This window comes from Rhodococcus sp. 14-2483-1-1 (assembly GCF_002259335.1).
GTDB lineage: Bacteria > Actinomycetota > Actinomycetes > Mycobacteriales > Mycobacteriaceae > Rhodococcoides.
This window is the reverse complement of the sequence record NZ_NPFX01000023.1, coordinates 173,015-288,357: the sequence shown is the minus strand read 5'-3', so window position 1 is coordinate 288,357 and position 115,343 is coordinate 173,015. Positions and strand designations below refer to the sequence as shown.

108 protein-coding genes and 2 tRNA genes (2 of these 110 running past the window's edge) are annotated in these 115,343 nt (G+C 65.1%); 81 read left to right on the top strand and 29 right to left on the bottom strand.

All coding sequences use genetic code 11. From position 1 onward, the window contains the following. Window positions 1-127, bottom strand: the 5' end (the start) of a protein-coding gene (gene glgX / locus CH294_RS24650; protein WP_094739332.1) for a glycogen debranching protein GlgX. The gene continues 2,021 nt to the left of window position 1, outside the view; 127 of the gene's 2,148 nt are visible here — the first part of the coding sequence; the start codon lies at window positions 125-127; its stop codon lies off the left edge, out of view. A gap of 49 nt (window positions 128-176) precedes the next feature. Here glgX and CH294_RS24645 point away from each other — a divergent pair, with 49 nt between their 5' ends. From CH294_RS24645 to CH294_RS24625, 5 genes are read left to right on the top strand one after another with little or no spacing between them, the layout of a single operon-like run. Further along, the gene (locus CH294_RS24645) at window positions 177-1,019 is read left to right on the top strand and encodes an ABC transporter ATP-binding protein (RefSeq protein ID WP_032403580.1); all 843 of its coding nucleotides are present in this window, start codon (window positions 177-179) and stop codon (window positions 1,017-1,019) included. A gap of 50 nt (window positions 1,020-1,069) precedes the next feature. Next, complete coding sequence (locus tag CH294_RS24640) at window positions 1,070-1,885, top strand: NUDIX hydrolase (RefSeq protein ID WP_094739275.1); 816 nt, start codon at window positions 1,070-1,072, stop codon at window positions 1,883-1,885. Window positions 1,886-1,911: 26 nt separating this feature from the next. After that, window positions 1,912-2,691, top strand: a complete 780-nt coding sequence (locus CH294_RS24635; RefSeq protein ID WP_032403128.1) for an enoyl-CoA hydratase-related protein — start codon at window positions 1,912-1,914, stop codon at window positions 2,689-2,691. A gap of 58 nt (window positions 2,692-2,749) precedes the next feature. After that, window positions 2,750-3,802 carry a class I SAM-dependent methyltransferase gene (locus CH294_RS24630; RefSeq protein ID WP_032403129.1) on the top strand — a complete coding sequence of 351 codons (1,053 nt, stop codon included), beginning with the start codon at window positions 2,750-2,752 and terminating at the stop codon, window positions 3,800-3,802. A 40-nt stretch (window positions 3,803-3,842) separates the two neighbouring features. Continuing rightward, on the top strand, window positions 3,843-5,015 hold the full coding sequence (locus tag CH294_RS24625) for an SAM-dependent methyltransferase (protein WP_094739274.1): 1,173 nt from the start codon (window positions 3,843-3,845) through the stop codon (window positions 5,013-5,015). Here CH294_RS24625 and CH294_RS24620 read toward each other — a convergent pair. Next, window positions 5,003-6,325 carry a PQQ-binding-like beta-propeller repeat protein gene (locus tag CH294_RS24620; protein WP_094739273.1) on the bottom strand — a complete coding sequence of 441 codons (1,323 nt, stop codon included), beginning with the start codon at window positions 6,323-6,325 and terminating at the stop codon, window positions 5,003-5,005. The genes CH294_RS24625 and CH294_RS24620 overlap by 13 nt on opposite strands. Window positions 6,326-6,473: 148 nt before the next feature. Between CH294_RS24620 and CH294_RS24615 the strand changes: the two genes are divergently transcribed. Then, complete coding sequence (locus CH294_RS24615; protein ID WP_032403132.1) at window positions 6,474-7,235, top strand: acyltransferase; 762 nt, start codon at window positions 6,474-6,476, stop codon at window positions 7,233-7,235. A gap of 54 nt (window positions 7,236-7,289) precedes the next feature. Here the strand turns inward: CH294_RS24615 and CH294_RS24610 are convergent, their stop codons facing one another. From CH294_RS24610 to CH294_RS24600, 3 genes are read right to left on the bottom strand one after another with little or no spacing between them, the layout of a single operon-like run. Further along, window positions 7,290-8,537: a glycosyltransferase family 4 protein gene (locus CH294_RS24610; protein ID WP_094705098.1), complete on the bottom strand. Its 1,248-nt coding sequence runs from the start codon at window positions 8,535-8,537 to the stop codon at window positions 7,290-7,292. Next, on the bottom strand, window positions 8,534-10,066 hold the full coding sequence (locus CH294_RS24605; protein WP_094739331.1) for a glycoside hydrolase family 57 protein: 1,533 nt from the start codon (window positions 10,064-10,066) through the stop codon (window positions 8,534-8,536). Before CH294_RS24605 ends, CH294_RS24610 begins: the two co-directional genes overlap by 4 nt. Window positions 10,067-10,089: 23 nt before the next feature. Then, complete coding sequence (locus CH294_RS24600; RefSeq protein ID WP_080734605.1) at window positions 10,090-10,878, bottom strand: class I SAM-dependent methyltransferase; 789 nt, start codon at window positions 10,876-10,878, stop codon at window positions 10,090-10,092. A gap of 220 nt (window positions 10,879-11,098) precedes the next feature. Between CH294_RS24600 and CH294_RS24595 the strand changes: the two genes are divergently transcribed. The 10 genes from CH294_RS24595 to ligA all read left to right on the top strand — a co-directional run bounded on the left by CH294_RS24595 (window position 11,099) and on the right by ligA (window position 21,981). Continuing rightward, the gene (locus CH294_RS24595; protein ID WP_032376980.1) at window positions 11,099-11,899 is read left to right on the top strand and encodes an electron transfer flavoprotein subunit beta/FixA family protein; all 801 of its coding nucleotides are present in this window, start codon (window positions 11,099-11,101) and stop codon (window positions 11,897-11,899) included. Window positions 11,900-11,941: 42 nt separating this feature from the next. Continuing rightward, window positions 11,942-12,898: an electron transfer flavoprotein subunit alpha/FixB family protein gene (locus CH294_RS24590; RefSeq protein ID WP_037174086.1), complete on the top strand. Its 957-nt coding sequence runs from the start codon at window positions 11,942-11,944 to the stop codon at window positions 12,896-12,898. A 148-nt stretch (window positions 12,899-13,046) separates the two neighbouring features. Beyond that, window positions 13,047-13,865 carry a GNAT family N-acyltransferase gene (locus CH294_RS24585; protein WP_094739272.1) on the top strand — a complete coding sequence of 273 codons (819 nt, stop codon included), beginning with the start codon at window positions 13,047-13,049 and terminating at the stop codon, window positions 13,863-13,865. Then, complete coding sequence (locus CH294_RS24580; RefSeq protein ID WP_249305486.1) at window positions 13,862-14,773, top strand: lysophospholipid acyltransferase family protein; 912 nt, start codon at window positions 13,862-13,864, stop codon at window positions 14,771-14,773. The genes CH294_RS24585 and CH294_RS24580 overlap by 4 nt, the downstream gene beginning before the upstream one ends. Window positions 14,774-14,856: 83 nt before the next feature. Then, entirely contained in the window at window positions 14,857-16,095 is a 1,239-nt protein-coding gene (locus CH294_RS24575) for a cysteine desulfurase family protein (protein WP_052058834.1), read from the top strand. Beyond that, window positions 16,095-17,183, top strand: a complete 1,089-nt coding sequence (gene mnmA / locus CH294_RS24570) for a tRNA 2-thiouridine(34) synthase MnmA (RefSeq protein ID WP_032403141.1) — start codon at window positions 16,095-16,097, stop codon at window positions 17,181-17,183. The genes CH294_RS24575 and mnmA overlap by 1 nt, the downstream gene beginning before the upstream one ends. Next, window positions 17,180-18,199 carry a methionine synthase gene (locus CH294_RS24565; RefSeq protein WP_032376986.1) on the top strand — a complete coding sequence of 340 codons (1,020 nt, stop codon included), beginning with the start codon at window positions 17,180-17,182 and terminating at the stop codon, window positions 18,197-18,199. The genes mnmA and CH294_RS24565 overlap by 4 nt, the downstream gene beginning before the upstream one ends. Window positions 18,200-18,332: 133 nt before the next feature. Next, a complete protein-coding gene (locus CH294_RS24560; protein WP_094739271.1) occupies window positions 18,333-19,520 on the top strand; it encodes a GGDEF domain-containing protein in 1,188 nt (395 codons plus the stop codon). Window positions 19,521-19,586: 66 nt separating this feature from the next. Beyond that, a complete protein-coding gene (locus CH294_RS24555; RefSeq protein ID WP_032378171.1) occupies window positions 19,587-19,769 on the top strand; it encodes a hypothetical protein in 183 nt (60 codons plus the stop codon). A 55-nt stretch (window positions 19,770-19,824) separates the two neighbouring features. Then, entirely contained in the window at window positions 19,825-21,981 is a 2,157-nt protein-coding gene (ligA, locus tag CH294_RS24550; RefSeq protein ID WP_170944843.1) for an NAD-dependent DNA ligase LigA, read from the top strand. 15 nt (window positions 21,982-21,996) lie between these two features. On the opposite strand, the gene CH294_RS24545 is transcribed toward ligA, so the two are convergent. Further along, a complete protein-coding gene (locus tag CH294_RS24545; protein ID WP_032376988.1) occupies window positions 21,997-22,647 on the bottom strand; it encodes an amino acid-binding protein in 651 nt (216 codons plus the stop codon). A 306-nt stretch (window positions 22,648-22,953) separates the two neighbouring features. Here CH294_RS24545 and gatC point away from each other — a divergent pair, with 306 nt between their 5' ends. The 3 genes from gatC to CH294_RS24530 are packed head-to-tail and all read left to right on the top strand — an operon-like array spanning window position 22,954 to window position 25,811. Next, entirely contained in the window at window positions 22,954-23,253 is a 300-nt protein-coding gene (gene gatC, locus CH294_RS24540) for an Asp-tRNA(Asn)/Glu-tRNA(Gln) amidotransferase subunit GatC (RefSeq protein ID WP_032378172.1), read from the top strand. Continuing rightward, a complete protein-coding gene (gene gatA / locus CH294_RS24535; protein ID WP_094739269.1) occupies window positions 23,250-24,722 on the top strand; it encodes an Asp-tRNA(Asn)/Glu-tRNA(Gln) amidotransferase subunit GatA in 1,473 nt (490 codons plus the stop codon). The genes gatC and gatA overlap by 4 nt, the downstream gene beginning before the upstream one ends. Before the next feature lie 6 nt (window positions 24,723-24,728). After that, on the top strand, window positions 24,729-25,811 hold the full coding sequence (locus CH294_RS24530) for an alpha/beta hydrolase-fold protein (protein ID WP_094739268.1): 1,083 nt from the start codon (window positions 24,729-24,731) through the stop codon (window positions 25,809-25,811). Window positions 25,812-25,818: 7 nt separating this feature from the next. On the opposite strand, the gene CH294_RS24525 is transcribed toward CH294_RS24530, so the two are convergent. Both CH294_RS24525 and CH294_RS24520 read right to left on the bottom strand, forming a co-directional pair. Next, window positions 25,819-27,219, bottom strand: coding sequence for an alpha/beta-hydrolase family protein (locus CH294_RS24525; protein ID WP_094739267.1), 1,401 nt, complete (start codon window positions 27,217-27,219; stop codon window positions 25,819-25,821). Beyond that, on the bottom strand, window positions 27,216-27,863 hold the full coding sequence (locus CH294_RS24520) for a hypothetical protein (RefSeq protein WP_141216539.1): 648 nt from the start codon (window positions 27,861-27,863) through the stop codon (window positions 27,216-27,218). The genes CH294_RS24525 and CH294_RS24520 overlap by 4 nt, the downstream gene beginning before the upstream one ends. Window positions 27,864-28,079: 216 nt before the next feature. Here CH294_RS24520 and CH294_RS24515 point away from each other — a divergent pair, with 216 nt between their 5' ends. The 3 genes from CH294_RS24515 to CH294_RS24505 all read left to right on the top strand — a co-directional run bounded on the left by CH294_RS24515 (window position 28,080) and on the right by CH294_RS24505 (window position 31,070). After that, a complete protein-coding gene (locus tag CH294_RS24515; RefSeq protein WP_094739329.1) occupies window positions 28,080-29,264 on the top strand; it encodes a histidine kinase in 1,185 nt (394 codons plus the stop codon). 10 nt (window positions 29,265-29,274) lie between these two features. Beyond that, window positions 29,275-29,937 (top strand): response regulator transcription factor, encoded by a 663-nt coding sequence (locus CH294_RS24510; RefSeq protein ID WP_037155645.1) that lies wholly within the window; start codon window positions 29,275-29,277, stop codon window positions 29,935-29,937. A gap of 101 nt (window positions 29,938-30,038) precedes the next feature. Further along, window positions 30,039-31,070: an ATP-dependent 6-phosphofructokinase gene (locus tag CH294_RS24505; protein WP_032376991.1), complete on the top strand. Its 1,032-nt coding sequence runs from the start codon at window positions 30,039-30,041 to the stop codon at window positions 31,068-31,070. Between the two features lie 18 nt (window positions 31,071-31,088). Here the strand turns inward: CH294_RS24505 and CH294_RS24500 are convergent, their stop codons facing one another. Further along, entirely contained in the window at window positions 31,089-31,553 is a 465-nt protein-coding gene (locus CH294_RS24500) for an acyl-CoA thioesterase (RefSeq protein WP_249305498.1), read from the bottom strand. A 94-nt stretch (window positions 31,554-31,647) separates the two neighbouring features. On the opposite strand from CH294_RS24500, the gene gatB reads away from it, so the two are divergent. After that, window positions 31,648-33,159, top strand: a complete 1,512-nt coding sequence (gatB, locus tag CH294_RS24495) for an Asp-tRNA(Asn)/Glu-tRNA(Gln) amidotransferase subunit GatB (protein ID WP_032376993.1) — start codon at window positions 31,648-31,650, stop codon at window positions 33,157-33,159. A gap of 56 nt (window positions 33,160-33,215) precedes the next feature. Here the strand turns inward: gatB and CH294_RS24490 are convergent, their stop codons facing one another. Next, entirely contained in the window at window positions 33,216-34,364 is a 1,149-nt protein-coding gene (locus CH294_RS24490) for a PQQ-dependent sugar dehydrogenase (RefSeq protein WP_094739264.1), read from the bottom strand. Window positions 34,365-34,447: 83 nt separating this feature from the next. Here CH294_RS24490 and CH294_RS24485 point away from each other — a divergent pair, with 83 nt between their 5' ends. After that, window positions 34,448-35,458 carry a DoxX family protein gene (locus CH294_RS24485; RefSeq protein ID WP_249305484.1) on the top strand — a complete coding sequence of 337 codons (1,011 nt, stop codon included), beginning with the start codon at window positions 34,448-34,450 and terminating at the stop codon, window positions 35,456-35,458. 67 nt (window positions 35,459-35,525) lie between these two features. Here CH294_RS24485 and ilvD read toward each other — a convergent pair whose 3' ends face one another. Beyond that, entirely contained in the window at window positions 35,526-37,367 is a 1,842-nt protein-coding gene (gene ilvD / locus CH294_RS24480) for a dihydroxy-acid dehydratase (RefSeq protein WP_094739263.1), read from the bottom strand. Between the two features lie 59 nt (window positions 37,368-37,426). Beyond that, complete coding sequence (locus CH294_RS24475) at window positions 37,427-37,852, bottom strand: PH domain-containing protein (protein WP_249305483.1); 426 nt, start codon at window positions 37,850-37,852, stop codon at window positions 37,427-37,429. A gap of 365 nt (window positions 37,853-38,217) precedes the next feature. On the opposite strand from CH294_RS24475, the gene CH294_RS24470 reads away from it, so the two are divergent. The 5 genes from CH294_RS24470 (at window position 38,218) to CH294_RS24450 (ending at window position 44,577) form a co-directional block, all read left to right on the top strand. Then, complete coding sequence (locus tag CH294_RS24470; protein WP_032376997.1) at window positions 38,218-40,176, top strand: acetolactate synthase large subunit; 1,959 nt, start codon at window positions 38,218-38,220, stop codon at window positions 40,174-40,176. Further along, complete coding sequence (gene ilvN, locus CH294_RS24465; RefSeq protein ID WP_008717436.1) at window positions 40,173-40,676, top strand: acetolactate synthase small subunit; 504 nt, start codon at window positions 40,173-40,175, stop codon at window positions 40,674-40,676. The genes CH294_RS24470 and ilvN overlap by 4 nt, the downstream gene beginning before the upstream one ends. 62 nt (window positions 40,677-40,738) lie before the next feature. Then, entirely contained in the window at window positions 40,739-41,740 is a 1,002-nt protein-coding gene (gene ilvC / locus CH294_RS24460) for a ketol-acid reductoisomerase (protein ID WP_170944858.1), read from the top strand. A gap of 187 nt (window positions 41,741-41,927) precedes the next feature. Continuing rightward, window positions 41,928-43,523, top strand: coding sequence for a phosphoglycerate dehydrogenase (serA, locus tag CH294_RS24455; protein WP_032403151.1), 1,596 nt, complete (start codon window positions 41,928-41,930; stop codon window positions 43,521-43,523). A 43-nt stretch (window positions 43,524-43,566) separates the two neighbouring features. Further along, the gene (locus CH294_RS24450) at window positions 43,567-44,577 is read left to right on the top strand and encodes a 3-isopropylmalate dehydrogenase (protein ID WP_094610567.1); all 1,011 of its coding nucleotides are present in this window, start codon (window positions 43,567-43,569) and stop codon (window positions 44,575-44,577) included. A gap of 80 nt (window positions 44,578-44,657) precedes the next feature. Here CH294_RS24450 and CH294_RS24445 read toward each other — a convergent pair whose 3' ends face one another. Beyond that, window positions 44,658-45,881, bottom strand: coding sequence for an MFS transporter (locus tag CH294_RS24445; RefSeq protein ID WP_170944841.1), 1,224 nt, complete (start codon window positions 45,879-45,881; stop codon window positions 44,658-44,660). Between the two features lie 144 nt (window positions 45,882-46,025). On the opposite strand from CH294_RS24445, the gene CH294_RS24440 reads away from it, so the two are divergent. The 3 genes from CH294_RS24440 to CH294_RS24430 are packed head-to-tail and all read left to right on the top strand — an operon-like array spanning window position 46,026 to window position 49,333. Beyond that, a complete protein-coding gene (locus CH294_RS24440) occupies window positions 46,026-46,799 on the top strand; it encodes a fumarylacetoacetate hydrolase family protein (protein ID WP_032377001.1) in 774 nt (257 codons plus the stop codon). A gap of 7 nt (window positions 46,800-46,806) precedes the next feature. Further along, window positions 46,807-48,282: a glutamate--tRNA ligase gene (gltX, locus tag CH294_RS24435; RefSeq protein WP_094739262.1), complete on the top strand. Its 1,476-nt coding sequence runs from the start codon at window positions 46,807-46,809 to the stop codon at window positions 48,280-48,282. 46 nt (window positions 48,283-48,328) lie between these two features. Next, a complete protein-coding gene (locus CH294_RS24430; RefSeq protein ID WP_094739261.1) occupies window positions 48,329-49,333 on the top strand; it encodes a YihY/virulence factor BrkB family protein in 1,005 nt (334 codons plus the stop codon). Here CH294_RS24430 and CH294_RS24425 read toward each other — a convergent pair. Further along, entirely contained in the window at window positions 49,291-50,856 is a 1,566-nt protein-coding gene (locus CH294_RS24425) for a bifunctional 3'-5' exonuclease/DNA polymerase (protein WP_094705084.1), read from the bottom strand. The genes CH294_RS24430 and CH294_RS24425 overlap by 43 nt on opposite strands. Window positions 50,857-51,101: 245 nt before the next feature. Between CH294_RS24425 and CH294_RS24420 the strand changes: the two genes are divergently transcribed. Together CH294_RS24420 and CH294_RS24415 are read left to right on the top strand one after the other, a co-directional pair. Beyond that, a tRNA-Gln gene (locus CH294_RS24420) sits at window positions 51,102-51,173 on the top strand. A 90-nt stretch (window positions 51,174-51,263) separates the two neighbouring features. Continuing rightward, window positions 51,264-51,336 (top strand) — tRNA-Glu (locus tag CH294_RS24415). A 62-nt stretch (window positions 51,337-51,398) separates the two neighbouring features. Here CH294_RS24415 and CH294_RS27595 read toward each other — a convergent pair. Together CH294_RS27595 and CH294_RS24405 are read right to left on the bottom strand one after the other, a co-directional pair. Further along, window positions 51,399-51,566, bottom strand: coding sequence for a DUF5302 domain-containing protein (locus CH294_RS27595; protein ID WP_165430210.1), 168 nt, complete (start codon window positions 51,564-51,566; stop codon window positions 51,399-51,401). Window positions 51,567-51,683: 117 nt separating this feature from the next. Next, window positions 51,684-52,412, bottom strand: coding sequence for an IclR family transcriptional regulator (locus CH294_RS24405; protein WP_032403157.1), 729 nt, complete (start codon window positions 52,410-52,412; stop codon window positions 51,684-51,686). A gap of 144 nt (window positions 52,413-52,556) precedes the next feature. Here CH294_RS24405 and leuC point away from each other — a divergent pair, with 144 nt between their 5' ends. From leuC to CH294_RS24390, 3 genes are all read left to right on the top strand, one after another. Beyond that, complete coding sequence (gene leuC / locus CH294_RS24400; protein WP_094739260.1) at window positions 52,557-53,981, top strand: 3-isopropylmalate dehydratase large subunit; 1,425 nt, start codon at window positions 52,557-52,559, stop codon at window positions 53,979-53,981. A gap of 45 nt (window positions 53,982-54,026) precedes the next feature. Then, entirely contained in the window at window positions 54,027-54,644 is a 618-nt protein-coding gene (leuD, locus tag CH294_RS24395; RefSeq protein WP_032377008.1) for a 3-isopropylmalate dehydratase small subunit, read from the top strand. Between the two features lie 150 nt (window positions 54,645-54,794). Further along, on the top strand, window positions 54,795-55,481 hold the full coding sequence (locus CH294_RS24390) for an HU family DNA-binding protein (RefSeq protein WP_032377009.1): 687 nt from the start codon (window positions 54,795-54,797) through the stop codon (window positions 55,479-55,481). Between the two features lie 92 nt (window positions 55,482-55,573). Here the strand turns inward: CH294_RS24390 and CH294_RS24385 are convergent, their stop codons facing one another. The 3 genes from CH294_RS24385 to cofC form a co-directional block, all read right to left on the bottom strand. Further along, window positions 55,574-56,509: an NUDIX hydrolase gene (locus CH294_RS24385; RefSeq protein ID WP_094739259.1), complete on the bottom strand. Its 936-nt coding sequence runs from the start codon at window positions 56,507-56,509 to the stop codon at window positions 55,574-55,576. After that, entirely contained in the window at window positions 56,509-58,629 is a 2,121-nt protein-coding gene (locus CH294_RS24380; RefSeq protein ID WP_230592509.1) for an RNA degradosome polyphosphate kinase, read from the bottom strand. The genes CH294_RS24385 and CH294_RS24380 overlap by 1 nt, the downstream gene beginning before the upstream one ends. A 157-nt stretch (window positions 58,630-58,786) precedes the next feature. Beyond that, window positions 58,787-59,557 (bottom strand): 2-phospho-L-lactate guanylyltransferase, encoded by a 771-nt coding sequence (cofC, locus tag CH294_RS24375; RefSeq protein ID WP_094739258.1) that lies wholly within the window; start codon window positions 59,555-59,557, stop codon window positions 58,787-58,789. A gap of 122 nt (window positions 59,558-59,679) precedes the next feature. On the opposite strand from cofC, the gene CH294_RS24370 reads away from it, so the two are divergent. Together CH294_RS24370 and CH294_RS24365 are read left to right on the top strand one after the other, a co-directional pair. After that, window positions 59,680-60,678: an NAD(P)H-dependent glycerol-3-phosphate dehydrogenase gene (locus tag CH294_RS24370; protein WP_094739257.1), complete on the top strand. Its 999-nt coding sequence runs from the start codon at window positions 59,680-59,682 to the stop codon at window positions 60,676-60,678. A 73-nt stretch (window positions 60,679-60,751) separates the two neighbouring features. After that, window positions 60,752-61,858: a D-alanine--D-alanine ligase family protein gene (locus CH294_RS24365; RefSeq protein WP_249305481.1), complete on the top strand. Its 1,107-nt coding sequence runs from the start codon at window positions 60,752-60,754 to the stop codon at window positions 61,856-61,858. A 9-nt stretch (window positions 61,859-61,867) separates the two neighbouring features. On the opposite strand, the gene CH294_RS24360 is transcribed toward CH294_RS24365, so the two are convergent. Further along, window positions 61,868-62,479: a DUF3515 domain-containing protein gene (locus CH294_RS24360; protein WP_032377014.1), complete on the bottom strand. Its 612-nt coding sequence runs from the start codon at window positions 62,477-62,479 to the stop codon at window positions 61,868-61,870. Between the two features lie 3 nt (window positions 62,480-62,482). Next, on the bottom strand, window positions 62,483-62,731 hold the full coding sequence (locus CH294_RS24355) for an Lrp/AsnC ligand binding domain-containing protein (RefSeq protein WP_032377015.1): 249 nt from the start codon (window positions 62,729-62,731) through the stop codon (window positions 62,483-62,485). Window positions 62,732-62,903: 172 nt separating this feature from the next. Between CH294_RS24355 and CH294_RS24350 the strand changes: the two genes are divergently transcribed. Genes CH294_RS24350 through CH294_RS24340 form a run of 3 tightly spaced genes read left to right on the top strand, consistent with a single transcriptional unit; the run spans window position 62,904 to window position 65,164 of the window. Beyond that, window positions 62,904-63,911, top strand: coding sequence for a thiamine-phosphate kinase (locus CH294_RS24350; RefSeq protein WP_094610648.1), 1,008 nt, complete (start codon window positions 62,904-62,906; stop codon window positions 63,909-63,911). A 39-nt stretch (window positions 63,912-63,950) separates the two neighbouring features. Then, complete coding sequence (locus tag CH294_RS24345) at window positions 63,951-64,475, top strand: gamma carbonic anhydrase family protein (protein ID WP_032377016.1); 525 nt, start codon at window positions 63,951-63,953, stop codon at window positions 64,473-64,475. Beyond that, window positions 64,472-65,164, top strand: coding sequence for a uracil-DNA glycosylase (locus CH294_RS24340; RefSeq protein WP_037155614.1), 693 nt, complete (start codon window positions 64,472-64,474; stop codon window positions 65,162-65,164). The genes CH294_RS24345 and CH294_RS24340 overlap by 4 nt, the downstream gene beginning before the upstream one ends. A 5-nt stretch (window positions 65,165-65,169) precedes the next feature. On the opposite strand, the gene CH294_RS24335 is transcribed toward CH294_RS24340, so the two are convergent. From CH294_RS24335 to rpmB, 6 genes are all read right to left on the bottom strand, one after another. Continuing rightward, window positions 65,170-65,964 carry an enoyl-CoA hydratase-related protein gene (locus CH294_RS24335; protein ID WP_094705078.1) on the bottom strand — a complete coding sequence of 265 codons (795 nt, stop codon included), beginning with the start codon at window positions 65,962-65,964 and terminating at the stop codon, window positions 65,170-65,172. An 83-nt stretch (window positions 65,965-66,047) separates the two neighbouring features. Beyond that, entirely contained in the window at window positions 66,048-67,394 is a 1,347-nt protein-coding gene (locus CH294_RS24330; RefSeq protein ID WP_249305479.1) for a HAMP domain-containing sensor histidine kinase, read from the bottom strand. Window positions 67,395-67,441: 47 nt separating this feature from the next. After that, a complete protein-coding gene (locus CH294_RS24325; protein WP_094610562.1) occupies window positions 67,442-68,143 on the bottom strand; it encodes a response regulator transcription factor in 702 nt (233 codons plus the stop codon). 52 nt (window positions 68,144-68,195) lie between these two features. Next, a complete protein-coding gene (locus CH294_RS24320; RefSeq protein ID WP_032403169.1) occupies window positions 68,196-68,840 on the bottom strand; it encodes a phosphatase PAP2 family protein in 645 nt (214 codons plus the stop codon). Next, complete coding sequence (locus tag CH294_RS24315; RefSeq protein ID WP_094739255.1) at window positions 68,837-69,409, bottom strand: M15 family metallopeptidase; 573 nt, start codon at window positions 69,407-69,409, stop codon at window positions 68,837-68,839. The genes CH294_RS24320 and CH294_RS24315 overlap by 4 nt, the downstream gene beginning before the upstream one ends. A gap of 194 nt (window positions 69,410-69,603) precedes the next feature. Next, a complete protein-coding gene (rpmB, locus tag CH294_RS24310) occupies window positions 69,604-69,795 on the bottom strand; it encodes a 50S ribosomal protein L28 (protein ID WP_008717389.1) in 192 nt (63 codons plus the stop codon). 275 nt (window positions 69,796-70,070) lie between these two features. On the opposite strand from rpmB, the gene CH294_RS24305 reads away from it, so the two are divergent. The 14 genes from CH294_RS24305 (at window position 70,071) to smc (ending at window position 87,631) form a co-directional block, all read left to right on the top strand. Next, window positions 70,071-71,750: a DAK2 domain-containing protein gene (locus tag CH294_RS24305; RefSeq protein ID WP_094739254.1), complete on the top strand. Its 1,680-nt coding sequence runs from the start codon at window positions 70,071-70,073 to the stop codon at window positions 71,748-71,750. A 12-nt stretch (window positions 71,751-71,762) separates the two neighbouring features. Continuing rightward, entirely contained in the window at window positions 71,763-74,027 is a 2,265-nt protein-coding gene (recG, locus tag CH294_RS24300; protein ID WP_037155601.1) for an ATP-dependent DNA helicase RecG, read from the top strand. 145 nt (window positions 74,028-74,172) lie between these two features. Beyond that, window positions 74,173-77,589 (top strand): pyruvate carboxylase, encoded by a 3,417-nt coding sequence (locus CH294_RS24295; RefSeq protein ID WP_032403172.1) that lies wholly within the window; start codon window positions 74,173-74,175, stop codon window positions 77,587-77,589. Then, window positions 77,586-78,140 carry a 16S rRNA (guanine(966)-N(2))-methyltransferase RsmD gene (gene rsmD / locus CH294_RS24290; RefSeq protein WP_032377024.1) on the top strand — a complete coding sequence of 185 codons (555 nt, stop codon included), beginning with the start codon at window positions 77,586-77,588 and terminating at the stop codon, window positions 78,138-78,140. Before CH294_RS24295 ends, rsmD begins: the two co-directional genes overlap by 4 nt. Before the next feature lie 36 nt (window positions 78,141-78,176). Then, window positions 78,177-78,665, top strand: a complete 489-nt coding sequence (gene coaD, locus CH294_RS24285; protein ID WP_032377025.1) for a pantetheine-phosphate adenylyltransferase — start codon at window positions 78,177-78,179, stop codon at window positions 78,663-78,665. Between the two features lie 136 nt (window positions 78,666-78,801). Beyond that, complete coding sequence (locus CH294_RS24280) at window positions 78,802-79,590, top strand: DivIVA domain-containing protein (RefSeq protein WP_032377026.1); 789 nt, start codon at window positions 78,802-78,804, stop codon at window positions 79,588-79,590. Between the two features lie 90 nt (window positions 79,591-79,680). After that, window positions 79,681-80,289 (top strand): DUF177 domain-containing protein, encoded by a 609-nt coding sequence (locus tag CH294_RS24275; protein WP_170944840.1) that lies wholly within the window; start codon window positions 79,681-79,683, stop codon window positions 80,287-80,289. After that, on the top strand, window positions 80,290-80,472 hold the full coding sequence (gene rpmF, locus CH294_RS24270) for a 50S ribosomal protein L32 (RefSeq protein ID WP_032397784.1): 183 nt from the start codon (window positions 80,290-80,292) through the stop codon (window positions 80,470-80,472). Between the two features lie 26 nt (window positions 80,473-80,498). Beyond that, window positions 80,499-81,281, top strand: a complete 783-nt coding sequence (rnc, locus tag CH294_RS24265) for a ribonuclease III (RefSeq protein WP_094705060.1) — start codon at window positions 80,499-80,501, stop codon at window positions 81,279-81,281. Continuing rightward, entirely contained in the window at window positions 81,281-82,147 is an 867-nt protein-coding gene (gene mutM / locus CH294_RS24260) for a bifunctional DNA-formamidopyrimidine glycosylase/DNA-(apurinic or apyrimidinic site) lyase (RefSeq protein ID WP_032403175.1), read from the top strand. The genes rnc and mutM overlap by 1 nt, the downstream gene beginning before the upstream one ends. 151 nt (window positions 82,148-82,298) lie before the next feature. Beyond that, a complete protein-coding gene (locus CH294_RS24255; RefSeq protein ID WP_032377030.1) occupies window positions 82,299-82,727 on the top strand; it encodes an OsmC family protein in 429 nt (142 codons plus the stop codon). Continuing rightward, a complete protein-coding gene (locus tag CH294_RS24250) occupies window positions 82,727-83,641 on the top strand; it encodes an SMP-30/gluconolactonase/LRE family protein (RefSeq protein ID WP_249305477.1) in 915 nt (304 codons plus the stop codon). The genes CH294_RS24255 and CH294_RS24250 overlap by 1 nt, the downstream gene beginning before the upstream one ends. After that, window positions 83,638-83,913 carry an acylphosphatase gene (locus CH294_RS24245; protein WP_032377032.1) on the top strand — a complete coding sequence of 92 codons (276 nt, stop codon included), beginning with the start codon at window positions 83,638-83,640 and terminating at the stop codon, window positions 83,911-83,913. The genes CH294_RS24250 and CH294_RS24245 overlap by 4 nt, the downstream gene beginning before the upstream one ends. Before the next feature lie 64 nt (window positions 83,914-83,977). Next, complete coding sequence (gene smc, locus CH294_RS24240) at window positions 83,978-87,631, top strand: chromosome segregation protein SMC (RefSeq protein ID WP_094739253.1); 3,654 nt, start codon at window positions 83,978-83,980, stop codon at window positions 87,629-87,631. 12 nt (window positions 87,632-87,643) lie between these two features. Here smc and CH294_RS24235 read toward each other — a convergent pair whose 3' ends face one another. Continuing rightward, window positions 87,644-88,276, bottom strand: coding sequence for an MSMEG_1061 family FMN-dependent PPOX-type flavoprotein (locus CH294_RS24235; RefSeq protein WP_032403179.1), 633 nt, complete (start codon window positions 88,274-88,276; stop codon window positions 87,644-87,646). Window positions 88,277-88,370: 94 nt separating this feature from the next. Between CH294_RS24235 and ftsY the strand changes: the two genes are divergently transcribed. The 12 genes from ftsY (at window position 88,371) to trmD (ending at window position 101,198) form a co-directional block, all read left to right on the top strand. After that, a complete protein-coding gene (gene ftsY / locus CH294_RS24230) occupies window positions 88,371-89,759 on the top strand; it encodes a signal recognition particle-docking protein FtsY (protein WP_170944839.1) in 1,389 nt (462 codons plus the stop codon). A 202-nt stretch (window positions 89,760-89,961) separates the two neighbouring features. Continuing rightward, window positions 89,962-91,251 (top strand): ammonium transporter, encoded by a 1,290-nt coding sequence (locus CH294_RS24225; RefSeq protein ID WP_170944857.1) that lies wholly within the window; start codon window positions 89,962-89,964, stop codon window positions 91,249-91,251. A gap of 72 nt (window positions 91,252-91,323) precedes the next feature. Then, window positions 91,324-91,662, top strand: a complete 339-nt coding sequence (locus tag CH294_RS24220) for a P-II family nitrogen regulator (protein WP_019664269.1) — start codon at window positions 91,324-91,326, stop codon at window positions 91,660-91,662. Then, window positions 91,652-94,183, top strand: coding sequence for a [protein-PII] uridylyltransferase (locus CH294_RS24215; protein ID WP_094618813.1), 2,532 nt, complete (start codon window positions 91,652-91,654; stop codon window positions 94,181-94,183). The genes CH294_RS24220 and CH294_RS24215 overlap by 11 nt, the downstream gene beginning before the upstream one ends. Before the next feature lie 207 nt (window positions 94,184-94,390). Next, window positions 94,391-95,359, top strand: a complete 969-nt coding sequence (locus tag CH294_RS24210; RefSeq protein ID WP_094739324.1) for a M23 family metallopeptidase — start codon at window positions 94,391-94,393, stop codon at window positions 95,357-95,359. A 148-nt stretch (window positions 95,360-95,507) separates the two neighbouring features. Beyond that, window positions 95,508-97,067, top strand: coding sequence for a signal recognition particle protein (gene ffh, locus CH294_RS24205; protein WP_032403595.1), 1,560 nt, complete (start codon window positions 95,508-95,510; stop codon window positions 97,065-97,067). Between the two features lie 18 nt (window positions 97,068-97,085). Further along, complete coding sequence (locus tag CH294_RS24200; protein WP_094739323.1) at window positions 97,086-98,195, top strand: amidohydrolase family protein; 1,110 nt, start codon at window positions 97,086-97,088, stop codon at window positions 98,193-98,195. After that, a complete protein-coding gene (locus CH294_RS24195) occupies window positions 98,188-99,018 on the top strand; it encodes a CPBP family intramembrane glutamic endopeptidase (RefSeq protein ID WP_094739251.1) in 831 nt (276 codons plus the stop codon). The genes CH294_RS24200 and CH294_RS24195 overlap by 8 nt, the downstream gene beginning before the upstream one ends. 186 nt (window positions 99,019-99,204) lie before the next feature. After that, window positions 99,205-99,681, top strand: a complete 477-nt coding sequence (gene rpsP, locus CH294_RS24190; RefSeq protein ID WP_032377037.1) for a 30S ribosomal protein S16 — start codon at window positions 99,205-99,207, stop codon at window positions 99,679-99,681. Then, entirely contained in the window at window positions 99,678-99,920 is a 243-nt protein-coding gene (locus tag CH294_RS24185) for an RNA-binding protein (RefSeq protein WP_008717313.1), read from the top strand. Before rpsP ends, CH294_RS24185 begins: the two co-directional genes overlap by 4 nt. A gap of 15 nt (window positions 99,921-99,935) precedes the next feature. Then, the gene (rimM, locus tag CH294_RS24180; RefSeq protein WP_094739250.1) at window positions 99,936-100,514 is read left to right on the top strand and encodes a ribosome maturation factor RimM; all 579 of its coding nucleotides are present in this window, start codon (window positions 99,936-99,938) and stop codon (window positions 100,512-100,514) included. A gap of 3 nt (window positions 100,515-100,517) precedes the next feature. Next, a complete protein-coding gene (gene trmD, locus CH294_RS24175; protein ID WP_094739249.1) occupies window positions 100,518-101,198 on the top strand; it encodes a tRNA (guanosine(37)-N1)-methyltransferase TrmD in 681 nt (226 codons plus the stop codon). 5 nt (window positions 101,199-101,203) lie between these two features. Here the strand turns inward: trmD and CH294_RS24170 are convergent, their stop codons facing one another. Continuing rightward, window positions 101,204-102,160 carry a serine hydrolase gene (locus CH294_RS24170; protein ID WP_094739248.1) on the bottom strand — a complete coding sequence of 319 codons (957 nt, stop codon included), beginning with the start codon at window positions 102,158-102,160 and terminating at the stop codon, window positions 101,204-101,206. 68 nt (window positions 102,161-102,228) lie between these two features. Between CH294_RS24170 and CH294_RS24165 the strand changes: the two genes are divergently transcribed. The 13 genes from CH294_RS24165 to CH294_RS24105 form a co-directional block, all read left to right on the top strand. After that, window positions 102,229-104,577 carry a Tex family protein gene (locus CH294_RS24165; protein ID WP_037151394.1) on the top strand — a complete coding sequence of 783 codons (2,349 nt, stop codon included), beginning with the start codon at window positions 102,229-102,231 and terminating at the stop codon, window positions 104,575-104,577. 107 nt (window positions 104,578-104,684) lie between these two features. After that, entirely contained in the window at window positions 104,685-105,533 is an 849-nt protein-coding gene (locus CH294_RS24160; RefSeq protein WP_094739322.1) for a hypothetical protein, read from the top strand. Between the two features lie 138 nt (window positions 105,534-105,671). Beyond that, window positions 105,672-106,013 (top strand): 50S ribosomal protein L19, encoded by a 342-nt coding sequence (gene rplS, locus CH294_RS24155; protein ID WP_032378188.1) that lies wholly within the window; start codon window positions 105,672-105,674, stop codon window positions 106,011-106,013. 143 nt (window positions 106,014-106,156) lie between these two features. Continuing rightward, the gene (gene lepB, locus CH294_RS24150) at window positions 106,157-106,933 is read left to right on the top strand and encodes a signal peptidase I (protein ID WP_094739247.1); all 777 of its coding nucleotides are present in this window, start codon (window positions 106,157-106,159) and stop codon (window positions 106,931-106,933) included. Next, window positions 106,930-107,724 carry a ribonuclease HII gene (locus tag CH294_RS24145; protein WP_212709828.1) on the top strand — a complete coding sequence of 265 codons (795 nt, stop codon included), beginning with the start codon at window positions 106,930-106,932 and terminating at the stop codon, window positions 107,722-107,724. The genes lepB and CH294_RS24145 overlap by 4 nt, the downstream gene beginning before the upstream one ends. 37 nt (window positions 107,725-107,761) lie before the next feature. Continuing rightward, window positions 107,762-108,067, top strand: coding sequence for a DUF2469 domain-containing protein (locus tag CH294_RS24140; protein ID WP_008717288.1), 306 nt, complete (start codon window positions 107,762-107,764; stop codon window positions 108,065-108,067). Between the two features lie 408 nt (window positions 108,068-108,475). Further along, complete coding sequence (locus CH294_RS24135; RefSeq protein WP_032377043.1) at window positions 108,476-108,820, top strand: Lsr2 family protein; 345 nt, start codon at window positions 108,476-108,478, stop codon at window positions 108,818-108,820. A gap of 363 nt (window positions 108,821-109,183) precedes the next feature. Then, window positions 109,184-109,540 carry a YraN family protein gene (locus CH294_RS24130; protein WP_032377044.1) on the top strand — a complete coding sequence of 119 codons (357 nt, stop codon included), beginning with the start codon at window positions 109,184-109,186 and terminating at the stop codon, window positions 109,538-109,540. Next, window positions 109,540-111,045, top strand: a complete 1,506-nt coding sequence (locus tag CH294_RS24125; RefSeq protein ID WP_032377045.1) for a YifB family Mg chelatase-like AAA ATPase — start codon at window positions 109,540-109,542, stop codon at window positions 111,043-111,045. Before CH294_RS24130 ends, CH294_RS24125 begins: the two co-directional genes overlap by 1 nt. After that, the gene (dprA, locus tag CH294_RS24120; protein WP_037151401.1) at window positions 111,042-112,163 is read left to right on the top strand and encodes a DNA-processing protein DprA; all 1,122 of its coding nucleotides are present in this window, start codon (window positions 111,042-111,044) and stop codon (window positions 112,161-112,163) included. Before CH294_RS24125 ends, dprA begins: the two co-directional genes overlap by 4 nt. 94 nt (window positions 112,164-112,257) lie before the next feature. Continuing rightward, window positions 112,258-113,040, top strand: coding sequence for a siderophore-interacting protein (locus CH294_RS24115; RefSeq protein WP_094739246.1), 783 nt, complete (start codon window positions 112,258-112,260; stop codon window positions 113,038-113,040). 69 nt (window positions 113,041-113,109) lie between these two features. Then, on the top strand, window positions 113,110-114,036 hold the full coding sequence (locus CH294_RS24110) for a tyrosine recombinase XerC (protein WP_094739245.1): 927 nt from the start codon (window positions 113,110-113,112) through the stop codon (window positions 114,034-114,036). Between the two features lie 109 nt (window positions 114,037-114,145). Beyond that, window positions 114,146-115,343: the 5' portion of an AAA family ATPase gene (locus tag CH294_RS24105; protein WP_249305475.1), read on the top strand. The gene runs 80 nt beyond the window's last position; only the first 1,198 of its 1,278 coding nucleotides appear in the window; the start codon lies at window positions 114,146-114,148; its stop codon lies beyond the right edge, outside the window.

Below are 115,343 nucleotides of genomic sequence, written 5' to 3'. Positions count from 1 at the left end.
CGGCCTCGGGCGCGTGGACTGCAAATTGAGTGCCAGTCGACATCACCGTGGCACCGAGGGGGAACGGTGATCCAGGTGGATTGGAGCCAGTTTCCTGGTCCTCTGTTCGATGGGCGCTGGCGGGCAGATCGTGATTGGGCGACACGCGTGCACATCCTGCCGTGAATGCAGGGTCGATGTGCGGGAAGATAGGCGTCGTGTCTGAACCGGATCCCGACCTGCTCGTAGATTTCACCGATGTCGTCGTTCGCCGAGGTGGTGTGACCTTGGTGGGGCCCGTCACCTGGAAGGTGGAACTGGACGAACGGTGGGTCGTCCTCGGACCGAACGGTGCCGGAAAGACGTCGTTGCTGCGTATCGCGGCAGCCGAGATCCATCCGACATCGGGTGTCGCCCACGTTCTCGGCGAGGTCATGGGCAAAGCCGACGTCTCCGAACTCCGGCCACGGATCGGGTTGTCGTCGTCCTCGCTGGCCCACCGCATTCCGGCCGACGAGCTCGTGTCCGATCTGGTGGTCTCCGCCGGATACTCCGTGCTGGGACGCTGGCGCGAGAAATACGACGCAATCGACACCGAGCGCGCTGTGGAGATGCTGGAAAGTCTCGGTGCCGAGCATCTCGCCACTCGCACCTACGGCACCCTTTCGGAAGGCGAACGCAAGCGGGTTCTGATCGCGCGTGCGTTGATGACCGACCCCGAACTGCTGCTGCTCGACGAGCCTGCGGCGGGTCTCGACCTGGGCGGTCGCGAAGAACTGGTGTCACGTCTTGCCGATATCGCCGCCGACCCGGATTCCCCCGCCACCGTGCTGATCACCCATCACGTCGAGGAAATCCCCCCGGGTTTCAGTCACGCGTTGCTGCTCAAGGAAGGCGGTGTGGTGGCCCAGGGGCTGGTGGACGATGTCATCACCGCGGAGAACCTCACCGAGGCGTTCAGCCAGTCGATCGCGCTCGACCGTGTCGATGGCCGCTTCTTCGCCCGTCGCACTCGGGCTGCCGGGGCGCACCGACGCTAGCGCTGGACCACCCCGATCTCGCTGAGCTGCTCAGCGGTACGTTGCCTTTCATGAGCTCGAACAGTGCTGCCGATCACGTACCTGCGCGTGACGCCTCGACAGTCATCCTGATCCGTGACGGACGCCTCCGTTCCGAGATAGAAGTATTTCTTCTCGAACGGGTGGGCGGAATGGCGTTCGCGGGCGGAATGACGGTATTTCCCGGAGGCGGAGTCGATCCATCGGACGCTGCGGCCGACGTGGGATGGGCAGGTCCACCGCCGACGTGGTGGGCCGAACGCCTCGGAACCGACGAGGGCAAGGCGCAAGCGCTGGTGTGCGCCGCGGCGCGCGAAACGTTCGAGGAGTGCGGTGTACTCCTGGCCGGGTCGGCACCGAATTCCATCGTTGCCGACACTGCTCCGTTCGCCGCCGAGCGAGGTCGACTCGAGCGCCGCGAACTCTCGTTCGCCGAATTTCTCACCGCACACGACCTGGTGCTGCGCTCGGACCTGCTTCGGCCGTGGTCGCACTGGATCACGCCGGTGGGCGAAGCGCGACGGTACGACACCCGGTTCTTCGTCGCAGTGCTTCCGGAAGGCCAGAGGGCGGACGGGGAAACCAGCGAAGCAGCATCGGTGAGTTGGCGTTCGACCGATGATGCATTGGCGGATTGGCGAAAGGGAAACACCATCCTGCTCCCACCGACCTGGAGCCAGTTGGACGCACTGTCTCGGTTCGACACCGTCGCCGACGTTGTCGATCACGAACGTGACATCACCCCGATCCTGCCGATTCTCACCCGTGAGGACGGCGCGGTCCGGGTGATCTTCGACGGGGACGACGCGTACTACGCCGGAACGCGACATACCTGGGCCGATCGCTGAACTGTCGCCGGGTAGCCTTTCGGCCCATGGCTGAGTTCGTGAATCTCGAAGTATCCGACGGTATCGGCACCATCCGCCTGGACCGACCGCCGATGAATGCACTCGATCGTCAGATGCAGGAAGAGATTCGTTCGGCGGCTCGGGAAGCGACCGTGAACACCGACGTCAAGGCTGTCGTCGTCTACGGCGGCGAGAAGGTGTTCGCGGCCGGTGCGGACATCAAGGAGATGGTGGCGCTGTCGGCGGCGGAAATGGCGGAGATCGCCGGAGACCTGCAGTCCGCTCTGGGCTCGCTGAGCACCATCCCCAAGCCGGTCGTCGCTGCGGTGACCGGATACGCGCTCGGCGGTGGACTCGAGGTCGCCCTCGGTGCCGATCGTCGAATTGCCGGAGACAACGCCAAGTTCGGTGTCCCCGAAGTGCTCCTCGGTGTCATTCCCGGCGGCGGTGGCACTCAACGACTCGCGCGGTTGATCGGCCCGAGTCGAGCAAAGGACATGGTCTTCACCGGCCGCTTCGTCGGCGCGGAGGAGGCCCTGCGGATCGGTCTGGTGGACGAGGTGGTGGCCCCCGACGAGGTGTACAACGCGGCGCGGGCGTGGGCCATGCAATTCACCACGGGCGCATCGCGTGCGCTCGCCGCCGCGAAAGCGTCGATCGACCAGGGACTCGACGTCGATCTCACCAACGGCCTTCGGATCGAGGCCCAGCAATTCGCGGCGCTGTTCGCCACCGACGATCGCACGATCGGGATGGAGTCCTTCGTGGCCGACGGCCCGGGCAAAGCGACCTTCACCGGCCGGTGACGCAATCCCCGTCGACCGACGGAGTTGTTTCACGGCTACCGGATAGTAGGCTCGCCTGATGACTGCAAGCCCCCACGACGGTGTGAATCGATCGATCTCCAGTGTGACGGCCCCGGCCGAGGCCGACGACCGGACGGTCGATCCCGCCCCGAACCCGCACGCCACTGCCGAACAGGTCGAGGCCGCGCGATCGGACACCAAACTGGCGCAGGTGCTTTACCACGACTGGGAAGCCGAGACCTACGACGACAAATGGTCGATTTCCTACGACGAGCGCTGCATCGACTACGCCCGCGGAAGGTTCGATCAGGCTGTCTCCGGGGATGCCGACGCGCAGGCCGCTCTGCCGTACGGCCGCGCCTTGGAATTGGGCTGTGGAACCGGTTTCTTCCTGCTCAATCTGATGCAGGCGGGTATTGCCGACAAGGGGTCGGTCACCGACCTGTCACCGGGAATGGTGAAGGTTGCACTGCGTAACGCCGGGCACCTCGGTCTCGACGTGGACGGCCGAGTTGCCGATGCCGAGACCATTCCCTACGACGACAACACCTTCGATCTGGTGGTCGGACACGCTGTGCTGCATCACATCCCGGACGTCGAGCAGTCCTTGCGCGAGGTGTTGCGCGTGCTCAAGCCCGGCGGGCGATTCGTCTTCGCAGGCGAACCCACCACCGTCGGCAACTTCTACGCTCGCTGGCTCGGACGCATCACCTGGGAAACGACCACTCGCGTGACGAAGCTGCCGTTCCTGGCGAGTTGGCGCAAGCCGCAGGAAGAGCTCGACGAGTCTTCGCGAGCCGCTGCGCTCGAGGCCGTCGTCGACCTCCACACATTCGATCCCACCGACCTGGAGAACATCGCGCTGTCGGCCGGTGCCGAGCGCGTGCAGGCGAACACCGAAGAGTTCGCCGCCGCCCTGCTCGGGTGGCCGGTGCGGACCTTCGAGGCTGCCGTTCCGGCGGGCAAGCTGGGCTGGAACTGGGCGAAGTTCGCCTTCGGCGGTTGGAAGACACTGAGCTGGGTCGACGAGAACGTGCTGCAGCACGTGGTGCCGCGCGGGCTGTTCTACAACGTGATGATCACCGGCACCAAACCTGCTCCTCGAGCTTGATCGGCTCGGACCGCCGCAGACTCCGCGCTCGAGTCCGCTAGTGGGCTACGAGTTCACCGGCACCGACCTCGACTTCCTACGAAGCGAGGCCGGTGCCGGAGCTCTTGCTGCGGTCGACGCTCTCGAGCTGAACGCTCGAACCTCGGTGCGCGACACAGCGTCGGTGCGCACTCGCTTCCCCGACCACGCGAGTGCCCTGATCGAAACCGTCACTGTCCGCCGCAAGGCCCGGGTGAAGTTGTTCGAGTCCGATCACTGGCTGGTGACCGACGACGCCGTCCAGCAAGCGACTCCGACACTCGTGGCGCGCAGGCGTGCCGAGCGACTGGCCGGTCGTCGAGTGCACGATGTCACGTGCTCCATCGGCAGTGAACTGGCCGTGCTGGTCGGATCGGCCGAGCTGGCGGTCGGGAGCGATCTCGACCCGATCCGGCTTCGGATGGCCGCACACAACGTGCCTGCTGCCACCCTGCTGCGGGCCGACGCACTGACACCGACGACGCGGGGGACCGTCGTCGTGGCCGATCCCGGCCGCCGAGCGGGCGGGCGGCGACGCCATGATCCGGCAGCGCTGCAACCTCCGCTACCGGAACTGTTCGACGCTTATCGCGGCCGAGATCTGGTCGTCAAATGCGCGCCCGGTCTCGACTTCGTCGCTGTCGATTGGCCCGGCGAGATAGAGGTGGTCTCGCTCGACGGGGGAGTACGCGAAGCCTGCCTGTGGTCGGAAGGGCTCAGCGAGAAGGGTATTCGGCGTCGTGCGGCAGTTCTTCGCTCCGATGGCAGCGCACTGGACATCACCGATGCCGAATCCGACGACATTCCGGTACGGCCGCCAGGGCAGTACATCGTCGACCCCGACGGGGCAGTGGTCAGGGCCGGTCTGGTTCGTCACTACGGTGCCAGATTCGGTCTGTGGCAACTCGATCCGAGAATCGCATACCTGACCGGCGATACGGTACCGGCGGGGGTACGCGGCTTTCGGGTTCTGGAGCAGTCCAAGTTCTCCGAGAAAGTGCTTCGGCAGCAACTGAATCGGATGGACTGCGGCTCGGTCGAGATACTCGTGCGCGGAGTCGACGTGGATCCTGCGATACTGCGGCCCAAGCTCAAGCTTCGCGGAAGCGTCGCACTCTCGGTGGTCATCACCCGCATCGATCGGTCCGCGGTGTCCTTCGTCTGCGCGCCCGGGGCGATCGATCAGCCGGTGTAGGTGAAGATCTCACCCAGGTAGCTCGCGGTGACGACCTGTCCGTCCGGCCCGATGGACGTGCCGACGGTGCCGCCGACGACGTCGGGAACAGGCTGCGAGTCCACCGTGTTGCCGGTAGCCGAATCGAACGTGAGCAGCGCCAGTCCGTCGCCGTCGCGGACGACGGTATGGCCGCGGCCGTCTGCGGATTGTGCTGCTGTTCCCGCTTGTTCGATGTCGTCGCGCACCCACACCCGCTCGACGGAATCGCCTTTGTCGCGCAATCCGACCAAGGTGCCGTCACCGCCGGCGGGGACGATGGTGCCGTCCGCGGCGATCGACGGGGACGCCCCGACTCCGAGTCCGGTGCCCTCGGTCCACTTCTGCCGCCCGTCCGCGGTGTCGAACGCGGTCAACCGGCCGTCGACGTCGGCCACGTAGACCGTCGACCCGTCCTCGGACAGCACCGGAGACGACGCGACCCCTGCGGGCAAGAGGTCCGAGGACCAGCGTTCGGTGAGTCCGGGGGAGCCATCGCGGTTGTATTGCAGTGAAACAAGTTGCGGCGCAATCGAACCCGGACGCCACAGCGTGAGATAGATCGCTCCGGTTGCGGTGTCGACCGCGGGTGCGGCGGGTACGACGCACTCCGACCCTCCCGCACTGCACTCGGCGAGCCCGGTGTCGACCGGCTGAAAATCGGAGTTCGGATCGGTGAGGAAGTTCGGCGTCGGAACGAGGTCGAGGATGGGCACTCGAAGCTGCCCGTTCTGGGTGTCCAGAACGCTGACCTGACCCATCTGGGTCACCGAGAGCACGCTCCCGTCGCCGAGGAACTGAGCCGACTTCGGTACCCCGTACACCGGTGTCCGCCAACGAAGTTGCCCGTGATCGTTGTACGAGTTCATGCCGCCGTCGTCACCGATGTACACGTTGATCGCGGAGTCGACGGTAGGCGTTGCCGTCACGACCGATGGTCCGACGCGATTGCACCAGCGCTTGCGAGCGGAGTCGATCTCGAAGGAGAAGAGGTTGCACCCGGATTCGGTGGCTGCGGTGACGAACATCTGGCCGGTCGAGCCGATGGACACCGGAGAGCTCACGGTCCCGCCGGTGGGCCGGGTCCAGTCCAACGTGAGGGGAGAGTCGACCGACACTGCGGTCGATCCACTGTTGTGCGCGTTCGCGTGGGAGGCGGGCCACGAATCGGGTGAGAGCGGTTCGATGGCAGCGGTGTCGGAACTGCAGCCGCTCAGGGTCACCAGCACAACCGCAGCGGCGAACGCAGTGACCTTTCTGCCGGTCCTGCCGTGGGCACTGACGCCGTGCATCGATCGCTCCCCATGAGGTCTTCCGTGCCCGACGCGGTGCCGGGGCGTCCTGTTCTCCTGCGCCGACTGGCAACAGTCGACAGGCAACCCTAGCCCGCCGACGGGTGCCGGCAGAGAGCGGGCGAACGAGAAACTAGGGTGAACGACCATGACGAGTATGTGGAACGCGCCGCTGCGGACACGCTGGCGCGGGTCGAGACGACGCGATACCGAGCAGGCCCGTTTCCTGACGCGTGCGTCCCTCGATTGGGTGCTCGCGAACAAGGCGTACACGCCCTGGTATCTCGTGCGGTACTACCGACTTGCGAAGTTCAAGATGGCCAATCCGCACGTGATTCTGAGGGGCATGGTGTTTCTCGGCAAGAACGTCGAGATCCACTCCACCCCCGAGCTCTCGCGTCTCGAGATCGGACGCTGGGTACACATCGGCGACGGCAATGCCATTCGATGCCACGAGGGTTCGCTGCGGATCGGTGACAAGGTGGTGTTCGGCAAGGACAACGTCGTCAACACCTACCTCGACATCGAGATCGGCGCGTCGACGCTGGTGGCCGACTGGTGCTACATCTGCGATTTCGATCATCGGATGGACGATGTGAACATGCCCATCAAGGACCAGGGAATCGTGAAGGGGCCCGTGCGAATAGGGCCCGACACCTGGATCGCCGCCAAGGTGACGATTCTGCGTGAGACCAGGATCGGGCGCGGCTGCGTGCTCGGTGCCCATGCCGTGGTCAAGGGCGAGATCCCCGATTACAGCATCGCCGTCGGTGCACCGGCCAAAGTTGTCCGCAACCGTAAGGACGCGTGGGAAGCCGGTGCTGCAGATCGCGCGAAATACATTGCGGCGCTGGAGGATATTGCACGCAAGAAGGCCCTCGGTCAGGCCGAGGCGGCGCGGGAGAGCTGACACCGAGGTGCACGGAACTTCGTCGCCCACTAAGTTCCGTGCACGTCGGGCGGCTCAGGTACGGCCGGGGAGAGCGCGTTCGACTATGTGCGGACGGCCCAGCGGATGGCGAACCTTACGCTTGGCTTCCAGGTAGACCCGCGCCGTCGACTCGGCGACGTGTTTCCAGTCGAAGTCGACATCGAGGCGTTCTCGAGCCGCTACCGCCCGTTCCTGCGCGGCGTCGGCGTTGTCGAGCACCTTCCGCACGGCCGCGGCCAGTCCAGCGACGTCCGCGGGCGCGAAGGACAGACCCGTGACACCGTCGACGATTGCTTCGCCGAGTCCGCCTGCGGTGGACGCGACCAACGGTGTGCCTGCGGCCGCGGCCTCGAGGGCGATGATGCCGAACGGTTCGTATCGGCTCGGCAGGACGATGGCGTCGGCTCCGTGCAGCCAACCGAGCAACTCGGTGTGGTCCAGGTTGCCCAGGAACGACACTGCCCGGCTCACCCGGTGCGTGCGCGCCAGCCCCGCCAACCAAGCGAACTGCGTTCCCTCACCGGCGATGTGCAGAGTGGTGCCCGGGTGGCTGCGCCGAATACGGGGTAGGGCGGCAATTGCGTCCTGGATGCCCTTCTCGTATTCGAGCCGGCCTACGTAGAGCAGCTTCGCGGGCTCGAATCGGGGCTCTCGTCTTCGGAAGCTCCAGGTGGATCCGTCGATTCCGTTGCGAATGATCGAGACTGCCGACTCGGACACACCGAACAACGCGGTCACCTCGTCTCGCATCGACGCCGAGCAGGTGATGACCGCATCCGAGTCGTTGGCCAGCCACCATTCGACGGAATGCACCTGACGGTTGACGGGACCGGAGATCCAGCCACTGTGACGTCCGGCCTCGGTCGCGTGGATGGTCGAGACGAGCGGTACGTCGTAGAACTCGGCCAGAGCGATAGCGGGGTGCGCAACGAGCCAGTCGTGGGCGTGGACGACGTCGGGCTGCCAGCCCTCGCCCAGCCCCGGCTTACCCAGCGCGACACCGGCCCGGACCATCGCATGACCCATCGCGAGGGTCCACGCGAGCATGTCTTCCCCGAAGACGAAGTGAGCCGGGTCCTCCGCGACGGCAACGACGAGCACGCCGTCCTCGATGTGATGCGAGGTCGGGTGCGTGGCGGCGTCGGTTCCGGTGGGTCGACGCGACAGGACGACGACCTCGTGTCCGCAGCGGACCAGCTCGGTCGCCAGGTGATGGACGTGGCGACCGAGTCCGCCTACCACCACGGGTGGGTATTCCCACGACACCATCAGAATCTTCATCGACGTCCCCCTGCAGTTTCAGGCTCGCTGCCACTGTGCGCACCGGGTAGGCGGCGCGCGTCCAACGCGGGGAACAATCCGTCCGCGCGGTTCCACTGCCTCGCCAGTTCGGCCGCCCGGGTTGTCGAACCGCCGACGGCCGCGGCAGCGATCTCGCGCAGAGCGTGCGCGTGGACGTGCGCGCGTTCCCGCGCATAACCGGCGGCGGAGTCCTTGCTGACCATGAATGCCCAGTCGCTGGCCACTGCCATCAGTGTCTCACGCAGTATCTGATCGCTGACCCGATTGCGTAGTTCCGGCCCACCGTTGCTGGGTCGGTGCTCCCGAGCGGAATCGACGGCGTCGAGCGCGGTCCGGGAGACCTCGGAATTGAGCGCAACCAGGTCGGCGACATCGTCTCCTGCCCACACTCGCCAGTCCTTGCCCGATCCCCACGAGGAATCCTGCAGTTCGAGCGGTGCACCGACATACCCCTGCTCGCGTGCGTCGTTCAGCGTGCCGACGGTGATTCCGGCGGCCGGGAGTGCGCGCATGAGCTTCTCCAACCACTGAGGGCCCTCGTGCCACCAGTGTCCGAACAACTCGGTGTCGAATGCGGCCACGACCAGAGCTCCACGGCCGATCCGATCCGATTCCGAGACCAGGCGTCGACGAACCACCTCCACGAAGTCTTCGACGTGGCGATCCACCGTTGCCGCAGCCCGTGCGGGATCGTAGGGAGCCTTGTCGTTCGAGGCGACCGTGCGGCCGGTGACTCGGGCGGGTTTGAGACCGGTGTCGTGATCGTAGGTGTGGAAGTCCCGATAGGCACCGTGTCCCGGATAACCCGATTTGGGTGACCAGACGCGATAGCTGACCGGAAGATCTCGGCCGAACGCGACGACGTCCGAATCCCACACCGGCCTGCCGAGGGAGGTGTCACCGCGCATTGCGGGGCCGTCGACCATGAAGTGCGAGACCCCGGCCGCCGCGTACTCGGTTTCCATGCCAGGTGTGAAGCCGCATTCCGGTGCCCAGATGCCCGACGGGGCGGTGCCCCAGCGTGCGCGAGCGTCCAGCAGGCCCTCTCGGAGGGAGAATTCACGCAGACGCGGATGGAGCAGTGGCTGGAACGGGTGCGCGAGCGGGCCGCCCAACAACTCGACCGTCCCGGCGTCGAGCAGCGGCCGAAGCACCGCGGAGCCGCCATGTCGCCACCGGGTCTCGAATTGTTGGAGGGCAGCGGCCGCACCTCGGTGTTCGCGAACGGACAGCGCGCGATCGGCGGCTTCGTGGGCGCGCAATTGCCAATTTCCGAGCCAGTGATGCATACCCGACAGGCAGTGTGGATCGTCGAGTTGGGCGGCCAGAACCGGGGTGACACCGAGCGACAGCACATCGGTGTGTCCGTCGTCGGCCAGTCGCTCGAGGGCCGCGGTGAGCGGCAGGTAGCAGTCGGCCCACGACTGGTACAGCCATTCCTCGCCGACGGGCCATCTGCCGTGATTGGCGAGCCAGGGGAGGTGGGAGTGCAGCACCAGAGAGAACATGCCCGGCACGGTGGTGCCGGATGTCACCCGATCACCGAACTCGAGCTCTTGTTGGCGATTGCAACCAGGTCGAGGCTCTCGTCGATGCGGTCGGCGGCGATCTCGAAGTCGTCGATCGTGATCGCCGCGACGTCCTCGGCAAGCTCGGTCGGCCACGGCTCGCCCGCCAGAGCCCGTTCGATCTGCGCGTCGATGAAGGAGCCACCGTGTTTGGCATCGAGGGCGGCCAACGTACTGCCGTGTCGGACCCCGGTGAGTTGGGTTACCTCGAGGCGAGCGTCGACGAGAAGTTCGGTCAGCTCGGCGGCGTCGAGTTCGCGGGTGTGGAACGGGTTGAGCGGTGTGTCGCGGCCCGGCGAGAACGTGATTCGGTTGGGTGTGCTGATCAGGAGCGTCCCGCCGGGTTTCAGAATCCGGTGCACTTCGGCGAGGAACGCGCCTTGGTCCCACAGGTGCTCGATCACTTGGAAGTTGACGACGACGTCGACGGTGGAATCCGCGAACGGAAGGCGGTCGAGGTTGCCGCGCAGCATTGTCACCCGGGGGTAACGCGCACGCACGTGCGTGGCCGCAGAGGCGTCGTAGTCGAGACCGATGACATGCGTTGCAACGTCGGCAATCATGTTGGCTCCGTAGCCTTCTCCCGATCCGGCCTCGAGTACGGTGCAGTCTCGGCACCGCTCGACCAGAGCTCGATAGACCACCTCGTGTCGGCGGAACCAGTAGTTCTCCTCGGCGATACCCGGCACTGTTCTCTCGCCGGTGAGGGGGAGTGGTTCCGGTACCGGTGCCTGAGCCGAAGAATCGTTCACCGACGGAAGGTTAGTGGAGGCGTAGGAGAGGTAAGCCAACGTGGTCTCCGTAACAGTCGGGGCGCAGATGTATGGTCGGACGGACGAGGAGGTAAGTTACCCATGAGTAACTACGGTGAGGTAACCTCGTCCCAGGCCGTAGAACTGCACCACCAGAACTGCACGAACCGTTAGAACACTCACGATCAGCAGAACATGACCAGGAGGTCGACGCAGACCCATGACGAACATCGTTGTTTTGATCAAGCAGGTTCCAGACACGTGGTCCGAGCGCAAGCTCACCGACGGTGACTACACCCTCGATCGCGAGGCCGCCGACGCCGTCCTCGACGAGATCAACGAGCGGGCCGTCGAAGAGGCATTGCTCATCAAGGAAGCCCAGGGCGGTGAGGTCAAGGTGCTGTCCGCGGGCCCCGATCGCGCCACCGATGCGATTCGCAAGGCGCTGTCGATGGGTGCAGACAGTGCAGTGCACCTCAACGACCCGAGCCTGCACGGCTCCGACGCCATCCAGACCGGGTACGCCCTGGCTGCGGCGTTGGGCAACGTCGCATTCGAGAACGACGAGCCGGCCGATCTCATCATCGCCGGCAACGAGGCCACCGACGGACGCACCGGTGCAGTCCCCGCGATCATTGCCGAATACCTGCAGATCCCGGCACTGACGCAGCTGCGTAAGCTCACCGTCGCCGACGGCAAGGTCACCGGCGAGCGCGAGACCGACGAGGGCATCTTCGGCCTCGAAGCCACGCTGCCCGCCATCGTGAGCGTCACCGAGAAGATCAACGAGCCCCGGTTCCCGTCCTTCAAGGGCATCATGGCCGCCAAGAAGAAGACGGTGCAGACCATCACGTTGGCCGACATCGGTGTCGAGGACGGCATCGTCGGAGTCGACAATGCGGGCACGACGGTTACCTCGTCGACCCCCAAGCCTCCCAAGACTGCCGGCGAGCGGCTCACCGACGAGGGCGACGGCGGCGACAAGATCGCCACCTACCTCGTAGGCCAGAAGATCATCTGATCCCGCCCCACCGAGCAATCGAAGACAAACGAGGAGCAAGTCATGGCAGAAGTACTCGTGCTCGTGGAGCACGTCGAGGGAACACTGAAGAAGGTCAGCTCCGAGCTGATCACCGCCGCTCGCGCACTGGGTGAGCCGTCCGCGGTCGTCACCGGTCCGGTCGGCACCACCGACAAGGTCGCCGACGCGCTGGCCGAAGCCGGTGCCGAGAAGATCTACGCCGCCGAGTCCGACGACATCGACGGATTCCTGGTCACGCCGAAGGTCGACGTGCTGTCGGCACTCGCGGAGTCGGTCTCGCCTGCGGCGATCATCACCGCGGCCACGATCGAGGGCAAGGAAGTTGCGGGACGGCTCGCAGCGCGCCTGGGCTCGGGCTACCACAACGACGTCGTGTCGTTGAACGACGACGGCAGTGCCGTCTACTCGATCTTCGGCGGCGCGTTCACCGTCGAGGCCAAGGCCAACGGCGACGTTCCGGTCATCTCGCTGCGTCCCGGCGCAGTCGAGGCCGAGCCGAAGGCCGGAGCAGGAACTCGCGAAACCGTCGAGGTCCCGGCGCAGGAAGACGGCACCGTCAAGGTCACCTCGCGTGACCCGATCGTGGGCGGCGACCGTCCGGAGCTCACCGAGGCGACGGTCGTCGTCTCCGGTGGACGTGGCGTCGGCAGTGCCGACAAGTTCTCGGTCGTCGAGGAGCTCGCCGATTCACTCGGTGCCGCAGTCGGTGCCTCGCGCGCCGCCGTCGACTCCGGTTACTACCCGGGCCAGTTCCAGGTGGGCCAGACGGGTAAGACCGTCTCCCCGCAGCTGTACGTTGCACTCGGCATTTCCGGAGCCATCCAGCACCGGGCCGGAATGCAGACCTCGAAGACCATCGTCGCAGTGAACAAGGACGAAGAGGCTCCCATCTTCGAGATCGCCGACTACGGCATCGTCGGTGACCTGTTCAACGTCGCGCCGCAGCTGACCGACGCAGTCAAGAAGCACAAGGGATAGCGACAGTCGCTGTTCTGCGAGAAGGCCCTCACCGCGTCGACGGTGGGGGCCTTCTCCCGTGAGTCGGGGCGACCTTGTTCATGCAAACTCTTCCGACACGTTCCCCTGTCGACGCTCGGTAGTCTTCCTGGCTCGTTAGACACACCTCATGACCACTTCCGTCATGAGCTCGACTGCATCGATCGTCCCGGCCACCGACCGCTATTCACTCGTGTTGTCCACCGACCCGGAGCACCGACTCGCGGCGCAGCGTTTGCGCTACGACGTGTTCGCGTCCGAGCCGGGATTTGCTGTTCCCACCGACCCCGACGGCCTCGACGCCGATCGGTTCGACGAATTCTGTGACCACCTTCTCGTCCGTGACCAGTGGACCGACACGTTCGTCGGCTGCTACCGCATGTTGCCGCCACCGGCTGCGGTGGCCGCAGGCGGCTACTACACGGCAACCGAATTCGATATCTCCGCACTCGATCCCGTCGGCATGAACATCGTCGAAATGGGCAGAGCCGCAGTGCATCCCGACCATCGATCCGGATCGGTTCTCGGCCTGATGTGGGCGGGAATACTGCACTACCTCGATGTGACGGGGTACGAGTGGGTGATGGGCTGTGTGTCGGTTCCCATGCAATCCGCACCGGGTGAACCTCTCGGGGCCAATGTCCGAAGCGTTCGAGATCGCCTGTTGGACAAGCATGCAACGACGCCCGATCGACGGGTCCGGCCCTACGCTCCGGTCGTCGTCGGCGGAGTCGACCTGGTCGACATCGCACCTGCGAAGCGAACATCCATGCCGCCGTTGATGAACGGATACCTCCGACTCGGGGCCTCCATCTGCGGTGAGCCTGCACACGACCCCGATTTCGGTGTCGCGGATTTTGTGGCGCTGCTCGGACTGCACGAGGCCAATACCCGCTACCTCGATCGGTTGCGTTCGGCTGCAACGACATTCGAGTCGGGTGCCCGGTGACGCAGCCGATCGTGCACGCTCATGCGTGGATGCCGTCGTCGCCGTGCGGTGACGGTTGTCTACCGAAGAACCCGCCGACGGTGAGACGGATCGTTCTCGTCCTGCGCGTCGTGCTGGCACTGACTGCATTCGGATTGCTGCCGGTGTTGGTCGTACTCGGCGTGCCCTTTCCTCGGGTTCGTCGTTCGCTGACGCGTCTCGGCTCTCGGATGCTGTTGCTGGCCATCGGCATCGACCTCACAGTCCTCGATGCCCGCTCGGAACGGGAACGATCTCGAACATCCGGGGGAGCTCTGCATGTCTCCGGGCACATCTCCTGGACCGATGTCGTTGTGCTCACCGCTGTCCGGCCCTCGACCTTCGTTGCGCGCGCCGACCTGGTCGACTGGCCGGTGCTCGGACGGCTGGCGCGGGCCATGAAGGTGCTCCCCATCGATCGAGCCCGCCTGCATCAGCTGCCCGGTGTCGTCGAGCAGGTGGCCGAACGAGTCCGAGCAGGTGGATCGGTCGTCGTCTTCCCCGAGGCCACCACCTGGTGTGGCCACGCCTACGGCTCGCTGCGCCCGGCGTTGTTGCAGGCGGCCATCGATTCCGAGACCTGGGTGCAGCCGATCCGGTTGCGGTACCTCGACCGAACCGGAGAGCAGACCACCGCGACCTGCTTCGTCGGAGACGAAACCATCGGCGCGTCCATCGGCCGGATCTTCCGACTTCGAGGACTGCGGGCGGAAGTGGAGTTCACGGCACCGGAGGCACCCGGCAGCGACCGGCGCGACCTCGCTCGCCGCTGTGAGGTGGCAATTCGTCGCGACGACGTATACGACCCCACAGTGCACCAGGTCACAGTGCGCGAGGTGGTGGCCGAAGCCGAGCGCCGCCCGAGTGCGCCGACGGTTGCGGCAGCCTGACCGAAGCGTCGACCGACGTGAGTGCGGACCCGCCTTGCGCAGGTAGGTCCGCGCTCCGGGCAGCGGGTATCGTCTAGCCTGTTATGCCTTCTGTGCGCAGTACGACTGCTACCGTCCCGTCTCGGCCACCGGTGTACCTCGATCACGCAGCAACGACCCCGATGTTGCCGAGTGCGATCGAGGCGATGAACTCTGTGTTCACCACCGTCGGAAACGCGTCCTCGCTGCACACCTCGGGCCGATCGGCCCGGCGTCGGGTGGAGGAATCTCGCGAGTCGATAGCCGCGGACCTCGGCGCGCGCCCGTCCGAGGTGATCTTCACCTCCGGTGGCACCGAAAGCGACAACCTCGCCGTGAAGGGCATTTTTGCCGCGCGCCGTGACTCCGACCCCACGCTGACGAGAATCATCGCCAGCTCGGTCGAACACCATGCCGTACTCGACGCCGTGGAATGGCTGGTCGCCCACGACGGCGCGGTTGTCACGTGGCTCCCGGTCGACACCGACGGACGGGTGACTCCTGAGGTATTGAGAGCGGAACTGGCCCTGCACGCGGACGAGACTGCCCTCGTCACCGTGATGTGGGCGAACAACGAGATCGGTACCGTCATGCCGATCACCGAGCTGGCAGCCGTCGCCGCCGAATACGGCGTCCCGATGCACAGTGACGCGATCCAAGCTGTCCCGCATCTGCCCGTGAGTTTCGCGGACAGCGGTCTGTCTGCGCTGAGCATCGCCGCGCACAAGTTCGGTGGACCCCAGGGCGTCGGCGCACTCCTGCTGGGTCGTCAGGTTTCGTGTGTTCCGTTGTTCCACGGCGGTGGCCACGAGCGAGACGTGCGTTCGGGCACTCCGGATACCGCAGGCGTCGTCGCCATGGCAGCTGCGCTGCGGTCGACCACCCAGAATGCGTCACGGCACCGTGCCGAACTGAGTGCATTGCGTGATCGGTTGATCGCCGGAATTCGAGACAACGTTCCCGACGTCATCCTCAATGGTCCCGAGGGTGACGACCGGTTGGCAGGAAACGTTCATTTCACGTTTCCCGGCTGTGAGGGCGATTCGCTGTTGATGCTGCTCGACGCCGCGGGAATAGAATGCTCGACGGGCTCCGCCTGTACTGCGGGCGTGGCCAGTGCCAGCCACGTACTGATCGCGCTCGGCCTCGATCCTGGCGTGGCCCGTGGATCGTTGCGGTTCTCCCTGGGGACCGGATCGTCCGATGAAGACGTCACCACTGTGCTTGCGGCGCTGCCGCAGGTCGTCGAACGTGCTCGTGCCGCCGGATTGGCCGGCGTCGGAGCTCGAGGAGGAAATCGCTGATGCGTGTTCTGGCTGCTATGAGCGGAGGAGTCGACTCGGCGGTGGCCGCGGCTCGTGCCGTGGACGAAGGCCACGATGTCGTCGGCGTTCACCTGGCCTTGTCGACCGCTCCCGGTGCGCTTCGCACGGGTTCGCGCGGCTGCTGCTCGAAAGAGGACGCCGGTGACGCTCGCCGGGCCGCCGACGTGCTCGGAATACCCTTCTACGTCTGGGATTTCGCCGACCGATTCAAAGAGGACGTCATCGACGACTTCGTGGCGTCGTACGCAGCGGGCGAAACTCCCAACCCCTGCTTGCGGTGCAACGAGAAGATCAAGTTCTCCGCGCTGGCGGACCGGGCTCTTGCACTGGGCTTCGACGCCGTGGCCACCGGACACTATGCCCAGCTGCACGACGGAGTGCTACGCCGGGCCGTGGACGCGGACAAGGACCAGTCCTACGTCTTGGCCGTGCTCAACCAGGGCCAACTCTCGCGTGCGATGTTCCCCATCGGCGACACTCCGAAGTCCGAGATCCGCGAGGAGGCAGCCGAGCGCGGGTTGGCTGTTGCGGACAAGCCGGACAGTCACGACATCTGCTTCATCCCCTCGGGAGACACACGCGCGTTCCTCGGCGCACACATCGGAGTGCGCCCGGGCAAGGTCGTCGACTCCGACACCGGAGTCGAACTGGCCGACCACGACGGTGTGCACGGTTTCACCATCGGACAGCGCAAGGGACTCGGAGTCGAAGGGCCTGCCGCCGACGGCCGCCCGCGCTATGTCACCTCGATCGAGCCCGAGAGCGGCACCGTCATGGTCGGTTCCGCGCAGAAGCTCGATGTCTGGGCCATCAGCGGAGACCGTGCGGTGTGGACCGAAGGCGTTGCCCCGACCGGTCCCATCGAGTGCGTCGTCCAGGTTCGCGCGCACGGCGGGCTGACCGACGCCGTCGCCGAGGCAGTGGGCGACGGGATGGAGATCCAGTTGCGCGCTCCACTCACCGGAGTTGCCAAGGGCCAGGCAGCGGTGTTGTACCGCAAGGACATTCACGGAGACATCGTCATCGGCAGCTCGACCATCTCGGGCACTCGATCCGAGCGCGAGTGACCGCGAGCGATTTCGCAGGACTTGCAACCGGTATCGGTTCCTGGCCGGGTACCGACATCCGTGAGGCTGCCGCAATCGTCCTCGGTGAGTTCGACGAGCTACCGCACATCGTCGAGCTCCCGGCACGCGGACTGGGTGCGGACACGATCGGGCGCACCGGAGCCATCATGGTCGACGTCGAACTCGACGTGCGCACGTCCGGATATCGGGTCGTGCCACGTCCGATGCTCGCCGGTCGTCGAGCCGGCGATTTTCTCGCCGAGGACCTCGATGTGCTCGAGGAACTGTGGGAGGTCTCGGGGCTTCGCGGCAGCGGCCGCACGATCAAGGTTCAGGCCGCTGGACCGTTCACGATGGCAGCCAATGTCGAACTTCGGCACGGGCATCGGGCTTTGACCGACCGGGGAGCCGTCCGGCATTTCACGGAAGCCCTCGGTGAGGGGCTTCGGGTGCACTGTGCGGAGGTGGCGCGTCGGCTCGGCGTCGACGTCGTGGTTCAGCTCGACGAACCCAGTCTCGCAGCCGTTCTGGCCGGCAGCCTGACGGGGATCACCGGGCTCGATACCGTGCGTTCGGTTCCCGAACCGGACGCACTCGAACTGCTCGACTCGCTGATGGAGACCATTGCGCTCCCAGTCGTGGTGCATTGCTGCGACTCCGATGTCCCTTTCGATCTGCTTCGCCGCTCGCGAGCTGCTGCGGTTGCCGTGGACGCGACCGGACTGCGCCGCACCGACTTCGACGGGATCGGCGAGTTGCTGCAGACGGGAAAGACGCTGATGCTCGGCTTGATTCCAGCGGCGGCCCCCGAGCGGCCCACGGGTTGGCGGGAACTCGCGGAGCCGGGCGTGACCTTGATCGACCGCCTCGGGTTCGATCGTTCTGTGCTCGCATCACAGATTTCGGTGACGCCCAGTTGCGGTCTGGCCGGCAGCACGCCGGAGTGGGCCCGTCGCGCAACAGGACTCGCCCGCGACGTGGCCGCCGCATTCGCCGACTCGCCCGATTCGTTGTGAGATCGCACAGTCGCTTCGAGTGACCGGGCACTGACTCCTCCACCTCGCGCCCCACGAGTATTGGGACGTCGAACAGGTGTGACACTATTCACATGGCCGTCGGGGGTCTATCGAATCGGTGGGAGTTCGGAACATGGCATCAGGCGGTCGCGACTTCGATCAGGTTGCCTCCCTCCGGCGTTCCGGCCGACACCGTCGAGGTGTGATGGCCAAACTCGCTGCTGCCACCTCCGACTGGTATCGAGCGCCGCACGATTTCGAGTGGATTCTCAACCACAGATCGACCCGCCCGCTGACCGGAATCATTCGCGTCGTGTTCGGCACGGCAACGATGATGTACGCGCTGACGTCGATCCTGATGCTCTTCAGTGACCTCGGGCCTCGCGGAACGACTGCGATCGGTTGGGTCGCGCTGGTGCTCGTGATCCAGGTTGCCGTCGCCGCTCGGTGTGTGCTCGGGCCGATCCCCGGCAAGAAATGGTTCATCGGCTTTCTCGCCTTCGGCGACATCCTCACGACCTCGGTATTGATTCTGTACGACCCCATCGCCTCACTCATCGGAACGGTGCTGTTCGCCATCACGGGCGCACTGTGCACCTACTTCCTGAGTCCACGACTGCTGGTGGCGCACTTGGTGTGGACCGCCACGTGCATCGTCGGCTTCGGCATTCGCACCTTCGTGACGGTGATGAACGACGATGTGGACTACATCGACGGGCCCGCTGTCGCGACCGCCACCGTGGTGCTGCTCCTGGCGACCGTGGGAGTTCCGGTGTTCGCTCAGGTGGCGTGGACGACGCTGTCCAACGACGCCAAGCGTTCGGTCCTCGATCCGCTGACCGGCGTGTACAACCGGCGAGGCATCGACAGCGAACTGCTGGACCTGTGGCAGCAAGCCCACTATCGGGATATGTCGATGGCGTTCATGGTCGTCGACATCGACAAGTTCAAGTCCGTCAACGACCGATTCGGGCACAGCCGCGGCGACGACGTGATCGTTCGAGTCGCCGACCGACTGCGCCGCCTGGTTCGGCACCAGGGGGGAGTCCTCGCCCGAACCGGCGGCGAAGAATTCCTCGTCGCCCTGGTCGGTGACGCGCGGGGAATGGTCGATCTCGGCTTCGACATCGTTCGGGTGCTCTGCGACCACCGGGACGACATCCCCGTCACCGTCAGCGTCGGCATGGCTCTGCTGCGGGAGGACTCGGCCCTGTGGGACGTGGGAACGTCGGTGGTCGGTAGAGCGGCACGCACGGCGGACGCCGCGATGTACCGGTCCAAGCAGTCCGGCGGCAACAGTCTGGTGATCGACGAGATCTGAGTCCGCACTGTGCCCGTAGCGCGATGCGCCGGTGTGCTCGCCCGAGACCTCTGCGATGATCGTCCGATGTATCGGCTATCGGATGCCCAACGACGGGGCTTGCCCGCCGGAGTGTTGTTGTCTGTGATGGCCTCCGTGCTCGGCGGCATCTACTCCGACTCCTTCGTGACGGGTTTCGCACTGACCGCCGGTATCTGCGCGGTGGCGCTCGTGGCCGCGACGCTGTTGCTGGGACTCATGGGTCGCTAGGGCCACGGTGTCGGCCGATGGGTCACTGTCGGTGGGGTCGGATAATCTTCGAGACGTGCCTGAGCCGACCGAACTACCCGCAGGAACCGACGACAGCGCAGGGACAGTCGGTGTAGAACTCGATGCCGCGTCCTCTGCCGATCGCGAGCGATGGCAGACGCTGGCCGAGGAAGTGCGCGGTCACCAGTTCCGCTATTACGTTCGTGATTCGCCCATCGTGTCCGACGGCGAATTCGATGCTCTGCTGCGTGAGCTCAACGATCTGGAAGATGCACACCCGGATCTACGGACCGCGGACTCGCCGACCCAACTCGTCGGAGGCGGCTTCGCGACGGAATTCACCGCCGTGGACCATCTGGAACGAATGCTGAGCCTGGACAACGTGTTCGACCACGACGAGCTTCGTGCCTGGGCAAAACGAGTCGAGACCGAGGCCGGGCCGGATCTGCACTATCTGTGTGAGGTCAAGATCGACGGCGTCGCGCTGAATCTGGTGTACGAGAACGGCACTCTGGTTCGTGGTGCCACCCGCGGAGACGGACGTACGGGCGAGGATGTGACCCTCAACGCACGCACTATCGACGACATCCCGGACACCCTGACGGGCAGTGCGGAGTACCCGGTGCCGGAGGTGCTGGAAGTGCGTGGGGAGGTCTTCTTCCGCCTCGAGGATTTCCAGGCTCTCAACGCCTCCCTCGTGGAGGAGGGCAAGCCCCCGTTCGCCAATCCGCGAAACTCCGCGGCTGGGTCGCTGCGACAGAAGAACCCTGCCGTCACCTCCAAGCGACGCCTGGGAATGATCTGCCACGGGTTCGGGCGCATGGTGGGCTTCACCCCCGATTCGCAGTGGCACGCCTACGAGGCGCTCCGAGCGTGGGGCCTGCCGATCTCGACGCACACCACACGCGTGCGGGGGATCGACGAGGTCGTCGACAAGGTCGTCTACTGGGACCAGCACCGACACGACGTCGAACACGAAATCGACGGGCTCGTGGTCAAGATCGACGAGATGTCGCTGCATCGGCGGTTGGGAACGACGTCTCGAGCACCGAGGTGGGCCATCGCCTACAAGTACCCACCCGAGGAAGTCACCACGACTCTGCTCGACATCCGTGTCAGCGTGGGCAGGACGGGCCGAGTGACCCCGTTCGCGTACATGACTCCGGTTCTCGTAGCCGGCTCGACGGTGTCGTTGGCAACTCTGCACAACGCCTCCGAGGTCAAGCGCAAGGGCGTGTTGATCGGCGACACGGTGACCATCCGCAAGGCGGGTGAGGTCATTCCGGAGGTTCTCGGACCTGTCGTCGACGCCAGGACCGGTGCCGAGACCGAATTCGTCATGCCCACCGAATGCCCGGAGTGCTCGACGCCACTCGCTCCGGCCAAGGAGGGTGATGCAGACCTGCGTTGCCCCAACTCGCAGTTCTGCCCGGCGCAGCGGCGCGAGCGGGTGTTCTTCGTGGCCGAGCGGCAGCGATTCGACATCGAGGGACTCGGGTACGAGGCCGCATCCGACCTGTTGACCACCGGTGCCATCGAGGACGAGGGCGATCTGTTCTCGCTCACCGAGACGGACTTGATGAAGACGGCGATCTTCCGCACCAAATCGGGGGCGCTCTCGGCGACCGGTCGCAAGCTGCTCGACAACTTGGCCGTCGCGAGGAACCAGCCGCTCTGGCGCGTCCTGGTCAGCCTGTCCATCCGGCACGTGGGGCCATCGGCGGCCCGTGCGTTGGCCGGAGAGTTCGGCAGTCTCGAACGTATCGAGGCGGCGTCTGTCGAGGAACTGTCTGCGGTCGACGGGGTGGGTGGCACCATCGCGGCCGCTGTCTCGGAGTGGTTCGAAGTCGACTGGCATCGAGCCATAGTCGACAAATGGCGGGCCGCGGGCGTCCGGATGGAAGACGAGCGCGATGCCTCCATCGATCGAAATCTCGAAGGGCTGTCGATCGTCGTCACCGGGTCGCTGACCTCGTACTCACGTGACGAGGCCAAAGAGGCGATCCTGCTGCGCGGCGGGAAGGCGGCGGGTTCGGTGTCGAAGAAAACTGCGTTCGTCGTCGTCGGCGAGTCCCCGGGGTCCAAACACGACAAGGCGATCGAGCTCGGCGTACCGGTACTGGACGAGTCGGGGTTCACACGGTTGTTGACCGAGGGACCTCAGGCGGTGGCACCTGCCGATACCGAACCGGAACCTGCATCGGACGACTGACCTGATGCGACAGCGTCAGGTCAGTACGGTGGCCACGATGCCGGCGAGGTAACCGAGCCGGGCAACCTCCGACGGTCGAAACTCCGGCCCACCCGGCCTTCCCAGCATGAGTACGGTGCCGGTGTTTCCGAGCGGAGCGGCGGCGATCTGGGTGTCCATGTCTCGCCACACCTGCGGAACCCATTCCGCATCTGCGTCCAGCGCAGCGGGAGCCGCCAACGGGAACCACGGCAGCTCCGCGGCGTGGGTCTCGGGTGCTCCGGAGCTACCCACCAGGCGGAACGGGCCGTGCGCGTTGGTGGCCACCACCGTGCTCCACCCCACTCGCAGAACCCGAGGGGCACCGTCGACCAAGACCTGCAGTCGGTCGTCGGATGCAGCGGCGACGCGATCGATCAGTTCCAGTTCGCGGTGGGTGTCGAGGACTCCGGTGTACGGCCGGATGGAATCGACCCGGACATCGTCGAGGTTCTCGGCGGCGGTGATCAGCGTGTCGGGAAGCGAACCGGGCGCGACGTCCACCACCAGATCGTCGACCGCGTATCCGTCACCGCGTTCGATGACGTCGAGGGAGAGGATGTCTGCGCCGACCGAACCGAGGGCGACGGCCAACGATCCGAGACTGCCCGGCCGGTCCGGCAGTTGAACGCGGAGCAGGTAGGACATGTCACGCTCCCTTTCGGCTTCTGGCGTACTACGGCCACCCCCGCGCAGCGAATCTATGCTGACGGGCGGAAAGGGAACATGTGCACCCCGGCGCGAGCAATCCTTGCATCTTCGACCTGTTCGGCACGTCCCGCAACGCGGGCAGTGACAATTCTGACACCAGGGGCACCCACGAGGAGTGCGTGCAGCCTGCGCGACGTTCCGCACTAGGCTGGACGGCGTTCGCGGACCCGTCTGGTTCGCTCTGCACAAACATGGGGTCGTTTCGTTCGGCTCCACTCCTACAGTGTGAAAGGGGTCCACGCGGTGCCTGACATCTCCCGCGACGAGGTCGCTCACCTCGCCCGGCTGTCGCGCTTGGCTCTCAGCGACGCCGAACTCGACGAGTTCGCCGGTCAGCTGGATTCGATTCTCCATCACGTCAAAGCCGTGGCGGAGGTGGCTACCGACGATGTTCCGCCGACGGCCAACCCCAGCGAGATCGTCAATGTGACGCGCCCCGACACGACTGTTCCCGGACTGACGCCGGAGCAGTCGCTCGCCGGCGCACCGAACGCGGAAGAGGGCCGTTTCGCGGTACCGCAGATTCTGGGAGAGAGCGAATGACCGACCTGACGAAGCTCGATGCATCCGAGCTCGCCACCCGAATTCACGCGCGCGAGATCAGCGCCGTCGAGGTGACCCAGGCGCATCTCGACCGGATCTCGGAGGTCGATGGAGACCTGCACGCATTCCTGCATGTCGCATCGGTCGAGGCACTCTCCGCGGCGACCGACGTCGACGCGGGACTGTCTGCAGGTCGTGCGCCCGCGTCAGCTCTGGCCGGGGTCCCGTTGGCTCTCAAGGACGTGTTCACCACGACCGACATGCCGACGACGGCCGGCTCGAAGATCCTCGACGGCTGGGTTTCGCCGTACGACGCGACACTGACCTCGAAGCTGCGCGCAGCGGGTATCCCGGTGCTGGGCAAGACCAACATGGACGAGTTCGCGATGGGCTCGTCGACCGAGAACTCTGCGTACGGGCCGACCAAGAACCCGTGGGACACCACCCGGATCCCCGGTGGCTCGGGGGGTGGCAGCGCGGCGGCGCTCGCCTCGTACCAGGCACCGTTGGCGATCGGCACCGACACCGGCGGATCCATTCGCCAGCCGGCCGCACTGACCGGCACCGTGGGAACCAAGCCGACCTACGGCAGTGTCTCGCGCTACGGTTTGATCGCCTGTGCATCCTCTCTCGACCAGGGTGGTCCGTGCGGGCGCACGGTGCTCGATACCGCGCTGCTGCACGAGGTGATCGCCGGATACGATCCGCGGGACTCCACGTCCGTCGACACGGCAGTTCGGCCCGTCGTCGCAGCGGCACGAGAGGGTGCTCGCGGCGACCTGTCGGGCGTTCGCGTCGGGGTCGTGAAGGAATTGCATTCCGACAGTTACCAGCCCGGTGTGATCTCGTCCTTCGATGCCGCGATGACCGCACTCACCGAACTCGGTGCCGAGGTCGTCGAGGTCTCGTGCCCCAATTTCGTGCACGCGTTGGCCGCGTACTACCTGATTCTGCCGTCCGAGGTGTCGTCCAACCTCGCTCGATTCGACGGGATGCGATACGGCTTGCGGGCCGGTGACGACGGCAAGCACAGCGCCGAGCAGGTCATGGCGATCACCCGTGCCGAAGGGTTCGGGCCGGAAGTCAAGCGCCGCATCATGATCGGAACGTACGCACTCTCGGCCGGATACTACGACGCCTACTACGGTTCGGCCCTGAAGGTGCGCACACTCATTGCACGCGACTTCGACGCCGCCTACGAGAAGGTCGACGTGCTGGTGTCGCCGACGACCCCGACAACGGCATTCCCGTTGGGGGAGAAGGTGGACGATCCGATGGCGATGTACCTCAACGACCTGTGCACGCTGCCGACGAACCTCGCGGGCCACTGCGCGATGTCGGTGCCGTCGGGTCTTGCCACCGAGGACGGTCTACCCGTGGGACTTCAGATCATGGCTCCAGCGTTCGCGGACGAACGTCTCTACCGTGTCGGCGCCGCCTACGAGGCCGCTCGCGGCGATCTGAGGTAGTACGAGGTGCTGCATCGGTGGGCTGCAGACCTGGCTCATCTACCTCTGCTCTCCGGTGCCGTGCCGACAGTCGCACTGACGGTGGCGGCGGTACTGTTGCTGGCCACGATCGGTGCCGTCGTCGTGCGGGTTCGGCGCGGCTCGGGGCTCGGGCCGTTGTTCGGTTCGCTGAGCGCCCTCGGTCTGCTGGTGGCGGTACTGGTTGCAGCCGCCGTGATCACCAATCTGACCGTCACCCGGTATCCGACGGCGGCACTCGCTCTGGGGCGTCGACCTGTCGTCCCGGTCGAGGGCCACGGCAGACTGGTCGATCTCGAGGTGCCCGGCACGGTGTCGCACTTCGACGCTCGGCCCGCGACCATCTACCTTCCGGCCTCGTACGACGCCGGTGCCGACGACCTGCCGGTGCTGGTGTTGCTCACCGGCCAACCCGGTCACGTCGTCGACTGGATCGAGGGTGGCCGCTTGATGCAGACGATGGACGCTTTCGCGGCCCGTCACGAGGGTGCTGCCCCGATCGTCGTCGTTGCCGACGGTCTCGGTGACACCGAGGCCAATCCGATGTGCATGGACTCGGACCTCGGAAATGCGGCGACCTACCTCTCTGTCGATGTGCCGCAATGGGTTCGGTCGAATTTCCGGGCGTCCCCGGATCCACGGGCATGGGCGGTCGGCGGGTACTCCTACGGAGGAACCTGCGCCCTGCAGCTTGCGGTGACTGCACCGTCGGTGTACCCGACGTTTCTGGATATCTCCGGTGAGGACGAGCAACGTCGCGGCACGAGAAGCGAATCGGTTGCCGCAGCATTCGGAGCGGACACTCCGGCGAACGAGGCTCGATTCGAAAGCGCGACGCCATTGAACATATTGTCGCGTAACAGCTTTCCCGATTCGGCCGGTGCCTTCGTCGCCGGTTCCGACGACGAAGAATTCAGGCCGCAGACCGAGCGGGCCTTCGAGGCTGCTGCGGCTGCCGGTCTCGACGTTCATTACAGCGAGTTGCCCGGCGGCCACTCGATGCAGGTATGGGCTCCGGCCTTGGAACACGAGATGGACTGGCTCGGAGAACGATTGGGACTGCTCGACTGACCCGAAGTCACCGGCAGAGCGGCATGCTGGTGCCCTGGTCGATTCCGTAACGATGGCCGTGACCGGCCTCCACGTCTAGAGCCGCTGCCAGATCGACGGACGTCTGGACGAAGCTGACGAGCGGTAGCCACATCGGCATCGGCGCATCGTGACGAGTTGCCGTTGGATCGGGAGCCGACCACAGCAGATCTGCAGACCATCGGACGACGGGGTCCGATGAATTGGCGAGCACCGTTGCGCCGTCGGTGTTCACGGCTCCGGCGGGTGGACCTGCCCAGACTGCTCCGCAGACGAGCGGATCGGTCCGACGAAGAGCCAGATAGGTGTCGCTGCCCGCTACCGCCCCCAGACTCTGGCCGTACACGACGATCTGCGGCGGTGTCGATTTCGTTGCTGCCCGCGCAGCGACTGCGTGTGCAACTGCCTCGGCCGAGCTGCGTGCATCGTCCTCGGCGAACATGAACGTCGCCCAGCTCGGCTTGTTCGAGTACTGCACCGCCACGGTCGCGACATCCCCGCCGAATCTGCTTTCGGCACCCGTGACCGCGTTCTCGTCCACCCAGCCCGATCCGGTCGGTATCGCGACGACCACCACACTGCGATCGAAAGCGCCCGCGCGTTCCATGTCCGCGACGGCCAACGCGACGCGTCGATCGAGCGTGGGTGCCGAGTCGAGGCCGACGTACGTGCGCACGGAACCGGGGACGAAGCCGCCGGACACGAACTTTCTGCCCTCTCTGCCCAGCGTGCCCCACGGAACGAGCGAGTCGGGACCACCTGATCTCGTTTTCGCAATCGGAGCGGTCACCGTATCGTCCATCACCGAGTTCGAAGCCGAGAAAGAACTGGACATGGCCGACCAGAGCGCGGGCGCGGCAACAACGTACGACAGCACGCCGACGACCGCGATCAGAACGACCGATCGCACACCACCGAGCGCAGTGCACACTCTCCTGGTGGCGAAACCGATTGCCCACAGGGTGAGAGCGACGCACGCCGCTCCACCGACGACGTCGACGGCGTAGTGCCAGTCCACTGCTCGGGTGGCCATCGCAGCTCGTAATTTGTTCTGCCACAGAACATTCGAGTACACCGCGCCGATCGAGATCAGCGTTCCAGTGCCCGCTGCCCACGCCCGCGCGCCGAATCCAGCGGGTCGCCGCGTGCCGAGAGCGTGCCGGGCCGACCATGCGAGGGCGAGCGCGATCGCCATCGATACGCCGATCAACAGTGCCTGGCTGCCGGCTGGACGGGGGAGCAGCGCAGGAGCCGACGACACCGACACTGCAGCTGTGAGCGCAATCGAGGTCCCGATTCGTGGCAGCCGTATTCCCGTCGAGAGTGGCGGTGCAACAGCAGTCCCAGCGAAGCCGATTCGCCCGGAGGATCCGGTGATCGAGGCGATCATGCGTGTTCGCCGATCACGGGTACCGATACTCGTGTGCGCACGTATCGGCCCGTCAGTAGAGCCGAAAGCGTCATCAGGGCAAAGGCTGCGCCGCCCAGCGCGATCGGCAGTGCGGGTTCGGCCACCGGTATGCCGAACGACTGCCGCCACGAATTCATGTCCACGGCCGCCGCGGCCACCGATGCAGCAGCGTCGCACGCCCGGCGTGATTCGTCATCGGTTCGCTCGGTGCAGGCGGCGTGCAGACGGCTTTCCAGCTGACCATCGATGGCTCGGCGCCAGTGCGGGTCCACGGTCTTGCCTGTCGCAGCGGCATACCGTAAGAGGTCGTAGCCCAGATCGTGTGCCTTGCAAGAGGGTTCGAATTCCGATGGCAGCGGCACGGGCGAAGAACAGTCCCCGTGAGGATTCTCTGCCATGGCGTCGAGCACTATCGGTCTGTAGCCCATCACCGATGCGAAGTCGACGGGGATCGCTCGGGTCGCCGCGTCTGCCGGCTCTGCGACGAGCGCGTGCACTGCTACGGCGACGGGCGATGTCCTGTCGGGTGCGGACGGCGGGGACGACGCGGCACCGGTGGTAGCAATCACCGCTGTCGTGGCCGCGGCGATGCACATCAGGATGCGAGAAGTGTTCCTGTTCATGGCTTTCGACGCTACGAAGCGAGATACTCGACGGGCATCGCGCCGAGGTCTCGTTCTGCGGTGACTGGCGGTCTCGGTCTGCGGCCGGTTCGATACCGTAGGTGTGTGCGGAACTGATACTCAGGTATGACGTCCTCGTCGGCCCACACTCCCTAGGCTCGGTCCGTGCGCAAGAACAGATCAGGAGAATCGAAGCCCGGAGCGGCGAGGCGTCGGATACCGACTCGAATTGCCGGCGTCCGTTCGGTCGACGTGCTGATCGTTGTCGTCGGTGCGGTGCTGTATTCGATCGCATGGCCGACACTGCCGGTCACCCATCAGGTCTCGGGGCCGTTGATGCCTATCGTCGGCGCACTCGCGGCCTTCCCATTCGTGTTGATTCGAGTCAATCCCGCGTTGGGGTGGGCGGTGTCGGCGCTGTCCGCTCTGGTCATTCCGGTAGCGTTCGACCGCACTCCGGGGTACGACTATCCGTGGCAAGTGGTACACATTCTCGTCCTGTTGGCGCTGTTGTTCGCCGTCGCGTTGCGGTCTCCGCCCTCGGTGCTGCTGCTGGCCTGGTTGGCGAGCATGCTGGTGTTCTTCGCGTACATGCCGGGCTCGGACGGAGTCGGTTGGTCGGTCGGCCTCACGGCGGTCGTCGTGTTCGGACTGTTGATCCGCTGGCTCGTCCTCTCCCGCAGGCAACTTGCCCAGCAGGAGGAGGTCAGCGAACTCGAGCGCACCAGGCGCACGGTTCTCGAGGAGAAGGCGAAGATCGCTCGGGATCTGCACGACGTCGTTGCGCATCACATGTCGATGGTGGTCGTGCAGGCGCAGAGTGCGCCGTATCGACTCGACGACGTATCCGAGGCCGCCGCGCTGGAATTCGCGTCGATCGGTGCCACGGCGCGCGAGGCACTCAACGAGATCAGGGGAATGCTCGGTGTGCTCCGCAGTGATGGGCAGCCGTGGCAGGACGCACCGGCACCGAACGCACTCGATCTCGAACGCACCCTACACGCGAGTCGCAAGGCCGGGATGGACGTGCGCTGGAACATCACCGGACCGATCGAATCGATCTCCGACACAACAGGTTTGGCACTCTACAGAATCCTCCAGGAGTCGTTGTCCAATGCTGCGCGCCATGCCCCCGAGGCTGCCGTGACCGTCGACATCACGGTGGGGCCGAGCACCGTCGTGATGACCGTGGTCAATGCGCCGTCACCGAAGATCGGTGGACCTACCGCTGGATCGGATACCGGCGGGCACGGGATAGCGGGCATGCGAGACCGAGCGCGGGCAGCACACGGGTGGCTGCACGCTTCCGCCCTACCGGACGGCGGATTCGAGGTGGCGGTGCACGTTCCGAACGGCATGCCGACCTCGACGGCATGGACGGTCGCGGACGAACTCGCCTAGGCTGACGAGCGTGGCTACCACGGTGTTCATCGCCGACGACCAGGCGATGGTGCGGCAGGGGTTCGGGGCCCTGCTCGGCGCTCAGGCCGACATCTCGGTGATCGGGGACGCCGACAACGGCAGGACGGCGGTCAGCGAGGTAGCTCGCCTGTTGCCCGATGTTGTGCTGATGGACGTTCGGATGCCGGAGATGAACGGTCTCGATGCCGCGCGAGCAATCCTCTCCGCCTCCCTCCCGTCGCCGGTGCGCATCCTGATGCTGACGACATTCGACATCGACGACTATGTCTACGAGGCGCTGGCACTCGGCGCGAGCGGCTTTCTGCTCAAGGATGCGCCGGCCGAGGAATTGATTCGAGGTGTGCGCGTCGTCGCCGCCGGCGATGCTCTGCTGGCACCGTCGGTGACCAGACGGCTCATCGCGGACGTCACCGCCCGTCGCGGAGCGCGCCGCCACACGTCGCCGCGTCTGAGCGATCTGACTCCGCGCGAACGCGAGGTGCTCGAACTCATTGCCACCGGCATGTCCAATTCCGAGATCGCGGGCTCGCTGTTCCTGGCCGAACAGACCGTCAAAACCCATGTGAGCAAGGTCTTGGCCAAGCTCGGCCTACGCGATCGTGCCCAGGCTGTGGTGCTGGCGTACGAGACCGGCGTCGTGACGCCGAAGTGAGCGGCAGGCGGTACCGACGCGCGCACCACACCACGCCCCATTAGGCTGACGACCGTCATCGGGTCCACTTCACGGATCCGTAAGCAGAGAGGCGAAAATCGATGCGCATCGGAGTTCTGACCGGAGGCGGCGATTGCCCAGGGCTCAATGCGGTGATCCGCGCAGTCGTTCGTACCGCTGACGCGCGGTACGGCTCCACGGTCGTCGGCTTCCAGGACGGATGGCGCGGCCTTCTCGAAGATCGCCGCGTGCAACTGCGCAACGACGACCGCAACGACCGGTTGCTCACCAAGGGTGGCACGATGCTCGGCACCGCGCGCACCAACCCGGATGTGTTGCGTGCCGGACTCGACCGGGTCAAGCAGACCCTCGAAGACAACGGCATCGACGTGTTGATTCCGATCGGTGGCGAAGGAACCCTCACTGCTGCCGCGTGGTTGTCCGAAGAGGGAGTGCCTGTGGTCGGGGTGCCCAAGACCATCGACAACGACATCGATTGCACCGACGTCACGTTCGGCTTCGACACGGCACTGACGATCGCCACCGACGCGATCGACCGTTTGCACAGCACCGCCGAATCCCATCAGCGGGTGATGCTCGTCGAGGTGATGGGTCGGCACGCGGGGTGGATTGCGCTGCACGCCGGATTGGCGTCGGGCTCGCACATGACGCTCATCCCGGAGCAGCCGTTCGACGTCGAGGAAGTATGCACCTTGGTGCGCAAGCGTTTTCAGCGTGGAGATTCACACTTCATCTGCGTCGTCGCCGAGGGAGCCAAGCCGATGGAGGGCTCGATGAAGCTTCTCGACGGCGGCATCGACGAGTTCGGGCACGTTCGATTCACCGGAGTCGCTCACCAGCTCGGTGTCGAGATCGAACGTCGCATCAACAAGGAAGTTCGTACCACCGTGCTCGGGCACGTCCAGCGTGGTGGAACCCCCACGCCCTACGACCGCGTACTCGCGACGCGGTTCGGCGTCAACGCGACCGACGCGGCGCACGCCGGCGACTTCGGCAAGATGGTCTCGTTGCGGGGCACCGAGATCGGCCTGGTGTCCTTGGCCGAGGCGACCAAGCAGCTCAAACGGGTACCGCAGACCCGATACGACGACGCCGCCGCGTTCTTCGGCTGAACCGGTGGCCCCGGGAGGTCACATGCGACTGGCGGCCTCTTGGATCTCGGCCTCGCGTGCTTCTGTCTCTCGGCGCAGTCGGCGTCGTCGCCGCGCTGCCTCGAAACGCTGAGCACCGACGTCGGTGGTCGGCGTCAACTGAGGGAGTGTCTTCGGCTTGCCGTCGTCGCCGATCGCGACCATGGTGAAGTAGCAACTGTTGGTGTGCCGCAGCTCACCGCGCTGAATGTTCTCTGTTTCCACGCGAATCCCGACTTCCATCGAGGTGCGGCCGGTGTAGTTGACCGATGCCGAGAAGGTGACGAGTTCACCGACGTGGATGGGCTCGCGAAAGACGACTCGATCGACCGACAGAGTGACCACGTACGCCCCGGCGTAGCGACTGGCACAGGCATACGCCACCTGGTCCAAGAATTTTAGGATGGTGCCGCCGTGGACGTTGCCGGAGAAATTCGCCATGTCCGGGGTCATCAGCACGGTCATCGACAGCGTCTGCTTCTCGGTGTGCGTCACCCGTGCACGGTAACCAGTGCACGTGGTTACTCGCGCGTCGTATGCAATGCATAAACTACGGACCATGACTGCTGCAACCGTCGATCTGATCGATTACGACGATGTGCTCGCCACGTTCGACCCCGTGTTGGGCATGGAGGTCCACGTGGAGCTGGGTACGGAGACCAAGATGTTCTGCGGTTGCCCCACCGCGTTCGGTGCCGAGCCCAACACGCAGGTGTGCCCGGTGTGCCTGAGCCTTCCCGGCGCGCTACCGGTGGTCAATGCCGCTGCCGTGGAATCTGCGATCCGTATCGGGTTGGCGCTCAATTGCTCGATCACTCCGTGGGGTCGGTTCGCTCGCAAGAACTACTTCTACCCGGATCAGCCGAAGAACTATCAGATTTCGCAGTACGACGAGCCCATCGCCACCGAGGGCTACCTCGATGTTCTGCTCGACGACGGCAGCACGTTCCGCGTCGAGATCGAGCGCGCGCACATGGAAGAGGACACCGGCAAGTCGACGCACGTCGGCGGAGCGACCGGCCGCATCGAGGGGGCGTCGCATTCGCTGCTCGATTACAACCGTGCCGGTGTGCCGTTGGTGGAGATCGTGACGAAGACGATCACGGGGACCGGAGCGCGCGCGCCCGAAGTGGCACGCGCCTACGTCACCGCACTCCGAGATCTGTTGAAGTCGCTGAACGTGTCCGATGTACGGATGGATCAGGGGTCGCTGCGCTGTGACGCCAACGTGTCGCTGATGAAGAAGACCGCCACCGAATTCGGCACCCGCACCGAGACGAAGAACGTCAACTCGCTCAAGAGCGTCGAGGTTGCCGTTCGGTACGAGATGCGCCGTCAGGCAGCGGTTCTCGAAGCCGGCGGAGAGGTGACACAGGAGACTCGCCACTTCCAGGAATCCGACGGCACCACCACCCCTGGTCGCAAGAAGGAGACCGCGGAGGACTACCGGTACTTCCCCGAGCCCGATCTTGCGCCCGTCGCTCCGAACGCGGACTGGATCGAGGAGCTCCGCGGGACCCTGCCGGAGCTTCCGTGGCTGCGACGCGGACGGATCCAGAAGGATTGGGGTGTCTCCGACGAGGAAATGCGCGACCTGGTGAACTCCGGGGCGCTCGAGCTCGTCGCGGCAACGGTGGATGCCGGTGCGTCGCCGCAGGCCGCGCGGTCCTGGTGGGTGTCGTACCTGTCGCAGCAAGCCAATGTGGCCGGAGTGGAGCTGGCCGATCTGGCGATCACTCCGGCACAGGTGGCGGAAGTGGCCGCGTTGGTCTCGGACGGCAAGCTCAACAACAACGGTGCTCGTCAGGTGGTGGACGGGGTGCTGGCAGGCGAGGGCGAGCCGGCTCAGGTCATGTCCGACCGCAACCTCGTGTTGGAGAAAGACGACACGAAGCTCCAGGCCGCCGTCGACGAGGCACTTGCCGCCAATCCTGGTGTGGTGGAGAAGATCCGCAGCGGCAAGGTTCAAGCTGCCGGGGCCATCGTGGGTGCGGTGATGAAGGCGACACGCGGTCAAGCCGACGCGGCCCGCGTCAAGGAGCTCGTGCTCGAGGCCTGCGGCCAGTCCTGATCGTCGGAATAGACTGCGGCCGAGCGCGATTGCGCTCGGCTGCAGTCTTTCATCGATCAGTCGACTCCGCCTCCACCTCCACCGGGGAAGGGCACCTTGACGACGCGGTCGTCGGTGGGGCCGGGCTCCGCGCTGTTCTTGTTCACCGTTCCCACCAGAATCTGACCGTCCGCCGAGCTCGTTGCCCCGTTCAGCTGTCCGTAGCGGTCCTGGATCAGCAGCGTCGGTTCGGCCGATACGGCTCCGGTGTTTGCATCGGTGGTCAGTGCTGCAACAGCTTTCGCTGTCGTGAGGGCCACAGCCACACCGCCGTCGCCTGCTGCACACCCGGCCACGCCGGGGCGGTCCGGCCACGTCCACACCGGCGAGAACACCGCGCCGAGTTTGTCGATGCGCTGCAAGCGGTCTTCGATCGCGGTGCGGTCGGTGACGTAGATGTTCCCGGCACCGTCGGTGCACACATCGCCTGCCGTCCCGATTCCGCTCAGTGCGATCTGCGGACGCGGGGGATTGGACGTCGGGGACAACGACGTCACCCGTAACAGCTTGCCGGACAGAGAATCCGGATTCTCGGCTGCGGCCGGGTCGCCGTTGTCGCCGGTGAGGACGAGCAGCTCGGTCGGGGTGTAGAAGTCGATCGACCCACGATTGCCCGTCGCGCCGCGAGGAATGCCGGTCAAGATGTCCTTGGGGACGTCACCGGGAGCGAGCCGAACCACTCTGGTGTCCGAGGGCGTGGTGACGAGGGCGTAGAGCAGCCTGTCCTCGGTGTAGGTGGGGGAGAGCGCGATATCGAGTAGTCCTCCATCACCGGTGCCATCGACCGCGATCCGGGCCACCTCGAGCGGTGTTCGGCCGGCCGCGACCTCCATGATGCGACCGGTTCTGCGTTCGGCTACCAGCGCGCTCTGTCCGTCGGGCAGTGCCACGAGGCCGCCGGTGGTGTCCAGGCACGTCGCGATCACCGACGCGTCGGGATCGACGCAGGGTCCCGACGGCGGGGGCGGAGCATTCGGATCCGACGACGGCGGTGCCTCGCTGGGGGTCGTCGGTTGCAACTCGGCGGCACCGACCTCGGGTGCAGGGGTGAACGGCGACGAATTCGAGTCGTCGAAGCGGGCGCACCCGGCGAGCATGGCGGCCGTCATGGAGAGTGCGACGACAGCGGCAGTGGCACTTCGAGGTGACGCTCCGACCGGCTTCATCCTTCGAACGGTACGGAACAGGGGTGCGGACTCGCCACGCGGCCATGAGGGGAATCGGCGCATATCGGCTCTACTGTGGGGAGGTGACCGATACACCGCGCGACCCCAACCGGCCGGACCAGTCGTACGAACCGGCCGAGAGCCCGTACGACAATCCCACCGAACAGATCCCACCATCGCGCTCTGCGTCCGGCACATCCGCCTCGGACCGAGCCGATACCTCCGGCGCATCGACCGCTGCGTTCGGTGCCCAGCGTTCGGATCGATTGCCTCGAACCGACGACGAGCTCGACTTCCCGTACTCGTCGACGTCCGACGCACGTTCGTCCGACGCACGTTCGTCCGATACGAGGTCGACCGACGCGCAACCGACCGAGAAGATCCAGGCCTATCGGCCGTCGGCTTACGCCGATTCTCCCACCACCGGTGCGTCGGCCGACAGCACGTCCTCGACCGCATACTCCGATCACTCCACCGAGTACCTCGGCACCTCGGCGGGTGCGGGAGCCGCAGCGCCCAGAGCTGCAGTCACCCCCGAGCCCGAGGTTCGTACCGAGACCGTCGAGGTTCCTGCTCGCCGCGGTAGCACCGATCTCGGCCTGTTCGTCCTGCGCGTGGCGATAGGCGCGGTATTCCTCGGTCACGGCCTGCAGAAACTGGTCGGCCTGTGGAATGGGCCGGGACTCGACGGATTCCAGAATCTGCTGGAGACCTCGGGCTTTCGCTACTCGGAGATTCTCGCGATCGCGGCTGCTGCGGGGGAGACGCTCGGCGGCGCGTTGTTGATCCTCGGTCTGGCGACACCGCTTGCGGGCGCAGCCGTGCTCGCGACCATCATCAACGCGTGGTGCTTCAAGCAGGCCGCAGAGCCCGGGTTGCAGTTCTCCGGTAGCAGCGGCGTCGAGTACGAGACCGTTCTCGGTTTCGCCGCGGCCGCAATCATTCTCACGGGCCCGGGAAAGATCGCCTTCGACGGTCGCCGTGGGTGGGCCACTCGACCGCGAATCGGATCGCTGCTGGCACTCGTCGTCGGCATCGCCGCAGGCGTCTGCATCTGGATCTTCCTCAACGGAGCCAATCCCGTCGTTCGCTGATTCCCGATACCGATCGAACCCATGTGCGTGGCACTTCGTAGCACCACGCACATGGGTTCTGTTGTTCTCAGGGCACGTAGCGGACGGCACCCTTGTCGGCCGACGTCGCCAAGGCCGCATACGCGCGCAGGGCGGTCGTGACCGTGCGCTGGCGGTCCACCGGCTGCCACGGACGCTCGGACGCGAGCATCTTCGCTCGGCGCGTCTCTAGGGTCTCGTCGTCCACCAGAATTTCGAGGGTGCGGGAGGCGACGTCGATCCGAACCTGGTCACCGTTCTCGACGAGCCCGATGACTCCGCCGGCTGCGGCCTCGGGCGAGATGTGCCCGATGGACAGGCCCGAGGTTCCGCCGGAGAAGCGGCCGTCGGTGATCAGCGCGCAGACCTTGCCCAGGCCGGCACCCTTCAGAAACGCCGTCGGGTGCAGCATCTCCTGCATGCCCGGGCCGCCCTTGGGTCCCTCGTAGCGAACGACCAGCACGTCGCCGGGTTGGATCTTCTTCTGCAGGATGGCGGAGACGGCCTCTTCCTGCGATTCGACGACCAGAGCCGGGCCCTGGAAGGCGAACAGGTCCTCGTCGATGCCGGCGGTCTTGAGGATGGCACCGTCGACTGCGATGTTGCCGCGCAGCACCACCAGGCCACCTTCGACCGTGTACGCATGCTCGAGATCGCGGATGCAGCCGCCGGCGGCGTCGGTGTCGAGAGACGACCAGCGGTTGCTGGTGGAGAACGGCTCGACGGTGCGGACGCCACCGGGCGCAGCATGGAACAAATCGACTGCTTCGTCGGACGCCTTTCCGGATCGGATGTCCCAGGTGTCGAGCCACTCGTCGAAGCTCTTCGTGTGCACGGTCGAGACGTCGGTTTCGAGCAGGTTCGCGCGACGCAGTTCGCCGAGCAGAGCCGGAATTCCGCCGGCGCGGTGCACGTCTTCCATGTGGTAATCGGAATTGGGGGAGACCTTTGCCAGGCAGGGGACCTTGCGGCTGATGGCGTCGATGGTCTCGAGGTCGAAGTCGACCTCACCTTCCTGCGCGGCAGCGAGGGTGTGCAGCACCGTGTTGGTCGAGCCGCCCATCGCCACGTCGAGTGCCATGGCATTGCGAAACGCGGCCGGCGTGGCGATGTTGCGGGGGAGAACGGACTCGTCCTCGTCGCGGTAGTACTTCAGCGCTGCCTCGACGATGGTGGTGCCGGCGCGGGTGAACAGCGCTCGGCGGGCCTCGTGAGTGGCCAGGGTGGAACCGTTGCCGGGCAATGCCAGGCCGAGCGCCTCGGTCAGGCAGTTCATCGAGTTCGCCGTGAACATGCCCGAGCAAGAACCGCACGTGGGGCACGCGCTGCGCTCGACCTCGTCGAGGCCTTCTTCGGACACCGCGTCGTTCGCGCTGGCGGAGATCGCGGTGATCAGGTCGGTCGGTGCCTGCGCGACGCCGCCGACGACGACGGCCTTACCCGCCTCCATCGGCCCGCCCGAGACGAAGACGGCCGGGATGTTCAGGCGCATCGCGGCATTGAGCATGCCGGGAGTGATCTTGTCGCAGTTGGAGATGCACACCAGCGCGTCGGCGGTGTGCGCGTTGGCCATGTACTCGACGGAATCGGCGATGATCTCGCGGCTGGGCAGCGAGTACAGCATGCCGCCGTGGCCCATGGCGATGCCGTCGTCGACGGCGATCGTGTGGAATTCACGGGGAACGCCACCGGCCGCGCGGACGGCGTCGGCGACGATCTCGCCCACGTTCTTCAGGTGCACGTGGCCCGGGACGAACTGGGTGTACGAGTTCGCGATGGCGACGATGGGTTTACCGAAATCCGAATCGGTCATTCCGGTGGCGCGCCACAGCGAGCGTGCGCCCGCGGCGTTGCGTCCGACAGTGGTGACCCGTGAGCGTAGCGGCGGCATGTGCGTAGTCCTCGTTCGTTGCAGCGGTTTCTCGCACGGACGAGGGTACTCGCCGTCGGCTACCGGTCGGTCGGTGCCTGCTCGCCCTCGGCGTCTTCGGCTTCCGCTCGGGCCTTGTCTTCTGCAGCAGCGGCAGCGGCGTACGGATCGGTGATGCGGCCGCCGCTGGCAGCCGCGAGTTGGGGGAGGAGATCGAACCGCACCAGCGGCAGCGACTTCTCGCTCTTGTCGCTCAGGACGACGCGCGCCCAGCGGCGATCCGGGAAATGCAGACCCGTCACCGAATTCCAGTCGATCACGTCCGAACCCACGAACCGTCGAGCGGTGATCGCGTCCGGAGTGACGACGGTGCGCACCCTAAGCACCCAGACGAACGCAACGACCGGCAGGATCAGCAGCCAGCCCAGAGCCGCAGGCCAGCTGAACGCCGGCAGTGCTGTGCCGAACAGCAGCAGCGCCACGCCGAGCAGTGCAAGGCGCGGCATACGAATGACCTGCGTGGTCGGCGGTTGCTGACCCTCGGCACCGTTCGGTGCCTCGGAGGCAGTGTGGGATGATGGCCGAGGTGGTTCGGACTGCTGCGGAGACGACACCCATTCATCTTCGCATTGCATCTACGCGATCTCACATAATGGGATTGCGTCGTGACGAGTTTGACTCTTCCCTGTGCGCGCGCCTACCGTCGAGCGCGTGAAGCGGAATTGGATACTCGTAATCGGCCGGCGCGTCAACGCCTGAGCCGGTTGTTCAAACTCGCATCGACGCGCCACCCTCGTACAGCACTCGCTGACGGGGGTTTTTTCTTGCCCAGAGATCGCCCAGCAATTTCACATTCCTGAGGAAGCAATCAGTGAGCGCACCAACCGCACGCCCGGGGCCCACGACTCGTAAGTCGGGGCCGGCCGCAAGCCCGTCGACCAGCAGCCCGTCCGCAGAAGCGGCGACCAACGGATCGCGACGTCACGTCGCGCCCGAGAAGGTCTCCGGCGCACAGTCGGTCGTTCGAGCCCTCGAAGAACTCGACGTCGACACCGTATTCGGCATTCCCGGTGGCGCGGTTCTCCCGGTCTACGACCCGCTCTTCGACTCCGTCAAGGTGCGCCACGTGTTGGTGCGTCATGAGCAGGGTGCAGGCCACGCAGCGACCGGCTACGCCCAGGCGACGGGCAAGGTCGGCGTCTGCATGGCGACCTCCGGCCCGGGTGCGACCAACCTCGTCACCCCGTTGGCCGATGCGCAGATGGACTCGGTGCCCATCGTCGCGATCACCGGTCAGGTCGCGCGCAGCCTCATCGGCACCGACGGCTTCCAGGAAGCCGATATCTCGGGTATCACGATGCCCATCACCAAGCACAACTTCCTGATCACCGACGGCGCTGACATTCCGCGCATCATGGCCGAGGCGTTCTACATCGCGGCGTCGGGTCGTCCCGGAGCCGTGCTCGTCGACATCCCGAAGGACGTGCTGCAGGCACAGACCACGTTCTCGTGGCCACCGGAAATGCGTCTGCCCGGGTACCGCCCGGTCACCAAGCCGCACGGCAAGCAGGTTCGTGAAGCAGCGCGCTACATCGCCGATGCCAAGCAGCCGGTGCTGTACGTCGGCGGCGGCGTCATCAAGGCGAATGCCTCGGCAGAACTGCTCGAGCTCGCCGAACTGACCGGCATTCCGGTTGTCACCACGCTGATGGCGCGCGGGGCGTTTCCCGACACCCACCAGCTGAACCTGGGCATGCCCGGTATGCACGGCACGGTCGCTGCGGTCGCTGCTCTGCAGCGCAGTGATCTGCTGATCACGCTCGGCGCCCGGTTCGACGACCGCGTCACCGGTCAGCTCTCGTCCTTCGCGCCGGATGCCAAGGTCATCCACGCCGACATCGACCCCGCCGAGATCGGTAAGAACCGGTACGCGGACGTGCCGATCGTGGGCGACTGCGGCGAGGTCATCACCGAGCTGATCGAGGCTCTGCGGGCCGATCGCGCGACCGGAACGACTCTCGATCTCGAGCAATGGTGGGTCTACCTCGACGGCATCCGCAAGACGTACCCGTTGAGCTACGACCGTCCGTCCGACGGTTCCATGTCTCCCGAGTTCGTGATCTCCTCGGTCGGCAAGTTCGCCGGTCCCGACGCGATCTACTGTGCCGGCGTCGGCCAGCACCAGATGTGGGCCGCGCAGTTCATCAACTACGAGAAGCCGCGCACGTGGCTCAACTCGGGCGGCCTCGGCACGATGGGGTACGCGGTTCCGGCCGCCATGGGAGCCAAGATGGGCCTGCCCGACGCCGAGGTGTGGGCCATCGACGGTGACGGCTGTTTCCAGATGACGAACCAGGAGCTCGCAACCTGCGCGGTCGAGGGCATCCCGATCAAGGTCGCGCTCATCAACAACGGCAACCTCGGCATGGTTCGGCAGTGGCAGACCTTGTTCTACGAGGAGCGCTACTCGAACACCAACCTCGGTACGCACGGTGCCGTCCGTATCCCCGATTTCGTCAAGCTTGCCGAGGCATTGGGCTGCGTCGGTCTGCGGTGCGAGCGGGAAGAGGACGTCGATGCCGTGATCGCTCAGGCACGCGCGATCAACGATCGTCCGGTCGTCATCGACTTCATCGTCGGTGCCGACGCCCAGGTGTGGCCGATGGTGGCCGCCGGAACGGGCAACGACGAGATCATGGCCGCCCGCGGAATTCGGCCGCTGTTCGACGAGGACGAGACCGTGGGCAGCGAGCCGGGAATCGACGACGCGATGGAACGCGAGCAGGCGCCGCACCCGATGAACAACGACGTGAAAGGCACCGACCTGTGAGCACGAGCCATACCCTCAGCGTTCTCGTCGAGGACAAGCCAGGTGTGCTGGCCCGCGTCGCCGCACTGTTCTCGCGTCGCGGCTTCAACATCTCCTCGCTCGCCGTCGGCGGAACCGAGATTCCCGATATCTCACGCATGACCATCGTCGTGACCGTCGACGAATTCCCGCTCGAGCAGGTGACCAAGCAGCTCAACAAGCTCATCAACGTCATCAAGATCGTCGAGCAGGACGACGATTCCTCGGTGGCTCGCGAGTTGGTGCTGATCAAGGTCCGAGCCGACGCCAGCGTCCGCAGCGAGGTCATCGAAACGGTGAACCTGTTCCGCGCCAAGGTGATCGATGTCTCGCCCGAGGCAGTCACGGTCGAAGCGACGGGCACCCGTTCGAAGCTCGATGCGTTGCTGAAGATGTTGGACCCCTATGGAATTCGAGAAATAGTTCAGTCGGGAGTCGTTGCCGTCGGACGTGGACCGAAATCGATCACTGCGTCGCGGTAGCGGCCCCGGTGACGAACACGCGTAAAACCCAAGAGGAAAGGTAACAACCAGTGGCAGTCGAGATGTTCTACGACGACGATGCTGATCTGTCGATCATCCAGGGCCGTAAGGTCGCTGTGATCGGATACGGAAGCCAGGGCCACGCGCACTCGCTGAGCCTGCGCGACTCCGGCGTCGATGTTCGCATCGGCCTGGCGGCAGGCTCGAAGTCCCGCGCCAAGGCGGAGGAGCAGGGCCTGAAGGTCGGTACGCCCGCCGAGGTGTCCGAGTGGGCAGACGTGATCATGGTGCTCGCACCCGATACCGCTCAGGCCAAGATCTTCTCCGAGGAGATCGAGCCCAACCTGAAGGACGGCGACGCGCTGTTCTTCGGCCACGGCCTCAACATCCACTTCGACCTGATCAAGGCTCCGGAGTTCGTCACCGTCGGCATGGTCGCACCCAAGGGCCCCGGCCACCTCGTGCGTCGCCAGTTCGTCGACGGCAAGGGCGTTCCCGCGCTCATCGCCATCGACCAGGACCCGAAGGGTGAGGGCCAGGCCCTCGCACTGTCGTGGGCCAAGGGCATCGGCGGAACCCGCGCAGGCGTCATCAAGACCACGTTCAAGGAAGAGACCGAGACCGACCTCTTCGGTGAGCAGGCCGTGCTGTGCGGTGGCACCGAAGAGCTCGTCAAGACCGGCTTCGAGGTCATGGTCGAGGCCGGCTACGCCCCCGAGATGGCGTACTTCGAGGTGCTGCACGAGCTCAAGCTCATCGTCGACCTCATGTACGAGGGCGGCATCGCTCGCATGAACTACTCGGTGTCCGACACCGCGGAGTTCGGCGGCTACCTCTCGGGACCTCGCGTCATCGACGCAGGTACCAAGGAGCGCATGAAGGCAATTCTGGCCGACATCCAGTCGGGTGAGTTCACTCGTCGCCTGGTCGCCAACGTCGAGAACGGCAACACCGAGCTCGAAGGCCTGCGCAAGGCCAACGCCGAGCACCCCATCGAGGTCACCGGCAAGAAGCTGCGCGACCTGATGAGCTGGGTCGATCGTCCGATCACCGAAACGGCATGATTCTCGCCGAATCGCGTTCGCACGCACACTGATCGAAGGGCACCGCTACACAAGGTGGCGGTGCCCTTCGGTGCGTGCCCGACGGTGGCGTCGCAGCTCGACGTCGCCGGCCACTAAACTGTTTCTGCTGCACCAGCTCCGAATTTTCACCGACAACAGTCTCGAACCGACTTAGGGAGTTCTTCACGTGAGCCAGCCAGGCCGTCCTGTCGTTCTGATCGCCGACAAACTTGCGCAGTCCACCGTCGAGGCACTGGGTGACGGCGTCGAGGTCCGTTGGGTCGACGGCCCGGATCGTCCCGCGCTGCTCGCCGCGGTTCCCGAGGCCGACGCGATCCTCGTGCGCTCCGCGACCACGGTCGACGCCGAGGTGCTCGCTGCCGGGACCAATCTCAAGATCGTCGCCCGCGCCGGCGTCGGCCTGGACAACGTCGACGTACCCGCAGCCACCGAGCGCGGCGTCCTCGTCGTCAACGCACCGACCTCCAACATCCACACCGCCGCCGAGCACGCAGTCACGTTGCTCCTCGCGGCCGCGCGCCAGATTCCCGCTGCCGACGCCACCCTGCGTCAGCACGAGTGGAAGCGCAGCAAGTTCAACGGTGTCGAGATCTTCGGCAAGACCGTCGGTGTCGTGGGCCTCGGCCGCATCGGTCAGTTGTTCGCGCAGCGTCTCGCCGCATTCGAAACCCACATCATCGCCTACGACCCCTACGTCTCCGCTGCCCGCGCGGCGCAGCTCGGTATCGAACTGGTGAGCTTGGACGAGCTGCTCGAGCGCGCAGACATGTTCTCGGTTCACCTCCCGAAGACGCCCGAGACCAAGGGCATCATCGGCAAGGAAGCCCTCGCCAAGACCAAGCCGGGTGTCATCGTCGTCAACGCCGCTCGCGGTGGTCTGGTCGACGAGCAGGCGCTGGCCGACGCCATCACCAGCGGTCATGTCTTCGCCGCCGGTATCGACGTCTACGCCTCCGAGCCGTGCACCGACAGCCCGTTGTTCGAGCTGCCCCAGGTCGTCGTGACCCCGCACCTCGGCGCGTCGACCACCGAGGCCCAGGACCGCGCAGGCACCGACGTTGCCAAGTCCGTGTTGCTTGCTCTCGCAGGTGAATTCGTGCCCGACGCGGTCAACGTCAAGGGTGGGGCCGTCGGCGAAGAGGTCTCGCCGTGGCTCGAGATCGTGCGCAAGCAGGGCGTACTGCTGGGCGCACTGTCCACCGAGCTTCCCACGTCGCTCTCGGTCGACGTACGCGGCGAACTGGCCGCCGAGGACGTCGAGATCCTCAAGCTGTCGGCGTTGCGGGGCTTGTTCTCTGCGGTCATCGAGGACTCGGTCACGTTCGTCAACGCTCCGTCGCTCGCCGAGGAGCGTGGCGTCACCGCCGAGGTCACCACGGCGTCCGAAAGTGAGAACCACCGCAGCGTCGTCGACGTCCGGGCCGTGTACGGCGACGGAACGGTCCTGAACGTCGCCGGAACTCTCACCGGGACGACGCAGGTCGAGAAGATCGTCAACATCAACGGTCGCAACTTCGATCTGCGCGCCGAGGGCAAGAACCTCATCGTGAACTACGCGGATCAGCCCGGCAGTCTCGGCCGGATCGGCACGCTGCTCGGCGACGCCGGAATCGACATTCAGGCCGCTGCGCTGAGCCAGGACTCCGAGGGTGACGGCGCAACGATTCTGTTGCGCGTCGACAAGGACGTTCCGGCCGAGCTCAGTGCGAGCATCGCCGGTGCGGTCGGTGCATCCACCATCGAGCTGGTCGACCTGTCCTGATCGCTCGTAGCCGATCGGACCAACACGAACTACGAGGAGTGAGATGAAGCTGGCCGTCATCGCCGGGGACGGAATCGGACCCGAGGTCGTCGCCGAGGCGCTTGCCGTGCTCGACGTGGTCGCGCCCGGTACCGAGAAGACCGAGTACGACCTCGGTGCGCGCCGCTACAACGCCACCGGGGAGCTGCTACCGGACTCGGTGTTGGCGGAACTGCGTGAGCACGACGCAATCCTGTTGGGAGCCATCGGTGATCCGTCGGTACCCAGTGGTGTGCTCGAACGCGGGCTGCTTCTGCGCGCTCGATTCGCGCTCGATCACCACATCAATCTGCGTCCGGCCAAGCTGTATCCCGGAGTTGTCGGCCCGCTGGCCGGCGACAAGGAGATCGACGTCGTCGTCGTGCGCGAGGGCACCGAGGGGCCCTACACCGGAAACGGTGGTGCGCTTCGGGTCGGTACGCCGAACGAGGTCGCTACCGAGGTCAGCGTCAACACGCGCTACGGCGTGGAGCGGGTGGTGCGCAACGGCTTCGAGCGAGCGCTCACTCGGAGGAAGCATCTGACGCTGCTGCACAAGACCAATGTGCTGACCTTCGCAGGCAGCCTGTGGGCTCGCACGGTCGACGAGGTCGCCACGGAATTTCCGGACGTCGAGGTCGCGTATCAGCACATCGATGCCGCCATGATTCACCTCGTCACCGATCCCGGTCGGTTCGATGTGATCGTCACCGACAACCTGTTCGGCGATATCGTGACCGACCTCTCGGCGGCGGTGACCGGCGGAATCGGTTTGGCCGCAAGCGGAAACATCGATGCGACCGGTACCAATCCGAGCATGTTCGAGCCGGTGCACGGCAGTGCTCCCGACATCGCAGGGCAGCAGAAGGCCGATCCGACCGCTGCCATCCTGTCGGTGTCGCTGCTGCTCGATCATCTCGGCGACGCGGCAGGAGCGGCGCGTGTGGAAGCCGCTGTCGCAGCGGACCTCGCCGAGCGAGGAACCACCACCGCGTCCACGAAGGACATCGGCGCACGAATCGCCGCTCGCCTGTAACTGGACCGACACGACATGCCACGGTAGGCCGACCGGCCACCGTGGCATGTCGTGTTTCTCGGGTACAGCGCCGTGCTGGATCAGCCGGTGCTGTCGGCCTTCTCGTCGGCAACCTCGGGACGTGGATCGTCGGGGACGATCGGCACGGAGAGTGCGGGGAAGATCGCCGACACCAGGAATGCGATGGGAAAGCTGACCGCCGCCAGTGCCCCGAACACCGGCGGCACGGCCGACGCGAACACATACTGACTCGTGTTCTGCACGCCGAGGGCGCGTCCGCTCCAATACGGCCCTGATATCTCGGCAACAGCGGTGAAGGCAAGACCGTTCGGGGCAACGGTGGCGACCGACGCGACGACGAGCAGGACGATCGCGACGGGGGAGTCGAACCAGTCGGCCACTCCGAGTCCGAGCATGCTGACGGCGGCAGTCACTGCTACCCACCGTAGGGGCCGCATGCGGCTGCCGACCCGATCGGACAGTGCGCCGACGCTCATCCGGCCCAGTGCGCCGAGAATTTGCGTCACCGTGACGAGGACGCCCGCTGCTGCTGCCGTCCATCCTCGGTCGGTCATCAGCCAGACGAGCGCGTAAGTCCAGACCACGTACTGCGGGACCACCAACAGGATCGACGTGGCGTGAATGCGCCACAGTTGTCTGCTGCCTCGGTAGGGATTGTCGAGCAAACCCTGCTCCGCCGCATCGGTGCGATTCGGACGTGGGGGGTCGACGACCGCGAGACACAGGAGTGCGGCTGTTGCGCACACGGCGGCGGGTACGAGCAATGCCGCTCCGACGCCGTGGTCCCGGGCGATGGGTGGGATGGTCAGTGCGGCAACGGCCACGCCCAGCGGCACCGACATCTGCCTGATACCCATCGCCAATCCACGGCGATGCGGCGGGAACCATCCCACCACGACTCGTCCGCTCGCGCTGTTCGCACTGGCGGCTGCCATACCGCCGATCAGCAGAAGCACGGCCAGCACCGGAATGGAGGTGCTGACCACTGCAGCGACACTCGCGGCGGCCGTGAGCCCGAGCCCGATCACCAGGACGAGACGCTCGCCGATCCGGTCGACGAGCACGCCCCATGCGATCAGGGTCAACATGATGCCGACGGTGGGCATCGCAACGACGAATCCTGCCGTGGCAAGGCCGAGTCCCCGGTCGTCGTGCAGCGAAGGTATGAGAAAGGCAGCACCGTTGATGAAGACGGCACCTGCAGTCTGCGCAAGCATTCCGAGTACGAGCATGAACCAGCGCCGTGCTTCGCCGATGCCGGCCAACTGCTCGGTGGTGTTCATTCGGCTCTCTCTGTTCTCTGAGTGTCCCACTATGTGGACTGTACATCTTGAGATGTGGAACTTGTCGAAGACATTACACCGGCGAACGATCCACGGATCGGACGGCGTCGACGTGAGGAGAACGACGGTCGATAGACTTCCGGCATGCGTCTCGGTCGAATTGCAAGTCCTGATGGTGTGGCATTCGTGAGTATCGAAGGTGACGGTGACTCGCAGACTGCGAAGGAAATCGCCGAACATCCCTTCGGCACACCCACGTTCACGGGTCGGTCGTGGCCACTGGCCGACGTCCGACTGCTCGCGCCCATCCTTGCCAGCAAGGTCATCGCCATCGGCAAGAACTACGCCGCTCACGCGGCCGAGATGGGCGGTGAGGCACCGAAGGACCCCGTGATCTTCATCAAGCCGAACACCTCCATCGTCGGCCCGGGTGCGGCCATCGTGCTGCCGTCGTCTTCGAACGAGGTGCACTACGAGGGTGAACTGGCCATTGTGATCGGTCGTCCCTGCAAGGATGTTCCCGCGTCGAAGGCGTACGAGGTGGTGCTCGGATATACCGTGGCCAACGACGTCTCGGCCCGTGACCACCAGAAGAACGACGGGCAGTGGACTCGCGCCAAGGGGCACGACACCTTCTGCCCACTGGGGCCGTGGATCGAGACCTCGCTCGATCCCTCCGATCTGGAGATCAAGACCGAGGTCGACGGTGTCGTCAAGCAGCGGAGCCGCACTTCGCTTCTGCTGCACGACATTCCGAAGATCATCGAGTGGGTGTCCGCGGTGATGACGCTGCTCCCCGGTGACGTCATTCTCACTGGAACCCCCGAGGGAGTGGGACCCATCGTCGACGGTGACAGTGTGTCGATCACCGTCGAGGGAATCGGTACCCTGACCAATCCTGTCGCAGCGAAGAAATAGGGCAACGATGACCACTCCAGCAGACGTTCGCGTTCGATTCTGCCCGTCTCCCACCGGTACCCCGCACGTCGGACTGATCCGAACAGCACTGTTCAACTGGGCGTTCGCCCGGCATCACGGTGGAGCTTTCGTCTTTCGCATCGAGGACACGGACGCCGCGCGCGACTCCGAGGAGTCCTACGCCGCCCTGCTCGACGCATTGCGCTGGCTCGGTCTCGACTGGGACGAGGGTCCCGAGGTGGGCGGTCCGTACGAGCCCTACCGTCAGTCTTTGCGTCGAGATCAGCACATGGCCGTCGTTCGACAGTTGCTCGACGCCGGTGAAGCCTACGAATCGTTTTCCACGCCCGAGGAAGTCGAAGCTCGCCACAAGGCCGCCGGGCGCGACCCCAAACTCGGCTACGACAACTTCGACCGCGATCTGACTCCGGAACAGCGGCAGGGCTTTCTGAACGAGGGGCGTGGAGCCGTCGTACGGCTGCGTATGCCCGATCACGATCTGACCTGGAACGACCTCGTACGCGGGGAGACCACGTTCAAAGCGGGAACCGTACCGGACTTCGCGTTGACCCGCGGTAACGGAGTTCCGCTGTACACGTTGGTCAATCCCGTCGACGACGCACTGATGAAGATCACCCATGTGCTGCGCGGCGAAGACCTCCTGTCGTCGACCCCTCGTCAGCTCGCCCTCTACGAGGCGCTGATCCGAATCGGCGTGGCCGATCGGACCCCGGAGTTCGGGCATCTGCCGTTCGTGATGGGCCAGGGCAACAAGAAGCTGTCCAAGCGTGATCCCGAAGCCGATCTCTTCATCCACCGCGATCGGGGATTCATCCCCGAGGGGTTGCTGAACTACCTCGCCCTTCTCGGTTGGGGCATCTCGGACGACCACGATGTTTTCTCGCTCGACGAGATGGTGGCGGCATTCGAGATCTCGTCGGTCAATTCCAACCCGGCGCGCTTCGACCAGAAGAAGGCCGACGCGATCAACGCCGAGCACATCAGGATGCTGGCAGCGGACGATTTCGCGGTGCGCTTGCGCGAATACCTCGTCGCTCGAGGCCATCTCACCGAGCCGGTCGACGAGAAGATCTTCGCCGTCGCGGCCGATCTGGTGCAGACCCGCATCGTCGTGCTGTCGGACGCATGGGGACTGCTGAAATTCTTGTTCGTCGACGAGGCTGACTTCGAGATCGATCCCGCTGCTGCAGCCAAGAACCTCGGCCCCGATGCCGCACCCGTTCTCGACGCCACTGTCGAGGCACTGACGGCGTTGCAGACCTGGACCACGGCGGACCTGGAGGCGACTCTCAAGGACGCGTTGATCGAGAAGCTGGAGCTCAAGCCGCGCAAGGCCTTTGCTCCGGTTCGAGTCGGAGTGACAGGGTCGCACATCAGTCCGCCGCTCTACGAGTCCATGGAACTGCTCGGCCGCGAGAGGACTCTCGCTCGCTTGGCTGCCGCACGCACTCGTATCGCGTGACGGCGGTTCGTCGCTGGCCGTCACGCTCGGTCGGAGATTTCGACACATGAGCGTCGCCGATCGACTCGACCGACTGCAGCGCAGGCGGCCGGTTCTCGGATATCCCATTGCGGTGGTGTACAAGTTCGTCGACGATCAGGGCGGGTATCTTGCCGCCCTGATCACCTACTACGCCTTCGTCTCGCTTTTTCCCGCGCTCCTGTTGTTCTCCACGGTTCTGGGCATCGTGTTGGTCGGTAGCCCGGAACTGCAGCAGCAGATCCTCGATTCGGCGCTGGGGCAGATTCCGGTGATCGGTGACGAACTCGGTCAGCCGGATCGAATCAGCGGCGGTGTCGTGGGTTTGGTCGTCGGTGGACTCGGATCTCTCTACGGCGGGCTCGGTGTGTCGGTGGCACTACAGAACGCGACCAACACCGCGTGGGCAGTGCCCAAGAACGTGCGCCCCGATCCGATTCGCGCCCGCGTGCGCGGGTTGGGCCTGCTCGGTACTGTCGGGATCGCGACCCTCACGATCACGGCTGTCAATGTGCTCAGTGCCGCAGGATATTTCGGTCCCGAGGCCGGCCCGATCGTGTTCACCGTGGCCACCCTCCTGTACGTCGCGGTGTTCGTCGTTGCCTTCCGCTTGGCGACCGCCAGGCCCCTGTCCACCCGAGACGTCCTGCCGGGTGCCATCGCGGCGGGCATCATCTGGCAGCTGCTGCAAAGCTTCGGCAGCGTCTACGTCAAGTACGTGGTGAGCAATGCGACCGTCACCAACGGAGTGTTCGCCGTGGTGCTCGGACTGCTCGCGTTTCTGTACGTCACCTCGTTGTCCGTGGTGATGTGCATCGAGATCAACGTCGTTCGTGTCGATCGACTCTTCCCACGAGCCCTTCTGGCACCCTTCACCGACGACGTGGAACTGACCGAGGGTGACAAGCTCACCTTTACCGGACAGGCAGAAGCGCAGCGCAGCACCGCATTCGAGGAAATCGAGGTGACGTTCGAGGACCCACCGAGTGCTCAGTCGGCCTCCGACTCCGACTCGGAAGCCGAAACGCCGTAGAAGCGGTCGATTCTCGTCTCCATCGGAAACCTCACGGCCGTATCGCCGAACATCAACCGGGTAGCCGACAATGCCGCCGCTGCAACGGCTTCCGACACCCGGTCTGCATCGACCGTCGGGCAGTGCACCACCACTTCGTCGTGCTGAAAGAACACCAGCTCGCTACTTCCGGCTCCGATCTCGTCCCGCAACCGTCCGCGCAGATCGGCCAACAAGCACAACGCCCATTCCGCAGCGGTGGCCTGTACCACGAAGTTACGGGTGAATCGTCCGCGCGCGTGCGCGTCACCACCGGACCACCACTGCGCCGACGGCGGTGGGCAGGCCCGCCCCAACCACGAGCGGACGACCTCACCCCGTTCGCCGGCGCGGGCGGCTTCTTCGACGAGTCCCACCGCACCGGGGAACCTGGCCCGCAGTCGTGTCAGCAGACCGCGAGCCTCACCCGACGTCGCGCCGTACAGAACTCCGAGAACGGCGACCTTGGCCTTGCCGCGATCACCCTCGAACGACTCAGCTGCCACGGGTGCGTACAGATCAGCGGTACCGGCAGCGGCAACCATGCGGGGGTCGCCGGACATCGCCGCGAGAATGCGGGGTTCGAGTTGTCCGGCGTCGGCGGCGACGAACGTATGTCCGGGATCGGCGATCACGCTGGCTCGCAACGGTTTCGGAATCTGTAGGCCGCCCCCGCCGCGGCTTGCCCACCGGCCCGAGACCACGGCACCGGGAACGTAGACCGGCCGGAACCGATCGCCCCGCACCCACGAGTCCAGCCAAGTCCACCCATTCGTACTGTGCAATTTGGAGAGATCGCGATGGCGCAACAGCAGGGGGACGGCAGGGTGATCGATCTCGCGGATGACGTGGGCGCGAGTGGATGTCAGTTCGATTCCGGAGCGTGCGAACGCGGCCACCACCTCCACCGGAGACGAAGGATTGACGCGTCGGCCGAACGTCGACGAGATCTCGCTTTCCAGGCGAACCAGAGCCGGGGGAAGGGAACCATCGACCGGACGGGCCCCGAGCATCGACTCGAGATGACGCCGGTGCGCCGCTGCCGAGAACGGCAATCCGCTGTGGGTCATCTCCGCAGCGGCCAGACCTCCGGCCGATTCCGCCGCCGCCAGTAGGTGCAGTGCGCGGTCGGCACCGATGTGCTCGAACTGACGCTGGTACTCGGTGACCACTGCTGCAGGGTCGGAGTGCGGATCCGCGTCGAACAGTCCCGGTCGCAGGTCTGCGGGTGCGGATGGGGCAGCTGCGGAGCCGGTTCGCATCGCCAGAATCGCACCGACCAGAGCGAGATCGTGGCAACGGCGCACGCGTATCCCACGTTCGAGGAGACGAGGGTAGATCCGGCTGGTGTCCTCCCATACCCATCTCGGCCGTTCGGACGCCTCGAGATCGGCAACTGCTGCAGCCGGATCCTCGACCACGGTGGGTACGCCTCTGATCGCACAGTCGTCGTCGAGATACGTCAGTACCGCCTGCTCGCCGCGAGGTACGAGCACGACCTTCATCGGACTGTGCGATGTGTGCGAGCGGTCACGGAGACCAAGTCTGCTGTACGTGCGACCCGAGGGGCAGTGCGGGCTCGTGCATCGGCGACAGACGCCGGTCGAGCGCTGTCGGAGCGGGTCCGCAGCGTTGTTTTGGATGCTCTGAGCAGCCGATTTGGAGAATGGGTATGCACCTTTGATAGTCTCTATCCCGGCTCGAAACGCAGTGCACACCGATGTCGGTGAGCAGTTCGATTCAAGTCCATTGGGGTATGGTGTAATTGGCAACACAGCGGTTTCTGGTACCGCCATTCTAGGTTCGAGTCCTGGTACCCCAGCGAGCAGGTAGTGGCGATTTTGTCGCCGGTGCCGAGGCAGTTAAGCTGACTCGGCACTCACAAGCTCGAAACAATGCAGGTGAAGTTCCTGGCCCCGTCGTCTAGCGGCCTAGGACGCCGCCCTCTCAAGGCGGTAGCGCGGGTTCGAATCCCGTCGGGGCTACAGCTGACAACACCCTCTCGATCCTCGGATCGAGAGGGTGTTGTCGTTTCGGACCGGATGCTTCACACGCTCTTGCGACGGAACATCTTCTGATGGTCGGCCGGTCCGTGGGTGCTGTTGACCTTCGGTCCACCGTCTTTGTGCTCGACGGAATTGTGGGCCTTGCTGTTCTTCTGCTCCAGGACCTCGCGGAACTTCTTCTTCAATTCTTCACTGCCGGATTCGGGCATGGGTGACTCCTCGCAGTAGACGACCGGCCGGTGGGGCCGCTCGAGACGAAGGTACTCCATTCTCGCCGCGCGCTCAGCCAATTTTTCGGCTGTCCGACCGTGGCCGGAGAGCATCGGTCAGAGACGCTTGTGCAGCGCGTCGGCTGCTGCGAGAAGATCCGCGGCCCAGCGCGCACCGGGCTTGCGTCCGATTCGATCGATGGGTCCCGATACCGAGATCGCCGCCACCACAGTGTCGTTGCCGTCGCGAACCGGCGCCGCCACGCTGGCGACGCCTGGTTCGCGCTCGCCCGCGCTCTGCGCCCAGCCGCGGCGTCGTACCTCGATGAGGACGCGCTCGCCGAATTCTGCGTCGGGCAGAACGGTTCTTTGAGTGTGCGAGTCTGCCCATGCCAGAAGAACTTTGGCACCGGAACCGGCTGTCATCGGCAGCCGCGCACCGACGAGCACTGTGTCTCGAAGGCCTGTCGGGGGCTCCATGGACGCCACGCAGACACGTACCGTTCCTTCCCGCCGATAGATCTGCACACTTTCACCGGTGATTTCGCGCAGGCGTGGGAGCACGGAGGCGGCGGCGTCGAGCAATGCGTCGGACGCGCTCGCTGCGAGTTCCCCGAGGCCCGGCCCGGTGTGCCACAGGCCGTCGGCATCTCGAACGAGTAGTCGGTGGGTCTCCAGGCCGACCGCGAGTCGGTGAGCGGTGGCGCGGGGGAGGGCGGTGCGAGCGCACAGATCTCCGAGATTGCAGGGCTTCTCGGCCACCGCGTGCAGCACCGCCATTGCCTTGTCGAGTACACCGATGCCACTCGATTTGTCGACGAGGCCGGCCAGGCTATGCTGTCTCATAGAACGATATTAGCCTCCCGAATGCTGAGATTGCACAACTGTGAGATCTCCTGCGTGCCGAGAGGCATGATGTCGAGACGAGACGCGAGGTGAACCAGCGAAGTTCGCCCACGCGACGACAGGAAGGCGAGGTCGACGACACCGATGTCCGAAACACCGAAGACTTTGGCGGAGAAGGTATGGGACCAGCACGTGGTGGTCCGAGGCGGAGGAGAAGGCGGCGCTCGTGAGCCCGATCTGATCTACATCGATCTTCACCTCGTGCACGAGGTGACCAGTCCGCAGGCGTTCGACGGTCTACGGTTGGCCGGCCGCGGGCTTCGCCGCCCCGATCTGACGATCGCGACGGAGGATCACAATGTCCCCACGGCCGATATCTTCGCCCCCATCGCAGATCTCGTCTCGCGTACCCAGGTGGACACCCTTCGCCGAAACTGCGAGGAATTCGGAGTGCGGCTGTACCCGATGGGCGATCTCGATCAGGGCATCGTGCACATCATCGGACCCCAGCTGGGTTTGACCCAACCCGGTATGACCGTCGTGTGCGGGGACAGTCACACGTCGACGCACGGGGCCTTCGGCTCGATCGCCATGGGCATCGGTACCAGCGAGGTCGAGCACGTGATGGCCACACAGACTCTTTCTCTGCGTCCGTTCAAGACGATGGCGATCACCGTCGACGGTGAACTGGCACCCGGTGTGACGAGCAAGGACCTGATTCTTGCTGTCATTGCCCAGATCGGTACCGGCGGCGGGCAGGGTTACGTCCTCGAGTACCGCGGTGAGGCCATCCGAAAGCTGTCGATGGAAGCGCGAATGACCATCTGCAACATGTCGATCGAAGCCGGTGCGAGGGCAGGAATGATCGCACCCGACGACATCACCTACGAATACCTGAAGGGTCGCCCGCACGCACCGCAGGGAGCCGACTGGGATGCAGCAGTGGCGTCGTGGAACGAGCTGGCGACGGATCCGGATGCAGTGTTCGACAACGAGGTCCACATCGATGCCGATACGTTGACGCCGTTCGTCACGTGGGGCACGAATCCGGGTCAGGGTGCGCCGCTGGGAAGTAGGGTGCCCGATCCGGAGTCGATGACAGACGAGGGCGAGCGATTGTCGGCGCAGAAGGCTCTGCAGTACATGGGTCTCGAAGCCGGCACGCCGATCCGTGAGATCGCCGTCGACACCGTGTTCGTCGGTTCCTGCACCAATGGCCGGATCGAGGATCTGCGTGCCGTTGCGTCGGTTCTCGAGGGACACCGAGTTGCCGAGGGAGTGCGAATGTTGGTGGTACCCGGCTCCATGCGGGTGCGAGCGCAGGCGGAGGAGGAAGGCCTCGGCGACATCTTCACTGCCGCAGGGGCCGAATGGCGCCAGGCTGGATGTTCCATGTGCCTCGGGATGAATCCGGACCAACTGGTGGCGGGTGAGCGATCGGCGTCGACCTCGAACCGCAATTTCGAGGGCAGGCAGGGCAAAGGCGGTCGTACTCATCTCGTCTCGCCTCTGGTTGCTGCTGCTACCGCAATTCGCGGAACCCTGTCCTCTCCGGCGGATCTCGCGTAGAACGCGTCCTCGCTCGGATCGATCGAACCCATAGGAGACAATTCGATGGAAGCTTTCACCCGGCACACCGGTATCGGAGTTCCGCTTCGGCGGTCCAACGTCGACACCGATCAGATAATCCCCGCGGTCTACCTCAAGCGGGTGACGCGCACCGGATTCGAGGACGGGTTGTTCGCCGCGTGGCGCTCGGATCCGAACTTCATCCTGAATCTCGAGCCGTACAACCGTGGCTCGGTACTCGTAGCCGGACCCGATTTCGGTACGGGATCGTCACGCGAACATGCCGTCTGGGCGCTGTCGGACTTCGGTTTCAGGGTTGTGATCGCGTCCCGATTCGCCGATATCTTCCGTGGGAACTCGGGCAAAGCCGGGCTGCTGGCGGCCGAAGTGGAACAGTCGGACGTCGAATTGCTGTGGAAAGCCTTAGAAGAACAGCCCGGTCTGGAAATAATTGTCGACCTCGTCGACAAGACCGTAACGGCTGGAACTTTGGTGGTGCGCTTCGCGATTGACGACTACACCCGGTGGCGTCTGCTGGAAGGTCTGGACGACATCGGATTGACATTACGCCAGGTAGAGGCCATTACGGAGTATGAAAAGTCAAGGCCTTCATACAAACCCCTGACGCTCCCAGCGCGGATCGAGACCCCGACCGAAAGCTGACCGGGTGGGGGTCCGACACGCTATGCGGCCGTGAATCATTCCGCGACACCAAAATGAAAATTGGCGTGGCGCATAGACTCTTGACGACTTGGGGTTTACCGTTGTAGTAGTCGGTCCGACGATGGGCCACCATATAGCGGAGGAAATTCCATGAACAAGGCAGAGCTGATCGACGCCCTGACCGAGAAGTTGGGGTCTGACAGGCGGAGCGCCACAGAGGCTGTCGAGAACATCGTCGACACCATCGTGCGTGCAGTGCACCGCGGCGAGAGTGTCACGATCACAGGCTTCGGCGTGTTCGAGCAGCGTCGTCGCGCAGCGCGTGTCGCGCGCAACCCCCGCACCGGCGAGACCGTTCGCGTCAAGCCGACCAACGTTCCGGCGTTCCGTCCGGGTGCGCAGTTCAAGGCAGTCATCGCAGGCGGACAGAAGTTGCCTGCCACCGGTCCCGCCGTCAAGCGCGGTTCCGCAGCGGCTCCGGCCAAGAAGACTGCGGCGGCAAAGAAGACGGCTGCGAAGAAGGCAGCCGTGAAGACGACCGCCCGCAAGGCAACCACCGCTGCTGCCAAGAAGGCAGCTCCCGCGAAGACCGCCGCCAAGAAGGCAGCTCCCGCGAAGACTGCAGCCAAGAAGGCAGCTCCCGCGAAGACCACCGCGCGCAAGACAGTTGCAAAGAAGGCTCCGGCCAAGACAACTGCTCGCAAGGCTGCCACGACGGCTGCACCCGCCAAGAAGGCTCCGGCCAAGACGGCAGCCAAGAAGACCGTAGCCAAGAAGGCTCCGGCGAAGAAGGCTCCGGCCAAGAAGGCTCCCGCAAAGCGCGCAGCGAAGAAGTAGAGCCCGCAGGCTTCACCTCTCGCACGAATGCAAGTAAGGCCCCCGATTCGATATCCGAGTCGGGGGCCTTATTGTCGCTCGTGTTGCGTCCCCTAGGTGCCGGAAATGAGGGTGGGTAGGGGGCTGGCAATGTGGTCGGCCGCAACGAGCCTGCCGTCGTGACGCGAGAGCACCCACACGCTACCTTTTCGATTCCTGTTGGCTGGCAACGTGATTCCGTCCTTTTCGGCCCACCAGCGCATCAGGTCGGGGATCACCTTGCCCTGGCTGCAGACAACGGGCGTGCCGGGCAGTTCGGCTATGTCGCGAGCGCGATGACGCCCCTTGCGCGGGTCATCGGCATACCCCTCCTCGGACAGCAGGTGCTCCGGGACGATCTCCGCTCCCAACGATTCTGCGAACGGAGCGACCGTCTGAACACACCGGGCACGGTCGGCCGCGTACACCGCGTCGGCCCCGAATGCCCGAAGCAGCGAGACCAGTGACTCGGCCTGACGTCGTCCGGTCTTGTCGAGCGGGCGATCGACGTCGTTGCCCTTGTACCGCGAGCGCGAGCCGGCGCTGCCGTGACGGACCAGCAGAACCGTCGAGGTGTCGGCAGGTTTCGCCACGAACCGGCGAAGAATCTTGTGGTCCATGGGATAAGAGAGTTCGCGGCCGATGTCTGCGGGTGCTATCCAGCGCACCTCGTCCACCTCTGCGTTGGGGACGAACTCGCCGCCGGTTGCCTCCGCCGCCCAGTAGAGGACCTTCTTCATCCGGCGGTGGCCCGGGATCGGGTACGTGACGTAGGACAGTGACCGCCCCAGTCGCGAGTCGAATCCGGTCTCTTCCTTGACTTCTCGGACTGCCGCATCGACAGCGGTCTCACCGGGATCGAGCTTTCCCTTGGGGAACGACCAGTCGTCGTACTTCGGCCTGTGTACCAACGCGATCTCGACGGAACCGTCGGTGCGCGGAGATCGTCGCCACAGAACAGAGCCGGCCGCAAAAATGTTGGCGCGAGGGGAGCCATCGGAGGTTCCCATCAGGACGCCTGATTCCTCCGGCTACGCATCAACTCCACCTGATGCTCGCGGACTGTCTCACCCTGCGCGGGTGAAGCGACCCAGCCGCCGTCCGGTCCCAACTCCCAACAGCGCGTGGTGGGATCGAGTGCGGAGTCGAAGATCTCGCTCAGCTGGTTCGCCAGTCGTGTGTCCTTGACCTGGGCCATCACCTCGACTCGGCGATCGAGGTTGCGGTGCATCATGTCCGCACTGCCGATCCAGAACTCGTCCGCACCCTGAAAATGCAGAACTCGCGAGTGCTCGAGGAACCTGCCCAGGATGGAGCGAACCTCGATGTTCTCCGACAGTCCTGGAACTCCCGGCTTGAGCGCGCAGATACCGCGAACCACCACCTTGACCGGAACGCCTGCGATGGACGCGCGGTAGAGCGCATCGATGACCTGCTCGTCGACCAACGCGTTCGCCTTGAGACGAATCCCCGCCGCACGTCCCTGCTTGAGGTGTTCGACCTCGGCCTCGATGCGTTCGACGATGCCGCGGCGCACTCCGTACGGTGCCACGAGTAGGTTGCGGTACTTGGACTTTCGTGAGTAGCCGGTGAGCGAGTTGAACAGATCGGTGAGGTCGGCACCGATCTCCGGGGACGACGTGAACAAACCGACGTCCTCGTAGATGCGCGCTGTCTTGGGGTTGTAGTTACCGGTTCCGATGTGGCAGTACCGGCGAATGACCGACCCCTCTCGGCGCACCACGAGGCAGGTCTTGCAGTGCGTCTTGAGGCCGACGAGGCCGTACACCACGTGCACGCCTGCCTTTTCCAGCTTGCGCGCCCATTCGATGTTGGCCTGCTCGTCGAAACGTGCCTTGATCTCGACCAGTGCAACCACCTGTTTGCCCGCACCGGCTGCATCGACGAGCGCATTGACGATCGGGGAATCTCCCGACGTGCGATACAACGTCTGCTTGATGGCGAGCACCTGCGGGTCGGCCGCTGCCTGCTCGATGAAGCGTTGGACGCTGGTGGAGAACGAATCGTACGGATGATGCACCAGGACATCGCCGTCGCGCAGCGTCGAGAAGACGCTCTTGGGGGTCTCGCGCTCGCCGAACGCCGGGTGGGTCGCCGGAACGAAGGGTGCGTCCTTCAGATTGGGACGGTCGACGCTGTAGACCTGCCACAGGCACGACAGATCGAGCAGTCCGGGTACCTGGATGACGTCGCCGGGGTCGACATCGAGTTCACGCAGCAGCAATTCGAGCATGTGCTCGGTCATGTCGTCGGCGATCTCGAGGCGGACCGGTGAGCCGAAACGCCTACGGGCCAGCTCGCGCTCGAGCGCCTGCAGCAGATCCTCGTCGCGGTCTTCCTCGACCTCGAAATCGGCGTTGCGCGTGATGCGGAACGCGTGAGACTCGACGACCTGCATGCCGGGGAAGAGTACGTCGAGGTGCGCCGAGATCAACTCCTCCATCGACAGAAACGCGTCGATGCGGTGCGAGCCCTCGCCGCGCTTGACCCGCACGAAGCGATCGACGTTGTCGGGGACCTTCACGCGAGCGAAATGCTCACCGGTTGTGGAGTAATCCTTAACCGTCACAGCGAGATTGAGGCTCAGGCCGCTGATGTAGGGGAACGGGTGAGCGGGGTCGACGGCCAGTGGTGTGAGCACTGGGAAGACCTGTTCGGTGAAGTAGTCCGAGAGGCGGGCACGTTCGTCGCTGTCCAGATCCGACCACCGGATGATCGCGATGCCTTCTGCGGTGAGCTCCGGCAGAATCGAATCCAGCAGTACTCGCGCATGTTTGAGCGCGAGCTCCTGGGTGCGCTGGCCGATCACCGCGAGCTGTTCGCGCGGAGTCATACCGTCCGCGGATCGAACCGAAAGACCGGTTTCGTCGCGACGTTTGAGACCGGCCACTCGAACCATGTAGAACTCGTCGAGGTTCGACGCGTAGATCGCGAGAAACTTTGCCCGTTCCAGCAGGGGGAGCGACGAGTCCTCCGCCAGAGCGAGGACACGTGAATTGAAGTCGAGCCAGCTCAATTCCCGATTGAGATAGCGATTTTCGGGGAGCACGGTGGTGATGTCCACCGACTCCGGTGTGGCGGCCGGTAGCGCGGAGGGGATGCTCGGCATCGTCGCTGCGATCGGAGCGCTCCAGACCGGCTCCGAACCGGTGCCTTCCCCGGTCTCCCTCGACGGATCTTCGTTGGCCGGCTGCGCGTCGTCTCTGCTCACCGGACGATCATCCCTCATACCCGGCGTGGGTGAAACTCCGATGGGCGAAACTCGGTCACGCAGTTGTCGCCGATGCGTCGTCACTCCAACCGAGCGAGCGCAGGACAGCAGCCGTTGCGGGTCCGACCCCGAGCCGGTATGCACTGCGGACGTCCACCGCAGTGTCGACGTCGAGCCGCAGACCCGGCCAGGTGCCGTCGAGCTTCTGTGCGCCTGACTCGGCATGGCGGCGTGCGGAATCCACCCCGAACAGTGGTGCGAGCTCGCCGGGGGAGTCCTTGAGGATCAACGCGGCGGTACCGGTGCCGTGGTGATCGACCACCAGTGATCGGCCTCCGCGAGGCGCAACAGCGTATGCCTGAGCGAGTTCGGCGGGACGCATGGCCGGGAGGTCGGCTTGCAGCGCGATGATGTCGATCCGGGCGTCGTCATCGTGCTCTCGTCGCCGGCCGACGACCTCTGCGCGTCGCAACACGGCCGCCGCGGACGCGAACGCGTGGTTGAGACGTGCGTCCGGTGGCTGTGCGGGATCGCCGACCGGCTCGTCGAACACTCGCGCGCCGATTCTGCGGGCGGTCTCTGCGACGAGGGGATCAGGGGTGACCACCGTGACCGAATCCACCACCGATACGGCGTCTGCGGCGGCCACGGTGTCGCTGAGCATCGCGAGCACCAAACTTGTTCGCTCGGAACCCGAGAAGTCCGCCGCCAACCGCGACTTCGCCGCCGCGAGATCCTTCACCGCGATGAGGACGGCGACAACGCGGCGGGCAGGGTCGGACGACGCGGCCACTCGGTCGCCGTCGTCGAATCGGTGTGCACCCATGGTGCTCGATCCTGCCAGCGTCGCGGATCTGTGCCGACTCCGACCGCCCGAGCCGGTGTGCGAGTTAGGGTGATGCCGCGCGAAGAACGAGGGCATCGGCAAGCAGGTGAGGGGTTGGCGGCATGAGCAGAGCAGCGGTGATGGGTTCGGGGTCGTGGGGAACGGCATTCGCCAAAGTGCTGGCCGATGCCGGGACCGACGTCACGATGTGGGCCCGCCGTGACGAGCTCGCTGCATCCATCACCGACGGCCACGAGAACAAGGACTACCTTCCGGGGATCGAGCTGCCCTCGTCGATTCACGCATCGAGCGATCCCGCTCGTGCTCTCGAGGGAGCCGACATCGTGGTGTTGGCCGTGCCGTCGCAGAGTCTGCGGGCCAACCTGGGGGAGTGGACCGACTCGATTCCGCCGCACGCAACACTGCTGTCGTTGGCCAAGGGAATCGAGACCGGCACGCTCATGCGCATGAGCCAGGTGATCGCTCAGGTCACCGGAGCAGATCCGAGTCGGGTGGCGTGTCTGTCCGGGCCCAACCTTGCGCGCCCGATCGCCGAGGGGCAGCCTGCCGCGACCGTCATCGCATGCTCGGACTCCCAGCGTGCCCTCGAGATCCAGAAGTCCTGCGCCACCGGTTACTTCCGGCCGTACACGAACTCCGATGTCATCGGGGCCGAGATCGGTGGAGCCTGCAAGAACGTCATCGCCCTCGCGTGCGGGATGGCCAGTGGCGTCGGATACGGGGAGAACACTCTGGCATCGATCATGACCAGGGGTTTGGCCGAGATCATCCGACTCGGAGTAGCACTCGGTGCCAAGCCGTCGACGTTGTCCGGTCTGGCCGGCGTAGGCGACCTCGTCGCCACGTGTTCGTCGCCCCTCTCGCGCAACCGCACGTTCGGTGAGCGCCTCGGTTCGGGTGGTTCCCTCGAAAGCGCGCAGGAAGCAGCGCACGGACAGGTTGCCGAGGGTGTGAAGTCCTGCACGTCGGTGCGTGCGCTAGCCGAGAGCTACGACGTGGAGATGCCGCTGACCGATGCGGTGCACCGGGTGTGTCACGGGGGCATGTCCGTTCCGGACGCGGTCGGTCACCTGTTGGGACGACGTATCAAGCCCGAGTGAGGCAAAGTTCGCGCGCTCGCGAGCGACAGGGCGAATCCGCGCCGAGCGGGTAGCGACGGTACGGTTTCTCATCGTGAGTACTCCCCGCATCAAAGTCGCCGTCGTCTTCGGTGGCCGCAGCAGCGAGCACGCCGTGTCCTGTGTATCGGCAGGTAGCGTGCTGCAGAATCTCGATCCGGCCAAGTACGAGGTGGTCCCGGTGGGCATCACCCCGGACGGTGCCTGGGTTCTCGGCTCCTCCGATGCCGGTGCACTGACGATTCACGACCGGGTGCTGCCCACCGTGGACAAGGCCGGTGCGGCACTGACCCTCAGTACCGACCCGGGCCACGCCGGTGCGCTGATCGCTCTCGGCGAGGGAGACGGCGCAACGGTCTTCACATCTGTCGACGTGGTGTTCCCGGTACTGCACGGGCCGTACGGCGAGGATGGAACACTCCAGGGCCTGCTCGAGTTGGCGGGCGTCCCGTACGTCGGGCCAGGGGTATTGGCCAGCGCGGCCGGAATGGACAAGGAATTCACCAAGAAACTGCTCGGTGCCGAAGGGCTTCCGATCGGTCGCCAGGTCGTACTTCGCCGCGGTGCCGACAACCTCACCACAGTCGAGCGGGACCGGATCGGGTTGCCCGCGTTCGTCAAACCGGCCAGAGGCGGATCGTCGATCGGTATCTCCCGGATCACCGAGTGGGATCAATTGGACGCCGCGATAGCCGTCGCGCGTGAACACGACCCCAAAGTGATCGTCGAAGGAATGATCCACGGCCGCGAGGTCGAGTGCGGGGTCCTCGAATTTCCGGACGGAACCGTGCGCGCGAGCGCCATTGCCGAAATCCGCATTCCGGATGCGGAGGTCGACGATCACGCGTTCTACGACTTCGACACCAAGTACCTCGACGATGTCAGCGAGTTCGACATCCCGGCTGCTCTCGACGATGCGACCAGCGACCGCATCCGCGAACTCGCCGTTGCCGCTTTCCGGGCGCTGGACTGTCAGGGGCTGGCGCGAGTGGACTTCTTCGTCACCGAAGACGGCCCGGTCATCAACGAGATCAACACGATGCCCGGATTCACCTCCATCTCGATGTACCCCAAGATGTGGGCGGAATCCGGTGTCGACTACCCGACGCTGATCACCACCCTGATCGACACTGCGCTCGCCCGCGGGACGGGATTGCGCTAGTTCCGTCCGCTACTGCAACGGAGCCGGATCGAGGGCTTGCTGGGGTAGTGCGTTCGACACTGCCGATGACGCATCCTGCAGGGGCGTCGGACCGGAATCACCCGGAATGGTCAGGGCGATGTAGACACCTCGATCGACGACGAACCATGTGCTGGCGTCGATTCCGTCGTCCTCCCCGGACACTTCGAACCATTGGACGCCGTCGATGACCTGAAGCGGCGCAGCCACATCGAACCCGACCGGACGGGTCAGGCCGCAGCGCAGCACGACCGGCTCGGCGTTCTCCTCGGCCGAGACCCACGCGCGAACCCCGGCAGGCGCAGGGTCGGCCAGCTCGGCTGCGGTGTAGTCGCCCAGGTCCTCGGGCAGGGCGTCGAGCAACGACGCACATTGCGCACTCGTGGCGTCCGGGGAGTCGACCGGGCCCAACGCGACCGGATCGTGCACCGGCGAACGGTTCACCGCAATCGCGGCGACCAGAACTCCGACCACCAGCGCAACCGGCAGCGCGATCGCGGTGGCTATCACGGCGGGGTGTCGTTGTTCGCGGGTGCCGTCGGTGTCGGTCTTGCCGTCGGTGTTGTCGTCGTGGGCGTCGTTGCCTGCGTCGGTCGAGCTCACGAGCTATCCGACCGACGCGGTCGGCTGCGGAGCGACCGGACAGGTGAGAGTCCGAGTGATGGCGTCCACCTTCTGGATGCGGGAGACGATCTCGGCGACCTCGGCGTCGGATGCACCGTCGGCGCGCACGATGACGTCGTAGGGCCCGACGACGGCCTCCGCGGAGACCACTCCGTCGACGGCCTCGATCTGCTGCGCGACGGCCCTCGCGCGGCCCACCTCGGTCTGAACGAGAACGAATGCTTGCACCATCGGTGGTCCCTTTCCCTGCCGGACTTCTCGACTGTAAATTGGGTCGACTACGTTCTCTGTGCACGTAACCTGCAGCGTCGGTGCTGTCCCGGCCGCCTCTGAAAGGTACCGCAGGCGGGCCACGCGCTCCGCGCGAGTCCGTCGCGCACGCACCGCGTTCTCGAGGAGGAACATCATCGACGACCCCGGCACCGAGTCGGCCGCAGACGCCGAACCCACCGTCGCGCAGATCGGCGAATTCGAGGTGATCTCCCGCGCCGTCGCAGACCGCGTGCAACCTCCGTCGACCATCGTCGGGCCCGGTGACGACGCGGCCGTCGTCGCCGCGCCCGACGGAAGAATCGCGGCATCGACGGATATGTTGGTGCACGGCAGGCATTTTCGGCTGGACTGGTCCAGTCCGGTGCAGATCGGCCGCAAGGCGATCGCGCAGAACGGCGCGGACATCGCCGCGATGGGCGCTCGGTGCTCGGGTTTTCTCGTCTCTCTCGGATGCCCGGCCGATACGCCGGTGCGTGTGACCGACGGTCTCAACGAGGGCATGTGGCTCGAGGCGGTGGCCGCGGGATCGGCCATCGTCGGTGGCGATGTGGTGCAGTCACCGGAGCTGGTGATCTCGGTCACCGCCCTCGGTGATCTTCAGGGAAGGGCACCGGTGCTGCGATCGGGCGCGCGTGTCGGTGACGTGATCGCTTACGCGGGGCGGCTCGGCTGGTCGGCCGCCGGACTGGCTCTACTGCTTGCGGACACGGACAGAACGGGCCACGACGCTGTGCTCGACGCACACCGAGTTCCCGTCCCGCCGTACCGCGCCGGGGTCGGGGCCGCCGAGGCCGGCGCGACGTCACTCACCGACGTCTCCGATGGATTGCTGTCCGATCTGGGCCACATAGCCGATGCGTCGAACGTCCGAATGGACATCGATCCCGAGCTGTTGGAAATTCCAGTCGAATTGCGTTCGGCAGCAACGGTAATGGGAGTCGATCCGCTGGATTGGGTACTCACGGGCGGTGAGGACCATGCTCTCGTAGGAACGTTCGGTGATCACAGTGCCGTTCCGGCGGAATGGACGGTGATCGGCCGTGTCGAGCACGTCGTTGACGACCGGGCGAGTCGGGTGACGGTCGACGGACGCGTTCATTCGGGTAGATCGGGGTGGACGAGCTTCGAGAGCGAGTGAACGCGGCCGACGTCCGATCGAGTCGGCTAAGTTGCTGAGATGGCTATCTACGCACTCGGTGATCGTGAACCCGACATTCATCCCGACGCCTACGTCCACCCCGACGCGGTCGTCATCGGAGCGGTGACCCTCGCGGCCGGATCGTCCGTGTGGCCCACCGCAGTTCTGCGGGCGGATTACGGCACCATCACCATCGGCGCGGGGACCAACGTCCAGGACGGGACCGTGGTGCACTGCACACCGATCGACGCGACGGTGATCGGCTCCGGATGCGTACTCGGGCACAATGCACACGTCGAAGGTGCGGTCATCGGAGACAACTGCCTCATCGCCTCGGGCTCGGTGGTGCTGAACGGCTCGAAGATCGGGGCGGGTTCGATCGTCGGGGCGGGAGCAGTGGTGCCGTTCAAGTTCGTCGTTCCCGAACGTTCCATGGCGCTCGGTGTTCCCGCGAAGATCCGGGAGGGGTACCAGGTCCCCGAAGGGCATGTGGACATCAACGTACAGATGTACTCGGCCAATGCCGCGTACTACCGTGACGCGCTGCGCCGGATCGACCGATGACGCCCCGGCCGCTCGCCGAGAGCGTCGAATCGGGGTGGGCGGATGCTCTTTCGCCCGTCGAGTCGAATGTTGCCGCGATGGGCGACTTTCTGCGGGAAGAGCTTGCCGCCGGTCGGCACTACCTGCCTGCAGGAGAGAACGTTCTGCGCGCGTTTCGCTATCCCTTCGACCGTGTCCGGGTCCTCATCGTCGGTCAGGATCCGTATCCGACACCGGGACATGCAGTGGGACTGAGCTTTTCCGTCGCACCGGAGGTAAAGCCCGTGCCGCGCAGCTTGAGCAACATCTTCAAGGAGTACTCCGACGACCTGGGGTTACCCACGCCCAGCAACGGAGATCTCACACCGTGGTCGGACCGTGGCGTGATGCTGCTCAACAGGGTGCTCACCGTCGAACCGTCGCAGGCCGCATCGCACCGGAAGAAGGGGTGGGAAGCGGTGACGGAGCAGGCTATTCGGGCTCTCGTCGCGCGATCCGAGAATCCCGACGCGCCGGGTCTCGTCGCGATTCTGTGGGGACGCGACGCTGCGACTCTGAAGCCGATGCTCGGATCTGTGCCGTACATCGAATCTGCGCACCCGTCACCGCTGTCCGCGTCACGCGGGTTCTTCGGGTCCAAGCCTTTCAGTCGAGTCAACGAGTTGTTGGTCGAGGGGGGAGACGAGCCGATCGACTGGACGTTGCCGTGATCGGATCAGGAGAAATCGGGACGACGCTTCTCCACGAACGCGTCGACGCCTTCTCGTCCGGCCGGCGAGGATGCGGCCGCCGAAATCGATGCGGCTTCGGCGTCCAAATGCTCTGTCAGAGTTGCGGATTCGGACGCCTGTAGCAGCGATTTGATTCCCTTGTACGCTGATGTCGGCCCGTTGGCGAGGGTTCGAGCCAGGCGCTCGGCCTCGCTGTCCACGATGTCGTCGCCCACGAGGCGGCTGAGAATCCCGAGACGAACTGCCTCCTCGCCGTTGATGATCGAGTCGTTCAGCAGAATGTCCATCGCGCGGCCCGAACCGACGATGCGGGGCAGCGTCCACGACATTCCTCCGTCCGGAGTGAATCCGATCGAGGGGTACGCGGGGCGCAGCTTGGTGGACGGTCCGCCGATGGCGATATCGGTGAGACAGACCAGGCTCATGCCTGCACCGGCGGCCCAGCCGTGTACACCGGCGACGATCGGGACGCTGACTGTTGCGAGTTCACGAACGAAAGCATGGAACGTGTCTGCGACGGAACCGACGAAGGCACTGCGATCGGCCGCACCGGCGAAATCGCGTACATTGCCGCCGGCGCAGAAATTGGGTCCCCGTCCGATGAGCAGGACGCTTCCGATTGCGGTCGTACCGGCGTTGACGGACCGGAGGGCCGAGGTGCCGTCGGCGATGCCTTCGAGGTCGAGCGAGGCACCGCCTGCCTCGGTGGCGACGACGATGCGCAGTACACCGTCCTCGATGCCGACCTTGCTGGAAATGTCTGCGTCCGAATAAGTCACGTTCGGGACTCTAACCGACTCTTCTGTTCCGCCGTGGGGCCGGCGTGCTCGGGCACGGATGCGCGAGCCCTCTGCCAGGACCGCTACCGGGGTCGAAGACGGGGCAGCTGGACGCTGAATACCGTGCTCGAATCCACCCGGTCGACGGTGATGGTGCCGCCGTGCAGGCGCACGTTCTCGGCGGCGAGGGACAGTCCGAGACCGCTGCCCTCGCTGCGTCCACGAGCGGTGTCCACCTTGTAGAACCGTCGGAAGATCGCGTGGCTGTCCTCCGGTGATATTCCGGGCCCGTGGTCGACCACTGCCACGTCCACCCACTCGGGACGAGCGTGCATCTCCACGCGTACCGGGGGCTCGCCGTGACGCAGGGCATTACCCACGAGGTTGGCGACCACCACGTCGATGCGTCGTGGATCCACGGTGGCGTCGATAGTGTCCGGCCCACGCAGTTCGACGCTCTCCGCCCATCCGCGGCGGGTCAGCGAGTGTCGGACGAGTTCGACGAGGTCTACGTCGTCGAGAACGAGGCGCGCCTGTTGTGCGTCGTGACGAGACATCTCGATGAGATCCTCGACGAGGCGAGTGAGCTTGCCGATCTCACCGCTGACTATTCGGGCGGCTGCTCCCGCATCGGGCGAGAGTTGGGGGATTTCCTCTCGGAGTATCTCGCCGACCGGAACTAGTGCTGCCAGCGGAGTTCTCAGCTCGTGGGAGACGTCGGCGACGAACCTGCGCGCCTGCTCTTCCGACTCCTCCAACCCGCGAATGACCGTCTCGTTTCTGGCGATCATGGTGTTGAAGGTCGTCGTCAGCTCGGCGAGTTCGGTCACGCCCTCCTCGGAGAGTCGGACACTCAGATCACCGTCGGCGGCGCGGGCAGCGGCCCGATCGAGGCGTCGCAGCGGACGCACCAGGGTCGAGGCGATCCACAATCCGAGCAGACCACTGACCAGTACTCCGCCCGCCAGGGTGAGGGCCACGGCGCGCAGAAGATCGTCGAACTTGTCCTGCACGCCCTCGAGCGGCCGAATGGCGACGGCCGTGACGAGGGTTTCGTCGCCGTCCGGGTCGTTCGACTGGAAGACACGGACCGACATGGCCAGCAGGATCCGTTCGGAGTCGAGTCGGACGAAACGGATGATTCCGCGACCGTCCACCCCGGCCAGAAAGTCGGGGGAGAGCGTGGCCGGGTCGACGGATCCCCGTTGCACTTCGTCGTCGCCGACGAGCAACGTCGCGTCGGACGGAAAGAGTTGTCTCAGTTCGGATGCCGTCGTTCGGGTCACCTGGGCCCCGTCGACATCCCGTAGCTCGTCGCGGAACTGCGCCGTCGCCACGTCCTGCGCGTTGGAGTAGATCCACGATCGCGCCATGAACGACACCACACCGGCAGTGGCACCGGCGATGATCACGACGATGGTGATGAACACGAGGACCAGTCGAGTACGTAGGCCGTCGACTCGCAGCCGAGACGGCATCAACGAGCCGGGCCGGGATCGAATCGATATCCGAACCCGCGCACCGTTTCGATGGCTGCCGGTGCAGCAGGGTCGTCCTCGATTTTTCCGCGCAGTCTCTGGATCGCGGCATCGACGATCCGGGAGTCACCGAGGTAGTCCTGATCCCATGCTGCAGACAACAATTGGCCTCGGCTGAGCACGTGACCCACGTTCTCGGTCAGGGCGAGCAGGAGGCGAAGCTCGGTCGGTGTCAGCGTCAGCAGAGTTCCGCCCTTCCTCACCTGTAGCGACGAACGGTCGACGGTCACATCGCCGTACTGTTCGACGATTGCCGTTGCCGTCGCCGCGGCGGGTGTCGTCTCGGTCGATCGTCTGACCACAGCCTTGATACGAGCGTCCAGGACTCGTGGGCTTGCGGGTTTGACCACGTAGTCGTCCGCACCGGCTTCCAGACCCGCGACGGTGTCGATGTCATCGGAGCGGGCCGTGAGGATGATGATCGGGATCGAACTCTGCGCTCGAATCCGTCGACAGATCTCGTAACCGTCGGCTCCGGGGAGACCGAGGTCGAGCAGGACGATCTCGGCGGCGGTGAGCGCGTTGTCGAGATCACCGTTGCCGTCGGGGCGATGGTCGACGCAGTGACCGAGTCGATTCAGCCCCAACGTCATTGCTTCGGCCACAGCTGGATCGTCCTCCACGAAGAGAATGTTCACCATGTCGAAGACCTTGTGTAGTAGGGGCAATCGCGATCGGCCAAGGGTACAGGGCTCACACCTGCGCGAGACGTTCGTTGTCGGGGTCGGCCAGCGTCGAATGTCGGGGGTCGGAGATCCTGATCGGAAATGCGGAGACCGCCAGGGCATAGCATCCGACGAGCAGCAGCGCGCCGAGCGCGTCACTGGGGCGGTGCCATTTCAGGACGACGACCGACACGGCAGTTCCGAGGACGAGCAGTGCTCCGTTGATCGCGACGACGATCCGCCAGGGGCGAGCGGTTGCGAGGTAGACCGCACAGACGACAGCTGTGACGCAGGTGAGGGTGCCGCTGGGAAAGGAGTTGTGCTGGACGAGGCCGTCCAGGTTCGGTCGATCGAGCGAGTACTTGAGAATCCAGGCCGTCGCAATCGGTCCGAGTGTCATGATTCCCACTCGCAGTGTCAGGGCAATCCTGTTGCCGCTGAACATGATCAGAAATGCGACGAGAACCGCTCCTGCGGCCGAGACCGGTGCGACGAGGTCGACGAATTCGGCGCAGACGTCCACGAGGTCTCCGGACAGTGTTTCGGCGCTCACCATCAGTTCCTGATCCACCGTTTGTCCTACGGTCGTCAACACGCCCAGGTAGTAGACGACGACTCCCAGGTTCAGCAATGCCAGCGCGGCGACCAGACGCCTCGGTTCGACCCGTGTCATCGTCGGCCCTCCGCTCGTTCGTCGGACGGGTCGTCGAGTGCGACCGGGCATGTGTCGCCGGGAGTGGTCGCCATCTCGAAGTGCCACATTTCGTTGGCATAGGTCTGGCACAGGCCGTAGTCGTTGCCGTGTCGGCTCATCCAGTCGGCGGCATCCGTCGGTCCGACATCCACCGCCCGTCCGGTGACATGCTTGGAGTTGTTCGGAGTTTGCACCCATCGTCTGGCTTCGTCGGTGCTGCCGTAGCGGCGTACGGCCTCGTCGAACAAGCGTTGCTGGTACGCCGCGGAACGCCATCCGGAGGTGACGTACACATTCACTCCGGACGATGTCGCATCGGCAGCAGCGGAGCGCAGCGCTTTCAGCAGAACGGGGTCGAGACGGGCCAGTGCGGGAAGATGGGTGTTGTCGAGGCCTATCCGGTCGTCTATCTCACCGCCGGCCGGCCCCGAGTCGGGCTGAGTGGCCAGGTAGTGCGCGGCCGTCGGCGTGTCGGGCTCTGTATTCGAGCATGCCGTGAGCGTCAGCATTGCGAGCGCCGAGACGAAGAGTGTGCGTGTGGTCGCCATACGTTCGAGACTGCTCGGCCGGTGTCACCGGCCGGTGCCCGTGATTCGCCATCTTCGTCACGGTTCCGCTCGGCTGTGTAACAGAACAGAACGGGAGCACGAACGACTGTGCCCCGCCTCCGAGTATCCGGGGGCGGGGCACAGTGCTCGCACGCAGTCGAGGCCGTGGAGGAAATCGAAGAGCGAGGCCGAAATCAGCCCCGGACCACCTTGCCTGCCTTCAAGCAGGAGGTGCACACGTTCATGCGCTTGGAGTTACCAGGCGCAACCTGAGCGTGAACGGTCTGGATATTCGGGTTCCAACGACGGTTGGTCCGTCGGTGCGAGTGCGAGACCGACTTACCGAAGCCGGGCCCCTTGGCGCATACGTCGCAGACGGCAGCCATAGTCGCGAACTCCTTGATAGATGTTGATCGATACATGTGGTCGAAGACATCGAAACGAACTACGAGCAGATGCAAGGATTGCAATGCGTGAAGATCGCCTCGAGGCAACCCTGCAAGAATAGCGGCGCAGCACGCAATCACCAAACCGCCACGGCAGACGCTGCGTGAGGGCTCACGGCGGCGCGCCACCGATCCTGCCCGACTAAGCTTCGGGCACTGTCCGCGACCGGAGTACGGACAAGGGTATCGGTGCAACGCGGGGGAGGCTGCTCGACGTGGTCGACGTTCTCGATTCGATCGATGCTGCGGCCCTGCGACGGTGGGCCTACCGGTGCGTGGATTCCCTCACTGCCCGGTGCGACGAGATCAATGCGCTCAACGTGTTTCCGATCCCCGACTCGGACACCGGTACCAACCTGATGTTCACCTTCCGGGCCGCGGTGGAGTCGATGCGAGGGGCCGGACCCGCCGCGGACACCCGTGCCATCGGGCGTGCACTGGCCGTCGGCGCGGTAGCGGGTGCCCGCGGTAACTCGGGTGTGATCGTCTCCCAGTTGCTGCGTGCGGTCGCCGAGGCTGCAGCGGACGGCCCCTTGGACACCGTGTCGATCCAGGCGATGCTGCGACGCGCGCAGGTCCTGGTCTCGGATGCGGTGAGCGTTCCGGTCGAGGGCACGATGCTCACCGTGCTCGCCGCCGCCGACCGCGATGCTGCGGCGCACGACGCCAACGTCGATCTCTCCACGCTGGTGATCGACATCGCCGAGGCCACGGCGCGCGCCCTCGACAGCACGACCGACCAACTCGTCGAACTCCGCGAGGCCGGGGTCGTGGACGCCGGAGCGCTCGGGCTCTCGGTCGTTTTCGATGCGCTGGTCGAAGTGGTGACCGGCCGCATCCCGCCGCGCAGGCGTTACCACCGCCCACAGAGTCGTGAACGGACACTCGTAGGCGACGGATCGAACGCGACCGACGGCTGTACCGGAACACCCGAGACGGTGACGGTGTCCACCCACGGCCGGCCCCTGGGGTACGAGGTGGTCTACGTCGTCCACGGGATCGACGACGCGCAGGCAACTGCCCTCCGCGCTGCTCTGTCCGATCTCGGCGACTCGGTGGTGGTTGCCGGTGACGGATCCGGGGCCTGGTCTGCGCACGTTCACACCGCAGATCCCGGTGCTGCCGTCGAGTGCGGAATCGGCACCGGAAGCGTTCGCGGGGTGCGTATCTCGTGCTTCGGCTTGGCCGAGTTCGATGCTGGGGTCGGCGACGACGCACGCCGTGGACCGGCGTTGTCGGTGGGACGCGATATTTTGGCGCTGGTTGCCGGTGACGGTGCCGCTGATCTCTACGTTCAGGAAGGCGCGACGGTGGTGCGGTGTGACGAGCCGATCGACTCCTCGGTACTGCAGCGAGCAATTGTCGCAGCCAAGCATCGCGAGGTGTTGGTGTTGCCGAACGGGGCGCTGTCGGCGCAAGAACTGGTTGCCGTCGGCGCCGCGGCCCGAGCCGACGGCAAGGACGTGATGATGCTGCCGTGCTCGGCGATGGTGCAGGGACTGGCCGCGCTCGCGGTGCACGACGTCGCCAGGGCCGCGGTCGACGATGCGTTCACGATGTCCGAGGCGGCGGCGGGAACCAGGTGGGGTTCACTGCGCATCGCGCAGGAGCGGTCGCTCACGTGGGTGGGTATGTGCGAGCCGGGCGACAGCATCGGCCTGGCGGGGCAAGAGGTGGTGATCGTTGCCGCGCGCCCGCTCGACGCGGGGTGCCGTCTGCTCGATCAGCTTCTGGCCACCGGCGGAGAGATGGTGACGGTGCTCGTCGGGGCTCAGGCTTCGGCGGACTTCGGTGATCGGCTGGCCGAGTACGTGACGGGTGCGCATCCCGGGGTCGACGTGGTGGTCTACGCAGGTGGGCAGCCCGGAGACCTCGTGCAATTCGGAGTGGAATAGGGAATTTCGGTTATGGCAACGCTGGTGGACCGGCTCGATCACGTTCTCGGAGTCGCGGCGGCGACCCCGCTCGCAGACACCTTCGGTATTCGTACCGTCGAGGATCTGCTGCGGCACTATCCGCATCGCTACATGACGCACGGTTCGGAGCTCGGCGAAACAGAGCCCCCCGAGGGCGAGCACATCACCATCGTCGCCACGGTCGAGTCCGCGACGCTGCGTTCGATGAAGAATCGCAACGGCCAGTTCCTCGCAGTGACCCTCGCCGCCGACGGACAGCGGATCGAGGCCACCTTCTTCAGTCCGCACAAGCTCAAGCACGTAGTCGTGCCAGGTCGGCGGGGAATGTTCTCCGGCAAGGTGAAGTACTTCGGCAAGCGGTGGAATCTCACCCACCCCAGCTACGTGATCCTGGGCGGAGACGACAACGACGGAGCCGTCGTGCCCGCGGGTCGCATCGTCGGCGGCGGAACTCTGGCCGGTCTGGCCCGTGGTGCGGTCGATGCCTCGGGATCCGTCGACATGTCGGTCTTCGATCGGGCGTTCGTTCCCATTTACGCGGCCACCAAGGACGTCGAGAGTTGGACATTCATGCGTTGCGTGCGGCAGGTCCTCGACCAACTCGACGATGTGACCGATCCGCTGCCGGAATCGGTGCGCCGAGAACGTGGACTCGTCGACATCGATACCGCGCTGCGGTCGGTCCACTTCCCCGACACCGCGCAGGACAAGGACTCCGCCCGTGAGCGGCTCAAATTCGACGAGGCTCTGGCCGTGCAGCTCGTCCTCGCGGACCGTCGCCGCGATGCATCGACTCGGGTGGCCGCGCGATGCCCGCCGATCACCGACGGCATCGCCGTCGAGTTCGATCGGCGGCTGCCGTTCGAATTGACCGCCGGTCAGCACGACGTCGCGGCCGAGATCGCCAACGATCTGTCTGCGCCACATCCGATGTCGAGGCTGTTGCAGGGCGAGGTCGGCTCGGGCAAGACCATCGTCGCGCTCCGGGCGATGTTGCAGGTGATCGATGCCGGTCATCAGTGTGCGCTGCTGGCACCCACCGAGGTGCTCGCCTCCCAACATGCACGATCGATCAGGTCGATGCTCGGCAGTCTTGCCGCCGGTGGCGAGCTCGGATCGCACGAACTCGCGACCAAGGTCGCTCTGCTGACCGGTTCGATGTCCACTGCGGCCAAGCGGTCCGCACTGCTCGATGCCGTGACCGGAGACGCCGGGATCGTGATCGGTACCCACGCCCTGATCGAGGACCGGGTGGAGTTTCTCGATCTCGCGATGGTCGTCGTGGACGAACAACATAGATTCGGTGTCGAGCAGCGAGATGCGTTGCGGGCCAAGGCCCGCGGCAACACAAGTCCCCACTTGCTCGTGATGACAGCGACACCGATCCCGCGCACCATCGCGATGTCGACGCTCGGCGATCTCGAAACGTCGGTACTGACAGAACTTCCTCGCGGCCGGTCACCGATCATCAGCAACGTCGTGCCTGCCAGAGCCAAGCCGACGTGGGTGGATCGAGCGTGGCAGCGCATCCGTGAAGAAGTTGCTGCCGGACGTCAGGCCTACGTGGTCTGCTCGCGGATCGGCGACGGCGACGACGCCGAGACGGGCAAGAAGAAGACCGCCTCGAAGTCCGACGACGGACCGGAGACCACGGCCGCGGTGGACATGTACGACACCCTCGTTGCCGGTCCGATGCACGATCTCCGGGTGGGTTTGTTGCACGGGCGACTGTCGGGTGACGACAAGGACATCACCATGTCCGAGTTCAATACGGGCGAGATCGATGTCCTCGTGTGTACGACGGTGGTCGAAGTGGGTGTCGACGTTCCCAATGCGACGGTGATGGTGATCATGGACGCCGACCGATTCGGGGTCAGTCAACTCCACCAGTTGCGCGGTCGAATCGGTCGAGGCGGACACCAGGGTCTGTGCATCATGATCAGCTACCTCAGTCCCATGGGCGGTTCGTTCGCCCGGCTCGAGGCGGTGGCCGCGACCAACGACGGCTTCGAGCTGGCAAAACTGGACCTCGCCACCCGGCGAGAAGGTGACGTACTCGGGGCCGCACAGTCCGGCACGGTCAGCGGCCTTCGGCTGCTGTCGTTCATCGACGACGAGGACATCATCGCCGACGCACAGGACTGCGCGAGGACACTGTTCGCACGGGACCCGTCGTTGGCGAACGATCCTGGCATCGCGTCGATGATGCGGTCGGCCTGGCGATCGGACCGGGTCGACTACCTTCAGAAGTCCTGACCGGACAGGAGTCGAGCCTGCAGGAACGACCAGGGGAGCCAGTAGGCCTTCACTGCACCGTTTCAGTCGAGAGAATCGAACAATTCGTCCCGAATGGTGAGATCAGTACGCCTCGGAGGCCCATGCTGCCGGGTAAGTTGAGCCAATGTTCTCCAAAGTTTTGGTTGCCAACCGCGGCGAGATCGCCATCCGTGCCTTCCGTGCTTCCTACGAACTCGGTGCCTCCACCGTTGCGGTGTTCCCGTTCGAGGACCGAAACTCGGTGCACCGGACGAAAGCCGACGAGGCATATCAGATCGGGGAGAAGGGCCATCCGGTACGGGCGTACCTCTCGGTCGACGAAATCGTCGCCGCCGCCAAGAGGAGCGGGGCCGACGCGGTGTATCCCGGGTACGGATTCCTCTCCGAGAACCCGGATCTGGCCGCTGCGTGTGCCGAGGCCGGCATCACCTTCGTCGGCCCGTCCGCCGATGTACTGGAGCTGACCGGCAACAAGGCACGCGCTATCGCGGCAGCGAAAGCCGCAGGGCTTCCGGTTCTGGCGTCGTCGGAACCCTCGTCCGACATCGACGAGCTCGTCGCAGCGTCGGAGACCATGACCTTTCCCCTGTTCGTCAAGGCGGTGGCGGGCGGCGGTGGCCGAGGGATGCGACGAGTTGCCGAACCGGCGCAGTTGCGTGAGTCCATCGAAGCTGCTGCGCGCGAGGCGGAGTCGGCGTTCGGAGACGCGACGGTATTCCTCGAGCAGGCCGTGATCGATCCCCGGCACATCGAAGTCCAGATACTCGCCGACGGCCAGGGCAATGTGGTGCACCTGTTCGAGCGGGACTGCAGCGTGCAGCGTCGGCACCAGAAGGTCATCGAATTGGCACCGGCACCGAACCTGCCCTCGGAGCTGCGGGAGAGAATCTGCGCCGACGCCGTTGCGTTCGCCAAGCAGATCAACTACTCGTGCGCCGGTACCGTGGAGTTCCTCCTCGACACCCGCGGCAATCACGTCTTCATCGAGATGAATCCGCGAATTCAGGTGGAGCACACCGTCACCGAAGAGGTGACGGATGTGGACCTGGTGCAGTCCCAGTTGCGGATCGCCTCGGGGGAGACGCTTGCGGACCTCGGTCTGCAGCAGGAGAACATCGTGTTGCGCGGTGCCGCGTTGCAGTGCCGTATCACCACCGAGGATCCAGCGAACGGCTTTCGGCCCGACGTCGGCCGCATCACCGCCTACCGCACTCCCGGCGGTGCCGGGGTTCGGCTCGACGGTGGTACGACGCTGGGCGCAGAGGTCGGCGCGTACTTCGATTCCATGCTCGTCAAGCTTACCTGCCGTGGCCGTGACTTCGACACCGCTGTGGCGCGGGCCCGACGTGCGGTGGCGGAGTTCAGGATTCGCGGCGTCGCGACGAACATCCCGTTCCTGCAAGCGGTTCTGGTCGACCCCGACTTCACCGCGGGCCGGGTCACCACCTCGTTCATCGAGGAGCGACCGGAACTACTGACGTCGCGCTCCTCGGGTGACCGTGGCACCAAGATTCTCACCTACCTTGCCGATGTGACGGTCAACAAGCCGCACGGTGAGCGTCCGTCCCCGGTGTACCCACACGACAAACTTCCTGCGGTCGACTTCTCCGCGCCGATTCCCGACGGTTCGCGTCAGCGATTGCTCGCCCTCGGGCCCGAAGGCTTTGCCCGAGATCTGCGCAACCAGAAGGCACTCGGCGTCACCGACACCACCTTCCGTGACGCGCACCAGTCCTTGTTGGCCACGCGTGTGCGCACGAGTGGATTGCTGGGTGTGGCCCCGTACGTGGCACGTACGACGCCGCAGTTGCTCTCCATCGAGGCGTGGGGCGGTGCTACGTACGATGTGGCGCTGCGCTTCCTGCACGAGGATCCGTGGGAACGACTTGCAAGTCTGCGAGAAGCCGTCCCCAACATCGCAATTCAGATGCTGCTGCGCGGTAGGAACACCGTCGGCTACACCCCGTATCCGGAGAAGGTGACCCGCAGTTTCGTCGCCGAGGCCACCGACACCGGAATCGACATCTTCCGCATCTTCGACGCGCTCAACAATGTCGATCAGATGCGCCCTGCAATCGATGCGGTGCGCGAAACCGGAACTGCGCTGGCCGAAGTGGCGCTGAGCTACACCGGGGACCTGTCCAACCCGAACGAAGACCTGTACACCCTCGACTATTACCTGAAGTTGGCCGAGCAGATCGTCGATGCAGGAGCGCATGTACTCGCGATCAAGGACATGGCCGGGCTGCTTCGCGCACCGGCGGCCAAGACGTTGGTGACGGCGCTACGGTCGAATTTCGATCTGCCCGTACATGTGCACACGCACGACACACCCGGTGGTCAGTTGGCCACGTACTTGGCAGCGTGGGAGGCCGGCGCCGACGCCGTCGACGGTGCCAGCGCGGCGATGGCCGGAACCACCAGCCAGCCGGCGCTCTCGGCCATCGTTGCGGCAGCGGCCCACACCGTCCGGGACACCGGGTTGGATCTGCAGGCCGTCTGCGATCTCGAGCCCTACTGGGAGGCCGTGCGAAAGGTTTACGCGCCCTTCGAGTCCGGACTGCCGGCACCGACCGGCCGTGTCTACACGCACGAGATTCCCGGCGGTCAACTCTCCAACTTGCGGCAGCAGGCCATCTCGCTCGGACTCGGTGATCGGTTCGAGACGGTCGAGGCCAATTACGCCGCAGCAGACCGAATGTTGGGTCGCCTGACCAAGGTGACGCCGAGTTCGAAGGTCGTCGGTGATCTGGCCCTGGCTCTGGTCGGTGCGGGAGCATCGGCCGAAGAGTTCGCCGAAGACCCGAGTCGATACGACATCCCCGATTCGGTGATCGGCTTCCTCCGTGGCGATCTGGGAACCCCCGCAGGTGGCTGGCCCGAGCCGCTGCGCACCAAGGCTCTCGAAGGCCGAGGTGCGGGCAAGCCGGTCACGCCGCTGACCGACGAGGACGAGAAGAATCTCGACGGCACGTCGGCGCAACGCCGTACGACTCTCAATCGCCTGCTCTTCCCCGGCCCGACAGCGGAACTCGAGGCACACCGCGAGAAGTACGGCGATACGACTCGGCTGTCGGCCAACCAGTTCTTCTACGGGCTGCGTCAAGGTGAAGAGCATCGCGTCACCCTGGAGAAGGGAGTCGAGCTGCTCATCGGGCTCGAAGCGATCTCCGACCCCGACGAGCGTGGCATGCGCACCGTCATGTGCATTCTGAACGGTCAGCTGCGTCCGGTGTCGGTGCGCGATCGATCCATCTCGAGCGAGGTGCCGACGGTCGAGAAAGCGGACCGATCGAACTCCGGCCACATCCCGGCACCGTTCGCCGGTGTCGTGACCCTGTCCGTCGAAGAGGGACAGAAGATTTCGGCCGGCGACACGGTCGCCACCATCGAAGCGATGAAGATGGAGGCGGCGATCACCGCGCCTCGCAGCGGCACGGTGACCCGGCTGGCGATCTCGGGTGTTCAACAGGTCGAGGGCGGCGATCTGCTCGTCGTCGTCGGTGGGGGGTCGACGGGCGAAGAGGCCGGGAGCGAATGACGCGGATCGTGGCGGGGGTTGCAGGGGGCCGGCGGCTCTCGGTTCCGGGCCAGGGCACCCGCCCGACATCCGAGCGGGTGCGGGAGGCTCTGTTCAGCTCGCTCGAGAGCCGGATGGACTTCGACGGTGCCGCGGTTCTCGATCTGTTCGCTGGGTCGGGTGCGCTCGGGCTCGAAGCGCTCTCGCGCGGCGCATCGTCGGCGGTATTGGTCGAGTCCGACTCACGAGCGGCGGCGGTGGTGCGCCAGAACATAGAGTCGGTCGGACTGATCGGCGCGTCGGTCAAGTGCGCCCCGGTGGCCTCGGTACTGGCTGGGGTACCGGATGCGGAATACGACCTGGTGCTGGCCGACCCGCCGTACGCCGTCACCGACAGTGCGGTGACGGATCTGCTGAACAGGCTCGTCACCGGGGGATGGCTTGCACCGGATGCGGTGGTCGTTCTCGAGCGATCGTCGCGTTCGCCGGAGACGGAGTGGCCGGACGGTCTGGTAGCGGAGAAGTCGAAGAAGTACGGGGAGAGTCGAATCGAGATCGCGGCACGATCGTGACGACCGATCCCGGGATCGGCTGATAAGTTCGCGGGCATGACTGGCGCACTGTGTCCTGGATCCTTCGACCCGGTGACCAATGGTCATCTCGATATCTTCGAGCGAGCCGCCGCCGCGTTCGACGAGGTGGTGGTCACGGTGATGGTGAACAAGAGCAAGAAGGGCATGTTCAGCATCGACGAGCGAATCGAGATGCTCGAGGTGGCCACGGAGCATCTGCCCAACGTCAGAGTCGGTTCCTGGTACGGCCTGTTGGTCGATTATGCTCGGCAAGAAGGCTTTTCGGCGATCGTCAAAGGTCTGCGCAGCTCGGTCGATTTCGACTACGAGTTGCAGATGGCGCAGATGAATCGAACCCTCACCGGGGTGGACACGCTGTTCCTCCCGGCGAATCCAGCGCACAGCTTTCTGTCCAGTTCGCTGATCAAGGAAGTCGCGACCTTCGGGGGAGACGTCACCGGGATGCTGCCGCCGTTCGTGCAGGAGCGACTGACCGCTCGTATCGCCGAGCGCGCCGCCGACTAGTTCGCGGAGCGACACACCGGGAGGGTATAGCGCCGACGCGCGTCTGGGCAGGCAGACTGAATAAGTGCAGCACTGTGTAGCTCGACCGCTCGGCGGTCGGCACGTGCAGTGGCAGATTCGACGATTGGGGTAACCGGTGTACCGCGTATTCGAGGCGCTCGACGAGCTCGTCGCCATTGTCGAGGAGGCGCGCGGCGTTCCGATGACCGCTGGATGCGTCGTCCCGCGCGGCGATGTCCTGGAACTGCTCGACGATGTTCGTGACGCCATCCCCGGCGAGCTCGACGACGCGCAGGACGTTCTGGACCATCGCGACAAGCTCGTGGGCGATGCCCGGGCCACAGCGGAGAAGACGGTCGGAACCGCCAACGCCGAAGCGCAGGACACCGTCGAGAACGCTCGGGATTCTGCCGATCGCATTCTCGCCGATGCCAAGGCGCAGGCGGACCGCATGGTGTCCGAGGCGTCGGCGCATGCCGAGCAGCTCGTGGCCGATGCCGAGGCAGAAGCAGAGCGGACGGTGCTCGAGGGCCAGCGCGAGTACGAGGAGTTGACCGTTCGGGCCCGTACCGAGGCCGACCGAATGATCGAGTCCGGCACGTTGTCCTACGAGCGATCGGTGGCCGACGGCACCGCCGAACAGAACCGGTTGGTGTCCCAGACCGAGGTGGTGCAGGCCGCGCACGCCGAGTCGGCGCGCGTGATCGACAGTGCCCATGCCGAATCCGATCGAATGCGCAGTGAGTGCGACGTGTACGTCGACACCAAACTCGCGGAGTTCGAGGAGTTCCTCAGCGGCACCATTCGCTCCGTCGGTCGCGGACGTCAGCAACTTCGAACCGGTTCCGGTGTCCCGGAATACGGCAGCGAGCCGTACGGCGAACCCGCGTACGGCAGCCAGGAAGGCCGTCGCAGCCGACACTGAGGGCGGTGATTTGCCCTCGTATGCACGCATGCGTATCGTTGTGGGGTTGCTTACCGACAGTAGGCAAACCGACAGTAAGGAAGAACAGCCGTGCCCCCGCCCCAGAGAACGACCCGTCCTGAATTGGACGCCGGATTCGTTCTGGACATCCTCAACCTCGGTCGTCGACCCGGGTCGACGAAGACCGTCGAGCGGACGGTTCCGGCTCCTTCCCGAATCGGCCTCGATGCGATTGCCATCGAAGCCGGAGTCCCGGTCTCGCTCGATCTGCAGTTGCAGGCGGTATCGGAGGGCGTTCTCGTCACCGGTTCCGTACGAGCTGCCACTGCCGGCGAGTGCACGCGGTGCCTCGATCCGGTCAGCGGCAACGTTGACGTCTACTTGACCGAACTGTTCGCATACCCGAACAGCATCACCGAGGAGACCACGGATGCGGACGAGATCCACCGCATCGTCGACGACCTGATAGACCTCGAACCCGTCATCGTCGACGCGGTCGGTCTGGAGCTTCCACTCCACCCCGTCTGCAGTGACGAGTGCGAGGGATTGTGCCCAGAATGCGGCGTTCGCCTGGCGATTGCTGAATCCGGCCACAGTCACGATACAATTGATCCTCGCTGGGCTGGACTTGCAGCCAAATTTGGCGTGGATCCAGAACCGAGCACAGAACTTGTGAACAACGAAGCCGAGGAGAAGTAAGTGGCTGTCCCGAAGCGCAAAATGTCGCGTTCCAACACGAGGTCGCGTCGTGCACAGTGGAAAACCACTGCGCCCACCCTCGTGACGTGCCCCAACCGTGGGTGCGGCGAGAAGACGTTGCCCCACATCGCGTGCCCTTCGTGCGGTACCTACAAGGGCCGCCAGGTCGTCGCAGCGGTCTGATTCCCGCTCCGGTGACCAACGAAGTAGTGGATCGTCGCAACAACGATTCACAGAAGAATAGTTCTACTGCCGTCAGCGGCGGGGACGACCGAGAGTCGCTCCTCGCCGCTATCGGTGTTTCTCTGTCGGAACCACTGTTGACCCTGGCTCTGACCCATCGTTCGTTTGCCTACGAGCACGGCGGTCTTCCTACCAACGAGCGCCTCGAGTTCCTGGGCGATTCGGTGCTCGGTCTGGCGGTGACAGAGCATCTCTACGCGGTGCACCCCACCAAGTCCGAGGGCCAGTTGGCCAAAATCCGGGCAAGCGTGGTGAACATGCATGCCTTGGCGGAAGTAGCGCGCGGTCTCGGTGACGGCGGTCTGGGTCGTCATCTGCTGCTGGGTAAGGGCGAGGAGCAGACCGGCGGCCGCGACAAGCCGAGCATCCTGGCCGACGGTATGGAGTCGATGCTGGGTGCGATTCATCTGCAACACGGCATCGACGTCGCTCGCACCGTCGTTCTGACCCTGTTCGCCGGCCTGTTGGACCGTGCTCCCAAGCTCGGTGCAGGTCTGGACTGGAAGACGAGCCTGCAGGAATTGACTGCAGAACGCGCCCTGGGCGTTCCGGCATACGAGATTGCGTCCACCGGACCCGACCACGACAAGGAATTCACTGCCACCGTGTTGATCGGTGGATTCCCCCGGGGCGTCGGAGTCGGTCGATCGAAGAAGGAAGCCGAGCAGAAGGCCGCCAGTTTGGCGTGGAATACGCTGTCGGGCAACGACATTGCCGTAGCCGACGTGCCCCCGACCGACCCTTCCTGATGCCCGAACTGCCCGAGGTCGAAGTCGTCAGGCTCGGTCTGGAATCTCACGTGGTGGGTAAGACCATCGATTCGGTGGAGGTACTGCACCCCCGTGCCGTGCGTCGTCACGATCTCGGTGGCCTCGATCTGATCGGTCAGCTGCGGGGTCAGCGCGTGTCCTCGGCCCGGCGCCGTGGGAAGTATCTGTGGCTGGTGATGGAGCCCGGCGACTTCGCCACTGTCGTGCACCTGGGTATGAGTGGACAGATGCTGGTGCAGCCGCCGTCCGCGCCGGACGAGAAGCACCTGCGGATTCGGGCACGACTCGACGACGGTACCGATCTTCGGTTCGTCGACCAGCGAACATTCGGCGGCTGGGCTCTCTCCCCGATCGTGACGGTGGACGGCACACCGGTACCCGAACCGGTGGCGCACATCGCGCGAGACCCGATCGACCCGCTGTTCGACGCGGAATCCGTGGTGAACGTGTTGCGCGGCAAGCACACCGAGATCAAGCGGGCTCTCCTCGATCAGACCGTGCTGTCCGGCGTGGGCAACATCTACGCAGACGAGGCTCTGTGGCGGGCGAAGATTCACGGAAACCGCATCGCAGAAACGTTGACCCGGCCTGCTCTTCGTCGACTGCTGACTGCCGTCCACGCGGTGATGGGGGAGGCCCTGGCGCAGGGTGGTACCTCGTTCGATGCGCTGTACGTCAACGTCAACGGACAGTCCGGCTACTTCGACAGGTCGCTCGATGCCTACGGACAGGAAGGTCTGCCCTGTTCACGATGCGGAGCACCGATCAGGCGTGAGAAGTTCATGAACCGCTCCTCGTTCAGCTGCCCCACCTGCCAGCCGAGACCCCGACACATCCGGACCTGACAGCGCACAGGTCATTCCGCTGGCTCCACTCCTGCGCATAGGTCATTCCGCTGGCTCCACTCCTGCGCATAGGTCATTCCGCTGGCTCCACTCCTGCGCATAGGTCATTCCGCAGGCTCCACTCCTGAGCGGCCCGCCTAGTATTTCGGTCATGGCAGAACAGAGCACGCCGACCAACCTCTGGGTCGAGCGCACAGGCACCCGTCGCTACACCGGTCGCAGCTCGCGAGGAGCCGAAGTACTCATCGGTTCCGAGTCGGTCGAGGGCGTCTTCACACCCGGTGAGCTGCTCAAGATCGCACTCGCAGCGTGCACCGGTATGAGCTCGGACGTACCGCTCTCGCGTCGACTGGGGGACGACTACTCCGCCACCGTCGAAGTGTCCGGTGCAGCAGATCGTGAGAACGAGCTGTACCCGGAATTGAACGAGATCCTCCGCGTCGACCTCAGCGCGATGGACCCCGACGCGCAGCAGCGACTGCTCACCGTCGTCGAGCGGGCGATCGACAAGGTCTGCACGGTGGGGCGGACCCTGAAGGCGGGTACGACGATCAACTTGGACATCGACGTGGACGCCTGATGAAGGTGGGGGCAGCCGCCGTCGTGGCGGGCCTTGTTCTCGCAGCGTCGGTTGCCCTGTCTCCCACCGCGGAGGCGTCGAGCACCTGCACTCCGTGGTCGGTGAGCACGGTGGCATCGGGATTCGGGCTGCTCGAGAATCTGGAATTCGACGGCAGAGGCTCGATGATCGTCTCCGAGACCTCGCCGATCGGACCGGGCGCTCTGCGTACTGTCGCACCGAACGGGGACCGGGGCACTCTCGTGTCGGGCGTCGAGTCACCCGGCGGATTGGTACGGGACGGAGACACTCTGTACTTCACAACCGGAAACAGTGCTGCGGCAGGACTTTTCGACATGCGGACGGGAACGATCGAGACGATCGATCTCGGCACGGGTGCCAGGTCGACGTACGCGTCGGGCCTGACCATGCCCAACGGCCTGGCCCGCTCCGCCACCGGCGATCTGTTCACCACCCGGAATCTCGGTGGCGCGTCTGGGCTCACTCGCATCGCAGTCGGCGGCGATGAGACGGTCGGTTCGATGTCGACGGTGCGTACCGATCTGGGTTCGGCCAACGGCATCGGTGTCGGCGGCGGAAACATCTACGTGGCCACTACGTTCGATCCGGAAACGACGGTGACTGTGCTCGACGAGAAGGACCCGGCCGGTCCGTCCACGCGCATTCGCGTCGACGGATTCGGACCGCTCACGATGTCGGACGATCTGACCGTGGCCGACGACGGAACGGTCTATCTCGCACAGAATCTCGCGGGCAGGGTCCTCCGGGTCGATCCCGAGACCGGATCGTCCTGTGTCATCGCGACCGGAGTGCCGTTGACCTCGTCGGTTGCTTTCGGCGGAGTCGGATTCGATTCGGAGGCGTTGTACGCCACGAGTTTCGACGGAACGGTCCGAAAGATGAGTCCGGTATGACGGACGAACGGCTGACGGCATGGGTGCACGGCCTGGTTCAGGGGGTCGGGTTTCGTTGGTGGACTCGCTCGCGCGCGCTGGAGCTGGGATTGGTCGGGCACGCGACCAACCACGCGGACGGACGTGTTCTGGTGATAGCCGAGGGTCCGCGTCAGCGCCTCGACGCACTCCTGGAATTGCTCCGAGGCGGCGGCACCCCGGGCACGGTCACCCTGGTCGTCGAGAGTTGGGAGAGCGCCCGCGGCGGCCTCACAGGCTTCGTGGAACGGTGACCCGCCGCCGCCCGCGGACGGCTCGGCGCACATCGCTACGTCGTACCGGTAAAGTACGGACGCTATGTATCTCAAGAGTCTGACGCTCAAGGGCTTCAAGTCCTTTGCTTCGGCGACGACTCTTCGTTTCGAGCCTGGAATCACCTGTGTGGTCGGCCCCAACGGCTCCGGTAAATCCAACGTCGTGGATGCCCTGACCTGGGTGATGGGTGAACAAGGTGCCAAGGCGTTGCGCGGCGGGAAGATGGAGGACGTCATCTTCGCGGGTACGTCCGGCCGCGCACCCCTCGGCCGCGCCGAGGTGACTCTGACCATCGACAACTCGGACGGTGCGCTGCCGATCGACTACTCCGAGGTCTCGATCACCCGACGCATGTTCCGGGACGGTGCCGGTGAATACGAGATCAACGGCAGCTCGTGCCGGTTGATGGACGTCCAGGAGTTGCTCAGCGACTCCGGTATCGGCCGCGAGATGCACGTGATCGTCGGTCAGGGTCGACTGGCGGCGATCCTGGAATCGCGTCCCGAGGACCGTCGGGCCTTCATCGAGGAAGCTGCCGGGGTGCTCAAGCACCGCAAGCGCAAGGAAAAGGCCGTACGCAAGCTCGACGCGATGCAGGCCAATCTCGCGCGGCTGACGGACCTCACAACCGAATTGCGCCGTCAACTCAAGCCACTGGGCAGGCAGGCCGAGGTTGCGCGTCGCGCGCAGACCGTGCAGGCAGATCTGCGTGACGCTCGGCTGCGGTTGGTGGCCGACGACCTGGTGGCCAGACGTGAAGAATTCGCGAACCAGACCCAGGACGAGGAAGCGGCTCGCGAGCAGTACGCGATGGTGCAGGATGCCCTCGAAGCCGGAACCGTAGCGCTCGCAGAACACGAGCAGGCGGTGGCACGGCTGACACCGAGCGCCGAAGCGGCCGGGCAGACGTGGTTTCGCCTGTCCGCGCTGGCCGAACGCGTGAATGCGACGGTACGCATCGCGCACGAACGTGCTCGGCATCTGGACGCCGTCCAGAGCACCGGTCGCGGGCAGGATCCGGACGAGCTCGAAGCACAGGCCGAGCGCGTCGCCGAGGAAGAAATGGAACTCGTCGAGGCAGTCGAGATGGCGCGGGAAACCCTCGAAGCGGCCCGCGAGCAGCTCGCCGAGCGCGAATCCGCTGCTGCAGCCGCCGAGCGTGCTCACCTCGCCGCTGTTCGCGCGGTTGCCGACCGCCGCGAAGGATTCGCGCGCCTGTCCGGTCGAGTCGACACCTTCAGAACCAAGGTCGAGTCCATCGACGCCGAAGTAGCGCGACTCTCGGTGGCCATCGACGAGGCCAGAGAACGCGGCGAGTCGGCTCAACGTGAGTTCGAGAGCGTCCAGGATCAGATCGGCACCCTCGACGCCAGTGAGCTCAGCCTCGACACCCATTACGAACGAGCGGTCGCCGCATTACGCCATGCCGACGCCCGGGTATCGGAATTGCAGGCCGAAGAGCGCATCGCTGGTAAGAGGGTGGCATCGTTCGAGGCCAGGATCGAGGCGCTCACCATGGGCCTCGAACGCAAGGACGGTGCCGGGTGGCTGGTGGAGAACCAGCAGGACGGTCTGTCCGGTCTGCTCGCCGGCCATCTCACGGTCGAGCCGGGGTACGAGATCGCGGTCGCCGTCGCCATGGGTCCGGCGGCCGATGCTGCGCACGCCGAATCGTTCGACGCTGCGCGCGCTGCCGTGCTGGCCCTACGCGCTGCCGACGGCGGTCGCGCGTCCATCGTGCACGGTAATGCTGTTGCTGCACAACCGATTCAACGGCCTGCGCTAGCGAACGGTGCTCGGTGGGCACTCGACCTGATCGAGTATCCGGATCGGTTGGCCGGAGCGATGGCGGCATTGCTCGACGGTGTGGTGGTTGTCGACTCGCTGGACGCGGCGCACCGGCTCGTCTCGGATTCGAGTGAACTGCGTGCCGTGACCACGGACGGCGACGTCGTCGAGCCGGGCTGGGTCACCGGCGGATCGGACCGTCGACCCAGCACCCTGGAAGTACAGTCGGCGATCGATACGTCGACGGTGGAGCTGACGGCGGCCGTACGCCGGGCCGAGGAGCTCGACGCCGCGCTGTCGGGCGCGTTGGCGGAACAGCGCGACCGGCGTGAATCCGCCGAGCAGGCGCTCGCAGCCCTGAACGAATCCGATGCTGCGATGGCCGCTGTGTACGAGCAGTTGGGTCGCTTGGGGCAGCTGGCACGTTCGGCACACGCAGAATCCGCGCGATTGTCGACCCAGCGCAGTTCCGCCGAAGCGAGCCGCGAAGAAGCGATCGAGCGCCTGGCCGAGCTCGAAGACAGTCTGCGGACGGCAGAGGACGAACAGAACGGTTTCGCCGGAGACGGCGAGAGCGGTGACGCGGCGACCACCATGGAGCGCGAGATGGCGGCTGCGGCACTGACCGAAGTGCGCGCGGTGGAGGTCGAGGCGCGGCTGAACGTACGAACCGCCGAGGAGCGCGCGCAGTCGGTGCGGGGCCGTGCCGATTCGCTGCGCCGAGCGGCGCGAGCCGAACGCGAGGCCAGGGCACGAGCCGAACGCGAAGGCGCAGCCCGGCGGCACGCTGCCGCAGTGGCTGCTGCCGTCGGCGAATCGGGTGAGGACCTCGCCGCTCGATTGGCCTCGGTGGTGGCTGCGGCGGCACGAAGGCGCGATCAGCTCTCCGCCGAACGCGCCACGCGCACAGTCGAACTCGACAAGGTCAAGGAACAGGTTCGGGCTCTTCAGGGCCAGCTTGCGTCGATCACCGACGCCGTCCACCGGGACGAGGTCGCCCGTGCGCAGGCGGCACTGCGAATCGAGCAACTCGAAACGACGATTCTCGAACAACACGGCATCGGCCTCGACGATCTGGTGGCCGAGTACGGCCCCGATGCGACGCTGCCCCCGACCGAGCTCGAGATGGCGGAGTACGAGGCCGCCAAGGAACGCGGTGAGCAGGTTGTGGCCCCCGCGCCCATGCCGTTCGATCGCGCCACTCAGGAGCAGCGGGCCAAACGCGCAGAACGTGATCTCGCCACACTCGGCAAGGTGAACCCGTTGGCTCTCGAAGAGTTCGCAGCCCTCGAAGAGCGCTACAACTTCTTGTCCACTCAACTCGAGGACGTCAAGTCCGCGCGCAAGGACTTGCTCGGCGTGGTCGCCGACGTCGACGACCGCATTCTGCAGGTCTTCACCGAGGCCTGGCTGGACGTCGAAAGAGAATTCACCGGCGTGTTCGCCAAACTCTTTCCCGGCGGCGAAGGACGGCTGATTCTGACCGACCCGTCGGACATGCTCACCACCGGAATCGAGGTGGAGGCGCGTCCACCGGGCAAGAAGGTCAAGCGATTGTCCTTGCTCTCGGGCGGCGAGAAGTCGCTCACTGCAGTCGCCATGTTGGTGGCCATCTTCCGTGCCCGGCCGTCACCGTTCTACGTCATGGACGAGGTCGAGGCTGCACTCGACGACACCAACCTGCGCCGACTGATCGGGTTGTTCGAGCAGCTCCGTGAGAAGTCGCAGCTGATCGTCATCACGCACCAGAAGCCGACCATGGAAGTCGCCGACGCGTTGTACGGCGTCAGCATGCGCGGTGACGGCATCACCACGGTCATCTCGCAGCGACTGAACCGAGAACGCGTGGCGGTGGATGTAGCCGAGCCGGAGACAGCACCCGTGGTCGAACCGGACGCGGTCTCGTAGGTCCGGTCCCGCCTACTGCTTCGGGTAGAGCTGCTCGGTGTACGAGGGCCCGTAGTACTCGCGCAGTTCCTCGACGGTCTCGGGGGCCTGCGGAATCAACGCCTTCGTCAAGGACGCGACATCGGGAATGGACTCCGCATCCCATGTTTCCGGCTGCCACAACTTGGACCGCATGAACGCCTTGGCGCAGTGGTGGAACACCTGCTCGATGTCGACGACGAGGCACATGATCGGCCGGTGGCCCTTGACCTGCAGTTCGTCGAAGAACGGTGCATCGGTCACCAGTGACGCGCGACCGGCGATGCGCAGAGTGTCACCGCGCCCCGGCACGAAGAAGTTCAGTCCGACGAACGGGTTCTCGAGAATGTTCCGGTAGCCGTCCATCCGACGATTGCCGGGACGTTCGGCAAGGGCGATCGTGGCGTCGTCGATGACGTGGACCAAGCTGCCGGGCGGGTCACCTTTGGGGGAGACGTCGCACCGTCCACTCGCGTCCGAGGTACCCATCAGGCAAAAAGGCGAGGCAGCGAGCCATTGCACGTCCAGCGGGTGCAGTGTGCTGCGGTCCTTGTTCGCGGCTCGAAAGCTCGGCTGGCCGAACATCTCCGTCAATCTGTCGGCATCGCGCACCGTCGTCCACTCCATGACTTCAGATGCTATCGACACGGCTGGGGTGGGGGACAGTGCTTTTCTCGGGCGGAGCACCACCGGTGACGAACGGCCGTGAACGCCTGACAGGATGGGGTACGTGAGTAACCAAGCGTGGATCATCGTCGCGGCGATCGCCGCTGTCCTACTGGTCGTTCTCGTCGTCGGGCTGGTGCTCTCCCGTCGACGGAGAGTGTCGCTCAAGTCGGACGAGGCCGCGCGGATCGAGGACGCGGCCACCAAGGACAGATCCGGTGGCTATACGGCGGGCAGTGGTTTCTCGTTCAGCCAGGGCACGGCGACCGCCGAGCCCGTCGCGCCTGCCCCGAAGCCCGTTCCACCTGCGCCGAAGCCTGTCCCGAAGCCCGTCGAGACCTCCCCGGTCGAGCCGACGCCGGTGGCACCCACTCCCACCCAGGACGAGCCGGAGGTGCTCGAACCCGAGGCACCGGTCATCGAGCCTCAGGAGCCGGTTGTCGAGCCCCCCGAGCCGGCCGAGCCCGCAGTGCCGGAACCGGCCGTGGACGCCGAGGCTCCTGCTCCTCGACTGGACACCATCGATCCCACCGAGGGTCGGCTGGATCGGCTCCGCGGTCGCCTGGCGCGCTCTCAGTCCGCGGTGGGCAAGAGCTTGCTCGGATTGCTCGGCGGCGGTGACCTGGACGAGGATTCCTGGGAAGAGGTCGAGGACACCCTGCTGATCGCCGATATCGGTTCTGCGACCACCGCAGAGATCATGCGCACCCTGCGCGAGCAGATGGCGGCGCGCAGTATCCGCACCGAGTCCGATGCGCGAGCACTTCTGCGCGAGATTCTCGTTGCGCAACTTCATCCCGAGTTCGATCGGTCGATTCGAGCGCTTCCGCACGACGGTGCGCCTGCCGTGCTGCTGGTGGTCGGAGTCAACGGCACCGGCAAGACCACGACCACCGGCAAACTCGCTCGCGTACTGGTCGCGGACGGGCGGCGAGTGTTGCTCGGAGCCGCCGACACGTTCCGCGCGGCCGCGGCCGATCAGTTGCAGACCTGGGCCGAGCGAGTCGGTGCCGAGGTGGTTCGTGGCAAGGAGGCCGCAGATCCGGCCGCTGTCGCCTTCGACGCGGTGAGCAAGGGAATCGAGAACGGTGTCGATGTGGTTCTGATCGACACCGCGGGACGGTTGCACACCAAATCGGGTCTGATGGACGAGCTGAGCAAGGTCAAGCGAGTCATCGAGAAGCGGGCCCACGTCGACGACGTTCTGCTCGTTCTCGACGCAACTGTGGGCCAGAACGGACTGACACAGGCCCGCGTCTTCGCCGAGATCGTGAACATCACGGGAGTCGTGCTGACCAAGCTCGACGGAACCGCGAAGGGTGGCATCGTTTTTCAGGTCCAGCGTGAACTCGGAGTGCCCGTCAAGCTGGTCGGTCTCGGCGAGGGTGCCGACGATTTGGCCCCGTTCGAGCCGGGAGCGTTCGTCGACGCGCTGCTCGGCTGATCGAACCCCTGGGGTCGCCTGCGAATCGGTCGAAAAGCACAAACGCCAGCACGAAACCTTTTTGCAACAGAATTCGGTCATGCGTTCACATGTCCGAAACACCCGAGTGTCACGGATGAAACTTCGTGAAACCACTCTTCTTGCGTAACGGCGCGCCAACCGGTGTGCAGGAGAATGGAGGGTGTACGTGAGTCCCGAGGATATGTTGGCCAACTCCGGCAACGCCGCGTGGATGCTGATTGCAGCATCTCTGGTACTGCTGATGACGCCGGGCTTGGCGTTCTTCTACGGCGGTATGTCGCAGTCGAAGTCCGTGTTGAACATGATGATGATGTCGTTCGGAGCAATGGCCGTCGTCTCGATCATCTACTTCCTGTGGGGTTGGTCGATGTCCTACGGAACGCAGGACATCGGTGGGGTGTTCGCCAACCCGTTCGAGTTCTTCGGACTCAAGGATTCGATCACCGATGCCGACGGTAACTACATCGCCGGTGCATGGGGATACGCCAACATCATCGATGTGGCATTCCAGGTCACCTTCGCGATCATCACGGTCGCACTGATCAGCGGCTCCATCGCAGGCCGCGTCAAGTACGGCACGTGGCTGGCATTCGCAGGCATCTGGGTCACTCTCGCGTACTTCCCGCTGGCCCACATGGTGTGGGGTGGCGGACTGCTCTCCGGGTCCGAAAAGGGTCTGGCTGCAAAGATTTTCGGAACGATGGTCAACGACGACGGTGACACTGTCGCCAACGTGGCTCCCATCGACTTCGCAGGTGGCACGGTCGTGCACATCAACGCCGGTATCGCGGGCCTGATTCTGGCGATCATCATCGGCAAGCGCGCCGGATTCGGCAAGGTCGCGTACCGCCCGCACAACCTGCCGTTCGTCATGCTCGGTGCTGCACTGCTGTGGTTCGGCTGGTTCGGATTCAACGCAGGTTCCGCATTCGCAGCCGACGGCATCGCCGGCTTGGCGTGGGTCAACACCACCGCAGCCACCGCAGCGGCCATCGCGGGCTGGCTCATCACCGAGCGCATTCGTGACGGCCATGCCACCAGCCTCGGCGCTGCCTCGGGCATCGTCGCCGGTCTGGTCGCGATCACCCCGGCTGCAGGCGCGCTGACACCGGTCGGCGCCATGATCCTCGGCGTCATCGCCGGTGTTCTCTCCGCTCTGGCAGTCGGCCTGAAGTTCAAGTTCGGCTACGACGATTCGCTCGACGTCGTGGGCGTGCACCTCGTCGCAGGCCTGTGGGGCACCATCGGAATCGGCTTCCTCGGCTCCGAGACCGGTCTCTTCTACGGTGGCGACTACAAGCAGCTCGTCGTGCAGATCGTCATCGCGCTCAGCGCGTTGATCTTCACCGCGATCGTCACCGCGGTGATCGCGTTCGCGCTCAAGCCTCTCGGCTGGCGCGTGTCGGACGAGGAAGAGGCCAATGGCATCGACGAAGCCGAGCACGCTGAGACTGCATATGATTTCGCCTGACAAGGTAGAGATAGACGTGAACGCTGCACCGTACGACAACGGGCACTCGAGGTCTTGTGAAGGGAATCAAAAATGAAGCTGATCACGGCAATCGTCAAACCGTTCACCCTGGAGGACGTCAAGACGGGGCTGGAGCAGGCCGGCGTACTCGGCATGACAGTCAGTGAAGTTCAGGGCTACGGCCGTCAGAAGGGCCACACCGAGGTGTACCGAGGTGCGGAGTACTCGGTCGACTTCGTTCCGAAGGTGCGTGTCGAGGTAGTCGTCGACGACGCTGCCGTCGAGAAGGTCGTCGAGGTCATCGTCGAGGCCGCTCGCACCGGCAAGATCGGTGACGGCAAGGTCTGGGTTTCCCCGGTCGATTCGGTCATCCGAGTCCGCACCGGAGAACGTGGCGCCGATGCACTCTGACCCCAAAGGGTCTCGGGCCGGGGGCCCCGGTTCTGGCGCGAAAGCGTCAGGATCGGGGCCTTCGGTCTCCACGGGCTCCGCATCGAAGGGCACGAGCGATGCTGCAGCAGATCTCGCTCGCGCCAGAAAACAACTACTCGACGGCGGCACGCGCAACCGTCGCCTCGATGCTCCGTCGCTGAGGCAGGCTCTGGTCGATCTCCACGAGTTCTGGCTGACCACCAAAGGTGCCGAGCTGGGGATCAAACCGGACTCGGGCTTTGCGATCGTCGCTGTCGGCGGTCTGGCACGCCGTGAACTGCTGCCGTACTCGGATCTGGACCTGATACTGCTGCACGACGATCTCGAACCGCGAATCGTGGCCGAGGTCGCCGACAAGCTCTGGTATCCACTGTGGGACGCCCATATCAAGCTCGATCACAGTGTGCGCACGGTGCCGCAGGCCCTCCAGGTAGCGGCGGCCGATATGACGGCAGCGCTCGGGATGCTCGAGGCCCGTCATATCGCCGGTGACGTCGAGTTGAGCAATCTGCTCATCGGCGGCGTACGTCGCCAGTGGCGCACCGGAATTCGCGGACGGTTCGACGAGCTGATCGAGCAGACCCGCGGCCGGTGGGCACGTAGCGGTGAAATCGCGCACCGCGCCGAGCCCGAGCTCAAGAGTGGCCGCGGCGGATTGCGTGACGTACAGCTTCTCGACGCCCTCTCCATCGCCCAACTCACCGACGGTATGCCCGGTCTCGGCCCCGAATCGCCCGGTGGCGGTTTGGCATTCGCGCACGGAAGACTTCTCGACGTCCGCACCGAACTGCACCGTGTTGCCGGCCGAGCGCGGGATCAACTGCGCGCGCAGGACGCCGATGAAATCGGTGCCGCGCTCCGCATCGGCGATCGCTTCGATCTTGCACGCGTGCTGAGCGATTCGGCTCGCACCATCAGTTACTCGGTGGATGTCGGATTGCGTACTGCCGGCAATTCGCTGCCGAGGAAAGGTCTTTCACGTCTGCGTCGTGTCCCGGTTCGTCGTCCACTCGACGAGGGGGTCGTCGAACACGCCGGTGAGGTGGTACTCGCCCGTGACGCACGACCGAACAAGGATCCGGGCCTGATCATGCGCGTCGCCGCGGCATCGGCACAGACCGGAATGCCGATGTCGGCATCGACACTCAACCGGTTGTCGGACAGCGCACCCGAGCTCCGCGAGCCCTGGCCGAAGGAGGCGCTGAACGATCTGCTCGTGCTGCTCGGATCGGGTCGCAAAGCCATTGCGGCCATCGAAGCGCTCGATCGAACCGGCCTGTGGGGCCGACTCATTCCGGAGTGGGGCGCAGTGCGCGACCTGCCGCCGCGAGATGCGGTGCACACGTGGACCGTCGATCGGCATCTGGTCGAAACTGCTGCCTACGCAAGCGCTTTGACCACCAGGGTCGCGCGTCCGGATCTGCTGGTTCTCGGTGCGCTGATACATGACATAGGCAAGGGGCGCGGCGGCGACCACAGCGTCGTCGGTGCAGATCTCGCAATCCAGATCGGTAACAGGCTCGGGCTGTGGCCGTCCGATGTGGCGCTGCTGACGTCGATGGTGAGATACCACCTGCTGCTGCCGGAGACCGCCACCCGACGCGACCTCGACGACCCTGCAACCGTGCAGACCGTCGTCGACGCACTCGGTGCCGACACCATCCTGCTGGAGCTGCTTCATGCTCTCGCCGAAGCGGATTCGCTCGCCACGGGTCCCGGAGTCTGGGGGGACTGGAAGGCGTCGCTCATTCGCGAGCTCGTGCGACGCTGTCGATTGGTGATGGCGGGGGAGTCTCTGCCATCCCCGGACCCACTCGACCCGGCTCACATCGAGCTGGCCGCGCGGGGAGGTGTGCACGTCGATATCGCGCCGACCGACGGGCTCCACACCTTCGTCGTCACGGTCGTCGCGCCCGACACCCCGGGACTGCTGTCGGACGCTGCCGGAGTCCTGGCGCTGCACTCGCTGCGCGTGCTTTCTGCCTCGCTCGGCAGTCACGAGGGGTCGGCGATCAACTCGTTCGACGTTGCGCCGCTGTTCGGAGCTCCGCCGCAGGCCGGTCTGCTCCGGCAGGAGATCATCCGCGCTCAGGCCGGAGAACTCGACCTCGTCGCGGTACTCGACGCCAAGGAACGCGACGCCAGAGCCGAGACCGTCGAGGACGACGGCGAGGATTCGGCGGTACCGGTTCTCTACGCGCAGGCTCCGCCTCGGGTGCTCTGGTTCGACGACCACGAACCAGGCCAGGTAGTGCTCGAACTTCGAGCAGAAGACCGGCTCGGACTTCTCTGCAGGCTGGCCAGTGCCATCGAACAGCAGGGATCCGATATCCGCTGGGCTCGAGTGTCGACACTGGGCAGCTCGGTGGTCGATTCCTTCTGCATCGACCTGGCGGGAGCGGACAGCAGGGCGGTCCGAGAGGATCTCGAACGAGCCTTGCTCGCGGTTGTACCGGCCCCGGAACCGCCCAAGCCTCCGGAGAAGCCCGAGGGCACCTGACCGCTGGTCGCAACACAACCGCAAACCGACACTCCGTGGTGACTTGTCACGAAGTTACGGCCGGTGGGTTTACCCCCGATATCAATTTGTTATGTTCGTCACCACACGCAGGACGACTCGGCGAGATCACATCCGCAGACTCCACACCGCCGGAACAAAGAGTCGTTTCTGCAGGCTCCACTGCTGCTAATGCGAGAGGCACGAACTGTGGGATCCCACCGACGGTCGAACATCTACACACCGGCCGACACAGCAACGGATACGACGCCCGGTAAGCACCGCGCCGCAGAAGTGACCCCGGACACCGGTCGACGGGCCGCGACCATAGTCGCGGCTACCGGTGCGATCGTCGTCGGCGCGACGTCGATGGGGGCGGGTACCGCGGGCGCCGCTCCGATACCCGAGCCGCCCGCCGCAGGTTTCCCCTTCGCCGTACCGGAGGGGCTGCTCCCCTCGGGATTCGAGCTACCGCAGTTCGTCCCCCCACAGTTCGAGGTTCCGCAGTTCGAGGTTCCGCAGTTCGTACCCCCGCAGTTCGTACCCCCACAGTCGGCACCTCCGTCGCAGCCCGCATCTCCGGAGTCGACGCCCTCCGAGGCCGCACCGGCAGCGGAGCCCAGCGCCGCACCGAGCCCGGGTCCGCTCGCTGCATTCGGAGTGGCCGATCCCGGTGCTGCAGCGCAACAATGGCTCGACGACGTGGGTCTGGGTCAGCTGGGTACCGGTGGTGCGTCACCGCTGGAGAGTCTGCGTTCGCTGAAGAAAGCCACGGTCCAGCCCGTGGCGGGCGTGCTGACGTCCAATTTCGGATCGCGATGGGGCGCCCAGCACAGCGGCCTCGACATCGCGGCACCCATCGGGACCCCCATCTATGCGGCCGCCGACGGCACGGTGTCCGACGCGGGCCCGGCATCCGGGTTCGGTCTCTGGGTGAAGGTGAAGCACGACGACGGCACCGAGACGATCTACGGGCACGTCAACGATTTCTCGGTGCAGACCGGTCAGCGCGTGTCGGCCGGCGAGCAGATCGCCACGGTGGGCAATCGTGGCCAATCGACCGGTCCGCATCTGCACTTCGAGGTGCACGATCCCTCGGGCGTCAAGGTCGATCCCGCATCGTGGCTCTCGACGCGGGGAGTGGCAGTGACATGGAACGATTCCGCGCGCAACGCCTGACTCGGCGCCATCTCCGAGCGACACGTCCGTCTGTCGAACGACACGGCTGCCGCACGCCCCAGCGACGGCAGGTTGTGCTGGCGCTAGTCTGGTGACCGTGCCGGATTCGGCTCGTTTTCGGTGATCGGCTAGCTCAGGAGTGCAATCGGTGTTCGAATCCCTTTCCGACAGGTTGGCCGGGACTCTCAAGGACCTGCGTGGCAAAGGTCGACTGTCCGGTGCGGATATCGACGCCACGGCCCGCGAGATCCGTCTGGCCCTGCTCGAAGCGGACGTGGCCCTGCCTGTCGTGCGGGAGTTCATCAACCGCATCAAGGTCCGTGCCAAGGGCGCCGAGGTATCGGGCGCACTCAACCCGGCGCAGCAGGTAGTCAAGATCGTCAACGAGGAACTCGTCGGCATTCTCGGCGGCGAGACCCGCAGACTCGTCTTCGCCAAGAACCCGCCCACGGTGATCATGCTCGCCGGCCTGCAGGGTTCGGGTAAGACGACGTTGGCAGGAAAGCTGGCCAAATGGCTCAAAGGCCAGGGCCACACTCCGTTGCTCGTTGCCTGCGACCTGCAGCGCCCCGGTGCCGTCAGCCAGCTTCAGATCGTGGGCGAGCGCGCGGGCGCAGCTGTGTTCGCGCCGCATCCCGGCACGTCGATCGGCGGCGGTGACAACGCACTCGGTGTCTCGGCTGCGGATCCCGTCGAGGTCGCGCGAGCCGGCATCGCCGAGGCGCGGAGCAAGCAGTACGACGTGGTCATCGTCGACACCGCCGGCCGCCTCGGCATCGATACCGAGCTGATGAGCCAGGCCGCTGGGATTCGCGATGCGGTGGAGCCGGACGAAACCTTGTTCGTTCTCGACGCCATGGTCGGCCAGGATGCCGTCAGCACCGCCGAGGCGTTCCGCGACGGAGTCGGTTTCACCGGCGTCGTGCTCACCAAGCTCGACGGCGACGCTCGTGGCGGCGCAGCACTCAGTGTCCGCGAGGTGACCGGGCAGCCCATCATGTTCGCGTCGACCGGCGAGAAGCTCGAGGATTTCGACGTCTTCCACCCCGATCGTATGGCCAGCCGGATCCTCGGCATGGGCGACGTTCTCAGCCTCATCGAACAGGCCGAGCAGCACTTCGACGCCGAACAGGCCGAGGCGACCGCCAACAAGATCGGCTCGGGACAGCTCACGCTCGACGACTTCCTCGAGCAGATGATGGCCGTCCGCAAGATGGGGCCCATCGGAAATCTGTTGGGCATGTTGCCCGGTGCGGGTCAGATGAAGGAACTCGCCAACGTCGACGAGAAGCAACTCGACCGCGTTCAGGCGATCATCCGCGGCATGACGCCGCAGGAGCGAACCGACCCGAAGATCATCAACGCATCGCGGCGACTGCGTATAGCGAACGGCTCGGGCGTCAAGGTGTCCGACGTCAATCAGCTGGTGGATCGATTCTTCGAGGCACGCAAGATGATGTCGGCGATGGCCGGGCGCATGGGTATGCCGGGCGCGCGCAAGCAGGTGCGGAACAACAAGAAGGGCAAGAAGGGCAAGAAGGGTGCTCGCGGCCCGACACAGCCGAAGATCCGCGGTGGATTCCCCGGAATGCCGGGCGGAATGCCGGCGGGAATGCCCGATCTGTCGTCCATGCCCAAGGGCCTCGACCAATTGCCACCAGGGCTGGAGGGCATCGATCTCTCTCAGCTGAAACTGCCGAAGAAGTAAGCGCCGCACGTGTCGGCGATGCGGGTGCGGGGCCGCGGACTGCCGGACGGGTCCGAGATCGATCTCTGGATCGACCACGGTCTCGTCTCCGTGGAGCCGATTGCGGACGCGGATTTCGTGCACGACGGTGGTTGGATTCTGCCCGGTCTCGTCGATGCCCACTGTCATGTAGGAATCGAATACGGCGGGGGCCACACGGACCTGAGCGGCTCGATCCGACAGGCACAGACCGAGCGAGGCGTCGGCGCGTTGCTGCTTCGCGACGCCGGGTCTCCGGTCGACACCCGCGAGTTGGACGAGCGGGACGACCTTCCCCGGATCATCAGAGCAGGCCGACACATCGCATCGCCGAAGCGGTACATACCGGGTCTGGCCATCGATATCGAGGACGAGTCGCAGCTGCCCGAGGCAGTTGCACAGCAAGCTCGGTTCGGTGACGGCTGGGTCAAGCTCGTCGGCGATTGGATCGATCGCTCGGTAGGCGATCTTCGGCCGCTGTGGAACGACTCGATCCTCATCGACGCCATAGCCGCTGCTCATGCCGAGGGCGCGCGGGTGACCGCCCATGTATTCGGCGAGGATGCGCTCCCCGGACTGATCGCGGCGGGAATCGACTGCATCGAACACGGCACCGGTCTGACCGACGAGACCATCGAGATGATGGTCGAGCACCGAACTGCGCTGGTGCCGACGCTCATCAACATCGAGACGTTTCCCGGAATCGCGGACTCCGCCACCCGATACCCCGTCTACGCCCGGCACATGCGGGCGCTGCACGCCCGCGTCGCCGACACCGTCGGACGGGCCCATGATGCCGGGATCTCCATCTATGCGGGAACCGATGCCGGTGGGTCGATCGCCCACGGTCGCATCGCCGACGAGGTCGCGGCACTCGCGCGCGTCGGACTCTCTCCGACGGACGCCCTCGGTGCTGCCTGCTGGGACGCTCGGTCCTGGCTGGGACGACCGGGGCTCGAGCACGGCGCACCCGCAGACCTCGTCGTCTACTCCGAGGATCCGCGTGGAGGACCGGACGTGCTGGCCAACCCGGAGCTGGTGATACTGCGCGGACGCGTGACCGACAGAGGAGCCCGCACGACGAGAAGATCGGAGGCCGGTGATGACTGATCCGTACAACAGCGGCGGGCAGTTCGACCCGAACCGCCCGAGTTGGGCCGGATTGGCACCGATGAATCACGTTCAGCAGCAAGGCTCGGGACTGTCCGAGACCTACTGGCGGGCCGAACAGGCCGCTCACCAGCGTCGACTCGGCCAGCGATGGGGACTACCGGCGGCAGCGCTCGTTCTCGGCCTCAATCTGGCGGGCTTCCTGCTTCTCGGACTCGTCGTGACGACCGAGACCTCCTCTCTGTTCGTCGTGGGCATCATGATTCCCAGCCTGCTCGCCGCCGGACTGGCTGTGGCGATCTCGATGTCTCGTGGCAACGGTCCCGTCGTGGATTTCGGTCTTCCCAGATCCAGTTCCGAACTGCTGGGTCAGGTTCGATCCGGACTGGCATGGGGTGGTGTCGCCGTGGTCGGCGGTCTACTGCTCGCGCTGGTGCTCTTGTCGAGCCTCGACCTCGAGGACCAGACCCCACTGGGCAACGTCACGGATACGGCTGTCGGATGGAAAGTCGCTCTGGCCGTATGGATCTGGATCGGCGCACCGATCTGCGAGGAAACGATGTTTCGCGGCATGCTGTGGGGCGCGCTCGAGAAGCGCACCCGCCCGATGCCGATGGCCTGGCTGGGCAATCGATGGGTGGTCCTGGCGATCACGGCGGTCGTGTTCGCCATCTGGCATCGCGAATGGTGGCGCTTCGTGATTCTGCTGTGGGGCGGGCTGGCAATCGGCATCGCCAGAATGCGGACCGGCTCGATCGTGGCGTCGACCACGGCCCACTCGATGAACAACACTCTGCCTGCTCTCGTGATCCTGCTTGCTTGAACGAGTCGTTGCCGAGGGCGATTCACGGTTCGCGGTGCTCGTCTGGCAGAATGAACAGCTGTTCGCCCGTCTTCCGGTTACGTACCGCGCGGCGGTCACAACAACCTTCAACGCAAAACCGGGTTCGCATGCCGTGTGAACCGCTGAATTGCGCCGTGACCAACTTTCGAAAGGCTCCACCAGAACATGGCTGTCAAGATCAAGCTCATGCGTATCGGCAAGATCCGCACCCCGCACTACCGCGTTGTCATCTCCGATGCTCGTACCCGCCGTAACGGCCGTGCGATCGAGACCATCGGCACGTACGAGCCCAAGCAGGACCCCAGCGTCATCGAGATCAACTCCGAGCGTGCGCAGTACTGGCTGGGCGTCGGCGCGCAGCCGACCGAGCCTGTCGAGGCCCTGCTGAAGATCACCGGCGACTGGCAGAAGTTCAAGGGTCTGCCCGGCACCGAGGGAACCCTCCGCCTCGCCGAGCCCAAGCCGTCGAAGCTCGACCTGTTCAACGCCGCACTGGCGCAGGCAGATTCCGAGCCGCAGGGCGAGGCCACCACCGCGAAGAAGAAGAAGGCTCCGAAGTCCGACGACGCCGCTGCGGAGAGCACCGACGCTGCAGCAACCGAGACGGCAGACGCGCCGGCCGCCGAGGCTGCTGAGAAGTGAGTGCCGTTGTCGCCGATGCCGTCGAACATCTCGTTCGCGGCATCGTCGCCAATCCCGATGACGTTCGCGTCGAGATGATCACCGGCCGTCGTGGTCGCACTGTGGAGGTTCACGTTCACCCCGACGATCTGGGCAAGGTCATCGGTCGCGGCGGTCGTACCGCCACGGCGCTGCGCACACTCGTCTCGGGTATCGGTGGTCGCGGCATTCGTGTCGATGTGGTCGACACGGACCACTAGGTCACGCACACAATTATGGAGCTGGTCATCGGCCGTGTTGCAAAGTCGCACGGCATCAAAGGCGAAGTCGTCGTCGAGGTTCGCACCGACGACCCCGACGACCGCTTCGCAGTAGGGACCGTTCTTCGCGGCCGCAAGCCTCGATCGAACGCTGCTCCCGCCTCGTACACGGTGGATGCCGTCCGGGAACACTCCGGGCGGCTTCTGCTGCGTCTGAACGGCATCGACGACAAGACGACCGCGGACCAGATCCGCGGAACGTTGTTCATCGTCGAGTCGACGGACTTGCCCCCGTCCGACGATCCGGACGAATTCTACGATCACGAACTCGAAGGACTCACCGTCGTTCTGACCGACGGCTCGGCAGTGGGAACGGTCCGCGAGGTCCTGCACTCGGCAGCGGGGGAGTTGCTTTCCATCCGGCCTGCCCCTGAATTCGGTCGTTCCGCAGGCTCCACTCCTGCTGCGACGTTCGGCGGAGACACACGCGCCGAAATTCTCGTTCCCTTCGTGGCCGCGATCGTGACGTCGGTGTCGTTGGCCGACAAGACGATCGAGATCGATCCGCCCGAGGGCCTGCTGGACCCGGAGTAGATCGTGCGCCTCGACGTCGTCACCATTTTTCCCGAATACCTGACTCCGCTGCGAACTGCTCTGTTGGGCAAGGCAATCGACCGCGGTCTTGTCTCTGTGGAGGTTCACGATCTGCGATCGTGGACCCATGACGTGCACAAGGCCGTCGACGATTCACCCTATGGCGGCGGACCGGGGATGGTCATGAAGCCGACGGTCTGGGGCGATGCCCTCGACCACGTACTGACCGAGGATTCGCTCCTCGTCGTTCCTACTCCCGCCGGTGTTCCGTTCACCCAGCGCACGGCCGAACGGTGGTCCACCGAGCAACATCTCGTGTTCGCGTGCGGCCGGTACGAAGGAATCGATCAGCGGGTCTTAGACGACGCGTCGCGCCGCGTACGCGTCGAAGAAGTCAGTATCGGCGACTACGTGCTCATCGGCGGCGAGGCGGCCGTCCTGGTGATGGCCGAGGCGGTGGTTCGACTCATGCCCGGAGTACTCGGCAATCAACAGTCGCACCAAGAGGATTCGTTCTCCGATGGTCTGCTCGAAGGGCCGAGCTACACGCGTCCGGCCCGGTGGCGCGAACTCGACGTTCCCGACGTCCTTCTCTCCGGCGATCACGCGAAGATAGCGGCATGGCGTCGGGCTCAGTCGTTGACACGGACCGCCGAGCGTCGCCCGGATCTGCTCGGCGACTGAGCAATTCAGCTGATCGTTCCGCCGGGAAAGAGCATCGAGACGAATCCGGTGAGAGTGTCCCTGGCGTGTAGGGCGCTGGCGTCGTCACTCACGTCCACCACCGCGGTGTCCGGATAGCTCTCCATGTCGTCGGCGTAGAAGATGTCTTCCCGTGACGACAGAGCGAGGACGTAGCGATTGTCGACCCCGATCGTGCCGGTCGACAAGTGCACCCACCGATCGGAAACACAGCACATCCAGCCCTGCTTGACGGCGTGCACGCTCTCGCCCGGTAGACCGTCGACGATTCCGAAATGCTGTTTGTAGCCGTCTGCGGCAATCGGTGCCGAACGCCGCAGCATGCCGATTACGACGTCCGTCGACGCAGTCGTCAGTCCGCCGCTGCCGTTGAGCAAGCCTGCGTAGTACCCGACCAGGTCGCCCGGCGTTGTCTCGGTGTTGTACCACTGATCGTCGCCCGGTGCCGTCGTGCGTTGCAATCCGTATCGGGCCGCGACCGCGCGGACAATGTCGGACGTGCCGTAGCGGTACCACAGGGTATAGGCGGCGTTGTCGTCGGAGAGCTCCAGCATGCTGGTCATGGTGGCCAGTTCGTCGGCCGAGACTGGGCGGTTCTCCGACTGCGCTCGGAACATCACTTCGTCGGCGATGAAGAGCTTGGACACCGACGCGGTTTCGACCTGTGTGTCGGCGTTGCTGCTGTAGAAAGACCCGGTGTCGCGGTCGAGCAACGCGAAGTCGACGTCGGCACCTCGGGCCTGCGCCGACGCGATCGCCATGGGGATTCGGGCTTCCAGAGCGACGCCGTCGACCTTCTGCATGTCGGGAAAGGGCGACGCGGAGGTCTCGGCGGTTGCTTTTGCAGCGGAGTCGCCGGGTTGATCGTCCGGTGGAACCGAGCAACCTGCGGTGAGGAGCAGGGAGGCGCAGACGACAGTCAGGAATCGAGACACCCTGACCATGCGTGCATCTCTCCCAGACGTTGAACCGCTGACCGACCTGTCCCACAGTAGCGGTAGGGTCCATCGCCGTGACCACTGCTCTGAAATCTGTGAACAAGCGCATAGCCGAAGAACTCGACGTTCGTGAGGAACAGGTTCGGGCCGCCGTAGAACTGCTCGACGGCGGCTCGACGGTCCCGTTCATCGCGCGGTACCGCAAGGAGGTCACCGGCACCCTCGACGATGCGCAGCTGCGTCAGCTCGACGAGCGGCTGCGGTACCTCCGTGAGCTCGACGAGCGCAGAGACGCCGTCATCGAATCCATCCGTGGTCAGGGCAAGCTCGACGACGCCCTCGAGCAGTCTCTGATGCTCGCCGATACCAAGGCGCGCGTCGAGGACATCTATCTGCCGTTCAAGCCCAAGCGTCGGACAAAAGCCCAGATTGCGCGTGAAGCGGGGCACGAGCCCGTGGCCGATGCCCTGTTCTCCGACCCCACGACGGATCCGGCGCAGTTCGATCAGGAGCAGCTCGACGGCGCGCGTGCGATTCTCGTCGAGCGTTTTGCCGAGGATGCCGACCTGGTGGGTGAACTGCGTGAACTCATGTGGACCTCCGGCAAGCTCGTTGCCACGGTCCGCAAGGGCAAGGAGGAGGAGGGTGCCAAGTTCTCCGACTACTTCGAGTTCTCCGAACCCTTCACGAGCCTGCCCTCGCATCGCATCCTCGCCACCCTCAGAGGCGAGAAGGAAGAAGTACTCTCGCTCGGATTCGAGCCCGAGCGCGAAGAACCGACGCCCGGGGTGCCGAGCGTCTACGAGGGTCGGATCGCCACCAAGTTCGGGATCGCGAATCGAGGACGGCCCGCCGACAAATGGCTGCTCGATACCGTTCGATGGGCGTGGCGTACCAAGATGCTGGTCACGGTCTCCCTCGATACCCGTATGCGACTGCGTCAATCCGCCGAGAAGGACGCCGTCGACGTGTTCGCGAGCAACCTCAAGGACCTGCTGCTCGCCGCGCCGGCGGGCAACCGCACCACGATGGGACTCGACCCGGGCTTCCGTACCGGCACCAAGGTTGCCATCGTCGACGCGACCGGAAAGGTCGTCGACTACGACACCATCTATCCCCACAAGCCGCAGGGCAAGTGGGATCAGGCGCTGGCCACTCTCGCCGGCCTCGCGGCCAAGCACGAAGTGGAGCTCATCGCCATCGGAAACGGTACGGCGTCACGTGAAACCGATTCCCTGGCAGCAGAATTGATTGCCAAGTTCCCGGCTGCGAATCTGACCAAGGTGGTGGTCTCCGAGGCCGGTGCCTCGGTCTACTCGGCGTCGGCGTACGCCTCGAGTGAACTGCCCGAACTCGACGTCTCGATCCGCGGCGCGGTCTCGATCGCTCGCAGACTGCAGGATCCGTTGGCCGAGCTGGTCAAGATCGATCCCAAGTCCATCGGCGTCGGCCAGTACCAGCACGACATCTCCGAAACCTTGCTCGCTCGCTCTCTCGGGGCCGTCGTCGAGGATGCGGTGAACGCGGTCGGTGTCGACGTCAACACAGCGTCGGTGCCACTGCTGTCGCGGGTATCCGGAATTGCCGGCTCGCTCGCCGAGAGCATCGTGGCGCACCGCGACCAGAACGGACCGTTCGCCAGCCGCAGCACCCTCAAGGACGTACCGCGCCTGGGCCCCAAAGCTTTCGAGCAGTGCGCCGGGTTCCTCCGCATCTCCGGGGGAGAGGATCCACTCGATCGCTCGAGCGTGCACCCGGAGGCGTACCCCGTAGTGCGCCGCATCGTCGGCAAGGCCGGCGTCGGAGTGCGCGAAGTGGTCGGCAACACGGCCCTCCTGCGCCGCCTCGATCCCGCGGAATTCGTCGACGAACGATTCGGGTTGCCCACTGTCACCGACATCATCTCCGAGCTGGAGAAGCCGGGACGCGACCCGCGTCCGGAGTTCAAGACCGCTACTTTCGCGGCCGGTATCGAGAAGGTGGCCGACCTGAAGCCGGGGATGACGCTCGAAGGCGTCGTGACCAACGTGGCGGCATTCGGTGCTTTCGTCGATGTCGGTGTCCATCAGGACGGTCTCGTTCACGTCTCTGCGATGTCGCACAACTTCGTCAAGGACCCGCGTGAGGTCGTCAAATCCGGCGACGTCGTGCGCGTCAAGGTCATGGAGGTCGACCTCCCTCGTCAGCGCATCGGGTTGAGTCTGCGACTGGACGACGAGCCTGGGGCCTCCGCCGGAAAGGACGCCCCACGTGGACAACAGGGCGAACGTCCGCGGGGCCAAGGGCGAGCCGGCGGTGCCGACCAGGGCAGTCGTGGACGAGACTCACGTCCCCAGCGTGAACGCCGCGGCGGCGGCCAGCAGGCCGCACCGGCGGCCGGCTCGATGGCCGACGCGCTGCGGAAGGCCGGATTCGGAAAATAGCGACGGCTCGGTGGTCGATGCCGTCCTGGGCGGCACGGATCACGAATAGTGTGAAGTCCGACTCGCCGGTCGTTCGGTAGGAAGGACGTGAGACGCACGTGAGGTGGTTGCAACACGGGGTCATCGATCACGGTCGTCTGCCACTGCTGTGTTTCCTCCTGGGACTGCTACTGGGTTTTCTGCTGATCCGTCTCAGCGTCAGGATGATTCGCGCAGATGTGAAGTGGTGGCCCGGCAACATCACTCCCGGTGGGCAACACATACATCACGTCGTGTTCGGGATCGTGTTGATGCTGCTGGCAGGGATCGGCCTGATCGCGGTGTACGTCGACGGATCGCAGACGATCGGCGCGGTGCTGGCCGCCGTCTTCGGCATCGGCGCTGCGCTCGTTCTCGACGAGTTCGCGTTGATCTTCTACCTCCGCGACGTCTACTGGTCGGAACAGGGCCGCACGTCGGTCGATGCCGTCTTTGCGGCCCTGGCGTTCACCGGTTTGCTGCTGCTCGGCTTCCATCCGTTGGAGCTGTTGAGCCCGGCAGACTTTCGGTCCGACCCCGATCCGTGGGTGCGCAGCGCGCTGGCGGTCTTGGCGCTGATCAACCTGGCCCTGTGCGTGATCGTCCTGCTCAAGGGCAAGATCTGGACCGGGTTGGTAGGGCTGTTCGTACTGCCGATCCTCGTGTTGGCGGCGATTCGGTTGAGCCGACCGAGCGCGCCGTGGGCGAGGTGGCGCTACACCAGCAGGCCGAAGAAGATGGAGAGAGCTCTGCGGCGCGAGAAGCGCTGGCGCAGACCGCTCATCAGAGCCAAGATCTACTTGCAGGACGCGATCGCGGGCAAGCCCAGCATCGTTCATGCACGCGAGGCCACCGAGGACGAGCTGGCGCGTGTCGTGGTGCCGGCACCGGTGTCGGGCGCCGGCGTCTCACCCCGCGCGGAGTCGATTTCGCCGTAGGCATGATGGTCTGGCACAATGGTCGGGTTGCCTCTAGCAGGCACGGACCTCACTCGGAGTACGAACCAGTCGAGCCGCGCAGTGCGCGAGCCGCTCGGTTCCTCTACTCAAGCGCAGAACGCAAGGATGGCACAACCGATGAACACTCTGGACTTTCTCGACAATCAGTCGCTGCGTGGCGACATCCCCGATTTCCGCCCCGGCGACACCCTGAACGTGCACGTCAAGGTCATCGAAGGCTCGAAGGAGCGTATTCAGATCTTCAAGGGCGTCGTCATCCGACGTCAGGGCGGTGGCGTTCGCGAGACGTTCACGGTTCGGAAGGTCTCGTTCGGCGTCGGCGTCGAGCGCACCTTCCCGGTGCACAGCCCCAACATTGCGCAGTTCGAGGTCCTCACCCGCGGTGACGTCCGTCGCGCCAAGCTCTACTACCTCCGCGATCTGCGTGGCAAGGCTGCCAAGATCAAGGAAAAGCGCTGACCGGTTCCGCCCGGCTCCACATAGCTCCCATCATGCCGCGTCGCCCCTTCGGGCGGCGCGGCATGATGCGTCTCGGCCGGTCCGAAACGCCGGTGCACAGACCGTCCGGCCGTGCAGACGAGCGTTCCGGCTAACCTGTTGACGTGACGCAGTCCCCACAGGATCCGACCGATGAGCCCGACGACGAGTCTTCGCAGAACAAGCGTCGGGATCGCAAGCCCCGATCGTTCTGGCGAGAGCTTCCGATTCTCATTCTGGTAGCGCTCGTGTTGAGTTTTCTGCTCCAGACATTCGTCGCTCGGGTGTACTTGATCCCGTCCGAATCGATGGAGCCGACTCTGCACGGCTGCGCGGGCTGTACCGGCGACCGGATCGTGGTCGAAAAGATCGGTTACCGCTTCGGAGACCCGAAGCCCGGCGACATCGTCGTCTTTCGTGGTCCGGATTCGTGGAACGACGAATTCGTCTCGCAGCGCTCCGACAATTCGATTGTCCGCGGGGCTCAGGAAGTGGGCTCCTTGATCGGCGTCGTCGCCCCGGACGAGAACGATCTGGTCAAACGCGTCATTGCAACCGGTGGTCAGACCGTCGAGTGCTGTGACGATCAGGGCCGAGTACTCGTCGATGGGAAGCCGTTGGACGAGCCGTACATTCAGATGGATTTCCCGTTCGCCCCGGGGACGATGACCTGTGACACCGAACTGAAGTCGGGACGATGCTTCGACCCGGTGACCGTTCCGGAGGGCAACATCTGGGTGATGGGAGACAACCGGAGCAACTCACGAGACTCCCGCTATCACATCACGGACGAATTCACCGGTACCGTTCCGCTCGACAACGTGATCGGCAAGGCCGTCTTCATCGCGCTGCCACCGTCACGGACCGGCCTCCTGGATTCTCCCGACATCCAAGGTCGATGACGACGGCCCCCCGCCGCGTGCCTCGTGCACGAGCGACTCTGACGCGGTCGTCGTGGCCGCCACGTCCGGTCATCCGGCGGGCTGCCGGTTTGCGGACGATGGAGTCGGCCTTGGAGCGCGGAGGTCTCGGGCCGGTTGCGGGTGTGGACGAAGCAGGTAGGGGAGCGTGCGCCGGTCCGCTGACGGTGGCGGCCTGCGTACTCGGCGCACGAGCCCACGCAGCGCTGGCCGATCTGGACGACTCGAAGAAGTTGACCGAGCGTCGGCGCGAGGAACTGTTCCCCAAGATCCAGAAGCTGGCTCTGGCATGGAGCGTGGTGTTCATCGATGCTGCCGAGGTCGATCGCATCGGGGTGCACGTCGCGAACATCGAGGGAATGCGTCGCGCAGTTGCCGGGCTCGGAGTGCCCCCCGGGTACGTGCTCACCGACGGCTTTCGGGTGCCCGGCCTGCCGGTTCCGTCACTACCGGTGATCGGCGGCGACGCCACCGCCGCGTGCATCGCTGCCGCGAGTGTGCTGGCGAAGGTCTCACGCGATCGGCTGATGGTGCAGATGGACGAAGAGATTCCGGGCTACGGGTTCGCCGTCCACAAGGGCTACAGCACGCGGGGTCATTCGGCCGCCATGATCGCTCTCGGCCCCAGCCGAGAACATCGAATGTCGTATGCGAATGTCGCTGCGGCGGCCGCGGGCTCGGCTGGGGATCCACCTGTGGGTCGTGCCGCAGGCACCACTCGGAACGGCGACGCCGTGGGGCGAATGGACTGCCGCGACGCAGGTGCGCGATGATTGCTTTTCACGCCCGACTGGAGGATGAAAGAGACCGATGAGTGCCGAAGATCTCGAAAAGTACGAAACCGAGATGGAACTCTCGCTGTATCGCGAGTATCGGGACATCGTGGGTCAGTTCAACTACGTGGTCGAAACCGAACGTCGGTTCTATCTGGCGAACTCCGTCGAACTCATTCCGCACAACGCCGACGGTGAAATCTACTTCGAATTGCGGATGTCGGATTCGTGGGTGTGGGACATGTATCGCCCCGCCCGTTTCGTCAAGCACGTCCGAGTGATCACGTTCAAGGACGTCAACATCGAAGAGTTGGACAAACCAGACCTTCGCCTTCCGGAATAGCTCGCCGCGGCGAACGCCGCGGCACGCGGCAGTCGACGACGGCTCGCGGGCGTGTGAAACACACCAGGCCTCGCGCCGACGAGTTGCCGAACCGGTGTTCGCCGATTACGACCGTGATTGTTCGAGAAATTGGACAGCCGACCAAATCGTTCCGCATGTCCTGTTTCATCGTCGGTTTCGACGGGGGCCAGCTCCGGCAGGTAACGGCACGGTAGATTCTCGTTGCGAAAGTAACTGCGTAACAAAGGCATTCGATTTCGACGTCTATTTTCTCGAAATGTGCTGCCATATCCGGACTGATATTCGCCGATTCGACACGTTGCGTAACACCTGCACTTCTTTGCGCCGATACGAGAATCGGTGGTAGAACTTGAATATCACATCCCCCAGACGTGTAAGAGGTACGAGATGGCACGCAAGACGCTTGTGCAGATGATCGACGATGTCGATGGATCGGTAATCAAAGACGGCCAAGGTGAATCCATCGAATTCGGCATCGGTGGAAACCAGTACCGCATCGATTTGAACCTCAAGCATGCAAACGAATTGCATGAACAGTTGGCTTTCTGGATCGAGCACGCAGAGAAGGTCTCCGGACGCCGTACCCGTAAGGGCGGCGCTGCTCCGGCACCGGCTCGCGGAAAAGTCGATCTTCAGGACATTCGGGCCTGGGCACGCGAGAACGGCCACGAGGTCAGTGCTCGCGGCCGCATCAGTCAGGACGTGCAGGCGGCATACGAGGCCGCCCACTGATCATCCGGTAGCGCCGACTTCGTCGGTGCCCCGAAACGCTCCACCGGCACCCGTTTCCTGGTGTCGACGCTCGGCATCAGCTCCGTCCGAATTCTGAATTCGGGCGGAGTTTTGTGCGTGGGGGCCACTGCCACCGGGCTGTTGTAACTCGCCGACGTTGCCACTCGCCCACGCTGTAACACGAAGGTCCGACAATGCCGACAATTTGTCCCCGCACATCTGCCCGTTCGTGCACAGGCGAGCAGTTGTCCACAGGGTAATCGCCCACCTGCGCATTCTTTGTTTCTCCTCGATTCGGACGTGCCACCTTCGGTAGCACCGAATCGGCCGCGAAGTACGGCCGGAGAGTGGAGGAATGCGGATATGGCGACCAATCAGGAACTCGGTGCGCGCGGTGAGGACCTCGCGGTGCGCCATCTCGAGGACATCGGGCTCGAGGTGATCGAGCGGAACTGGCGGCATCGATCCGGTGAGCTCGACATCATCGCGCGCGAGGGTGACACCATGGTTTTCGTCGAGGTGAAGACGCGTTCGGGAATCGGTTACGGAACGCCGGCCGAGGCTGTGACGTACACAAAGCAGGTGCGGATCAGAGGGCTTGCGCTGTCGTGGCTTGCCCTGCAACAGGGTCCGTGGGTGCAGATCAGATTCGACGTGATCGCGATCGTGGTCGGGAGAGACGACAATCCGGTGATCACTCACATCCGGGCTGCGTTCTGATGCCGCTCGGGAGAGCGCATTCGGTTGCGGTCAACGGTGTCGACGGTGTGCTGGTGGAGATCGAAGCCGACATCGGGCAGGGCTTGCCCGGCACTCATCTGGTCGGTCTGCCCGATACCGCGCTGAACGAGTCGCGAGATCGCGTGAAAGCTGCCGTGAAGAACTCGGGTGGCACGTGGCCGGACAGCCGGGTGATTCTCGCGCTGTCGCCCGCAACGTTGCCCAAGGGTGGATCGGTGTATGACCTCGCTCTCGCGTTGTCTGTTCTCGATGCGGCGAAGGCCATCCCGCGCGGGAGTCTGTCGGAGACGGTGTTTCTGGGCGAACTCGCTCTGGACGGCCGGCTCAGGGCAGTTCGCGGGGTCTTACCCGGGGTGCTTGCGGTCAAGGGTGCAGGTTGGCAACGGGTGGTGGTCCCGATGCAGTGTCTACCCGAGGCGGGCCTGGTGGACGGTATCGACGTGCTGGGCGCAGGCTCGCTCGGGGATGTCGTGGCGTGGCTTCGCGGCGAGCAAGCCCTGGAATCGCCGGTGCCGACCGAGTGGCATCAGGAGATCTATCCGGATCTCAGTGATGTAGCCGGGCAGGCGGATGCGCGGTGGGCTCTGGAAGTAGCGGCGGCCGGAGCACATCACATCATGCTGACCGGTCCGCCGGGAATCGGCAAAACAATGCTGGCGCAGCGTCTTCCGGGAATTCTGCCGCCGCTGACCGAGTCCGAGGCGCTCGAGGTGACGGCCATCCATTCGGTGGCCGGGTTGTTGACCACCGCGCGACCGCTCATCACATCGCCGCCGTTCATTGCACCTCATCATTCGACGTCGGTGAGCGCTCTGGTAGGTGGTGGAACGGGAATGGCCAAGCCGGGAGCGGTCAGTCGCGCACATCGCGGAGTCCTGTTTCTGGACGAGTGCGCCGAGATGAGCGTTCGCGTACTGGAGGCTCTGCGGACTCCGTTGGAGGACGGTGAGATTCGCATTGCTCGTCGAGACGGTGTGGCGAGATATCCGGCTCGATTTCAGCTGGTTCTGGCGGCGAATCCGTGCCCGTGCGCACCTGCGCGACAGGTCGATTGTGTCTGTGCGCCCACTGCTCGGCGCAAATATCTCGGAAAGCTCTCGGGGCCGTTGCTGGACCGTGTCGATCTCCGCATACAGATGATGGGCGTCGCGACGGGAGCACTGGTCGACGAGGTGGGGGAGGGAACGAGTGAGATCCGCGCACGCGTGACCGGAGCCAGGGACGCGGCCGCCCACCGGTGGCAGGATTTCGGCTGGAGAACAAATGCAGAAGTCCCGGGACCTGCGCTACGGCAACGGTTTCGGCTGGCGCGCTCGACGCTCGCGCCGGTGGAGCGTGCGCTGCGGAACGGATCGTTGACCGCGCGGGGAGCAGACAGGGCGATACGGGTGGCGTGGACGCTGAGCGACCTCGCAGGTGGCACGGTTCCAGGTGCCGACGAGGTCGGTGCAGCACTGGATTTCCGCGACAGGGGAGTGGCATGACCCACGACGCACGCCGACTCGCGTGGGCATATCTGTCGAGGGTGGCGCAGGGCCCGCATCGACTCGTGGTCGACCATGCCGCGGCGCACGGCCCGGAAGCGGCCGCTGCGGCGGTGCGGGCAGGCCGATTGGGCGAGCGGCTCGAGGTACGTGCCCACATCGACACCGCTGCAGCCGATCTCGATCACATCGGCGCGCTGGGTGGCCGGTTGATCACTCCCGACGACGACGAGTGGCCGGCGTGGAGATTCCTCGGCTTCGACGGATCGGGTCTGACCGCAGGGGTGGACACCTGTCCTCCGATTGCGTTGTGGGCGCTAGGAAGTCGGCCCGTCGCAACTGCCACCGAACGATCGGTGTCGATCGTGGGGACCCGTGCATCGAGCCCGTACGGGGATCACGTGACCGCAGAAATTTCGGCAGACCTCGCACTCGACGGTTGGACCATCATTTCGGGAGCGGCCTTCGGGATCGATGCCGCGGCGCATCGGGCGGCTCTCGGAGTAGAGGGAACGACGATGGCGGTGCTCGCCTGTGGCGTCGACCGTGCGTATCCGGCGGGGCATTCGCGATTGCTGCGACAGATAGCCGATCACGGGCTGGTCCTGAGCGAATACGCACCGGGCACCACCCCTGCCAAGCATCGCTTCCTCGCTCGCAACAGACTCGTTGCGGCACTCGGATCGGCAGTGGTGGTGGTCGAGGCAGGGTGGCGCAGCGGGGCTCGCAACACTGCGGCATGGGCCAAAAAACTGGGTCGTCCGGTACTCGCGGTCCCCGGACCGGTCACATCACCGACGTCCAAGGGGTGCCATCGCATGATCCGCGACGGCGAGGCCGTGCTGGTGTCGAGCTCGCACGATGTCGTTGCCGAGGCCGGTGCCCTCGGGTCGCCGGAGGAATGGCGGCCCGATCTCTTTCGTGAGACGGATGCGCTCTCGGAGACCGGATTGTTGATCTACGACGCGTTGCCGGCAACCGGGTCGCTGTCGAGCCGCGAGTTGTCCGAACAGTCCGGTGTGCCGATCGGCAAGGTGCGCGCTGCACTGCCTGTGCTGGAAATGGACGGCTTCGTTGCCAGCGACGAGACGGGGTGGTTCCGCGTGGTGCGGGGATGAACACCACGTTCGCCGAGCCTCGAAGGTAGGGTGTTAGGTAATGCTTAGTCGGTGCAGCACGCATCGACGTCGTTCGCTCGAAGAGGGGTCCGAAGTGTCACGCAAGAAAACCACCCTGTCCGTCCTGCGCACCGAGGCGCTCACCCCGCACATGTACCGGGTGTACCTCGGCGGAGACAATTTCGACGACTTCGACGCGATCGACGAGACCGACGCCTACGTCAAGCTGTTCTTCGGAACCGACGACGATCCGATCATGCGCACCTACACCGTTCGATCCGTCGACACGAGTGCGCGCGAGATCGCGATCGACTTCGTGGTGCACGGCGACGAAGGAGTTGCCGGGCCGTGGGCCACCAAGGCGAAGTCGGGGGACGAGATGTCGTTCTTCGGCCCGTCCGGCGGGTACGCCCCTCGACCCGACGCGGACTGGCATCTGTTCGCAGGTGACGAATCGGCGATTCCCGCTATTTCGGCCGCCGTGGAGGCGCTGCCCGAAGACGCCATCGCCAAAGTCTTCATCGAAGTTGCCGACCGTCACGACGAGATCTACATGGAGACGCTCGCCGTCGTCGATGTCACCTGGGTTCACCGGGGTGCATCCTCGAACGACGTCAGCGACGACCTGGCCGGCGACAACGCTCCCTTGATCGCAGCAGTCAAGGGTACGGAATGGCTGCCCGGCCAGGCACAGGTTTTCGTGCACGGTGAGGCGCAGGCCGTGATGCACAACATCCGGCCCTACATTCGCAAGGAGCGTGGGGTCGGTGCCGAGTGGGCATCGATCTCGGGCTACTGGCGTCGAGGGCGGACCGAGGAGAACTTCCGAGTGTGGAAGCGCGAGCTCGCGCAGGCCGAAGCCGGTGTCGACGCCTGAACGGGCGACGGCTCGTGACGGTCGGCGTGTCCGGTTGTCGCGGAGCGTGGGAGCGCTCAAGCTGAGCCGATGACCGATTCGCTGCCGCCCCACCTCGGCATCCACATCGAAGAGTTCGCCGAACACCTTCGACTCGGTCGAGAGCGCTCCGAGCACACCATCCGCGCCTACGTCGCGGATGCTCGATCGCTCCTCGCGCATCTCGCGGACTGCGACCCCGAAGCGACCATCGCCGATCTCGACCTCCGCGCTGTGCGCTCCTGGTTGGCGAAGTATTCGGCGGCCGGCGCGGCCAGAACCTCGATGGCCAGGCGAACCTCGTCGGCGCGGACCTTCGGCAAGTGGCTCGAGCGGGTGGGAGCGGTGCAGGTCGGGCCCGCAGAACGGCTGGCAGCACCGTCGAGTCACCGGACTTTGCCTGGTGTACTGCGCCACAATCAAGCGGCCGAGGCGTTGGCCGCTGCCGAATCGGGTGCTGCCGAGCTAGATCCGATCGCGCTGAGAGATCGGCTCATCGTCGAGTTCCTGTACGCAACCGGGGTCCGCGTCGGAGAGCTGTGCGGACTCGACATCGACGACGTCGACACCGATCGCCGCCTGATTCGCGTTCTGGGTAAAGGAAACAAGGAACGCTCTGCGCCGTACGGCATGCCGGCAGCAGACGCTCTGGAGAACTGGCTCGTCAGTGGCAGGCCGGAGTTGGTCGATGAGCGATCCGGGGCCGCGCTGTTGCTGGGTAGGCGAGGTGGGCGGCTCGACCAACGGCAGGCCAGAACAGCAGTTCATGCGGTGCTCGACGCCGTTCCCGGTGGCCCCAGCCTCGGTCCGCACGGCTTGCGCCACACAGCAGCGACCCATCTCCTCGAAGGCGGTGCCGATCTCAGGGTGGTGCAGGAGTTGCTCGGGCACGCCTCCCTCGCGACCACGCAGATCTACACCCACGTATCGGTCGAACGGTTGCGCGCCGTGCACGATCAGGCTCACCCCCGAGCGTGAGTCGAGCGTCGGCGGCGCTACGTTTGGTAGCGTCATCACCGACCAACAAGACCGAATACGGGGGACCGTGGACCGCGACCGACCGCAAGGTACTTCGGAGCCGTGGTCGATGCATGGCCGTCAGGACTTCGCGGCGCACGGCCAGGAGCCCGGCGACCGAAGCGGCACGGCACCGGAGAACGGTTCTCGGCCCGCACCACCGGAACCGATTCCGCGATCACGTTCGACGCCTCGGCAGCCGCCACCCTGGCAGACGCCCGATTCGATCGACCGACGGACCGTTCCGCCCCGATACAACCCACCCGTGCCGCTCGAGCCGGGGCCGGTGGCCGCAGAGCCCAACCGACACTTGCCCGCACAGTCGCGGCCCGAGGAGTTCCCGGCACCGACAGGAGGTTGGTCGCCCCAACCGTGGGCGGGTGCCCCCAATCCGTATCGGCCCAACAGTCAGGACCTCGGCGCGGATTCGCTGCTCAAGCGTCCCAAGCGAGCGTCGAACTCCGGATGGCGTCGAGGCGTTCACCGGCTGACCGGTGGTGTGATCAATCCGGGTGAGTCGACCGCAGAGGAGCGGTACCGAAATCAGGTCGAGCGCATCCGCCAGCCTGTGCTCGGTGACTACCGGATCGCGTTCCTCTCGCTCAAGGGTGGTGTCGGCAAGACGACGACCACTCTCGGCCTCGGCTCGACGTTCGCGTCGTTGCGGGGAGATTGTGTCATCGCAGTGGACGCGAACCCCGATTTCGGCACCCTCGGAGAGCGGGTTCCGCGGCAGACGTCGTCTACCGTCCGAGACCTGTTGGCCGCCGCACCGAACATTCGGCGCTACTCCGACATTCGCGAGCACACCTCGCAGGCACCGAGTCGACTGGAAGTGCTTGCGGGAGAGCGCGACCCGGCGGCGTCGGAAATGTTCGGCGAAGAGGACTACCGAGCCGTCATCGACATGCTGCAGGTCTACTACAACCTGATCCTGACCGATTGCGGAACCGGCATCATGCACTCGGCGATGAACGGTGTGCTCCAACTGGCGAACGCGCTGGTTCTGGTCAGCTCGCCGGCGGTCGACGGTGCGCGCAGTGCAGCGGCGACATTGGACTGGCTCGAGCTGCACGGTTACGGACACCTGGTCGAGCGAACGGTAGTGGTGATCAGCTCGGTTCGTCCCGGCTCGTCGGCAGTGGACATGAACCTGCTGCAGCAGCATTTTCTCGAGCGCTGTCGAGCCGTCCTCGTCGTTCCGTTCGACGAGCATCTGGCCGAGGGTGCCGTGGTCGATCTCGACATGTTGCGCCCCCAGACCAGGA

Bases quoted from the DNA above. Each gene is read 5' to 3' on its own strand.
- CH294_RS24555 (WP_032378171.1), top strand. From the start codon at position 19,587: ATGTATCGGCTATCGGATGCCCAACGACGGGGCTTGCCCGCCGGAGTG.
- CH294_RS24605 (WP_094739331.1), bottom strand. From the start codon at position 10,066: ATGTTCTCTCTGGTGCTGCACTCCCACCTCCCCTGGCTCGCCAATCAC.
- smc (WP_094739253.1), top strand. From the start codon at position 83,978: ATGTATCTCAAGAGTCTGACGCTCAAGGGCTTCAAGTCCTTTGCTTCG.
- rsmD (WP_032377024.1), top strand. From the start codon at position 77,586: ATGACGCGGATCGTGGCGGGGGTTGCAGGGGGCCGGCGGCTCTCGGTT.
- recG (WP_037155601.1), top strand. From the start codon at position 71,763: ATGGCAACGCTGGTGGACCGGCTCGATCACGTTCTCGGAGTCGCGGCG.
- CH294_RS24445 (WP_170944841.1), bottom strand. From the start codon at position 45,881: ATGAACACCACCGAGCAGTTGGCCGGCATCGGCGAAGCACGGCGCTGG.
- CH294_RS24125 (WP_032377045.1), top strand. From the start codon at position 109,540: ATGCCGCTCGGGAGAGCGCATTCGGTTGCGGTCAACGGTGTCGACGGT.
- CH294_RS24450 (WP_094610567.1), top strand. From the start codon at position 43,567: ATGAAGCTGGCCGTCATCGCCGGGGACGGAATCGGACCCGAGGTCGTC.
- CH294_RS24585 (WP_094739272.1), top strand. From the start codon at position 13,047: ATGACCACTTCCGTCATGAGCTCGACTGCATCGATCGTCCCGGCCACC.
- CH294_RS24575 (WP_052058834.1), top strand. From the start codon at position 14,857: ATGCCTTCTGTGCGCAGTACGACTGCTACCGTCCCGTCTCGGCCACCG.
- CH294_RS24645 (WP_032403580.1), top strand. From the start codon at position 177: ATGTGCGGGAAGATAGGCGTCGTGTCTGAACCGGATCCCGACCTGCTC.
- CH294_RS24620 (WP_094739273.1), bottom strand. From the start codon at position 6,325: ATGCACGGCGTCAGTGCCCACGGCAGGACCGGCAGAAAGGTCACTGCG.
- CH294_RS24430 (WP_094739261.1), top strand. From the start codon at position 48,329: ATGAGCGTCGCCGATCGACTCGACCGACTGCAGCGCAGGCGGCCGGTT.
- CH294_RS24315 (WP_094739255.1), bottom strand. From the start codon at position 69,409: ATGGCGACCACACGCACACTCTTCGTCTCGGCGCTCGCAATGCTGACG.
- ftsY (WP_170944839.1), top strand. From the start codon at position 88,371: ATGGGGTACGTGAGTAACCAAGCGTGGATCATCGTCGCGGCGATCGCC.
- CH294_RS24225 (WP_170944857.1), top strand. From the start codon at position 89,962: ATGTTGGCCAACTCCGGCAACGCCGCGTGGATGCTGATTGCAGCATCT.
- CH294_RS24615 (WP_032403132.1), top strand. From the start codon at position 6,474: ATGACGAGTATGTGGAACGCGCCGCTGCGGACACGCTGGCGCGGGTCG.
- CH294_RS24425 (WP_094705084.1), bottom strand. From the start codon at position 50,856: ATGAAGGTCGTGCTCGTACCTCGCGGCGAGCAGGCGGTACTGACGTAT.
- gatA (WP_094739269.1), top strand. From the start codon at position 23,250: ATGACCGACCTGACGAAGCTCGATGCATCCGAGCTCGCCACCCGAATT.
- CH294_RS24385 (WP_094739259.1), bottom strand. From the start codon at position 56,509: ATGGGAACCTCCGATGGCTCCCCTCGCGCCAACATTTTTGCGGCCGGC.
- CH294_RS24110 (WP_094739245.1), top strand. From the start codon at position 113,110: ATGACCGATTCGCTGCCGCCCCACCTCGGCATCCACATCGAAGAGTTC.
- rpsP (WP_032377037.1), top strand. From the start codon at position 99,205: ATGGCTGTCAAGATCAAGCTCATGCGTATCGGCAAGATCCGCACCCCG.
- CH294_RS24525 (WP_094739267.1), bottom strand. From the start codon at position 27,219: ATGATCGCCTCGATCACCGGATCCTCCGGGCGAATCGGCTTCGCTGGG.
- CH294_RS24490 (WP_094739264.1), bottom strand. From the start codon at position 34,364: ATGAAGCCGGTCGGAGCGTCACCTCGAAGTGCCACTGCCGCTGTCGTC.
- CH294_RS24135 (WP_032377043.1), top strand. From the start codon at position 108,476: ATGGCACGCAAGACGCTTGTGCAGATGATCGACGATGTCGATGGATCG.
- coaD (WP_032377025.1), top strand. From the start codon at position 78,177: ATGACTGGCGCACTGTGTCCTGGATCCTTCGACCCGGTGACCAATGGT.
- CH294_RS24170 (WP_094739248.1), bottom strand. From the start codon at position 102,160: ATGGTCAGGGTGTCTCGATTCCTGACTGTCGTCTGCGCCTCCCTGCTC.
- CH294_RS24405 (WP_032403157.1), bottom strand. From the start codon at position 52,412: ATGAGACAGCATAGCCTGGCCGGCCTCGTCGACAAATCGAGTGGCATC.
- CH294_RS24345 (WP_032377016.1), top strand. From the start codon at position 63,951: ATGGCTATCTACGCACTCGGTGATCGTGAACCCGACATTCATCCCGAC.
- CH294_RS24475 (WP_249305483.1), bottom strand. From the start codon at position 37,852: ATGCCGCGCCTTGCACTGCTCGGCGTGGCGCTGCTGCTGTTCGGCACA.
- mnmA (WP_032403141.1), top strand. From the start codon at position 16,095: ATGCGTGTTCTGGCTGCTATGAGCGGAGGAGTCGACTCGGCGGTGGCC.
- CH294_RS24200 (WP_094739323.1), top strand. From the start codon at position 97,086: ATGCGGGTGCGGGGCCGCGGACTGCCGGACGGGTCCGAGATCGATCTC.
- CH294_RS24380 (WP_230592509.1), bottom strand. From the start codon at position 58,629: ATGCCGAGCATCCCCTCCGCGCTACCGGCCGCCACACCGGAGTCGGTG.
- CH294_RS24295 (WP_032403172.1), top strand. From the start codon at position 74,173: ATGTTCTCCAAAGTTTTGGTTGCCAACCGCGGCGAGATCGCCATCCGT.
- dprA (WP_037151401.1), top strand. From the start codon at position 111,042: ATGACCCACGACGCACGCCGACTCGCGTGGGCATATCTGTCGAGGGTG.
- CH294_RS24195 (WP_094739251.1), top strand. From the start codon at position 98,188: ATGACTGATCCGTACAACAGCGGCGGGCAGTTCGACCCGAACCGCCCG.
- CH294_RS24505 (WP_032376991.1), top strand. From the start codon at position 30,039: ATGCGCATCGGAGTTCTGACCGGAGGCGGCGATTGCCCAGGGCTCAAT.
- gatB (WP_032376993.1), top strand. From the start codon at position 31,648: ATGACTGCTGCAACCGTCGATCTGATCGATTACGACGATGTGCTCGCC.
- CH294_RS24630 (WP_032403129.1), top strand. From the start codon at position 2,750: ATGACTGCAAGCCCCCACGACGGTGTGAATCGATCGATCTCCAGTGTG.
- CH294_RS24140 (WP_008717288.1), top strand. From the start codon at position 107,762: ATGAGTGCCGAAGATCTCGAAAAGTACGAAACCGAGATGGAACTCTCG.
- leuC (WP_094739260.1), top strand. From the start codon at position 52,557: ATGTCCGAAACACCGAAGACTTTGGCGGAGAAGGTATGGGACCAGCAC.
- leuD (WP_032377008.1), top strand. From the start codon at position 54,027: ATGGAAGCTTTCACCCGGCACACCGGTATCGGAGTTCCGCTTCGGCGG.
- CH294_RS24440 (WP_032377001.1), top strand. From the start codon at position 46,026: ATGCGTCTCGGTCGAATTGCAAGTCCTGATGGTGTGGCATTCGTGAGT.
- CH294_RS24500 (WP_249305498.1), bottom strand. From the start codon at position 31,553: ATGACCGTGCTGATGACCCCGGACATGGCGAATTTCTCCGGCAACGTC.
- CH294_RS24595 (WP_032376980.1), top strand. From the start codon at position 11,099: ATGACGAACATCGTTGTTTTGATCAAGCAGGTTCCAGACACGTGGTCC.
- CH294_RS24610 (WP_094705098.1), bottom strand. From the start codon at position 8,537: ATGAAGATTCTGATGGTGTCGTGGGAATACCCACCCGTGGTGGTAGGC.
- ilvD (WP_094739263.1), bottom strand. From the start codon at position 37,367: ATGCCGCCGCTACGCTCACGGGTCACCACTGTCGGACGCAACGCCGCG.
- rimM (WP_094739250.1), top strand. From the start codon at position 99,936: ATGGAGCTGGTCATCGGCCGTGTTGCAAAGTCGCACGGCATCAAAGGC.
- mutM (WP_032403175.1), top strand. From the start codon at position 81,281: ATGCCCGAACTGCCCGAGGTCGAAGTCGTCAGGCTCGGTCTGGAATCT.
- CH294_RS24250 (WP_249305477.1), top strand. From the start codon at position 82,727: ATGAAGGTGGGGGCAGCCGCCGTCGTGGCGGGCCTTGTTCTCGCAGCG.
- CH294_RS24255 (WP_032377030.1), top strand. From the start codon at position 82,299: ATGGCAGAACAGAGCACGCCGACCAACCTCTGGGTCGAGCGCACAGGC.
- CH294_RS24560 (WP_094739271.1), top strand. From the start codon at position 18,333: ATGGCATCAGGCGGTCGCGACTTCGATCAGGTTGCCTCCCTCCGGCGT.
- rpmB (WP_008717389.1), bottom strand. From the start codon at position 69,795: ATGGCTGCCGTCTGCGACGTATGCGCCAAGGGGCCCGGCTTCGGTAAG.
- CH294_RS24370 (WP_094739257.1), top strand. From the start codon at position 59,680: ATGAGCAGAGCAGCGGTGATGGGTTCGGGGTCGTGGGGAACGGCATTC.
- gltX (WP_094739262.1), top strand. From the start codon at position 46,807: ATGACCACTCCAGCAGACGTTCGCGTTCGATTCTGCCCGTCTCCCACC.
- rplS (WP_032378188.1), top strand. From the start codon at position 105,672: ATGAACACTCTGGACTTTCTCGACAATCAGTCGCTGCGTGGCGACATC.
- CH294_RS27595 (WP_165430210.1), bottom strand. From the start codon at position 51,566: ATGCCCGAATCCGGCAGTGAAGAATTGAAGAAGAAGTTCCGCGAGGTC.
- CH294_RS24640 (WP_094739275.1), top strand. From the start codon at position 1,070: ATGAGCTCGAACAGTGCTGCCGATCACGTACCTGCGCGTGACGCCTCG.
- CH294_RS24130 (WP_032377044.1), top strand. From the start codon at position 109,184: ATGGCGACCAATCAGGAACTCGGTGCGCGCGGTGAGGACCTCGCGGTG.
- ilvC (WP_170944858.1), top strand. From the start codon at position 40,739: ATGTTCTACGACGACGATGCTGATCTGTCGATCATCCAGGGCCGTAAG.
- CH294_RS24325 (WP_094610562.1), bottom strand. From the start codon at position 68,143: ATGGTGAACATTCTCTTCGTGGAGGACGATCCAGCTGTGGCCGAAGCA.
- CH294_RS24145 (WP_212709828.1), top strand. From the start codon at position 106,930: ATGACGACGGCCCCCCGCCGCGTGCCTCGTGCACGAGCGACTCTGACG.
- CH294_RS24520 (WP_141216539.1), bottom strand. From the start codon at position 27,863: ATGAACAGGAACACTTCTCGCATCCTGATGTGCATCGCCGCGGCCACG.
- CH294_RS24220 (WP_019664269.1), top strand. From the start codon at position 91,324: ATGAAGCTGATCACGGCAATCGTCAAACCGTTCACCCTGGAGGACGTC.
- CH294_RS24340 (WP_037155614.1), top strand. From the start codon at position 64,472: ATGACGCCCCGGCCGCTCGCCGAGAGCGTCGAATCGGGGTGGGCGGAT.
- CH294_RS24590 (WP_037174086.1), top strand. From the start codon at position 11,942: ATGGCAGAAGTACTCGTGCTCGTGGAGCACGTCGAGGGAACACTGAAG.
- CH294_RS24355 (WP_032377015.1), bottom strand. From the start codon at position 62,731: ATGGTGCAAGCATTCGTTCTCGTTCAGACCGAGGTGGGCCGCGCGAGG.
- CH294_RS24235 (WP_032403179.1), bottom strand. From the start codon at position 88,276: ATGGAGTGGACGACGGTGCGCGATGCCGACAGATTGACGGAGATGTTC.
- CH294_RS24635 (WP_032403128.1), top strand. From the start codon at position 1,912: ATGGCTGAGTTCGTGAATCTCGAAGTATCCGACGGTATCGGCACCATC.
- cofC (WP_094739258.1), bottom strand. From the start codon at position 59,557: ATGGGTGCACACCGATTCGACGACGGCGACCGAGTGGCCGCGTCGTCC.
- CH294_RS24320 (WP_032403169.1), bottom strand. From the start codon at position 68,840: ATGACACGGGTCGAACCGAGGCGTCTGGTCGCCGCGCTGGCATTGCTG.
- CH294_RS24390 (WP_032377009.1), top strand. From the start codon at position 54,795: ATGAACAAGGCAGAGCTGATCGACGCCCTGACCGAGAAGTTGGGGTCT.
- CH294_RS24245 (WP_032377032.1), top strand. From the start codon at position 83,638: ATGACGGACGAACGGCTGACGGCATGGGTGCACGGCCTGGTTCAGGGG.
- CH294_RS24215 (WP_094618813.1), top strand. From the start codon at position 91,652: ATGCACTCTGACCCCAAAGGGTCTCGGGCCGGGGGCCCCGGTTCTGGC.
- CH294_RS24545 (WP_032376988.1), bottom strand. From the start codon at position 22,647: ATGTCCTACCTGCTCCGCGTTCAACTGCCGGACCGGCCGGGCAGTCTC.